This window comes from Paenibacillus sp. FSL W8-1187 (assembly GCF_037965485.1).
GTDB classification, from domain to species: Bacteria; Bacillota; Bacilli; order Paenibacillales; family Paenibacillaceae; genus Paenibacillus_O; species Paenibacillus_O pasadenensis.
In genome coordinates this window covers 2,400,676-2,511,548 of the sequence record NZ_CP150181.1, presented here as the reverse complement: position 1 = coordinate 2,511,548, position 110,873 = coordinate 2,400,676, and the positions used below count along the sequence as shown (strand labels likewise).

The 110,873-nt window shown below is 63.7% G+C and carries 125 protein-coding genes, 1 CRISPR repeat array and 1 riboswitch (2 of these 127 only partly in view); of the genes, 20 read left to right on the top strand and 105 right to left on the bottom strand.

Features of this window, described 5'->3' with window-relative positions:
• The 24 genes from NYE40_RS10805 to NYE40_RS10690 all read right to left on the bottom strand — a co-directional run.
• Positions 1-508, bottom strand: partial view of a sugar ABC transporter ATP-binding protein gene (locus NYE40_RS10805; RefSeq protein ID WP_028599781.1) — the 5' portion only. 1,010 nt of this gene lie to the left of the window's left edge; the window shows 508 of its 1,518 coding nt (coding positions 1-508); it begins with the start codon at positions 506-508; its stop codon lies beyond the left edge, outside the window.
• Between the two features lie 87 nt (positions 509-595).
• Positions 596-1,717, bottom strand: coding sequence for a sugar ABC transporter substrate-binding protein (locus NYE40_RS10800; RefSeq protein ID WP_028599782.1), 1,122 nt, complete (start codon positions 1,715-1,717; stop codon positions 596-598).
• Between the two features lie 326 nt (positions 1,718-2,043).
• Positions 2,044-3,522: a stage IV sporulation protein A gene (gene spoIVA / locus NYE40_RS10795; protein ID WP_028599783.1), complete on the bottom strand. Its 1,479-nt coding sequence runs from the start codon at positions 3,520-3,522 to the stop codon at positions 2,044-2,046.
• A gap of 266 nt (positions 3,523-3,788) precedes the next feature.
• A complete protein-coding gene (locus tag NYE40_RS10790; RefSeq protein ID WP_052333426.1) occupies positions 3,789-4,556 on the bottom strand; it encodes a hypothetical protein in 768 nt (255 codons plus the stop codon).
• A complete protein-coding gene (locus tag NYE40_RS10785; RefSeq protein ID WP_052333427.1) occupies positions 4,553-4,939 on the bottom strand; it encodes a 2Fe-2S iron-sulfur cluster-binding protein in 387 nt (128 codons plus the stop codon). Before NYE40_RS10785 ends, NYE40_RS10790 begins: the two co-directional genes overlap by 4 nt.
• A 16-nt stretch (positions 4,940-4,955) precedes the next feature.
• Positions 4,956-5,252 (bottom strand): 2Fe-2S iron-sulfur cluster-binding protein, encoded by a 297-nt coding sequence (locus NYE40_RS10780; RefSeq protein WP_028599785.1) that lies wholly within the window; start codon positions 5,250-5,252, stop codon positions 4,956-4,958.
• Between the two features lie 18 nt (positions 5,253-5,270).
• A complete protein-coding gene (locus NYE40_RS10775; protein WP_028599786.1) occupies positions 5,271-5,453 on the bottom strand; it encodes a DUF2768 family protein in 183 nt (60 codons plus the stop codon).
• 134 nt (positions 5,454-5,587) lie between these two features.
• Positions 5,588-5,863, bottom strand: coding sequence for a stage VI sporulation protein F (locus NYE40_RS10770; RefSeq protein ID WP_028599787.1), 276 nt, complete (start codon positions 5,861-5,863; stop codon positions 5,588-5,590).
• Between the two features lie 137 nt (positions 5,864-6,000).
• On the bottom strand, positions 6,001-7,029 hold the full coding sequence (locus NYE40_RS10765; RefSeq protein WP_052333428.1) for an NAD(P)H-dependent glycerol-3-phosphate dehydrogenase: 1,029 nt from the start codon (positions 7,027-7,029) through the stop codon (positions 6,001-6,003).
• 10 nt (positions 7,030-7,039) lie between these two features.
• Positions 7,040-7,639 (bottom strand): glycerol-3-phosphate 1-O-acyltransferase PlsY, encoded by a 600-nt coding sequence (gene plsY, locus NYE40_RS10760; RefSeq protein WP_028599789.1) that lies wholly within the window; start codon positions 7,637-7,639, stop codon positions 7,040-7,042.
• A gap of 12 nt (positions 7,640-7,651) precedes the next feature.
• Complete coding sequence (gene der / locus NYE40_RS10755) at positions 7,652-8,974, bottom strand: ribosome biogenesis GTPase Der (protein ID WP_028599790.1); 1,323 nt, start codon at positions 8,972-8,974, stop codon at positions 7,652-7,654.
• 100 nt (positions 8,975-9,074) lie between these two features.
• Positions 9,075-9,260 carry a hypothetical protein gene (locus NYE40_RS10750; RefSeq protein WP_028599791.1) on the bottom strand — a complete coding sequence of 62 codons (186 nt, stop codon included), beginning with the start codon at positions 9,258-9,260 and terminating at the stop codon, positions 9,075-9,077.
• Entirely contained in the window at positions 9,253-10,179 is a 927-nt protein-coding gene (locus tag NYE40_RS10745) for a YIEGIA family protein (RefSeq protein WP_028599792.1), read from the bottom strand. The genes NYE40_RS10750 and NYE40_RS10745 overlap by 8 nt, the downstream gene beginning before the upstream one ends.
• 3 nt (positions 10,180-10,182) lie before the next feature.
• Positions 10,183-10,818 carry a hypothetical protein gene (locus tag NYE40_RS10740; protein WP_028599793.1) on the bottom strand — a complete coding sequence of 212 codons (636 nt, stop codon included), beginning with the start codon at positions 10,816-10,818 and terminating at the stop codon, positions 10,183-10,185.
• A gap of 104 nt (positions 10,819-10,922) precedes the next feature.
• Positions 10,923-12,176, bottom strand: coding sequence for a 30S ribosomal protein S1 (gene rpsA, locus NYE40_RS10735; RefSeq protein ID WP_028599794.1), 1,254 nt, complete (start codon positions 12,174-12,176; stop codon positions 10,923-10,925).
• Between the two features lie 73 nt (positions 12,177-12,249).
• Positions 12,250-12,831, bottom strand: coding sequence for a lysophospholipid acyltransferase family protein (locus tag NYE40_RS10730; protein ID WP_028599795.1), 582 nt, complete (start codon positions 12,829-12,831; stop codon positions 12,250-12,252).
• The gene (gene cmk / locus NYE40_RS10725) at positions 12,821-13,513 is read right to left on the bottom strand and encodes a (d)CMP kinase (RefSeq protein WP_043111592.1); all 693 of its coding nucleotides are present in this window, start codon (positions 13,511-13,513) and stop codon (positions 12,821-12,823) included. Before cmk ends, NYE40_RS10730 begins: the two co-directional genes overlap by 11 nt.
• Before the next feature lie 53 nt (positions 13,514-13,566).
• Positions 13,567-13,821, bottom strand: a complete 255-nt coding sequence (locus NYE40_RS10720; RefSeq protein WP_028599797.1) for a hypothetical protein — start codon at positions 13,819-13,821, stop codon at positions 13,567-13,569.
• 100 nt (positions 13,822-13,921) lie between these two features.
• Positions 13,922-14,572 (bottom strand): flagellar brake domain-containing protein, encoded by a 651-nt coding sequence (locus NYE40_RS10715; protein ID WP_028599798.1) that lies wholly within the window; start codon positions 14,570-14,572, stop codon positions 13,922-13,924.
• A 123-nt stretch (positions 14,573-14,695) separates the two neighbouring features.
• Complete coding sequence (ypeB, locus tag NYE40_RS10710) at positions 14,696-16,030, bottom strand: germination protein YpeB (RefSeq protein ID WP_028599799.1); 1,335 nt, start codon at positions 16,028-16,030, stop codon at positions 14,696-14,698.
• Between the two features lie 71 nt (positions 16,031-16,101).
• Positions 16,102-16,260 (bottom strand): hypothetical protein, encoded by a 159-nt coding sequence (locus NYE40_RS10705; RefSeq protein ID WP_164820118.1) that lies wholly within the window; start codon positions 16,258-16,260, stop codon positions 16,102-16,104.
• Positions 16,261-16,317: 57 nt separating this feature from the next.
• Positions 16,318-17,013 (bottom strand): glutamic-type intramembrane protease PrsW, encoded by a 696-nt coding sequence (gene prsW, locus NYE40_RS10700; protein WP_028599800.1) that lies wholly within the window; start codon positions 17,011-17,013, stop codon positions 16,318-16,320.
• A 105-nt stretch (positions 17,014-17,118) separates the two neighbouring features.
• The gene (locus NYE40_RS10695) at positions 17,119-17,727 is read right to left on the bottom strand and encodes a genetic competence negative regulator (RefSeq protein WP_028599801.1); all 609 of its coding nucleotides are present in this window, start codon (positions 17,725-17,727) and stop codon (positions 17,119-17,121) included.
• Between the two features lie 166 nt (positions 17,728-17,893).
• Positions 17,894-18,253, bottom strand: coding sequence for a hypothetical protein (locus NYE40_RS10690; protein ID WP_028599802.1), 360 nt, complete (start codon positions 18,251-18,253; stop codon positions 17,894-17,896).
• A 212-nt stretch (positions 18,254-18,465) separates the two neighbouring features.
• Between NYE40_RS10690 and NYE40_RS10685 the strand changes: the two genes are divergently transcribed.
• Positions 18,466-19,362 (top strand): polysaccharide deacetylase family protein, encoded by an 897-nt coding sequence (locus tag NYE40_RS10685; protein WP_244912796.1) that lies wholly within the window; start codon positions 18,466-18,468, stop codon positions 19,360-19,362.
• Here the strand turns inward: NYE40_RS10685 and NYE40_RS10680 are convergent.
• Positions 19,359-20,270 carry a metallophosphoesterase gene (locus NYE40_RS10680; RefSeq protein ID WP_339279880.1) on the bottom strand — a complete coding sequence of 304 codons (912 nt, stop codon included), beginning with the start codon at positions 20,268-20,270 and terminating at the stop codon, positions 19,359-19,361. The two genes, NYE40_RS10685 and NYE40_RS10680, sit on opposite strands and share 4 nt — an antisense overlap.
• A 277-nt stretch (positions 20,271-20,547) precedes the next feature.
• A complete protein-coding gene (locus NYE40_RS10675; RefSeq protein WP_101809029.1) occupies positions 20,548-21,141 on the bottom strand; it encodes a type II CAAX endopeptidase family protein in 594 nt (197 codons plus the stop codon).
• Between the two features lie 62 nt (positions 21,142-21,203).
• Between NYE40_RS10675 and NYE40_RS10670 the strand changes: the two genes are divergently transcribed.
• Both NYE40_RS10670 and serA read left to right on the top strand, forming a co-directional pair.
• Positions 21,204-22,124 (top strand): hypothetical protein, encoded by a 921-nt coding sequence (locus NYE40_RS10670; RefSeq protein WP_101809028.1) that lies wholly within the window; start codon positions 21,204-21,206, stop codon positions 22,122-22,124.
• A 417-nt stretch (positions 22,125-22,541) separates the two neighbouring features.
• Positions 22,542-24,134, top strand: a complete 1,593-nt coding sequence (gene serA, locus NYE40_RS10665; RefSeq protein ID WP_028599807.1) for a phosphoglycerate dehydrogenase — start codon at positions 22,542-22,544, stop codon at positions 24,132-24,134.
• Between the two features lie 142 nt (positions 24,135-24,276).
• Here the strand turns inward: serA and NYE40_RS10660 are convergent, their stop codons facing one another.
• The 30 genes from NYE40_RS10660 to NYE40_RS10515 all read right to left on the bottom strand — a co-directional run bounded on the left by NYE40_RS10660 (position 24,277) and on the right by NYE40_RS10515 (position 51,754).
• Positions 24,277-25,716: an ATP-binding protein gene (locus NYE40_RS10660; RefSeq protein WP_101809027.1), complete on the bottom strand. Its 1,440-nt coding sequence runs from the start codon at positions 25,714-25,716 to the stop codon at positions 24,277-24,279.
• A gap of 3 nt (positions 25,717-25,719) precedes the next feature.
• A complete protein-coding gene (locus NYE40_RS10655) occupies positions 25,720-26,436 on the bottom strand; it encodes a response regulator transcription factor (RefSeq protein ID WP_028599809.1) in 717 nt (238 codons plus the stop codon).
• Between the two features lie 25 nt (positions 26,437-26,461).
• The gene (ccsA, locus tag NYE40_RS10650; protein WP_101809026.1) at positions 26,462-27,721 is read right to left on the bottom strand and encodes a cytochrome c biogenesis protein CcsA; all 1,260 of its coding nucleotides are present in this window, start codon (positions 27,719-27,721) and stop codon (positions 26,462-26,464) included.
• On the bottom strand, positions 27,718-29,376 hold the full coding sequence (locus tag NYE40_RS10645) for a cytochrome c biogenesis protein ResB (RefSeq protein WP_101809025.1): 1,659 nt from the start codon (positions 29,374-29,376) through the stop codon (positions 27,718-27,720). The genes ccsA and NYE40_RS10645 overlap by 4 nt, the downstream gene beginning before the upstream one ends.
• Before the next feature lie 54 nt (positions 29,377-29,430).
• The gene (locus NYE40_RS10640) at positions 29,431-29,970 is read right to left on the bottom strand and encodes a redoxin domain-containing protein (protein WP_228551434.1); all 540 of its coding nucleotides are present in this window, start codon (positions 29,968-29,970) and stop codon (positions 29,431-29,433) included.
• A gap of 73 nt (positions 29,971-30,043) precedes the next feature.
• Positions 30,044-30,784 (bottom strand): pseudouridine synthase, encoded by a 741-nt coding sequence (locus NYE40_RS10635; RefSeq protein ID WP_028599813.1) that lies wholly within the window; start codon positions 30,782-30,784, stop codon positions 30,044-30,046.
• A gap of 131 nt (positions 30,785-30,915) precedes the next feature.
• Positions 30,916-31,449 (bottom strand): spore maturation protein, encoded by a 534-nt coding sequence (locus tag NYE40_RS10630; RefSeq protein WP_028599814.1) that lies wholly within the window; start codon positions 31,447-31,449, stop codon positions 30,916-30,918.
• 12 nt (positions 31,450-31,461) lie between these two features.
• A complete protein-coding gene (locus tag NYE40_RS10625; RefSeq protein WP_084137428.1) occupies positions 31,462-32,145 on the bottom strand; it encodes a nucleoside recognition domain-containing protein in 684 nt (227 codons plus the stop codon).
• Positions 32,146-32,149: 4 nt separating this feature from the next.
• On the bottom strand, positions 32,150-33,286 hold the full coding sequence (locus NYE40_RS10620; RefSeq protein ID WP_244912829.1) for a D-alanyl-D-alanine carboxypeptidase family protein: 1,137 nt from the start codon (positions 33,284-33,286) through the stop codon (positions 32,150-32,152).
• 245 nt (positions 33,287-33,531) lie between these two features.
• Positions 33,532-33,993 carry a GerW family sporulation protein gene (gene ytfJ / locus NYE40_RS10615; RefSeq protein WP_028599815.1) on the bottom strand — a complete coding sequence of 154 codons (462 nt, stop codon included), beginning with the start codon at positions 33,991-33,993 and terminating at the stop codon, positions 33,532-33,534.
• Positions 33,966-34,652 carry a DUF2953 domain-containing protein gene (locus NYE40_RS10610; RefSeq protein ID WP_101809022.1) on the bottom strand — a complete coding sequence of 229 codons (687 nt, stop codon included), beginning with the start codon at positions 34,650-34,652 and terminating at the stop codon, positions 33,966-33,968. The genes ytfJ and NYE40_RS10610 overlap by 28 nt, the downstream gene beginning before the upstream one ends.
• Before the next feature lie 135 nt (positions 34,653-34,787).
• A complete protein-coding gene (gene scpB / locus NYE40_RS10605) occupies positions 34,788-35,384 on the bottom strand; it encodes an SMC-Scp complex subunit ScpB (RefSeq protein WP_101809021.1) in 597 nt (198 codons plus the stop codon).
• Positions 35,353-36,135 carry a segregation/condensation protein A gene (locus tag NYE40_RS10600; protein WP_028599818.1) on the bottom strand — a complete coding sequence of 261 codons (783 nt, stop codon included), beginning with the start codon at positions 36,133-36,135 and terminating at the stop codon, positions 35,353-35,355. The genes scpB and NYE40_RS10600 overlap by 32 nt, the downstream gene beginning before the upstream one ends.
• 68 nt (positions 36,136-36,203) lie before the next feature.
• Positions 36,204-36,674, bottom strand: a complete 471-nt coding sequence (gene ribE / locus NYE40_RS10595) for a 6,7-dimethyl-8-ribityllumazine synthase (protein ID WP_028599819.1) — start codon at positions 36,672-36,674, stop codon at positions 36,204-36,206.
• Positions 36,675-36,711: 37 nt separating this feature from the next.
• Entirely contained in the window at positions 36,712-37,944 is a 1,233-nt protein-coding gene (locus NYE40_RS10590; protein WP_228551432.1) for a bifunctional 3,4-dihydroxy-2-butanone-4-phosphate synthase/GTP cyclohydrolase II, read from the bottom strand.
• Between the two features lie 26 nt (positions 37,945-37,970).
• On the bottom strand, positions 37,971-38,654 hold the full coding sequence (gene ribE, locus NYE40_RS10585; RefSeq protein ID WP_101809019.1) for a riboflavin synthase: 684 nt from the start codon (positions 38,652-38,654) through the stop codon (positions 37,971-37,973).
• A gap of 1 nt (position 38,655) precedes the next feature.
• The gene (gene ribD / locus NYE40_RS10580) at positions 38,656-39,771 is read right to left on the bottom strand and encodes a bifunctional diaminohydroxyphosphoribosylaminopyrimidine deaminase/5-amino-6-(5-phosphoribosylamino)uracil reductase RibD (protein WP_228551430.1); all 1,116 of its coding nucleotides are present in this window, start codon (positions 39,769-39,771) and stop codon (positions 38,656-38,658) included.
• 266 nt (positions 39,772-40,037) lie between these two features.
• Positions 40,038-40,248, bottom strand: a riboswitch (FMN riboswitch).
• Between the two features lie 116 nt (positions 40,249-40,364).
• On the bottom strand, positions 40,365-40,796 hold the full coding sequence (locus tag NYE40_RS10575) for a peptidylprolyl isomerase (RefSeq protein ID WP_028599823.1): 432 nt from the start codon (positions 40,794-40,796) through the stop codon (positions 40,365-40,367).
• Between the two features lie 111 nt (positions 40,797-40,907).
• Entirely contained in the window at positions 40,908-42,239 is a 1,332-nt protein-coding gene (gene lysA / locus NYE40_RS10570; RefSeq protein ID WP_028599824.1) for a diaminopimelate decarboxylase, read from the bottom strand.
• A 144-nt stretch (positions 42,240-42,383) separates the two neighbouring features.
• Entirely contained in the window at positions 42,384-44,810 is a 2,427-nt protein-coding gene (locus NYE40_RS10565; RefSeq protein WP_339279878.1) for a spore germination protein, read from the bottom strand.
• 19 nt (positions 44,811-44,829) lie between these two features.
• On the bottom strand, positions 44,830-45,258 hold the full coding sequence (locus NYE40_RS10560; RefSeq protein ID WP_028599825.1) for a stage V sporulation protein AB: 429 nt from the start codon (positions 45,256-45,258) through the stop codon (positions 44,830-44,832).
• Entirely contained in the window at positions 45,251-45,907 is a 657-nt protein-coding gene (locus NYE40_RS10555; RefSeq protein ID WP_101809017.1) for a stage V sporulation protein AA, read from the bottom strand. Before NYE40_RS10555 ends, NYE40_RS10560 begins: the two co-directional genes overlap by 8 nt.
• Before the next feature lie 164 nt (positions 45,908-46,071).
• The gene (gene sigF / locus NYE40_RS10550) at positions 46,072-46,827 is read right to left on the bottom strand and encodes an RNA polymerase sporulation sigma factor SigF (protein ID WP_028599827.1); all 756 of its coding nucleotides are present in this window, start codon (positions 46,825-46,827) and stop codon (positions 46,072-46,074) included.
• An 18-nt stretch (positions 46,828-46,845) separates the two neighbouring features.
• A complete protein-coding gene (gene spoIIAB, locus NYE40_RS10545) occupies positions 46,846-47,274 on the bottom strand; it encodes an anti-sigma F factor (protein WP_101809461.1) in 429 nt (142 codons plus the stop codon).
• 29 nt (positions 47,275-47,303) lie between these two features.
• Positions 47,304-47,657: an anti-sigma F factor antagonist gene (gene spoIIAA, locus NYE40_RS10540; protein ID WP_028599829.1), complete on the bottom strand. Its 354-nt coding sequence runs from the start codon at positions 47,655-47,657 to the stop codon at positions 47,304-47,306.
• Positions 47,658-47,778: 121 nt separating this feature from the next.
• Positions 47,779-49,050, bottom strand: a complete 1,272-nt coding sequence (locus NYE40_RS10535) for a D-alanyl-D-alanine carboxypeptidase family protein (RefSeq protein WP_228551428.1) — start codon at positions 49,048-49,050, stop codon at positions 47,779-47,781.
• A gap of 232 nt (positions 49,051-49,282) precedes the next feature.
• Complete coding sequence (locus tag NYE40_RS10530) at positions 49,283-49,456, bottom strand: aspartyl-phosphate phosphatase Spo0E family protein (protein WP_084137430.1); 174 nt, start codon at positions 49,454-49,456, stop codon at positions 49,283-49,285.
• Between the two features lie 112 nt (positions 49,457-49,568).
• Positions 49,569-50,396 (bottom strand): purine-nucleoside phosphorylase, encoded by an 828-nt coding sequence (locus NYE40_RS10525; protein ID WP_028599831.1) that lies wholly within the window; start codon positions 50,394-50,396, stop codon positions 49,569-49,571.
• A gap of 36 nt (positions 50,397-50,432) precedes the next feature.
• The gene (locus NYE40_RS10520; protein WP_052333432.1) at positions 50,433-51,401 is read right to left on the bottom strand and encodes a tyrosine recombinase; all 969 of its coding nucleotides are present in this window, start codon (positions 51,399-51,401) and stop codon (positions 50,433-50,435) included.
• Positions 51,402-51,520: 119 nt separating this feature from the next.
• The gene (locus NYE40_RS10515) at positions 51,521-51,754 is read right to left on the bottom strand and encodes a DUF4227 family protein (protein ID WP_028599832.1); all 234 of its coding nucleotides are present in this window, start codon (positions 51,752-51,754) and stop codon (positions 51,521-51,523) included.
• A gap of 135 nt (positions 51,755-51,889) precedes the next feature.
• Between NYE40_RS10515 and NYE40_RS10510 the strand changes: the two genes are divergently transcribed.
• Positions 51,890-53,119 (top strand): S8 family peptidase, encoded by a 1,230-nt coding sequence (locus NYE40_RS10510; protein WP_180968496.1) that lies wholly within the window; start codon positions 51,890-51,892, stop codon positions 53,117-53,119.
• Between the two features lie 80 nt (positions 53,120-53,199).
• Here NYE40_RS10510 and NYE40_RS10505 read toward each other — a convergent pair whose 3' ends face one another.
• The 3 genes from NYE40_RS10505 to NYE40_RS10495 all read right to left on the bottom strand — a co-directional run bounded on the left by NYE40_RS10505 (position 53,200) and on the right by NYE40_RS10495 (position 55,057).
• Positions 53,200-53,658 carry a Fur family transcriptional regulator gene (locus NYE40_RS10505; RefSeq protein WP_028599833.1) on the bottom strand — a complete coding sequence of 153 codons (459 nt, stop codon included), beginning with the start codon at positions 53,656-53,658 and terminating at the stop codon, positions 53,200-53,202.
• Positions 53,659-53,744: 86 nt separating this feature from the next.
• Entirely contained in the window at positions 53,745-54,377 is a 633-nt protein-coding gene (gene spoIIM, locus NYE40_RS10500; protein WP_028599834.1) for a stage II sporulation protein M, read from the bottom strand.
• A 98-nt stretch (positions 54,378-54,475) separates the two neighbouring features.
• A complete protein-coding gene (locus NYE40_RS10495) occupies positions 54,476-55,057 on the bottom strand; it encodes an NUDIX hydrolase (protein ID WP_028599835.1) in 582 nt (193 codons plus the stop codon).
• An 84-nt stretch (positions 55,058-55,141) separates the two neighbouring features.
• Here NYE40_RS10495 and mciZ point away from each other — a divergent pair, with 84 nt between their 5' ends.
• Entirely contained in the window at positions 55,142-55,294 is a 153-nt protein-coding gene (gene mciZ, locus NYE40_RS10490; protein ID WP_084137432.1) for a Z-ring formation inhibitor MciZ, read from the top strand.
• Between the two features lie 133 nt (positions 55,295-55,427).
• On the opposite strand, the gene NYE40_RS10485 is transcribed toward mciZ, so the two are convergent.
• The 6 genes from NYE40_RS10485 to lpdA all read right to left on the bottom strand — a co-directional run bounded on the left by NYE40_RS10485 (position 55,428) and on the right by lpdA (position 62,705).
• The gene (locus NYE40_RS10485; protein ID WP_028599836.1) at positions 55,428-56,555 is read right to left on the bottom strand and encodes a M20/M25/M40 family metallo-hydrolase; all 1,128 of its coding nucleotides are present in this window, start codon (positions 56,553-56,555) and stop codon (positions 55,428-55,430) included.
• 355 nt (positions 56,556-56,910) lie between these two features.
• Positions 56,911-57,597, bottom strand: coding sequence for a lipoyl(octanoyl) transferase LipB (gene lipB / locus NYE40_RS10480; RefSeq protein WP_043111595.1), 687 nt, complete (start codon positions 57,595-57,597; stop codon positions 56,911-56,913).
• Positions 57,598-57,646: 49 nt separating this feature from the next.
• Positions 57,647-59,038: a dihydrolipoamide acetyltransferase family protein gene (locus NYE40_RS10475; RefSeq protein ID WP_101809014.1), complete on the bottom strand. Its 1,392-nt coding sequence runs from the start codon at positions 59,036-59,038 to the stop codon at positions 57,647-57,649.
• Positions 59,039-59,111: 73 nt separating this feature from the next.
• The gene (locus tag NYE40_RS10470; RefSeq protein WP_028599839.1) at positions 59,112-60,095 is read right to left on the bottom strand and encodes an alpha-ketoacid dehydrogenase subunit beta; all 984 of its coding nucleotides are present in this window, start codon (positions 60,093-60,095) and stop codon (positions 59,112-59,114) included.
• A 1-nt stretch (position 60,096) separates the two neighbouring features.
• Positions 60,097-61,119 carry a thiamine pyrophosphate-dependent dehydrogenase E1 component subunit alpha gene (locus tag NYE40_RS10465; protein ID WP_101809013.1) on the bottom strand — a complete coding sequence of 341 codons (1,023 nt, stop codon included), beginning with the start codon at positions 61,117-61,119 and terminating at the stop codon, positions 60,097-60,099.
• Between the two features lie 158 nt (positions 61,120-61,277).
• The gene (lpdA, locus tag NYE40_RS10460) at positions 61,278-62,705 is read right to left on the bottom strand and encodes a dihydrolipoyl dehydrogenase (RefSeq protein WP_101809012.1); all 1,428 of its coding nucleotides are present in this window, start codon (positions 62,703-62,705) and stop codon (positions 61,278-61,280) included.
• Positions 62,706-62,924: 219 nt separating this feature from the next.
• On the opposite strand from lpdA, the gene NYE40_RS10455 reads away from it, so the two are divergent.
• Together NYE40_RS10455 and NYE40_RS10450 are read left to right on the top strand one after the other, a co-directional pair.
• Positions 62,925-63,209: a DUF2627 domain-containing protein gene (locus NYE40_RS10455; protein WP_028599842.1), complete on the top strand. Its 285-nt coding sequence runs from the start codon at positions 62,925-62,927 to the stop codon at positions 63,207-63,209.
• A gap of 81 nt (positions 63,210-63,290) precedes the next feature.
• A complete protein-coding gene (locus NYE40_RS10450) occupies positions 63,291-63,593 on the top strand; it encodes a hypothetical protein (protein WP_084137433.1) in 303 nt (100 codons plus the stop codon).
• A gap of 73 nt (positions 63,594-63,666) precedes the next feature.
• On the opposite strand, the gene spo0A is transcribed toward NYE40_RS10450, so the two are convergent.
• From spo0A to NYE40_RS10295, 31 genes are all read right to left on the bottom strand, one after another.
• Entirely contained in the window at positions 63,667-64,488 is an 822-nt protein-coding gene (gene spo0A / locus NYE40_RS10445) for a sporulation transcription factor Spo0A (RefSeq protein WP_101809011.1), read from the bottom strand.
• Between the two features lie 196 nt (positions 64,489-64,684).
• A complete protein-coding gene (gene spoIVB / locus NYE40_RS10440; protein WP_028599844.1) occupies positions 64,685-66,010 on the bottom strand; it encodes a SpoIVB peptidase in 1,326 nt (441 codons plus the stop codon).
• Between the two features lie 116 nt (positions 66,011-66,126).
• The gene (gene recN / locus NYE40_RS10435; RefSeq protein ID WP_028599845.1) at positions 66,127-67,827 is read right to left on the bottom strand and encodes a DNA repair protein RecN; all 1,701 of its coding nucleotides are present in this window, start codon (positions 67,825-67,827) and stop codon (positions 66,127-66,129) included.
• Between the two features lie 33 nt (positions 67,828-67,860).
• A complete protein-coding gene (argR, locus tag NYE40_RS10430) occupies positions 67,861-68,310 on the bottom strand; it encodes a transcriptional regulator ArgR (protein ID WP_028599846.1) in 450 nt (149 codons plus the stop codon).
• A gap of 3 nt (positions 68,311-68,313) precedes the next feature.
• On the bottom strand, positions 68,314-68,781 hold the full coding sequence (locus tag NYE40_RS10425) for a hypothetical protein (protein WP_028599847.1): 468 nt from the start codon (positions 68,779-68,781) through the stop codon (positions 68,314-68,316).
• 145 nt (positions 68,782-68,926) lie between these two features.
• Positions 68,927-69,802 (bottom strand): TlyA family RNA methyltransferase, encoded by an 876-nt coding sequence (locus NYE40_RS10420; RefSeq protein ID WP_052333434.1) that lies wholly within the window; start codon positions 69,800-69,802, stop codon positions 68,927-68,929.
• 8 nt (positions 69,803-69,810) lie between these two features.
• Positions 69,811-71,709 (bottom strand): 1-deoxy-D-xylulose-5-phosphate synthase, encoded by a 1,899-nt coding sequence (gene dxs, locus NYE40_RS10415; RefSeq protein ID WP_028599849.1) that lies wholly within the window; start codon positions 71,707-71,709, stop codon positions 69,811-69,813.
• 107 nt (positions 71,710-71,816) lie between these two features.
• Positions 71,817-72,728: a polyprenyl synthetase family protein gene (locus NYE40_RS10410; RefSeq protein ID WP_028599850.1), complete on the bottom strand. Its 912-nt coding sequence runs from the start codon at positions 72,726-72,728 to the stop codon at positions 71,817-71,819.
• Positions 72,725-72,988 (bottom strand): exodeoxyribonuclease VII small subunit, encoded by a 264-nt coding sequence (gene xseB / locus NYE40_RS10405; RefSeq protein ID WP_028599851.1) that lies wholly within the window; start codon positions 72,986-72,988, stop codon positions 72,725-72,727. Before xseB ends, NYE40_RS10410 begins: the two co-directional genes overlap by 4 nt.
• Positions 72,985-74,343 carry an exodeoxyribonuclease VII large subunit gene (gene xseA / locus NYE40_RS10400; RefSeq protein WP_028599852.1) on the bottom strand — a complete coding sequence of 453 codons (1,359 nt, stop codon included), beginning with the start codon at positions 74,341-74,343 and terminating at the stop codon, positions 72,985-72,987. The genes xseB and xseA overlap by 4 nt, the downstream gene beginning before the upstream one ends.
• 3 nt (positions 74,344-74,346) lie before the next feature.
• Entirely contained in the window at positions 74,347-75,201 is an 855-nt protein-coding gene (gene folD / locus NYE40_RS10395; protein ID WP_028599853.1) for a bifunctional methylenetetrahydrofolate dehydrogenase/methenyltetrahydrofolate cyclohydrolase FolD, read from the bottom strand.
• Between the two features lie 32 nt (positions 75,202-75,233).
• The gene (nusB, locus tag NYE40_RS10390; RefSeq protein WP_028599854.1) at positions 75,234-75,680 is read right to left on the bottom strand and encodes a transcription antitermination factor NusB; all 447 of its coding nucleotides are present in this window, start codon (positions 75,678-75,680) and stop codon (positions 75,234-75,236) included.
• 115 nt (positions 75,681-75,795) lie between these two features.
• Positions 75,796-76,026, bottom strand: coding sequence for a DUF2273 domain-containing protein (locus NYE40_RS10385; protein ID WP_028599855.1), 231 nt, complete (start codon positions 76,024-76,026; stop codon positions 75,796-75,798).
• A gap of 13 nt (positions 76,027-76,039) precedes the next feature.
• The gene (amaP, locus tag NYE40_RS10380; RefSeq protein ID WP_028599856.1) at positions 76,040-76,600 is read right to left on the bottom strand and encodes an alkaline shock response membrane anchor protein AmaP; all 561 of its coding nucleotides are present in this window, start codon (positions 76,598-76,600) and stop codon (positions 76,040-76,042) included.
• A gap of 82 nt (positions 76,601-76,682) precedes the next feature.
• On the bottom strand, positions 76,683-77,090 hold the full coding sequence (locus tag NYE40_RS10375) for an Asp23/Gls24 family envelope stress response protein (protein ID WP_028599857.1): 408 nt from the start codon (positions 77,088-77,090) through the stop codon (positions 76,683-76,685).
• Positions 77,091-77,198: 108 nt separating this feature from the next.
• Positions 77,199-78,575 (bottom strand): acetyl-CoA carboxylase biotin carboxylase subunit, encoded by a 1,377-nt coding sequence (gene accC / locus NYE40_RS10370; protein WP_028599858.1) that lies wholly within the window; start codon positions 78,573-78,575, stop codon positions 77,199-77,201.
• A gap of 29 nt (positions 78,576-78,604) precedes the next feature.
• Positions 78,605-79,093, bottom strand: a complete 489-nt coding sequence (gene accB, locus NYE40_RS10365; protein WP_028599859.1) for an acetyl-CoA carboxylase biotin carboxyl carrier protein — start codon at positions 79,091-79,093, stop codon at positions 78,605-78,607.
• Positions 79,094-79,337: 244 nt separating this feature from the next.
• Positions 79,338-80,036, bottom strand: coding sequence for a SpoIIIAH-like family protein (locus NYE40_RS10360; protein WP_101809010.1), 699 nt, complete (start codon positions 80,034-80,036; stop codon positions 79,338-79,340).
• A gap of 67 nt (positions 80,037-80,103) precedes the next feature.
• The gene (spoIIIAG, locus tag NYE40_RS10355; RefSeq protein WP_028599861.1) at positions 80,104-80,748 is read right to left on the bottom strand and encodes a stage III sporulation protein AG; all 645 of its coding nucleotides are present in this window, start codon (positions 80,746-80,748) and stop codon (positions 80,104-80,106) included.
• Positions 80,749-80,764: 16 nt separating this feature from the next.
• A complete protein-coding gene (gene spoIIIAF / locus NYE40_RS10350) occupies positions 80,765-81,493 on the bottom strand; it encodes a stage III sporulation protein AF (RefSeq protein ID WP_339279870.1) in 729 nt (242 codons plus the stop codon).
• Positions 81,494-81,530: 37 nt separating this feature from the next.
• Entirely contained in the window at positions 81,531-82,742 is a 1,212-nt protein-coding gene (gene spoIIIAE, locus NYE40_RS10345) for a stage III sporulation protein AE (protein WP_052333436.1), read from the bottom strand.
• Positions 82,743-82,746: 4 nt separating this feature from the next.
• A complete protein-coding gene (gene spoIIIAD / locus NYE40_RS10340) occupies positions 82,747-83,142 on the bottom strand; it encodes a stage III sporulation protein AD (protein ID WP_028599863.1) in 396 nt (131 codons plus the stop codon).
• A 23-nt stretch (positions 83,143-83,165) separates the two neighbouring features.
• Positions 83,166-83,369, bottom strand: coding sequence for a stage III sporulation protein AC (gene spoIIIAC, locus NYE40_RS10335; protein WP_028599864.1), 204 nt, complete (start codon positions 83,367-83,369; stop codon positions 83,166-83,168).
• Between the two features lie 13 nt (positions 83,370-83,382).
• A complete protein-coding gene (gene spoIIIAB / locus NYE40_RS10330) occupies positions 83,383-83,901 on the bottom strand; it encodes a stage III sporulation protein SpoIIIAB (RefSeq protein ID WP_028599865.1) in 519 nt (172 codons plus the stop codon).
• Positions 83,894-84,958 carry a stage III sporulation protein AA gene (gene spoIIIAA, locus NYE40_RS10325; protein WP_084137434.1) on the bottom strand — a complete coding sequence of 355 codons (1,065 nt, stop codon included), beginning with the start codon at positions 84,956-84,958 and terminating at the stop codon, positions 83,894-83,896. The genes spoIIIAB and spoIIIAA overlap by 8 nt, the downstream gene beginning before the upstream one ends.
• 111 nt (positions 84,959-85,069) lie before the next feature.
• Positions 85,070-85,336: a YqhV family protein gene (locus tag NYE40_RS10320; RefSeq protein WP_028599866.1), complete on the bottom strand. Its 267-nt coding sequence runs from the start codon at positions 85,334-85,336 to the stop codon at positions 85,070-85,072.
• 496 nt (positions 85,337-85,832) lie between these two features.
• Positions 85,833-87,086, bottom strand: a complete 1,254-nt coding sequence (locus NYE40_RS10315) for an aspartate kinase (RefSeq protein ID WP_028599868.1) — start codon at positions 87,084-87,086, stop codon at positions 85,833-85,835.
• 75 nt (positions 87,087-87,161) lie between these two features.
• Positions 87,162-88,191: direct repeats of the CRISPR family, unit length 32 nt; unit sequence GTTTCAATCCACGCTCCCCCACGGGGAGCGAC.
• 298 nt (positions 88,192-88,489) lie between these two features.
• The gene (gene efp, locus NYE40_RS10310) at positions 88,490-89,047 is read right to left on the bottom strand and encodes an elongation factor P (protein ID WP_028599869.1); all 558 of its coding nucleotides are present in this window, start codon (positions 89,045-89,047) and stop codon (positions 88,490-88,492) included.
• Between the two features lie 24 nt (positions 89,048-89,071).
• Positions 89,072-90,139, bottom strand: coding sequence for a Xaa-Pro peptidase family protein (locus NYE40_RS10305; RefSeq protein ID WP_028599870.1), 1,068 nt, complete (start codon positions 90,137-90,139; stop codon positions 89,072-89,074).
• 41 nt (positions 90,140-90,180) lie between these two features.
• Entirely contained in the window at positions 90,181-90,627 is a 447-nt protein-coding gene (gene aroQ, locus NYE40_RS10300; RefSeq protein ID WP_028599871.1) for a type II 3-dehydroquinate dehydratase, read from the bottom strand.
• 79 nt (positions 90,628-90,706) lie between these two features.
• The gene (locus NYE40_RS10295) at positions 90,707-91,234 is read right to left on the bottom strand and encodes a YqhR family membrane protein (protein WP_153783452.1); all 528 of its coding nucleotides are present in this window, start codon (positions 91,232-91,234) and stop codon (positions 90,707-90,709) included.
• A gap of 179 nt (positions 91,235-91,413) precedes the next feature.
• Here NYE40_RS10295 and NYE40_RS10290 point away from each other — a divergent pair, with 179 nt between their 5' ends.
• Both NYE40_RS10290 and NYE40_RS10285 read left to right on the top strand, forming a co-directional pair.
• Positions 91,414-92,394 carry a DUF1385 domain-containing protein gene (locus NYE40_RS10290; protein WP_153783451.1) on the top strand — a complete coding sequence of 327 codons (981 nt, stop codon included), beginning with the start codon at positions 91,414-91,416 and terminating at the stop codon, positions 92,392-92,394.
• A gap of 31 nt (positions 92,395-92,425) precedes the next feature.
• Positions 92,426-92,752 (top strand): hypothetical protein, encoded by a 327-nt coding sequence (locus NYE40_RS10285; protein WP_153783450.1) that lies wholly within the window; start codon positions 92,426-92,428, stop codon positions 92,750-92,752.
• 146 nt (positions 92,753-92,898) lie between these two features.
• On the opposite strand, the gene mntR is transcribed toward NYE40_RS10285, so the two are convergent.
• Positions 92,899-93,324, bottom strand: coding sequence for a transcriptional regulator MntR (gene mntR, locus NYE40_RS10280; RefSeq protein ID WP_028599874.1), 426 nt, complete (start codon positions 93,322-93,324; stop codon positions 92,899-92,901).
• Between the two features lie 201 nt (positions 93,325-93,525).
• Between mntR and splB the strand changes: the two genes are divergently transcribed.
• Positions 93,526-94,569, top strand: coding sequence for a spore photoproduct lyase (splB, locus tag NYE40_RS10275; RefSeq protein ID WP_339280042.1), 1,044 nt, complete (start codon positions 93,526-93,528; stop codon positions 94,567-94,569).
• Positions 94,570-94,581: 12 nt separating this feature from the next.
• Here the strand turns inward: splB and NYE40_RS10270 are convergent, their stop codons facing one another.
• From NYE40_RS10270 to yidD, 3 genes are all read right to left on the bottom strand, one after another.
• Entirely contained in the window at positions 94,582-95,292 is a 711-nt protein-coding gene (locus NYE40_RS10270) for a cytochrome c biogenesis protein CcdA (RefSeq protein ID WP_339279865.1), read from the bottom strand.
• Positions 95,293-95,337: 45 nt separating this feature from the next.
• Positions 95,338-97,341, bottom strand: coding sequence for a methionine--tRNA ligase (metG, locus tag NYE40_RS10265; RefSeq protein WP_339279864.1), 2,004 nt, complete (start codon positions 97,339-97,341; stop codon positions 95,338-95,340).
• Positions 97,342-97,730: 389 nt separating this feature from the next.
• The gene (gene yidD, locus NYE40_RS10260) at positions 97,731-97,940 is read right to left on the bottom strand and encodes a membrane protein insertion efficiency factor YidD (protein WP_153784714.1); all 210 of its coding nucleotides are present in this window, start codon (positions 97,938-97,940) and stop codon (positions 97,731-97,733) included.
• Positions 97,941-98,148: 208 nt separating this feature from the next.
• Here yidD and NYE40_RS10255 point away from each other — a divergent pair, with 208 nt between their 5' ends.
• The 3 genes from NYE40_RS10255 to NYE40_RS10245 are packed head-to-tail and all read left to right on the top strand — an operon-like array spanning position 98,149 to position 101,233.
• Complete coding sequence (locus tag NYE40_RS10255; RefSeq protein ID WP_339279863.1) at positions 98,149-99,153, top strand: Gfo/Idh/MocA family oxidoreductase; 1,005 nt, start codon at positions 98,149-98,151, stop codon at positions 99,151-99,153.
• Positions 99,150-100,121, top strand: coding sequence for an AraC family transcriptional regulator (locus NYE40_RS10250; RefSeq protein WP_339279861.1), 972 nt, complete (start codon positions 99,150-99,152; stop codon positions 100,119-100,121). The genes NYE40_RS10255 and NYE40_RS10250 overlap by 4 nt, the downstream gene beginning before the upstream one ends.
• A complete protein-coding gene (locus NYE40_RS10245; protein ID WP_153783449.1) occupies positions 100,118-101,233 on the top strand; it encodes a Gfo/Idh/MocA family oxidoreductase in 1,116 nt (371 codons plus the stop codon). Before NYE40_RS10250 ends, NYE40_RS10245 begins: the two co-directional genes overlap by 4 nt.
• A gap of 1,162 nt (positions 101,234-102,395) precedes the next feature.
• On the opposite strand, the gene NYE40_RS10240 is transcribed toward NYE40_RS10245, so the two are convergent.
• The 4 genes from NYE40_RS10240 to NYE40_RS10225 form a co-directional block, all read right to left on the bottom strand.
• Complete coding sequence (locus tag NYE40_RS10240; protein WP_052333406.1) at positions 102,396-104,348, bottom strand: stalk domain-containing protein; 1,953 nt, start codon at positions 104,346-104,348, stop codon at positions 102,396-102,398.
• Positions 104,349-104,490: 142 nt separating this feature from the next.
• Complete coding sequence (locus NYE40_RS10235) at positions 104,491-104,712, bottom strand: hypothetical protein (RefSeq protein WP_028599643.1); 222 nt, start codon at positions 104,710-104,712, stop codon at positions 104,491-104,493.
• 74 nt (positions 104,713-104,786) lie between these two features.
• Complete coding sequence (locus NYE40_RS10230) at positions 104,787-104,987, bottom strand: hypothetical protein (protein WP_028599642.1); 201 nt, start codon at positions 104,985-104,987, stop codon at positions 104,787-104,789.
• 238 nt (positions 104,988-105,225) lie between these two features.
• Positions 105,226-105,720, bottom strand: a complete 495-nt coding sequence (locus tag NYE40_RS10225; RefSeq protein WP_028599641.1) for an Hsp20/alpha crystallin family protein — start codon at positions 105,718-105,720, stop codon at positions 105,226-105,228.
• Positions 105,721-105,900: 180 nt separating this feature from the next.
• Here NYE40_RS10225 and NYE40_RS10220 point away from each other — a divergent pair, with 180 nt between their 5' ends.
• From NYE40_RS10220 to NYE40_RS10190, 7 genes are read left to right on the top strand one after another with little or no spacing between them, the layout of a single operon-like run.
• Positions 105,901-106,140 (top strand): spore germination protein, encoded by a 240-nt coding sequence (locus tag NYE40_RS10220; protein WP_101809001.1) that lies wholly within the window; start codon positions 105,901-105,903, stop codon positions 106,138-106,140.
• Positions 106,137-106,352 carry a spore germination protein GerPB gene (locus NYE40_RS10215; protein WP_028599639.1) on the top strand — a complete coding sequence of 72 codons (216 nt, stop codon included), beginning with the start codon at positions 106,137-106,139 and terminating at the stop codon, positions 106,350-106,352. The genes NYE40_RS10220 and NYE40_RS10215 overlap by 4 nt, the downstream gene beginning before the upstream one ends.
• Before the next feature lie 24 nt (positions 106,353-106,376).
• The gene (locus tag NYE40_RS10210; RefSeq protein ID WP_339279860.1) at positions 106,377-107,063 is read left to right on the top strand and encodes a hypothetical protein; all 687 of its coding nucleotides are present in this window, start codon (positions 106,377-106,379) and stop codon (positions 107,061-107,063) included.
• On the top strand, positions 106,960-108,738 hold the full coding sequence (gene gerPC / locus NYE40_RS10205) for a spore germination protein GerPC (RefSeq protein ID WP_339279859.1): 1,779 nt from the start codon (positions 106,960-106,962) through the stop codon (positions 108,736-108,738). The genes NYE40_RS10210 and gerPC overlap by 104 nt, the downstream gene beginning before the upstream one ends.
• A 6-nt stretch (positions 108,739-108,744) precedes the next feature.
• Entirely contained in the window at positions 108,745-109,095 is a 351-nt protein-coding gene (locus tag NYE40_RS10200; RefSeq protein WP_307719969.1) for a hypothetical protein, read from the top strand.
• A complete protein-coding gene (locus NYE40_RS10195; protein ID WP_028599637.1) occupies positions 109,092-109,688 on the top strand; it encodes a spore germination protein GerPE in 597 nt (198 codons plus the stop codon). The genes NYE40_RS10200 and NYE40_RS10195 overlap by 4 nt, the downstream gene beginning before the upstream one ends.
• 22 nt (positions 109,689-109,710) lie before the next feature.
• Positions 109,711-109,827, top strand: coding sequence for a sporulation protein YjcZ (locus tag NYE40_RS10190; protein WP_084137414.1), 117 nt, complete (start codon positions 109,711-109,713; stop codon positions 109,825-109,827).
• Positions 109,828-110,385: 558 nt separating this feature from the next.
• On the opposite strand, the gene NYE40_RS10185 is transcribed toward NYE40_RS10190, so the two are convergent.
• On the bottom strand, positions 110,386-110,873 hold the 3' portion of the coding sequence (locus NYE40_RS10185) for a glycoside hydrolase family 15 protein (protein WP_339279858.1). The gene runs 1,471 nt beyond the window's last position; the window shows 488 of its 1,959 coding nt (coding positions 1,472-1,959); its start codon lies beyond the right edge, outside the window — the gene reads right to left on this strand; its stop codon occupies positions 110,386-110,388.

Sequence of the window (110,873 nt, the reverse complement as noted above, 5' to 3'; positions counted from 1 at the left end):
CGACGAAGCGCGCCTGCTCCGTCAGCAGCCGGGCGATCAGCACGAGCTGCTTCTCAGCAAGCGTCAGCTCGCCCGCGCGCTTGTGCAGCGGAATGTCCGCCCCAAGGCGGCGAAGCGTCTCGGCCGCCTCCAGATGGAGCGATTTCCAGTCGACCCAAAAGCCGGCTCCGGCGGCCGAATGCCGGTCCAGCATGATGTTCTCCGCGACGCTCAGTCCCGGCACGAGCGCGGTGTCCACCTCCTGGTAGACGCAGTGGATGCCGAGCTCCTTGGCCGCTTTGGGACTGTCGATGCGGACGGCGGCGCCGTCCAGCTCGATGACGCCACGGTCCGACGCATAGGCTCCGGAAAGGATCTTGATGAGCGTGCTCTTGCCGGCGCCGTTCGCTCCGAGCAGCGCGTGGATTTCGCCGCCGGCCAGCTCAAGATCGACGCCGTGCAGCGCCGGCACGCCGGAGAACGACTTGGCGATGCCCGACAGCCTCAGCCGTGAAGGCCGATTGTCCATTTCTTTCCCCTTCCTTTCCTGCCGCAGGCGGAAAAGCAGCGAAAGGCGGCCGGCGGCCGCCTTCCCCTTTTGCCTGCGAACGGACGTTTACTTGTCCGAGCGGCCCATCCACTCGGCAATGCCCTGCTCGCTCTTGCCCCAGCCCTCGACGTATTCGCCGAGCTCGGTCGTGTTGATCTTCTTGTCCTTCGGCAGCGCGTCGCGCGTCACCATGACGGCCTGCAGGACAACCTTGTCGTCGGTCGGGTCGCCGTGCAGCTTCTGGTACAGGTAGCGGGCCTGCACGCGTCCGATATCCTTCGGATCGACGGCGATCGAGGCGACCCACGGGGAGTTCTCGTCCTGGATCAGCTGCAGGTCCTCGTCGCTCATGTCGATGCCGTACACCTTGATCTCGTTGCGGCCGGCTTGCTGGATGGCGCGCGTCGCCCCTTTGGCGAACTCGTCCCACGACGCCCACACCGCCGAGATGTCGCCTTTGTTCGGGTATTGCTTGAGGATCGCTTCCATCTGGTTCTGCGTGTCGAGCGCCGGCTTGTCCGCCGTGCCGAAATGCGCGATCTCCTTGATGTCCGGATTGGCGTCCATGAACGCCTTATAGGAAATCTGACGGCGCTCCATCGGAGCGAAGCCGGCCACCCATACCTTGACGATATTGCCTTTGCCGCCGATATCCTCTTTCATCTTTTCGAGCAGCTGCTTGGCCATCTCCTCGTCGCTCTGCTGCAGCACCGTCACGCCGGGAACGGTCAGGTTGGCGTCGAACGCCACGACCGGAATGCCCTTGTCGACCGCCTTCTTCACGCCGGCCTCGAGCGCCTCGGCCGTGCCGTGGTCGGTGAGGATGCCGTCGAAGCCGCCGTTGACCGCCGCATCGAGCTGAGAAGACATGTTCGCCAGGTTGTTGCCGGCGGCCTGCACCTGCAGCGTGCCGCCGAGGCTTTCGACCTGCTCCTTCACGCCCGCGACGTACTGAGCCGAGAACGCGCCTTCGTTGAACTGCATGATCAGCGCGATCTTTTTGCCCTTGAGATCGTCATTGCCCTCGCCGAGCGTCGCCAGAATCGCGTTGGATGGCTTGACCGCGCCCTCGCCTTCGTTCGCCGGCGCGCCGCCGTTCCCTCCGTTGCCGCCTTTGCTTCCGCATGCCGCCGTCGCCAGCATCGCTGCCGCCGCTGCGACCAGCATCGTTTTTCTGCCCCACTTCATCTCTCTTCTTCTCCTCCTGCACGACCGCGCCGCCACTGGCGGCAAGCCAAGTATTGACCTCATCATAGCATGTTTACCAAGCAAGTCAATCGGAATTTACATCTTTTATGTCGAAAAACATCGAATAAAAGAGCTATGAATAATTATAGAACGGGACGGTCGAGATGCAAGCACTTTTTTATGAAGCGGTTTCGATTTTCTAGTCGATCATAATAGGAATTATCTATAGGTTTATAGATATATCGCGAATCTCATCTCGCCGTAAATAGAAGAAGCCGAATGTCGGCTGACATTCGGCTGTTGAAGATGCTGCATATTTATGCGAATCAGAGAATAATCGCGATCAACCCGCCCGAGCCCTCGTTGATGATGCGGCCGAGCGTCTCCTGCAGCTTGTAGCGGGCGTTGTCCGGCATCATGGCGATCTTGCCCTGGATGCCTTCGCGTACGATCGAGTGGAGCGAGCGGCCGAACATGTCGGAATCCCACACCTTGATCGGATCGTTCTCGAAGTCCTGCATCAGATAGCGCACGAGCTCCTCGCTCTGCTTTTCCGTGCCGATGATCGGCGCGAACTCCGACTCGACGTCGACCCGGATCATGTGGATCGACGGCGCGGTCGCCTTCAGCCTCACGCCGAAGCGGGAGCCTTGGCGGATGAGCTCAGGCTCGTCGAGCTGCATCTCGGCCAGCGTCGGAGCGGCGATGCCGTAGCCCGTCGTCTTAACCATTTCCAGCGCCTCGGCGAACCGGTCGTACTCGCGCTTGGCATGGGTGAAGTCCTGCATGAGCTGGAGCAGATGATCCTTGCCGCGGATCTCGACGCCTACGACCTCCATCAGGATCTGGTCGTACAGCTCGTCAGGCGCGTACAGGTCGATCTCGGCCACGCCTTGGCCCATGTTCATATCGCTCAATCCGGCGCGCGAGATGAAGTCGTATTCCATGAACTGGGCGACCACGCGGTCCACGTCGCGCAGCCTCCGGATGTCCTGGACCGTATCGCGCACCGAGTTCTCGTAGTTGCTGCGGAGCCAGTGGTTCTCGCTGAGCACCATGACCCAGCTCGGCAGGTTGACGTTCACTTCATGCACCGGGAATTCGTAGAGCACCTCACGCAGGACGGAGGTCACTTCCTCCTCGCCCATGCTGGCCGCGCTCAGCGTCATGACCGGGATGTCGTATTTCGCCTGCAGCTCGCCGCGCAGCTGGAGCGCCTCGTCGCTTTTCGGCCGCGTCGAGTTGATGATCAGCACGAACGGCTTGCCGACTTCCTTGAGCTCCGCGATGACGCGCTCTTCCGACTCCACGTACGAGCTGCGGGGGATCTCGGCGATCGTGCCGTCGGTCGTCACGACGACGCCGAGCGTGGAATGCTCCTGGATGACCTTGCGCGTGCCGATCTCGGCCGCTTCCTGGAACGGGATCGGCTCCTCGAACCAAGGCGTCGTGATCATGCGCGGGCCGTTCTCGTCCTCGTAGCCTTTGGCGCCGTCCACCGCGTAGCCGACGCAGTCGACCAGCCGCACGTTCACCTCGAGCCCTTCGGCCACATGGATGCGGACCGCCTGGTTCGGCACGAACTTCGGCTCCGTCGTCATGATCGTCTTGCCTGCCGCGCTTTGGGGCAGCTCATCCACGGCGCGCACGCGGTCGACCTCGCTCGTGATGTTCGGGAGTACGGTCGTTTCCATGAATCGCTTGATGAAGGTCGATTTGCCGGTCCGGACCGCGCCGACGACGCCGAGGTAGATGTCCCCGCCGGTCCGTTCGGCGATGTCCTTGAAAATATCCACTTTTTCCACTTTCAGATCCCCTCCCAATCGATTATCCGGTTCGTCGCCTTCCACCGGTCAAGAGGGCAGGCAAGCGACGCAACTCGTACATGCTGTGGACTAGTAATAGCATATTGTCCATCCTTCCGGATTATGACGGTTGCGCCAACCAATCTTGCATCCCGATCCGGACCGACCCGACCTTTCAAGAATGTATGATATGCCCCGGCCGAATCGAAAAGAACCTCTCTCCTGCAGGATGCCCGGGCATCCTGCAAGAGAGAGGTTCAAAGAGGTCAGGACGGGTCCGGCTGCGGAACCGGCTCCTGATCGATCAGATGATAGACCGGCGATTTGACCGGCACGAAGTCGGTGTCCTCCGCCAGCAGCGAGCGCAGGTCGACATCGGGCCCGATCGATTTAAGTCCGCGCTTTTGAGCCGCACGCATCAGATCGGGTCCGTAATCGGCGTAGACCTTGCCCCGCTCGTCCGCCATGAGCGACAGCGCGCCGCCGGAATAGACGCTCCGCAGCTTCGGCTCCTTGAGGCCGAGCTTGCCGTAGTCGATCCGGTAGAAGCCTGGATAAAGGCTTTCTCCGAGCGGAACGGCTCCTCCTCCGCGGACGAGACGGGCGATCTCCGCCTGCATGTCGTTCACCGCCTGGAACACAGGCAGCGGCATCAGCTTGACGGTCGGATCGGTCTCCTCGTTCTGGATGAGGAAGTAGTAGCTTCCGCCTTTTTCGAACGAGGCGGCCGGCAGCTCCGACAGATAGCGGCTGCGCTGCAGCTTGCCGAAATCGACGGCGAACTTCTCGTAAGCCGGCGTCTCCGCCGTTGCGTTTTTGAGCGGAAGCAGTCCCGTTTCCTGTTGATACAGGTCGACGACCGCCTGCACGCCGGCGACGGCGTCCTTGGCCGGCAGCTGGTTCTGGCCGAGCTGCTCCCGAGGATAGAGGCAGCCCGACAGCAGCGTCGCCATGCTTGCGATCGCCGCCGCCGCCAGCAGCCGCCTGCCTGCAGCCTCGATCCGCGCGGCGCTTGCCGCAGTTGCTTTGTTCATTGGGGTTCCTCCTGATCCTTCATGCGAAAAGAACGCAGCCAGCTGTCGTCGTCCTCTTCGGCTTGACGCTCGAGCTGACGGCGCACCGCCGCCTTGAGCGGGTCTTCCGGCAGCACGGCGTGGCAATCGCCGACCGCTCGGCATTGGCAGCCGAGCCGCGTCTCTCCGCCCTCGCCGAGCTTATGCCGCTCCTGCGGCGTCGGCCGGGACAATCCGGCCTCGCCGTGCTCCGGATGCACGCCGAGCTTGCACATGAGGCAAGCGGCCTTACCGCCGCAGCGGACCGCGATCGGCCGTCCCGCGAGCCGGGCCGCTTCCAGCAGCGTCGTGCCCGGGCGCACCCGCACCGATCTGCCCTCAGGCCAAAACGTGACTTGGACCACGCTTCCCGACTCTCCTTTAGAAATAAGGCTTGTGGCGCACTTCAATGACCGCTTCGTCGGAGCGGACGACCGCTTGACAGGAAAGGCGGTAGCCCTGATCAAATTCCTCCGGCTCCAGCCTGTCCCACTCGGCGTCGGTGACCGGCTCGAGCTGATCCATGCCGTCCACAATCAGGCAGCGGCAGCGCGCGCAGGTGCCTCTCCGGCAGGAGGAGCCCCACTCCGCCTTCGCCTTCAATGCGAGCTCGAGCAGCGTCGCGCCCTTGACCGCCGGCGTCTCCGTCAGTCGGGTGCGCCCTTGCAGCTTGATCACCTCGAATCGCCTCCCTGTCTACGCAATGATGGAAAATACGCCCAGCAAAAAGCCGATGACGAGCAGCACGAAAGCGATCAGCGAGAGCGCTCCACGCAGGATGCCTCGCGTCTTCGCGCGGGCGAACGTAATCATCAGAGCCGAAATGACCATCATCCCGATTCCGATCAGAGAGATCCACATGACTGTCATCGGATCCATCTTCCGACACTCCCATCCCTGTTCCGACGGAGCTCGGCGGCCACGCAAAGCTTGTCCGGCAACGGCCGCGCGAAAGGCCGGCACTGCCGCGGCCGCGGCGGTACCGGCCCCAATTCTCTCCGTACGGAATACCTTTATTTTTTGATCATCATCTTCATCAGCGTCTCCAGGTTCCCCATGCTCATGCCGCTGCTCTTGACCGCCTTGACGATATCGTTCATCGTCTGCTCGGATACCGGAACTTTGGCCATGCTGGCGACCTGCTTCACCAGCTTGCGGAGCTCTTCCTCGCTCTGCATCGTATCCGGCGTGACGCCGCTGGCAAGCTTCTTGACCTGATTTTCGGTAATGTTCTTGCCCGTCTTTTTGTTGACCGCGCTCAGGATGTCCTTCGGCGAGTTCTTGCCCATCGTGTCGCCCTCCCCAGGAATGATGGGGCTATAGACGCCGGGTGGATCCGGCGGCATAACCGCTCTGCCATCATCCTATGAGCGCAGGCGCCGGGAGGTGCGGGCGAGCTGCCCGGAAGGACAGACGCCCGGCCGGGCTAGAGCTCGCCGGTGCGGTCGCGCAGCATCAGGCTCTCTACCGCCTCGCGCGGAGCCTTGTTCTGGAACAGCACCTCATACAGCTGGTCGGTGATCGGCATCTCGACGCCGTAGCGGGCGGCGAGCGAGCGAGCCGATCTCGTCGTGCGCACGCCTTCGACGACCATGCCGACCTTAGCGAGCACCTCGTCCAGCGACAGCCCGCTTGCGAGCAGCGAGCCGGCGCGCCAGTTGCGGCTATGCGGACTCGTGCAGGTCGCGACGAGATCGCCGACGCCGGCGAGGCCGGCGAACGTCATCATGTTCGCCCCCATCGCTTGGCCGAGCCGGCCGATCTCCGCGAGTCCGCGCGTGAGCAGCGCGGCCTTGGCGTTGTCGCCGAAGCCGAGGCCGTCGGACAGTCCCGCTCCGAGCGCGATGATGTTCTTGATCGCGCCGGCGACCTCGACGCCGATCACGTCCCGGTTCGTATAAACGCGGAAGCAGGAGTTGATGAAGGCGTCCTGAGCCTGCTCGGCATAGCCTTCGGCCTCCGAGGCGACGACGACGGTCGTCGGCAGCTGCTTCACCACTTCTTCCGCATGGCTCGGTCCCGACAGCACGACGATCGTCTCCAGCGGGCGTCCAAGCTCCTCCGCCAGCACATGCGACATGCGCTCCAGCGAGTCGATCTCGAAGCCTTTGGCCGCGTGGACAATGACCGCATCCGGATCGAGCAGGGGAGCGGCCGCCGAGGCGACCTGGCGCATCGCCGAGCTCGGAGCCGCGAACAGCACGAGCCGAGCGTCCTTCAGCGCCTCCGCCATGTCGGTCGTCGCCGTCAGATTGTCCGGCAGCGCCGCTCCGGGCAAGTATTTCGTGTTGGCGTGCGAGTCCCGGATTTCTGCGGCCTGCGAGGCGCTCCGGGTCCACATGACGACTTCATGGCCGTTCGCCGCCAGGACGGCGGCCAGGGCCGTGCCCCAGCTGCCGGCGACGAGCACGGCCGCTTTTTTGAGCTCGCGAGGCGAGCCGTCCGTTTGCTTCATAGCGGCCCCCTCATGGCTTTTTTGCGCCAAGCTTGTTCTCCGTGCCCTTGTACAGCTTGACGAGGTTGCTCCGATGCCGGACAAACGCGAACACGCACAGCACGGCCGATGTCCAGAAGATCGGTCCGATGCCGATCAGAAGAAAGATGGATAATGGCGTCAGCAGGGCGAAAACGAGCGAGCCCAGCGAGACATAGCGCGTGATGGCGACGAGCAGGATCGCGATGATGCCGGCATACAGCGAAGGTATGAAAGCAAGCGAGACCATCGCGCCGATCATCGTCGCGATGCCCTTGCCTCCTCGGAAGCGGAAGAAGATCGGCCAGTTGTGCCCGGCGATGACGGCAAGCCCGCAGACGGCGGGCAGCCAGTCGACGTCCGGAGCGGCCAAGCGGCCGATCCATACCGCGGCGACGCCCTTGAGGATGTCAAGGACGAACACCGCGATGCCGGGACCTTTGCCGAGCACGCGCAGCGTGTTCGTCGCCCCGGCGTTGCCGCTGCCGTGATGGCGGATGTCGATGCCCTTGAAGTAGCGGGCGATCAGAATGCTGAACGAGACGGAGCCTAGCGCGTAGCTGGCTGCAATCGCAAGGATGGTTGTCAGCAAGGCCATTCTCTCCTAATCCTCGTCCGACTTCCGGCGGGTGAACAAGCGGACCGGAGTGCCTTCGAAATTGAACGCGGCGCGGATCTTGTTTTCCAGATATCGCTCATAGGAGAAATGCATGATCTCCGGCGCGTTGACGAAGATGACGATCGTCGGCGGCCGCACTGCGACCTGGGTGACGTAGTTGATCCGCAGGCGGCGCCCCTTGTCGGTCGGCGGCGGATTGATCGCGACGGCATCGGAGATGACGTCGTTGAGCAGATGCGTCTGGATGCGCAGCGCATGCTGCTCCGAGACGTGGTTGATGACCGGCAGCAGCTTGTGCAGCCGCGACTTGGTCAAGGCGGACAGGAAGACGATCGGCGCGTATGTCATGAACAGGAAGTGGTCGCGGATGTTCTGGGAGAACAACTGCATCGTCTTGTCGTCCTTGTCCACCGCGTCCCACTTGTTCACGACGAAGACCGACGCCTTGCCGGCTTCGTGGGCATAACCCGCGATATGCTTGTCCTGCTCGATGATGCCTTCCTCGGCATTGATCAGGATAAGCACGACGTCCGCGCGCTCGATCGCCTTCAGCGACCGCATGACGCTGTACTTCTCGGTCGATTCGTACACCTTGCCGCGCTTGCGCATGCCGGCCGTGTCAATGAGCACGTAGCGCTGTCCGTCCTTTTCGAACGGAGTGTCGATCGCGTCGCGCGTCGTGCCCGCGACATCGCTTACAATGACGCGTTCCTCGCCGAGCAGCGCGTTGACGAGCGACGATTTGCCGACGTTCGGGCGTCCGATGAGGGCCACCTTGATGACATCCTCGTCATACCCGTCTTCCTCGAGCTCCGGCAGCTTGGACACCGCTTCGTCGAGCAGGTCGCCGATGCCGGTGCCGTGCGAGCCGGAGATCGCGATCGGACTGCCGAATCCGAGGCCGAAAAACTCATAGATATCTTCCATTCGGCCATGGTTGTCGACCTTGTTGACCGCGACGACGACCGGCTTGCGGGAGCGGAACAGCATCTGCGCCACTTCCTCGTCGGCCAGCGTCAGTCCGGTCTTGGCGTCCACCATGAAGATGATGACGTCCGCTTCCTCGACCGCGAGCTCCGCCTGCATGCGGACGGATTTCATGATCTCGTCTTCGCCGTCCAATTCAATTCCGCCAGTATCGACGATACTGAAGGATTTTCCATTCCATTCACCGGTTCCATAGATCCGGTCACGCGTGACGCCGGGCTTGTCCTCCACGATCGCCAGGCGGTCGCCTATGACCCGGTTGAAGATCGTGGATTTTCCCACATTCGGCCTGCCCACGATAGCTATTACGGGTCTTGCCATAACATACACCCTCTCAAAAATTCTCACGCCTTCCATCATAGCAAAAAACAGCTGAGTTGGCTAACTTTTCAGGCTCCTCGCCGCAAGACGAAAGACCGGATCAGCCTTTATGGTCGACGAGGATGTAGCTTCCATTCTTGAGGTCATGAGCGTTCGCATCGAGAATCTTCTCCAGCAGAAACGCCGTCTGCTCCGCTTTTTCCGGCTCGTTTTCAATGAATACGGGCGCGCCTCCGCCGAGCGTCGCGTCCGCTTTCGAGCTGACGACCGCCACGATTCTAGCCATTGTCCTTCGCCTCCTGGTTGACGCCGGCCTTGGAAGGCATGCGCACCGCCGTCTCCAGCAGCGGCACCCTTCCCGCGATTTCAAGCGCCTTCGATTCGTCCTTCTCATGCGGCAGGATGAACACGCCGAGCCGGCCGGAGTCCATGTCCAGCTTGGCCATCGGCAGCAGCGCCGGCTCGCCCGTATCGCGATGCACGCCGAGAATCGTCGACAGATCGTAGAGGATCGCCTGCCGCTGGCCGATGTTGGACAGCGTGACCCGTCCATTGGCATTGCGCGGAGCCAGCACGAGGCCGAGCCCGCGCTCGCGGATGATCTGCTGGTCGCTCTCCAGGCCGACGTTCATGATGTAGATGTCGTCCACATACAGATCCGGTCCGTCCATCCGCAGCTCGCCGGCCTGCACGTCCGCGATATGGGACACCGACTTGCCGGAGCGCAGCTTCCATACCGCCGCGAGCGCAAGCAGCCCGCCCAGAAGGCCTGCCCAGACGTTGATCGCTACCGAGCCTAAGCTTGCCGTCATCGCCGCCAGGATGACGAGATAGTTTCTTCCCTCGAATACCATCGCTATGCCTTCGATATAGGATGTGCCGCGTGAAACGAGCTCCATCGAATCCATCTTCGACAGCGTCTCCCGCTCCATGTTGCGGACGTCGCGGAACTGCTGGGCGGCTACGGTCAGGAACGTGATCGCCGTCAGGTTTTTCTGGTACAGCGCCGGCACCGCGACCGCTCCGAGCGCGGACGCGATGAAGCCGAGCGACAGATGGATGATCTGGCCATGCGGGAACGTCGGGTACTGGCGATAGTCGGAGCGCAGCAGCAGCAGCCGGGCAATGACGCCGAAGCCGATGCCGATCAGCACGGAGGCGACCATCTGGTTCGCTTCAAAATAGTCCTGGATCTGGCGAAGCATCGGCTACACCTCTCTTTCGGGTTGTCGTTCGCGCCCCGCCAGCAGGCGAGCGAGCTGGCGGGCGGCCGCTGCGATCGCCAGCGAGGACAGCCTGCAGGCGGCAGCCGCCAGCGCAAGCCGATCCCACCCTGCCGCATCGCCGACGGCGACCGGTCCCTGCCAGCTGTCGGCGAGCAGCGGATAAAGGGAGACGAGCGTCGCCGCTCCCGTCAGAATGACGAGCTGCGCCGGCGCCCGAAGCGACAGCAGCGCGGCCAGGGCGCCGCCGATCAATGCCGCGTCCCAGCCGCTGCGCGCGAGGACGAGCTGCGGCGCAGCCAGAAACAGGCTGTCCAGCCAGATCAGCAGGAAGCCGAGCAAAAACGCGCATCCGAGCAAATAAAGCCGGTCGGATGCGCGGATATGCCGCTGCAGCGTCCAGAGAGCAAAGAAAACGAGAGCGATCGCCGCTCCGTTCACGACGAGCTTGCTCCCCAGCGGAATCCATACGGGCGAGAGCGCGCAAAGCACCGCCAGCGCCGCCGCTCCATGCCTCGCCTTCAGTCCGCCGGCCGCTTCTTTGTTCCAGCCGCTTGCCAGCAATATGAGCCCGATGAGCGCGACCTGCGCCGCTGCGAATCCATCGCTGATGGCCGCCATTGGCTTCACCTCCACCCGGCTATTATGCGCGTAGCGGCGGGGGATTATCAGCCAAAAAAGCCCTGTTTCGCCAGAAGGCGAAACAGGGCTTTTGGAAATGACGATTAGTTTTTGAACTTGCTCAGCTTGTCGCCGAAGCGCTCGCCGAGGTTGAAGCTCATGCTTTGGTTGCTCAGGGAGACGTTCGGATTGTCGATCTTCTCCTTGAAGCCGCCGCGGTCGGAACGCTCGCGAGCAGGACGCTCGGAACGAGGAGCTTGCTCCGGAGCTTCTTCCGTTTCTTTGATGCTCAGGCTGACGCGCTTCTCGGACGGATTGAAGTCGAGGATTTTTGCCTTGACTTCTTGGCCTTCCTTGAGCACTTCCTGCGGCGTAGCCACATGGCGGTGAGCGATCTGCGAAACGTGCACGAGACCTTCGACGCCAGGCGCGATCTCGACGAACGCGCCGAAGTTCACGAGACGGCGAACCGTACCCGTTACGATGTCGCCCGTCTTGAACTGGCCGTTCACGGATTCCCAAGGACCCGGCTGAGCGGCTTTGATGCTGAGGCTGATCTTGCCGACGGAAGGATCCAGCTTAAGCACCTTCACGCGTACCGCTTGGCCTTCGGAGACGACATCCTTCGGATGCGCCACATGCTGCCAGGACATTTCGGATACGTGCACCAGTCCGTCTACTCCGCCGATGTCGACGAATGCGCCGAACGGAGTCAGGCGTTGCACCGTGCCTTCGAGCTCTTGGCCCACTTGCAGGCTGTCCATGACCTTTTGCTTGTTTTGCTCGAATTCCGCTTCCAGAACTTCTTTGGCGGAGAGGATGATTTTGTTGTTCTCGCGGTCGATTTCCTTGATCTTCACTTTCAGGGTACGGCCTTTGTAGTCTTTGAAGTCTTCGACGAAATGACGCTCGACCATCGATGCCGGAATGAATCCGCGTACGCCGACGTCAACGACAAGACCGCCTTTGACTACGTCTGCAACCGTCACTTCGAGAACCTCGCCGGCTTCGAACTGCGCTTGCAGGGAGTCCCAGGACTTTTCTGCGTCCACTGCTTTTTTGGAGAGCAGCAGCTTTTCCTTCTCGTCATCGATCGTGATGACCTTGAGGGTCAGCTCATCGCCGAGCTTGACGGCGTCGTTCGCGCTGTCCAGCTGAACGGAGCTCAGCTCGCGCAGCGGAATGATGCCGTCATATTTATAACCGAGGCTTACCGTAGCCTGGTTGTCTTCGACTTTCACGATGGTGCCGGTTACGATGTCGCCCTTTTTCAGGGTGACGATGTTCTCCAGCTCATCCTGGCTGAGACCTTGCTGAGATTCTTGGACAGAGTCCTGGATTTTTGTTTCTTCTGACATCGAAATTACCTCCTCAGTTCATACCCCAACTTTATTTAAACCCAAATTGCACTGTTGAATCAGGAATAAGGGATTAAAACAATGCTCGTTCGCGAAGCTTTGCGATGTCGCTCATGATCTTGGCTGTGACCTGCTCCAGCGTGTCTCCGGAAGAAGAATGGATGAATTCGGTCAAATCCACCGGAGGACCGTAGATGACGCGGGTTTTGCCGAACAATCGGTAAGAGCCGACGATCGCGACCGGAATGACGGTCGCTCCGCTCCGCATGGCGATCATGGCCGCGCCTTTTTTGGCCGCGTCCCCGCCGCTGTTGCGGGTCCCTTCCGGGAAGATCCCCATCACGCCGCCTTCTTTCAGAAGGGTGATCGCCGTGCGGATCGATTCTTTGCTGACGCCGCCCCGCTTGACGGGAAAAGCGCCGAGACCGTGGATCAGCTTGCCCAGCACCGGCACTTCGAACAGCTCCGCCTTGGCCATGTAGTGGACCTTGCGGTCGAGCTTGATCCCCACCGTAGGCGGATCGAAGTTGCTGATGTGGTTCGAGCACAGGATGACCGGCCCGTCCGCGGGAACATGCTGCAGCCCTTCGGCCTTCAGCCGGAACAGCACGGCATAAGCGCCTCTCAGGACGCCTCGGCAAAATTCATAGAGCATCCTGCTTCGCCTCCGCCAGTTTCTCGAGCGCCATCTCCCGGATTCTCGAGACGACCTCGTCCGCCGGAATGCCCGTGCTGTCGAGCAGCACCGCGTCGTCCGCCTGCAGCAGCGGCGATACGGCCCGTCCCATGTCCTTGCGGTCCCGCTCCTCGATCTCCCGCTCCATCTGCTCGAGCGAGATGCCGAGCGCGTCTCCGGCTTCCAGATGGCGCCGGCGGGCGCGCTCCTGCACGCTCGCCGTCAGATACACCTTGAGCTCCGCGTCCGGCAGGACGTGAGAGCCGATGTCGCGGCCGTCCATGACGACGCCCTTGGCGGAGGCGAGCGCCCGCTGCATCTCGACGAGCCGGATGCGGACGCCGTCGATCGCGGCGACCCGGGAAACGTGGAGATTGATGTCTCTGGAGCGGATCCGGCTCGTCACATCCTCGCCGCCCAGCAGGACGACCTGCCCGTCGGGGCCGGGCGCGAGCCGGATGTCGAGCTTGCGGGCATGGGCGGTCACGGCTTCGTCGTTCTCGATATCCAGCCCGGCTTCCCTGGCGCTCCAGGTCACGGCACGATACATGGCTCCCGTGTCGATATAAATATAGCCTAATGCCTCGGCAACGCTCCGTGCAACGGTGCTCTTGCCGGCACCGGCGGGTCCGTCGATCGCGATGTTGATGCGTTCGTCCATCCCGTCGTGATGGATAGTCAAGATCGGTTCCTCCAAGCAGCATCTAGGTTACGTTAGTCATCCAAAATCAGTAAAAAAGCAGGCTTTGCCTGCCCGTCGATTATATCACAGTCAACGGATGGATGCAAAACGGTTAGCGCCCTATCGCAAATCAACTGTCCGAGACGCTCGCCCTCGTCCGCCCTCCAGACGGAGAAGCCAGGGTGCCTGCCCAGCGCATGCAGTCCAGCCTGAGCGAGCACCGCCGCCGCGAGCAGCGCCGCTGCCGCCGCCGCCAGCCAAGCCGTAGGCGCATCGAGCCGCTTCATCCTCTCCCCCTCCCGCCGTCCCGCCGCGTGCCGGGCCGCCGCTGTTAGCTTGTGCCTGAAAAGGAAAACTATGCGGGGAAAGGCGCCGGAGCTTTCCGGCCTATTTGCGCAGCTCGAGCTGCCGCTCGAAGCAGCAGCGGATGATTTTCTGACGGTCCGGCTCGGAGATCGTCGTGAACTTGACCATCGCCTGCTTGCGTCCGTTCTCGAGCATCTTGGCCCGGATCACCTCGCCTTTGAAGAAGGCATGCTCCACGACGCCGTTCTTGAACGGGACGAGCAGCCAGCACTCGAGCTCCATGCCGGTCTCCAGCAGCCGGCTGGCCTCGCAATAGAACGAGATGCCTCCGCCGCCGACGTCGTCGGTGATGCCGATGAAGCGATTCTGTCCGCGCGCGCTCACGGCCAGCTCCAGCTCGGCCGGCACGCGCAGGTAGCTGCGGCGCTGGATGCGGGTCATGCTGCTCTCCTCCGCCTTGCGGATGCGGACGAGGCGCAGCACGTCGTCGCGATAGCCGGTCACGTAGGAATTGAAATAATGCTTGACTCCGTCCGGGCTGATGATGAAGATGGACAGCTCGTCTCCCAGATACAGCTTGCGGAGCTTGCCGCTCGGCTCATGAATCGGAATCTCCATGTACAAGGAATCCGCGTCCTCATCCGCCACCCTGGACTTGTAGACGGACTGGGCTTCCTCTTCGTCGGAGGAAGCGACCTGGATGAACAGGAAATCGTTGATTCTAGGCAGCAAAAAAAGGCCCCCCTCCCCTTGATGCCATGATTATAGCATGTCGGGTGAAAGGGAGCCAGATGGAATGGAGCGGCCGGGTCGGCTGCGGACCCGGCCGCTCGCAAGCGGCGGAACGCGCGCCGCTCAGGCTTCGGGAATCTCCTCGACCGCTTCTTCGGCGCCGGTCTCGGCATTGATGTAGACCCGATAGGTGAAGCCGTTGCTCTTGCCTTTGTACTCGTAGCACAGCACTTCCTCGTTGTCCTCGTTCTTGATCAGCGCCAGACGGCCGGCCTTGCCGCCCATCGCCTCGGTCAAGCCCTTGCGCGCCTCGGTCTCGGCGAGCGCCGGCTTCGCCAGGTCGCGCTTCTTGTGGGCGTAGACGTAATCGCCTGCCTGCAGGCCGACGACTTCGCCGTCGTCCAGCGCGACCTTGACGGTCAGCTTGTCCGGATAAAGCAGCACGCCGTCCTGCTTGGCGACATAGGTGAATACGCCTTCGTTGCCGAACTCGTCGTAGGTGACGGCTTCCATATCCTTGTATCCGTGCTTGTCCAGAAACTTCGCGGCGCCGCTTTTGGCCTCGGCCAGCTTCAGCTTCTTGTCCGCGATGTCGCGAGGCTTGACGAACCAGAGCAGGTCGCCTCCGCGGTAGGTGAAATCCATCGCGATGTCCTTGCCGCTGCCCTTTTCGACAATCGCGGAGTAAGAGGCGTAAGGCGTGCCCTTGCCGTTCTCGGTCACCTTGATCGGAGCGTCCGGGCCGAGGCCGAGGAATTCGGCCGCTTTGCGCTTGATCTCCTCCGGCGTCGCCGGCTTGCCGGAGAGCATGCTGACGGTCCGCTTCTCGTACAGGCTCGTTACCGTCGGCCCCCAGTCAATCGAATCGAACTGGCCGACCTTCGAGTCGACCGTCTTGAAGCCTTCGACGATCGCGTTGCCGGACTGCTGGCGGTCGGCGGCCAGAGCCGTCTCGACGTCCATCCAGCGGAGCTTGTCCTGCAGCACCTTGTTCTGCACCTGCTCGAGGTCGCGGTTGATTTCCGACGACTTGTCGAACAGCGTCTGCATCGTCTTCATCTCCCCGTCCGTCAGCGGCTGCTTGGTCAGGTCGCGCATCGACGCCTTGTAGGCGAAGTTGGAAATATGGGACAGGAAGTCGCCGGTTTTCTGGAACGGCAGCATCCGGACCGGCAGCTGGTTGATCTCGCTTTGCGCCTGGCTCGTCAGCCGCCAGACGTTCACGAGGCTCTTGCGCTGGAAGTTCTGCGAGCCGGCATTGACGGCCAGCGTCGTGCCGAGCTGGTGATGGAGCCGATCCATGTGATAGCTCAGATCGTGGAAAGCTTTCTGGTATTGGTTCTCCGCCTTGATGAGGATCGAATTCTTTTCCTGATGCTCTTGATATCCCCAGTAGGCCGCGCCGATGAGCAGGAGCGTCATGACGGGAAAGAGCACGCTGCTGAGTCGTTGGTACATAAAGCACAAGCTCCTTTCTTCTGCCAAACCTGGGGTTAGTTTGGGTAGAGGGAAGGAGCTTTATGCACCGCTTATATCGGCATTTCTTCGATTTCGAAATCGTCGGTGTTGTTGCACAGGCATTGCTTGAAGCCGGTGTCCACCCTCGCTCCGTCCCTCCTGCCGCGCAGGACGAACTTCTCGCCGCAGATGCGGCAGCGGATGCTCACCTTGACTCTCGCCTCCTCCATGACATGCCTCCTCTCTTTCGCGATCGGTCCTCTCTATTCGCAGTATGGACCGATCCGTCAGAGCTTAACCTCCTCCTCGCGTCCGACGATGCGGAACGGGGAGCGCGCGTTGGCGCGCCCGATCTTGACGAGCCCCCAGATCCAGAGGAACGCCATGAACGGGATGATGCCCCACGCGATCTCGCTGACATCCGAGGTGAGGATCCAGTCGTACAGGCCGTGCCAGACGACCGGGAGCGCGAGCGACAGCGCCAGCAGGCCGCGAACGCTGCGTCGAGGAGCGAACTTGGCCTTGCCGAAATAATAGCCCATCATGATGCCGAAAAGCGCATGGCCGGACACCGGCAGCAGCGCGCGCAGCATGAGGGTCGTGAAGGTGGACGGATAGTACACGGCATAGAGGATGTTCTCGAGCGTCGCGAAGCCGAGCGAGATGCTGGCCGCATAGACGATGCCGTCGTAAGGCTCGTCGAATTCCGTATGGTTGAAGATGATATGGTACAGGACGAACCATTTCGCCAGTTCTTCTACGCCGCCGGACAGGCCGAAGGAGAAGAACACCGGATGGCTGCCGAGCCACAGCTCGAAGCCTCGCTGGATCACCATGACAGGCACGACGATCAGCATGCCGGTTAGGAACAGCTTGAGCACGAGATGGATCGGCTCGCTGTCGTATCGGTCTTTGAGGTAAAGATAGGTCAGCAGCGCGACTCCCGGCGCGATCGCGGCAGTCAGGATGGAGAACAGCAGCAAGCGTTGTCACGCCTCCTTCGGGGGAATCGCTATAGGATCAGCACAAAAAAGGAGCACTCGCTCCGGCAGGCCGGCGAACGCGAATGCTCATTGTCGCTGGGATGGTTAAGAAAAATGATGGCATAGCTCGCGGACCGCGTCGGCGGGCATGATCACTTTGCCGTATTCGTCCAAAACCGCGGAGGTGACGGAGGTCGCCTCGCCGAATTCGGCCAGCACCGCGATCATCGCGTTCTGCACGCCGGCATCCGCCTGGGCGGTGTCGAAGGCGAGAATCCAGCGTCCGTGGTAGGAATGAAGCTTGCCCTCCTCGGTCAATCCGGAAGCCTTCAGCTGCTTGGCGGCAGAGATGACGTCCTCGAAGTCGCGGAACGAATACATGATCGTGTCGCTGGATTCCAGCGTCACTTCCATCTCGTACATTTCCTCGTCCGCTTCGTCCTCGTCCATTCGGCCGTTGCTGCTGACATTGACCTTGCCGCGGGTCACGATGACGACCATGCCTTGAGCGGGCATGGCGATCACCTCGACGGCCAGCGGTCCGTTGGCGTCGAAGCCGAGTTCCGAATAAGCCTGGTCCATCATTTCGCTGAACAGCTCGTGCACTTTCGGTATCTCGCGCCACATGTCGTCCTTCTGGATCCCGCGCTCCAGCAGGTCGTCGAACGTCAGAAAAATGCGAATTTTGTCTTGCCCCAGCCGTTCGATCTTCATGACAGGATCCTCCTCTGCAGCATCGGATATAACAGCGTATGATGCACAAGCCATAAGGTGCGGCATACGTGCCATATGACTATATTACCATTTCCCGCGGAGGAATGCATCCGAACGGCAAAAAAACAGCCGTCCCGCCCATAGGGCGTGGCGGCTGTCGGGAGAGTCAATGCGGCATGGAGGCGCCGGCCTCCGCCAGCAGCTTGTCGGTCTCTTTCTTGACCGCGGGATCGCTGCTTACGAGCGCCGCGATCTGCGCCCACGCCTGGGCGTCGCCGGCATGGGCGGCGGCCGGCTCCGCCCGGCGCTCGGACACGGCCGGCTCCGGCGCGACGGGCTTGGCCGAGCGGCCGATCGTCCCCATCCCTTGACGGAGCGCCCCCGCCATCGACTTCCTCACGACGCCCGACCACAGCTGGCCGGCCGCGACACCGGCCGCCGCCGCCAATCCGGGACGCTTGCGCGCGACATACAGCGCCGCTGCGGCGCCTGCGATTCCACCAGCAATGAAACTTCCCAGCCTCAAGGCCATCTCCTCCTTCGGGTAAGACGCAAGAGCGTCTTCGCTTCGACTTGATGCCGGTAGCTTGTCCATTCCGCAGCCGGTTCATGCCGCTGCCTCTCCGACCGGGTTTCATGCGGCGGCGCGTCGGTTATTATGGTAGAATGAGCATCTTGGGCGTGACCGGCCGAGCTGCCGGCCGCCGCTCCACAATCAGGCATCTGGAGGGAATCTTCTTGACCAACTATCGTCACTACGCGGCGCCGCGGCGCCTTGCCGCCTGCGGCGCGGCAGCCTTGCTGCTGCTGGCCGGATGCTCCGAGGGAAGCGGAGCTCCGGCCTCCAGCCCGGCCGCGTCCCCTGCGGCTTCTGTCGCCAGTCCCGCCGCCTCCGCGGCGACCATAGCGCCGTCGCCTTCCGCATCGCCGAGCGTTTCTCCGTCGCCGTCCGCCTTGCCTTCCCCCGCGCCCGAAACGGCCGAGACGCTGTACCGGATGAGCGACAAGACGTTCCGCTTCGCTCCGATCGGCGACGCTCCGGACAAGGTCGTGCTGCTGAGCTTCGACGACGGCCCGAAGGAAGAGGCCATGCTGACGCAAATGCTGGACGCGCTGGACAAGCACGGCGCCAAGGCGATCTTTTTCGTCAACGGCTATCGGGTCGAGGAGCATCCCGAGCTGCTGAAGCTGATCCACGACCGCGGCCAGACGGTAGGCAACCATTCCTGGGATCATGTCGTGCTGAGCAAAAAAAGCAAAGCCGAGGTGCAGAAGCAGCTCGGCGACGTGCAGGATATCGTGGAGAAGACGATCGGACAGCGTCCGGAGTTTTTCCGGCCGCCGCATGGAGCGGGCGGAGAGGTCGGCAAGCAGGTCTCGAAGGAAGAAGGAATGCTGTACATGACCTGGTCGAACGGATCGCTCGACTGGGATCTGAAGGCGACGAAGAAGGATCCTCAGCTCGTCATCGAGCAGGTGCTGTCGCAGCTCCACCCTGGCGCCAACATCCTCATGCACGAGCTCCAGTGGACGGCCGACGGCCTGGACTCCTTGCTGACCAAGCTCGAGGAAAAAGGCTACGGCTTCATCGATCCCGCGACGATCGAGCGCCCCGGCGCACCGGCCGGCCGCTAGCTCCGGGCCACGGAGCGCGCGAGCCGGAGCAGATGGATCTCCGGCGGGCAGTTCAGCCGCAGCGGCGCCTTGGAGGTGCCGTATCCGGAGCTTACGAGCAGCCGGACCTTTCGAGGTCCGGCTTTTCGCGCGGCGGGCGCCGGCAAGTCGAACCAGCCCGCCCGGAACTTGCGCACGCTGGAGCTGCGCATCGCCGGGCCGAGCAGCGGCAGGATGATCTGGCCTCCGTGCGTATGTCCGGACAGCATCAGGTCGGCCTCGATGCCCTCGTGCCGGCTGCGATGCGCGAGAATCGGATCATGCGCGAGCAGCACGGTGAACGGCATCGATCCGCCGGGCTCGGGGCGAGGCGAGAAGGCCGTCGCCGCCTCATCGGACAGGTCAAGCGCTTCGCGCAGACGGTCGCGCTTCGTCCGGGGATCGTCCGTCCCCGCGAGGCGGAAGGCCGATCGGCCGGGCACGGCGACGTACTCATGCCGGTTGCGGAGCACGCGCACTCCCTCCTGCTCGAGCGCGGCCCGCAGCTCCTCGATCTCGCCGTCGTAATCGTGGTTGCCGTAGACGGCATAGGCCGGGGCGATGCTCCGCAGCAGCGCCATGTTCGACCGCACCTGCTCGAGGCAGACGCCCGTCTCCCGGACGTCGCCGCCGATCAGCACGAGCTCCGCCCCTCCGAGCGCCTCGATCCGCTCCGGCAGATCCGGCTCGAGCCGGCGGCGGTGGATGTCGCTGATGAACAGCAGCCGCAGCCCTTCCAGTTCGGCCGGCAGCCGTTCGAGCGGCACGTCCTCCGGCACGATGTCCGTCCCTTCAGCCTCCTTCAGCATGGTCCGGACGAGAGCTCGACCTCCCAGCGCCGCCGCGGCAGCGAGCGCGGCCGCAAGCACGGCCCCTATCACAATTTTCATGGCGCAGCACCGATACCTTTCCCGATCGCGGCTCCTGCCGGCTCCGAGTGATCGACGAACAGGCTCCTGCCCCAGATGAACAGGCAGCCGGAGAGGACGATGAACAAAAAAAGCAAGGCGCGCAGAAGCAGCCGGGACAGCTTCGGCCGCAGCGATGGATGCCTGCTTTGGCGGGGCGGCAATCCTGCTCCTGGCGCCCCGCTCTCCGCGCGGCTTTCCTCTCGGGCTGACGCCGCCCTGTCGAGCGGCCTCCTGCGCCCGAATTTTTCGATCCGGCTCATGCTTCCCTCCTGAATCGGATGATGAGGCCCATGATGAAGTCGATCGCGAAATGGGCGGCGATCGGCGCCCAGAGCGTATCGGTCTGCAGGTAGATCCATCCGAGGCCGTAGCTGATGCCGAAGACGAGGCCCGTCGGAATCCAATGCTTGAGGTAGCGGACATGGATCGCCGCGAACAGGATGCTGGTCCAGTACGGACCGAAGCTATGCTGGATCGCGCCGCGGAACAGCATCTCCTCGCACACCGCCACGACGAGCGAGAGCAGCGCGATATGCCAGACCGGCCGGCAGCGGAAAATGCGCTCGTTGACGCCGCCGTCGTCCGCCGCCTCCTCCGGCACCCAGCGCGAAAGGATCAGGTCGACCGCCAGCACGGCAAGCGCGAATCCGAAGCCCCAGTAGAGGAAGCGCGCGTCGGATGGAAGCCCGAGCAGCGCCAGCGGATTGCGGCCCTGAAAAAAACACCAGGCCAAGCCGATAACAAGGGTAACCGCTTGTGTGACATACAGGTTGAGCAGCAGCATGCGGTCCGACAGCTCGTCGACCGACACGCTGCGGACACGGATGTTGCGGATATCGAATTTTTTCATGAAGTCCCGCCTGTCTTGAAGTAATCACAGCCGACAATCAACCGATCGCAAGGAGAATTCCTATGGACAAACATCTGAACCGCTATCAAATGCTTTTCTCGCTCGGCCTCATCTTCATGCTCGCCCTGGCGGTCGGCGCGTTTTTCGCCGGTGTCGAGGTCGGCTCCGCCCGTACGGAAACCCGCTATGAGGCCAAATCGCTCCAGGCTGCGGCGGCGAAGACGGCAGTCGCCTATACGCAGCAGGATCTCGTGTCCTTTTATCATACCGTATTTTCGCCCTACCGTGAATTTCAGAGCGAATGGCTCAAGATGGAAAGTCGTCTTGAAGCCCGCTCGAGCGCCCCGTCGGTCGGCCAGCTGGAGCAGCTCGGCGAGCTTGCCTCCAAAAAGCGCAAGGAGATCGAGGCGGTCGCCCTGGAGGCGAAAGGAAGCCTGTTGACCGAGGCGCGCGCCGACTACCTGCGCAGCCTCGACCGCTTCGTCGACGCGGCCTCGCATCAGAAATCCGCCGCCGCCGGAAGCACGCCCGAGCGCTTCCTGACCGCCCTGCGCGCGGACAAGGACTACAAGCAGGCGACGGCGGATTCGCTCTCCGGCCAGAACCGCTATTATTCCGCCATGCTCGCCTGGGCGTCCTCCACGCGCTCGGCCATCCCGAGGCAGGCCGAGCTGGCCGGCGTCGTCAGCCTGGACAAGTGGAGCTCGAGCCCGCTCGCGGTCAAGAACAAGCTCGTCGCCGACCTGCTCAGCAAGCGAGGCCGGATGAGGGATTTCCTCCCGCAGGATCTGGCCGGAGCGGTCGACCAGCTGATCGAGTCCGGCGAGGCCGACAAGCTCGGCCTGACGAGCTTCCAGGACGCGGTCGAGCTGCTGAGCGGCACCGGCGCGGTCCGCAGCGGCGACTTCTGGCAGATCAAGTCGCGGCTGTACGGCTCCGAGGTGCTGCCGCAGCTTCCGTTTTTCCTCCCGCCCGAAAGCTGATCCGGGTCTGCAAGAATGATAGCTAAAATTTATAGGGCCAGCAAGTTTTCTCATTGCATTTGGGACAACACCGCTTTAGAATAGTAAAGGTCAGCCTTCGGTTGCAGAATGCGCGGTTTCTCGACAGATCTCGCTGCATTCTGCGTTTGCAGCCGATCGCGCTCTAGCACGGACAAGCATTGAAGCCATACAGAAGCCCCGTCATCAAGGCGGCTTCCGTATGCGATGGACGCGGATGGGACAGCTCGTCCCTGCGCTGCGGAAGAGGAACCCGTCCCGGCTGGTCACGATGACGCCGGGCGTTTTTTCTTCTTGGCTCGCCAGCATACACTTTCCATAGCATGACCCGGCGCGGACGCCCCTACCGGGACGTCCCGCCTGCCGTATGCAACCACCATTCGCTAGGAGGCATTCCCCATGTTCAAAGTGTTAGTATCCGATCCGATCAGCGATCTCGGCATCCAGCAGCTCATGGACGCCGAGGACGTGACGGTCGACAAGAAGCCCGGGCTGAGCGAGGACGAGCTCGTCGCCATCATCGGCGAGTACGACGCGCTGCTCGTGCGCAGCCAGACCCGCGTCACCGCGAGAGTGCTCGAAGCCGGCACGTCCCTCAAAGTCGTCGGACGCGCGGGCGTCGGCGTCGACAACATCGACCTGCCGGCCGCGACGAGCAAGGGCGTCATCGTCATCAACGCTCCGGACGGCAACACCATCACGACATGCGAGCATACCTTCGCCATGATGATGGCCGTAGCCCGCCATATCCCGCAAGCGTACGCCAAGACGGTCGGCGGCCAGTGGGACCGCAAGTCGTTCGTCGGCGTCGAGCTGCGCGGCAAGACGCTCGGCGTCGTGGGCATGGGGCGGATCGGCAGCGAGGTCGCGCGGCGCGCCAAGGCGTTCGGCATGGACATCCTCGGCTACGATCCCTTCCTCACGGAAGAAAAGGCGGAGAAGCTCGGCGTCAAGCTCGCGAGCGTGGACGACATCGTGCGCGGCGCCGACTTCATGACCGTGCACACGCCGCTGACGCCGGAGACGCGCCACATGATCGGCGCGGAGCAGTTCAAGGTGATGAAGCGCGGCATGCGCATCGTCAACTGCGCGCGCGGCGGCATCGTCGACGAGTACGCGCTTGTCGACGCGGTCAACGAAGGCATCGTCGCCGGCGCGGCGTTCGACGTCTTCGAGGTGGAGCCTCCGGCAGCGGACCATCCTTTCCTCACGCATCCGAAAATCATCGTGACGCCGCATCTGGGCGCTTCGACGATCGAAGCCCAGGAGAACGTCGCGATCGACGTCTCCGAGCAAGTGCTCCATATCCTGCGCGACGAGCCGTTCCTGAACGCGGTCAACATGCCTCCGGTAGCGGCCGCAGTCATGACCCAGCTCCAGCCGTACTTCGAGCTCGGCGAGAAGCTCGGATCGCTCGCCGCTCAAATCACGGACGGTCCGTTCGGCGAGATTACCGTGGGCTTCTCCGGCGATCTGGCCGAGCTCGATACCCAGCCGCTGACCCGCTACATCGTCAAGGGCATTCTCGCCCATCATCTGGGCAGCGACCAGGTCAACATCATCAACTCGCTTTATTTGGCCAAGGAGCGCGGAGTCAACGTCGTCGTCAACAAGTCCCATACGGCCAAAGACTTCACGAACCTCGTCAGCGTCACGCTGAAAAGCCGCGGCGAGACGACGCATGTCGCCGGCACGCTGCTGACCGGCTACGGCCCGCGCATCGTCCAGGTCAACGGGTATACGGTCGACGTCGCTCCGTCCGGCCATCTCGTCCTCATCTCGCATCATGACCGTCCCGGCATCATCGGCCGCATCGGCACGCTGCTCGGCTCCAACGATGTCAACATCGCGACGATGCAGGTCGGACGCCAGGTCGAGGGCGGCGCCGCGATCATGGTGCTGACCGTCGACAAAGGCGTGCCGAAGGCGGTTCTGGCGGAGATGATCCAGCTCGACGAGCTCAAGACCGCCAAGGAAGTCATCCTTTACTAAGCCGCTCGATCAATGGCTGCGAAGTCCGTCCCTGCGGGGACGGACTTTTTTCGCTTTCATCCGCGGCCATGCGCGCGTTTGTTCCACATGCAACAAGATTTGCCCCTCTGCTTCAACAAAAAAACACCCTTCGAAAAGGGTGTCAAGACAGGATCGGATTCGGTTCGACAGGCAGCAGCAGCGTGAATGTCGTGCCTCGTCCGATTTTGGACTGGACCTGAATGCTGCCCTGATGGGCTTCGACGATGTTGCGGACGATCGCCAGGCCGAGTCCGGTGCCGCCGGAGGAGCCGCGCTTGCGGGCCTTGTCCGCCTTGTAGAAGCGCTCGAAGATGAACGGAACGTCCTCCTCCGGGATGCCTTGCCCTTCATCCTCGACCTCCAGTCTCGCTTGCCGCCCCCCCTGCCCTCCGCTCATCCCGAGCGCGAGGCGGATGCGCGAGCCGTCGGGGCTGTGGCGCACGGCGTTGTCGAGCAAATTGGTCAGCACCTGCTCGAGCCGATCCTCGTCCGCCTGCAAAAGCACGATCGGCGCTTCCGGCGCCTCTACCTCCAGGCGGATGCCTCGATCTCCCGTATACACGCTGAATTTGCGCGCGACGCGGCGCAGCAGCGCATCGAGATCGACGACACCGAGGCTGAGCTCCACATGGCCCGCCTCCATGCGGGCCAGATCGAGCAGGTCCTTGACGAGGCGGCCCATCCGCAGCGACTCGTCGTGGATGACCTGGACGAGCTCGCGGCGCTCCTCGGGGGATGCCGCGATGTCGTCCAGCAGCGCCTCGCTGTAGCCCTGGAGCATGGACAGCGGCGTGCGGATCTCATGGGACACGTTGGCGACGAAGTCCCGCCGCAGCTTCTCCAGGCGATGCTCCTCGGTCACGTCGCGAAGCACCGCGACGACTCCGCGCACCGTATCGTCGGACTTGAGCGGCGCCATGACGACGGACCAGACCCCGCCCTGCACCTGCAGCTTTTCGCTGAGGTCGCTGCCTTCCGCGATGACGGTGCGGAACAGCTCCCGCAGCGGCCCCGGCGCGGCATCGGAGCCGGCCGCCCGATCCTCTTCCTCGTCCCAAGCGGCCATGCGCAGCCGTTCGAGCAGCCGTTCTCCGGGCGGATTCGTCAGGACGATGCGCCCGGAGGCATCCATCGTCAGCACCGCGTCGGCCATGCTGCGCAGCACGCTCGACAGATGCTCCTTTTCGTGGTTCAGATCGGTGAAGAACTCCTGCAGATCGGCCCCCATCCGGTTGAACGCGCCCGCCAGCTCGCCGATCTCGTCCGAGGAGCGGATCGGCACGCGGGTGCGGTAGTCGCCCTCCGAGATCAGGTTCGCCGCGTCCTTCAGCTGCAGGAGCGGCTGCGTGATCTTGCTGGAGAGGAAAAACGCGAAGAAGGTGGACAGCAGGAATCCGATGATCCCGATGTAGACGAACAGCAGCTTGACCCGGAACGGCTCGTCAAAAGCGATATCGATATACTGCAGGAGGAACATGCCGAGAATGATCAGCACGACCGCCACGAGCAGCATGATCGTGATCCACAGCTTGCCGACGACGCTTCTCCACAGCCAGCGCATCGGTTACTTCGGCACCTCGAGCTTGTAGCCGACGCCCCATACGGTCGTAATCATGGAAGCCGCTTCCGTCGAGACCTTGTTCAGCTTTTCGCGCAGCCGCTTCACATGGGTGTCGACCGTCCGCAGATCGCCGAAGAACTCGTAGTTCCAGACGTCCTTGAGCAGCTCCTCGCGCGAGAATACCTTGTCCGGGCTGACCGCCAAGTAATGGAGCAGCTCGTACTCCTTGGGCGTCAGGCTGACCTCGTGTCCGCCCGCGGTGACGCGGTGGGCGTCATGCTCGATGACCAGATGAGGGAAGACGATGTTGCTGCTCGCCGCAGTCTCCCGGGTCAGGAACGCGGTCGCGGAGGAGCGGCGCAGGATCGCCTTGACGCGGTAGATGATCTCGCGCGGGCTGAACGGCTTGACGACGTAGTCGTCGGCGCCGACCTCGAAGCCCTGCACGCGGTTCATCTCCTCGCCCTTGGCGGTCAGCATGATGACCGGAGTCGCCTTGATCTGCCGGAGGCGGCTGCATACCTCGATGCCGTCCATGCCGGGAAGCATGACGTCGAGCAGGATCAGATCGAAGTCCTGGCCGGAAGCGAGCCGCAGCGCCTGCTCGCCGTCATCGGCCTCCTCGATCTGATAGCCTTCCTTCTCCAGGTACATTTTCAGCAAGCGGCGGATCCGCTCCTCGTCGTCCACGACGAGGATGCGGTGCACGTATTCACTCATGCGGCACGGCTCCTTTGGTAGTCCTTTATACTCCGGCGTACGAATGCAGGCCGGCGATGACCAGATTGACGCCTATCAGCGTAAACATAATAATAACGAATCCGATGACCGTAAGCCAGGACGAGCGCTTGCCGTGCCAGCCGCGAGAGAGACGCAGATGGAGGTAGGCGCTGTAGAACAGCCAGGTGATGAGCGCCCAGACTTCCTTCGGATCCCAGCCCCAGAAGCGCGACCAGGCGATCTGCGCCCAGATCATCGCGAAGATGAGCGCGCCCAGCGTAAAGATCGGGAAGCCGATCGCGATCGCCCGGTAGCTGATCTCGTCCAGATCGTCGGGATCGATGTCGGTCGTCATCGGATGGATGACGGCGCCGAGCTGCTTGCGGAAAGCGAGCCGCAGCAGGCCGTACAGGATGGCGCCCGCCAGCAGCGACCAGACGACCGTATTGAGCTTGCGGCCGGCGTTGATGCCGTTCATCCAGGACGGCGCCTCGAACAGCGGCTTGTCCACGCCGAGGAACGAATCCGCGTGCAGCAGCTCGCTGTTGAACGGCTGGACGATCGGCGGCATCGTGTAGCGGACCGTCTCGACGTTCGAGACCGCCTCGCCCGCCTGCGTCACGTCCGCCGTCTCCTGGCGGAACTCCGCCTCGTAGCCGGCCATGCGGAAGCTGAACACGCTGATGATGAAGCCGACGGCGACGATCAGCATGAACAGCGTGACCTCGACCCAGAAGCGCTCGCGGCGCGCGCGCTTCTCGCCGCTGCCGTAGTCGACGGTGCGCAGCAGATGCAGCAGGCCGGCGGCGAAGCCGACCGCCAGGAACGCCTCGCCGAGCGCGGCCGTCGTCACATGGATCTTGAGCCAGTAGGAATTGAGCGCCGGGATGAGCGGCTGCGATTCCTGCGGGAAGACGGATGCGTAGGCGATGATGATGATGACGAGCGGCAAGGCGAACATGCCGAGGATCGGCTTGCGGTAGATCAGGAAGATGATGACGAAGGCAAGCATGACCGCCATGCCGAGGAACGTCATGAACTCGTACATGTTGCTGACCGGAATATGCCCTTGTCCGATCCAGCGGGTGAAGAAGAACGTCAGCTGCGCGGCAAGGCCGAGGGCGGAGACGATGAACGCGATCCGTCCCCATTTGCGCTCATGCCCCGCCGGATCGCCGTGGCTCCATTTGCGGCCGGCGATAGCCATCACATAAAAGAGAAAGCCGAAGCAATACAGGAAAAATGCCGCTATGAAAGCGGAGCTGCTGAGATCAAGCCAATTCACGTCCGATTCCCTCCGTTATCCAAGCTCTTCGGATCGGTCTCGCTGCCCGCGGCCTTCAGCGCCGCCGCGAGATCCGCCCGCATGCCGTACCAGTTTTTGTTCGTGTGCGCGCCGATCGTCGCGCGGCTGCCGTCGACGCGCAGCCAGATGCGGCGGTGATGCCAGTACGCTCCCATGACAAGGCCCAGCATCGAGATGCCGAGGCCGACCCAGATATACGGCATCGCGAGGTCCTTGCGGACGTTGAGGAACGTCGTATATTCGACGAAGCTCACGTTCTCCATGCCGTTCACCTTGATCTCCAGCCGGTCCGCGATCGCGGCGTTCAGCTTGTCCTGGCTGAACGCGGCCTTGTCCTTTTGCATCGGGAAGTAGATGTACGGCTCTCCTTGCTCGTCGAGGCCGGGGCCGTAGACGAGGAAGATGAAGGCCGGAGCCTTGGGATCCCGCGACTTGGTGATCGGATTGCCGTCGTCGCCGATCGCGAACTCCATGAAGTTCTGCTTCAGCTCCAGCCGGTACGGCCCGACCTCGAACGTCGTCTCGGGATCGCGCATCTTCAGCGTGAACGGACCGTAGGTCTCGCCCGTCGTCTTGTCGATGACGACCGGCTTGACCTCGCGCAGCACCGCCTTGTTGTCGAAGTCGAACTGGTACAGCTTGAGCCCGTCGTATTCGAGCGGGCTGTTCACTTCGATCGGATGGCGGGCGACTTCCACGAGCTCGGGCTGTCCGGAAGCCGCCGTGCAGCCGCTCCGGCATTCGTACAGGACGGCGTCCGTCCGGTACAGCTTCGCTCTCAGCGTGCCTTTGAGCTCCGCGGGAAGCTCCTCGTCCCCGTAGAACTCGACCGTGAACTTCTCGTTCTTGACGAAGTAGTTCGTATCTTCGATGCGGACGGTGTCGCCCTCGGGTATCGTCACGTACTGGTCCATCTGCCAGGCCGGCACCGCTCTCGCGAGCACGGCGAGGAGAAAGACGATCAGGCCGATATGGTTGATATATGGCCCCCAGCGGCTGAACCGATGCTTCTCGGCGAGCAGCGCGCCGTCCTTGCGGATGACCTTGTATCGGCGCTTGCGCGCGGCCTGCTCGAAGCGGTCGATCCACGCCTCGGGGTCGCCCTCGATGTCGCCGCGGTATGCGGCCCGCTGCCGCAGCAGGAACGACTCGTGCTTGCGGATCTGCTGCTTGTTCAGCGCGCGGTACAGCGGCAGCACGCGGTCGAGGCTGCAGACGACGAGCGAGGTGCCGATCAGGACGAGCAGCGAGACGAACCACCACGATTCGAACGTGTGGGACAAGCCGAGCGCGTAGTAGATCTCGCCGGACAAGCCGTACGTATCCCGGTAGTAGTCTCCGAGATCCTGCGTCGTCAGGAAGGTGTTCTCCTGCGGATAGATCGTGCCGAGCGAGGCGCCGATCAGCGTGATGACGATCATGTAGACGGCGATCTTGACCGAGGAGAAGAAGTTCCAGACCCGGTCCAGCACGGAAGGATGGCTCTTCTGGGAGCGCCTCGCCGCGCCGTCGTAGCGCATCTCGAGCAGCTCCTCGGCCGCGCCGCCCTCGTCGAGCGAGCGTCCGCACGCCTCGCAGAGCACGGTGCCGGCCGGGTTCTGATGGCCGCATTCGCATTTGGTGTTTTGGAACACCGGTGTAGCCTCCTGTCATGTAGCTTGGATGCGGCGGAGCAATCTGGGGCTGCGTCAGCTCTCTTCGATCAGCTTGAGCACGCGCTCCTCGATATCCTGCTCCGTCATGCCTCCCTGGTAGACCTCCTCCAGCTTGCCGTCCGGCCGGATGAAGAAGGTTGTCGGATACGAGCGGAGACGATACCTGCGCTCGGTCTCCTTATCGACGTCGCGCAGAATCGGATAGGTCAGGTTCTTGCCCGCCACGAAATTGCGGACGGTCAGGTTGTCCTCGCTCAGATTGACGGCGAGCACCTCCAGCCCCTCGCTTTTCCATTTGTCGTATTGACGCTGGAACTCCGGCATCTCCTTGACGCAGGGCGGGCAGAAGCTGCCCCAGAAATTGAGGACGACGGGCTTGCCCTCGTAATCGGAGAGCGACACCGTACGCCCGTCCAGCGTCGAAAGGGTGAACTCCGGGGGCTTGTCGCCCGGCATCGGAAGGCCGTCCTTCGACGCAAACAGCGTCTTGCCGATGGCATAACCGCCCAGCAGCAAGACGCCGAGGAAAATGAGGATTTGCACCGGCTTGCGGGCAGCGCCCTTCATCTTCATGCCACCACCTTATGTAAGCGTTTCTTCCTCTTCATTATAACGGCAAGAAGAGACGGAGCAGCGCACGGCCCCGTTACTTTTTGTGACCATTATGTGAAAGCGCCGCGTCGCGCAGCTCCTTGATCTCGGACAGCGTCAGATGGCGGAACTTGCCGCGCTGCATGTTCTCCAGAACGAGATGGCCGAACTTGATCCGCTTGAGCCGCGCCACCGGATGGCCGATCGCGTCGAACATGCGCCGCACCTGGCGGTTGCGTCCCTCGTAGATCGTAATCGCGATCGTCGCGACTCCGGCATCGACGTCGACGTCGTGATAGTCGGCTTCGGCCGGGGCGGTCATGCCGTCCTCGAGCTTGATGCCCTTTTGCAGCCTCTCGAGCGCGCTGCCGTGCGGGACGCCCTTGACCGTCGCCAGATACGTCTTCGGAACGTGATGGCTCGGATGCGTGAGCAGATTGGCGAATTCGCCGTCGTTCGTCAGCAGCAGCAGCCCTTCCGTATCGTAGTCGAGCCGTCCGACCGGGTAGACCCGCTCCTTGATGCCGGGCAGGAAGTCGCTCACGATCTTGCGCCCCTTCGGATCGGATGCGCTCGTGATGACGCCCTTCGGCTTGTTCATCATCAAATAGATCTTTTTCTCGGAGGCGATCGGCTTGCCTTTCACCGTGATCTCGTCCGTCGCCGGATCCGCCTTCGTTCCCAGCTCGCGGACCACTTTGCCGTTCACCTCGACCGCGCCGCTCGCGATCAGCTCCTCGCACTTGCGGCGGGAGGCGACTCCGGCGGCGGCGAGGATTTTTTGTAATCGTTCCAATTAAGTTCACCTCACCCACCATCATACCGATTGTCCCGAAAAAGCACAAGGGAGCCCCCTGCCGTCCCACCACGGCAAAAAGCCGGCGCCCTCTCCGCAGAGAAGGCGCCGGCCGCGGCAGTACGCACGGTTCAGCCGAATACGTAGAGGCAGATGAAGACGGCGGCAAGGAAGCCGACCAGGTCGGAGAACAGCCCGACCTTGAGCGCGTAGCGCGTGCGCCGGATGCCGATCGCGCCGAAGTAGACCGTGAGCACGTACAGCGTCGTGTCCGTGCTCCCTTGGATCGTCGAGGCGATCCTTCCGATCATGCTGTCGGGTCCGTAGGTCGCGATCAGGTCGGAAGTATAGGCGAGCGAGCCCGCCCCGGTCAGCGGCCGCAGCAGCGAGAGCGGCAGCACCTCGCCGGGAACGCCGAGCTGGCGCAGCATCGGCTCCATCGCGCCGGTGACGTAGTCCAGCGCGCCGGAGGCGCGGAACATGCTGATCGCGACCATCATGCCGACCAGATGCGGGATGATGCCGATGGCGGTGCCGAAGCCCTCCTTGGCCCCTTCCGTGAACGTCTCGTACACCGGCACCTTGCGGAACGCGCCGTATAAAGGAATGAAGGCGATGATCGCGGGAATCATCCAAGCCGACAGCAGATTGATGAACGAATGCATGCTCCTCCCCCCTTACGCTTCTGGAGGCAGCTCGCGCCGCCCGCCGAGCCGGCCCGGAGAGCGCGCCGCGCGGCGGGGGCGGCTCGCAGCCCCTCCGGCCGGCGGCGCCATCGGCGGCTGCTTGCTCCGGCTGCGGTACCAGCGGTCGAGCAGAATCGCCGCGGCCGTGGCGACGGCCGTCGCCGCCAGCGTCGTGCCGACGATCTCCGCCGGATTGGCCGAGCCGTAATTCATGCGGATCGCGATCAGCGTCGTCGGCACGAGCGTGATGCTGGACGTGTTGAGCGCGAGCAGCGTGCACATCGCCGGCGTCGCCGTCGCGGGATCGGGATTCAGCTTCTGCAGCTCCTGCATCGCCTTGATGCCCATCGGGGTGGCGGCGTTGCCGAGGCCGAGGATGTTGGCGCTCATGTTGCTCATGATGTAGCCGAGCGCGGGATGGCCCTTGGGCACGTCGGGAAAGAGAAGGCGGACGAACGGGCTGAGCAGCCGGGCGAGCCGCGCCAGCAGGCCGGCATCCTCGGCAATCCGCATCAGCCCCATCCAGAACACGAGAATGCTGACCAGGCCGAAGCAGATCGTCACGCCGTTTTTCGCTCCGTCGAACGCCGCCTGAGTGACCGCATCCATGCGTCCGGTGGCGGCCGCCACGACGACGCTGACGACGATGAAGCCGAGCCAGATCCAGTTGACCATCGGCTCACTCCCCTCCCGTCGCGAACAGCGCCTTCAGGCTCCTCGACAGCGCCGCGCCGAGGCTGGCGGGACGGCTGGAGAACATGCCTCCAGGCCGGAACGATGCCGTCGCGCGGTCCGGCTGGCCGATCCGCGGGCTGCCTGCGTCGTAGACGGGCACCGCTCCGATCGCGCGTCCGTCCAGCGTCCACTCGAGCCTTCCCCGCTCGCCGAGCGCATAGGCGAGCGCGTCCTTCTCGCGGCTGAGCAGCACGAGGCGGTTGGACAGGCCGGCCTCCTCGCCCTCCGCCAGCGGATAGCGCAGCTGGCGGCCCGACGCCAGCGAGTATCCCTTGAGCGGCTCGCCTTTCGACGCCAGCGTCTTCAGCTCGTAATGCTCGAAGCCCCAGTCCAGCATCGACGCATGGTCATGCCAGTCGTCCCGGTCGTTCAGCGTCACGGCGGCCAGCTGCTGGCCGTCCCTCGTCGCCGAGCTGACGAGGCAGCGCAGCGCCGTCTTCGTGTAGCCCGTCTTGACGCCGTCGGCGCCGTCGTACAAGGCGAGCATCTTGTTCTTGTTCGCCCAGCTGTAGTCCCAGCTGTCGAACGGATTCGGCGCCTTGTGCACCTTCGTGCCGACGATTTCCGCGAACACGGGATTTTTCAGCGCATAGGCGGTCAGCTTCGCCAGATCGTTCGCCGTCGACAGATGGCCCTCCTGATCCAGCCCGTGCGGGTTCATGAACGTGGACCGCTCGAGCCCGATCCAGGCCGCCTTCTCGTTCATCATCTTCACGAAGCCTTCCTCCGAGCCGCCGACATGCTCCGCGATCGCCGTCGCGGCATCGTTGCCGGAGCGCAGCATGAGGCCGTACAGCATGTCCTTCAGCTTCATCTTCTCGCCCAGCTTCAAATAGATCGACGAGCCTTCCTTGCCGACGGCTCGCAGACCGACCGTGACCGTGCTGTCCAGGTCGCCTTCCTCGATCGCCGTAATGGCCGTCATGATCTTGGTCAGGCTGGCGATCCGCATCGGCTCGTCGGCCGCTTCGCTGCTGTACAGCAGCCGGCCCGACTCGACGTCGATCAGCGCGGCCGCGCGCGCGCTCGTCGTCGGCGGACGGGGAGCGTCCGCCGCCTTTGCCGTCGGCGCCGAGAGCAGGCTCGCGCCGAGCAGCGCGAGACCTGCGGCGGCGGCGGCCGTTCGTTTCCACGCACCTGCAATAGCCACGGTATCCTTCCTCCTCCTGGCATGCGAAAGCCGCTGGCGGCCCCCGTCTCCTGCTGCCATTGTATGTATCTTGTCCGGCCGATATGAACAAGCCGGTCCTGTCCGGCCGGAAACCGCAAAAAAGCTGTCCTCCGGAGAGGACAGCCGCTTGCAGCAGCCGGGACGAGTCCGCGGCGCTAAAGAATCGGATCGCTCGTGATAAGAGTGCTCTCGACGCGCTCGACTCCGTCGTGATGACGGAACATGCCCTGGATCTTCTCGAAGGCTCCCGGCACCGCGTCGATGACGCGCTCGACCAAATGCGTCTGGTTGTCGAGCGGAACGACGCGCACGCCTTGCGTGCCGACGACGAGGAACGCGATCGGCGTAATCGATACGCCGCCGCCGCTGCCGCCGCCGAACGGCAGCGCGACCTGCGCGTTATGCCCGTCGGCATGGGTCGAGCTGCTGCGCGCCCCGCCGTCCATGCGGATGTCGCTGCCGCCGGCCACGAATCCAAAACCGACTTTGCTGATCGGCATAATGACACTTCCGTCCGGCGTCTGCACGGGATCGCCGACGATCGTGTTGACATCCACCATTTCCTTGATATTCTCCATGGCGGTTTGCATCAGGCCTTGAATAGGATGTTCTGCCACAGTCTGACGCCTCCTTCCGTTCTCATCATCCGGACCAGCAGCTGCAGTCCGGCAAGGATAGCATTGCCCAAGCGGATTTCCGCTATGCAGTCGAAGCTCGTCTCCAACCGTGCCGAGCGGTAGTCGGGCTGAACGTCCATCTGCGGCTTGGCGGTGAGCCGGCACAGCTGCGACAGCAGGCCGAGCGCGGCCGTCTGCAGCGACCAGACCGCGCCGGTCGACATCGCCGTCCAGACTGCGTCTCCGGTGCCGATCGTCGTCCGCCACGTCCAGCGGCTGATCTCCACCTTGTTCAGCGTGCGCCGCACCAGGCCGGTCAGGTTTTCCGTCCGCCGCAGCAGCTTCCAGGCATCCTGCAGCAGCTCGGCGATGCGCGAGGCGCCGATATCCTTCTTGTCCGCCGATTCGGCATGTAGCAGCGATGGACTGTCGGCCTGCGCGAGCTCCTCCACCTGCAGCCCATTTTTGCCGAGCTTCATCATCGGAATTTCCCACTTGAACTTCAGCAATCCGAACAGCGTCTTCACCTGAAGGGACAGATTGTCGTCGCCTTCATGCCGCGACAGCTCCGCGCGGGCGCGGACCGGAACGGCCGCGATCGCGGCGGCGAGCAGCAGCGGCACGAGGACGACCGCCAGCCAGCCGAACCATGCTCCCATTCGGATTCGACCCCCTTTCCGTCATTCGGCAGCAAGAGCGCGCGCCGATGGCCGGACCGCTGCCTTTTCCCGGATAGCATGCCCAGAAATGACAAAAAAGACCGGCCCGCAGCCGATCTTTTTCGTAGATGTCGCTTAGGGCTCGGAAGATGAGCCTTGGCGGCCGTCCAGGCGGCCGAACAGCAGCTGCGTCTGCTCCTCGAGCTCCGCCTCGGGCGTCATCGCCGCCGGCTCCGGCAGCGCTTCGAGCGAGCCCAGCTCGAAATGGTCGAGGAAGGAGCGGGTCGTGCCGTACAGGATCGGACGTCCGATCTGCTCGGCGCGCCCTTTTTCCTCGATCAGATCCTTCGCGACGAGCGTCTGGATCGCTTTCTCGCTTTTGACCCCGCGGATCTCCTCGATCTCGACCCTCGTGATCGGCTGGCGGTAGGCGATGATCGCCAGCGTCTCCAGCGCCGCCTGCGACAGTGTCGAACGGGACGGCGAGTAGGCCATCCGCTCGAAATAAGGCGCATGCTCCGGATGGGTCGTGAAACGGAACGCTCCGGCGACCTCGGCGATGCGGATGCCGCGCCCGGCCTGCTCCAGATCGGCCTTGAGCTCGCGCACGAGATCCTCCGACAGGCGCTGGTCGATCTCCACGATCTCGGCGATCTGCCGGATCGTCAAGCCCTCGTCGCCAGCCATGAACAATAATCCCTCAATAATCGATTTCAGCTGCTGAACCATCACGATCCGACGCTTCCCCTCTCCAATGGATGACGATATCATCGAACAGACTGTTCTGGAAGACGCGGACCTGCTTCATCTTCATCAGCTCGAGGATCGCGAGGAACGTCACGACGATCTCGTGGCGCTCCACCGCTTCGCCTACGAGCCGGGAGAACAGCGCGGTCTCATGCTCGCGCAGCAGCTCCGAGATGTCGCGGATGCGGTCCTTGACGGATATCTCGTCCCGATGGATGCGGGCGACATGCGTCCGCCTGGCCGCCTTGCGGAGCGCCCGCCGGAACGCCGCCATGATGTCGCCGAGGTCGAGCCCTTCCAGCGGATGGGTGTCGTCCTCCTTCATGTACGTCGTCAGGTCCTCGGGCTCCTTGCTGTAGACGAGGCTGCGCGCCATCTCGCGGTCGCGCAGATGCTCGGCGATCTGCTTGTAGCGGCGGTATTCCACCAGCTTCTGCACGAGCTCGTCGCGGGGATCGAGCATGCCTTCGTCGTCCCAGGCGTCCTCGTACTCGTCCATGACGGGAGGGCGGGGCAGCAGCTGCCCGCTCTTGATCGCCAGCAGCGTCGCGGCCATCACGAGGAACTCGCTCGTCACGTCCAGCTCGAACTCCTGCATCGCATGCAGGTAGTCCATGTACTGATCCGCGATCCGGCTGATCGGAATGTCGTAGATGTCGATCTCTTCCCTGTCCAGCAAGTGAAGCAGCAGATCCAGCGGCCCTTCGAATGCTTCCAGTTTGTACAATAGGCTCATGCCGCTCCACCTCTTCCTGTCCGCCGGTATCGCGAAGCTAAAGGCCGCTGTCTCGCCTCAGGCCAGGCTCAGCCTTGAATCGCCCGCGTCAGATTCGCCATCTCGATCGCGGCGGCAGCGGCTTCCCAGCCTTTGTTGCCGGCCTTCGTCCCCGCGCGCTCCACCGCCTGCTCGATCGAATCCGTCGTCAGCACGCCGAAGATCGTCGGCACGCCGGTTTTCAGATTGATCGCGGCGACGCCCTTGGCGACCTCGCTGCATACATAGTCGAAATGCGGGGTGGAGCCCCGGATGACGGCGCCGAGGGTGATGACGGCATCGTACTTGCCGCTCTCCGCCATCTTTTGCGCGATCAGCGGAATCTCGAACGCTCCCGGCACCCACGCGACCTCCACCTCGTCCTCGCCCGCGCCATGGCGCTTGAACGCGTCGAGCGCGCCGCTCAGCAGCTTGCCGGTGATGAATTCGTTGAAGCGGCCGACGACGACGCCGTATTTCAGCCCTTGCGATACCAGATGTCCTTCGTAATATTTCGTCATGTTTTCAAACCCATCCTTCTATTCTAATTTATTCGGCTTAAATTTCAAACTCCAACAGATGGCCAAGCTTCGTTTTTTTCGTGTTCAAGTAATTCGTGTTGCTCTCGTTGCGCTCCATCTGGATCGGCACCCGCTCGGCCACGCTCAGTCCGTACCCCTCGAGGCCGCGGATCTTGCGCGGATTGTTCGTCATGAGCCGCATCCGGCGGACGCCGAGATCGCGCAGGATCTGCGCGCCGATGCCGTACTCCCGCAGGTCGGGCCCGAAGCCGAGCTTCAGGTTCGCCTCGACCGTGTCGAGCCCCTGCTCCTGAAGCTGATAGGCTTTGAGCTTGTTGATGAGGCCGATGCCGCGCCCTTCCTGACGCATGTAGAGCAGCACGCCGCTGCCCGCCTCCTCGATCTGGCGCAGCGCCGCCGCCAGCTGCGGACCGCAGTCGCAGCGGCGGGAGTGGAACACGTCGCCGGTAAGGCATTCGGAATGCACCCGCACGAGCGTCGGCTGCTCCGGATCGATCTGTCCTTTGACGAACGCGACATGCTCCTTGTCGTCCACCTCGTTCGTGTAGGCGACCGCGCGGAAGACGCCGAAGTCGGTCGGCATGTTTACCTCGACGACCCGCTGCACCAGCTGCTCGCGGCGGCGCCGATGCTCGATCAGCGACTGGATCGTAATCAGCTTGAGATCATGCTTGCGCTTGAAGTCCGCCAGGTCCGGCAGCCGCGCCATCGTGCCGTCCTCGCGGATGATCTCGCAGATGACCGCGCCGGGCTTGGCGCCGCACAGCTTGGCCAGATCGATCGCCGCTTCCGTATGGCCGGCGCGCCGCAGCACGCCGCCGTCCTTGGCGATCAGCGGGAATATATGGCCCGGGCGGCGGAAATCGTCCGCGCGGGCCGCGCCGTCGACGAGCGCCCGCACCGTCTCGGCGCGCTCATGTGCGGAGATGCCGGTCGTCGTGCTCACATGGTCGACGGAGACGGTGAACGCGGTGCCGTGGTAGTCCGTATTGCGGACGACCATCGGCGGCAGGTCGAGCTCTCGCGCCCGCTCCGCCTCGATCGGCACGCAGACGAGCCCGCGCGCCTCGGTAATCATGAAGTTGATGACGGCCGGCGAGATCGTATCGGCGAGCGCGATCAGATCGCCCTCGTTCTCGCGATCCTCGTCGTCGACGACGATGACCGGCTTGCCGGCCAGCAGATCCTGCACCGCATCCTCGATCGCATCGAATGGCGCCGCCCCGTCTTGATGGTGTAATCGTTCCATGCTTGCTCCTCCTTCGTTGCCTTGGCTCATGCGAATCCGTTCTCCGCCAGGAAAGCGGCCGTCAGCGGGCCGCCGGCCGCGCCTCCCGGCCTGCCGGCGGCTGCGGCGTCCCCTCTGCCGCCGAACCGCAGCAGATGGTCGACATATTTGCCGAGCACGTCGCATTCCAGATTGACGGTCGCTCCCGCCTGCTTGCTCTGCAGCACGGTTTCGGCGAGCGTATGCGGGATGATCGACACCGAAAAGGCGTCCTCGCCCGCCTCCGTCACAGTCAGGCTGATGCCGTCCACGGCAATTGAACCGCGCGGAATGATGTAGCGGCGCAGCCCTTCGTCCGCGGGCCGGATCGTGAACAGCACCGCGTTGGCGTACGCCCTGCGCTCGACGATCCGCCCGATGCCGTCCACATGGCCCTGGACGATATGCCCGCCGAAGCGGCCGTCCGCGCGCATCGCCCGCTCCAGGTTGAGCGGGCTGCCCGCCGGCAGCCCGCCCAGATTCGTATGCCGGTACGTCTCCGGCATGACGTCGGCCTCGAAGCTGTCGGGCCCGCATCCAGTCACGGTCAGACAGACGCCGTTGACGGCGATGCTGTCCCCGAGCCGGACGCCCTCCAGCACTTTGGCGGCGCCGATGCGGAGCACCATCGCCTCTCCTTTTCGCGCCGCGCCGCGCAGCTCTCCGATCTCTTCGATCAATCCGGTGAACATGTCAGCCGATCCCTCCCTTGGCGGCTGGCTTGCCGCTGATGCATATATCGCGTCCATAGCGCTCCACCTCGACGTCGTCCAGCTCGATCGCGTCGGCCATCCGCTCGAAGCCGGCGAACCGGAACGACGACGGCGCGTCCTCGCCGCCGATGATCTTGGGCGCGAGGAACAGGCAGATCCGATCGACCAGCCCCGCCTCCAGCATCGAGCCGTTCAGCCTTCCGCCGCCCTCGAGCAGGATCGAGCCGAGCTCCAGCTCGCCGAGCCGTCTCATCGCCTCGCGCAGATCGACCGAGCTGCCGCTGCCGCAGCGGATGACCTCGACGCCGGCCGCCCTCAGCGCGGCCGCTCGGCCTTCGTCTGCGGCTTCCGACGTCAGGACGATCGTCGGCGCGGCTCCGTCCTGCACGAGCTTCGCGTCCAGCGGCAGCCGCAAGCTCGAGTCGGCGACAATTCTCGCCGGATGCAGGCCCGGCACGGACAGCCGCGTCGTCAAGCTCGGGTCGTCCGCCAGCACCGTGCCGATGCCGACGAGGATGCCCATATGGCGATGCCGCATCGCATGCACGGCCTCGCGCGCCTCCGGCCCCGTCACCCAGCGGCTGTCCCCGCTCGCCGCGGCGATGCGGCCGTCCAGCGTGGAGGCTGTCTTGAGCGTGACATAGGGCAGCCGGGTCGTGATGAACTTGCGGAACGGCTCGCTCCGCCGCCTGGCCTCCGCTTCCATGACGCCCGTTTTCGTCTCGATTCCCGCCGCCTGCAGCTTGGCCATGCCACTGCCCGCGACGAGCGGATTCGGGTCGAGCTCCGCGACGACGACGCGGGCGATTCCGGCCGCGATCAGCCGATCGCTGCAGGGCGGCGTACGGCCATAATGGCTGCACGGCTCCAGCGTGACGTAGGCCGTCGCTCCCCGGGCTTCGTCTCCCGCCATCGCCAGCGCGTGCGGCTCGGCATGCCCTTCGCCCCGCTTGAGATGGGCGCCGAGGCCGACGATGCGGCCATCCTTGACGATGACGCAGCCGACGGCCGGATTGATGCCGGTCTGGCCGGCCGTTTTGGCCGCCATGCCGAGCGCGAGCTCCATGTAATATCGATCATCGATCGTTTCCCGCAATGCAAAAACACCCCCGATTGACGCCTGGAGCGCCCTTCGGGGGTGATGGAATGTCGGAAACGTCGCCGCGCGGCAGGAGCAGGAGCCCGATCGACCGGATAGCCAAAAAAGCCGTCCTGGAAATGCGGGAACAGACCGCCGTCCCGGATCGAATCGGAAGACAGACTCCGGGCGGCAGCGCGGAACCGATCTCGATGTCTGGGCGGCGGACTTGAACAGACTCCTCCAATGATGGAGGAGCTGCCTTCATGCATGCCTGTCTTGCAGCGAGCCTTCTCCCATCCAGACTATACTGTCGGTCCCGGAGTTTCACCAGGTCAGCCGCATGCGCTCGACGCGCCCTCGGTCGAGGGAAGCGCAGAAGCGGTCATGCGGGTCACGGACTGACCGTCCCCGGCGAGCCGCGGCATATGCCGAAGACGCGCCAGGTACGGATCACCGCCGGCCCGGGAATTTCACCCAGCCCCGAAGGTTCGCTTGAATTCAATTGCTTGCATGACTCATCTTACTTGCCTGCACGCTAAAAAGCAAGCGGACGAGTCGGGATTAAACGACAAAAAGGCTCTCGGACGAGAGCCTTCCGCGCGAGGAAGTCAGACTTCGACGACTTCGACTTTGGCCATCTTGTCGCGGCCTTTGAACGCGTCGATGTATTCCATGCCTTTGGAAATCTTGCCGAAGACGGTGTGCTGGCCGTCCAGATGCGGCTGCGGCTGGTAGCAGATGTAGAACTGGCTGCCGCCGGTATTGCGTCCGGCATGAGCCATCGCGAGCGAGCCGCGCTCATGCTTGTTCGGGTTGATCTCGCAGTCGATCGTATAGCCGGGACCGCCGGTGCCGGTGCCGTTCGGGCAGCCGCCCTGAGCGACGAAGCCCGGGATGACGCGATGGAACGTAAGTCCGTTATAGAAGCCTTCGTTCGCCAGCTTTTCAAAGTTCGCGACCGTATTCGGAGCGTCCTTGTCGAACAGGTCCAGAACGACCTCGCCGCCGTTTTCGAGCGTGATTTTCGCTTGTTTTGCCACTTGTCATCACTCCTGCCTTCCAAAATAAAAGCTATGTACGCCTCTTATCATACACCAGCGCCGGTCCCGAACGCAAAGCGAGCCTCCCGAAGGAGGCTCGCCGGCAGCGGCTTACGGCTGAACTTCAGCCTTGCGCAGACGCTCCGGCAGCACGTCGTTGCGGGAGATGTCCTCCAGCGACTCGCGCTTCACGGCGACGTCGGCCTTGCCGTCCTTGACCAGCACGACCGCCGGACGGCGGATGCGGTTGTAGTTGGACGCCATCGCATAGTTGTACGCGCCGGTGCAGAAAACGGCGAGCAGATCGCCCGTCTCGGCCTTCGGCAGCTCCAGGTCCCAGATCAGCATGTCGCCGCTCTCGCAGCATTTGCCTGCGACCGATACCGTCTCGGCGGCCGGCTCGGCGGCGCGGTTCGCCAGCACCGCCTCGTACTTGGACTCGTACAGCGCCGGACGCGGGTTGTCCGTCATGCCGCCGTCGACGGCGATGTACTTGCGGACGCCGGGGATGTCCTTGCTCGTGCCGACCGTATACAGCGTCGTGCCGGCGTCGCCGACGATGCTGCGGCCCGGCTCGACCCAAATCTCCGGCAGCGGATAGCCGGCCGCCGTGAAGTTCGAGCGGATCGCGTCCGTAATCGCGCCGATGTAGTCGCGTACCGGAAGCGGGCTGTCCTCGGACGTGTAGCGGATGCCGAAGCCTCCGCCCAGGTTGATGACGCGGAACGTCTGACCGAGCTCGGCCTTGACGTTGACGGCGAACTCCGCCACCTTGGCGGCCGCCATCCGGAAGCCCTCGACCTCGAAGATCTGGGAGCCGATATGGGAGTGGACGCCGAGCAGGACGAGATGATCGAGGCTCAGCGATTGCCGCACCGCCTCGAAGGCGGCGCCGCCGGCCAGGTCGAAGCCGAACTTGGAGTCCTGCTGGCCGGTCGAGATATAGTCATGCGTATGCGCCTCGACGCCCGGCGTGATGCGCAGCAGGATGTTCGCCTTGCGGCCTTTGGCGCCGGCGATGGCGTTCAGCAGCTGCAGCTCCGAGAAGTTGTCGGCGACGAAGCAGCCGATGCCGGCGTCGAGCGCCATCTCGATCTCGAACGGCGTCTTGTTGTTGCCGTGGAAATGGATGCGCTCCGCCGGGAAGCCCGCCTGCAGCGCCGTGTGCAGCTCGCCGTCGCTGACGACGTCGAGCGACAGCCCTTCCTGCTCGGCGATGGCGCACATCGCCACGGTGCTGAACGCCTTGCTCGCATAGGCGACCTGGAAGCGGAAGCCCGACGCCTTGAACGCCTCCACGTATTCGCGGGCCCGCTGGCGGACGAGCGCCTCGTCGACGACGTACAGCGGGGTGCCGAACTGCTCGGCGAGGTCCTGCGTATCGCAGCCTCCGATCTCCAGACGGCCGTGTTCATTTATTCGGGATGTTCCGTGAAAATGCATGGATTCGCTACCTCTTTCTCCCCGGCTCAGGCAGGCGGGGTTCGTTTGTCCTAATGTGACCTCAGTATAACGAACCTCGGGAGAAGGAGTAATGGATTTTCTGTCGTTTCATTTGCATTTGTTGCATCGGGCAAACGTCCTGGATCAGGCTCCGCCGTGCTCCGGCATCTTGTCGCGCTGCTGCGGACGGAGCAGGTTCGGCCGCTTCCGGTTCATCATCACCGGCATCCGCAGCATCACATTCATCATGCCGCGGGCGTCGAACGGGATGAACGGCCACATGTACGGTCGGTTGAACGAGCGCTGCATGACGAGGATGGCGAAGACGGCCGTCCAGCCGATCACGAGTCCCGGAACGTGGAACAGGGCGACGAGGCAGATGAGCATCAGCCTCACGATCCGATTGGCGAGGCTCAGCTCGTAGCTCGGCGTGGCGAACATGCCGACGGCGGCTACCGCCATGTACAAAATGACCTCGTTGACGAACAGTCCGGTCTGCACGGCGATGTCTCCGACGAGGATCGCCGACACGAGCGAGATCGCCAGCGCGAGCGGCGTCGGCGTATGGATCGCGGCCATGCGCATCAAGTCGATGCCGCCCTCGGCGAGCAGGAACTGCAGCGCCAGCGGAATTTTGCTGGTCTTCGCCGGACCGATGAACGACAGCGCCGCCGGCAGCATCGTCGGGTTGAGCGCGAACAGCAGCCAGATCGGCACGAGGAACAGCGAAGCCAGGATGCCGAGGAAGCGCAGCCAGCGGAGGTAGGTGCCGATGAACGGCGTCTGCCGGTTCTCCTCGGCATGCTGCACGAGATCGAAAAACGTCGTCGGCAGGATCATGACGCTCGGCGACGTGTCGACGAACACCGCGACGTTGCCCTCCAGCAGATGCGCCGCGACGACGTCGGGCCGCTCCGAATAGCGCACGAGCGGATACGGGTTCCAGCCGCGCTTCACCGTCGCCTCCTCGAGCTGCTTGTCGGCGAGCGGCAGCCCGTCGATCTTGACGGCGGATATTTTGTCGCGGATCGACTCCAGCAGCTCCTTGTCCACGATGTCGTCGATATAGGCGATGCACACGTCGCTGCGCGTGCGCTCGCCGACCCGCAGAATCTCGTAGCGCAGCATCGGATCGCGCAGCCGCCTGCGGACGAGCGAGACGTTCATGAGCAGCGTCTCCACGAATCCGTCCCGCGAGCCGCGCACGACCCGCTCGAGCGATGGCTCCTCCGGATTGCGCACCGGGAAGCTGCGGGCATCGAGGATCAGCATCGTGCTCTCGCCGTCGATGTACATGCCGGTCGATCCGCCCAGCACGGCGGTCAGCATCATGTTCCAGTCGTCTTCCTGCTCCACCTGCACCGCGGGCACGTACAGCTTCATGAACGAATGCAGCGCGTCCGCCGACAGGTTGTCCGTCTGCAGGAACGTCAGCCGCTGCAGGATCTCCGTCATGATCAGGCCGCTCGAAAGGCCGTTCATCATGAAAAAGGCCGTCTTCTTGCCGCCGAGCGTCATCTCGCGGACGACGACGTCGAAGCTCGTCTTGTAGCCGACCTCTTCCTTCAGCCGATCGACGAACGTCTCGATCCGCTCCGGAATCGGCTCCAGCGCATCTCCGTCCGTGCCCGGCGCGGAATTCCCGCCCTCGGAGACTCCGCCGCCCCCGCGCCCTTTCCCGGCGCCCCGGCCGCCGGCCTCGCGGCTTTCCTTGCGCTCCTCGCGCCCATGCCCGGCCGCGCGATCCTCCCGCTCCGCATCGCCGCGGCGAGAAGGCGCGCCGGCTTCTGCGCGCAGCTCGCGGCCGGCTTCGTCGCCGCGGCGAGCCTCTCCGGCTTTCCCGCCGCGCCCTTTTTCCTCGCGGGCTCCGGTGCGGACGCCTTCCCCCCGGGCTTCCCCACGACGGTCATCCCCATCGCGGGTGTCCGCATGAAGGTCATCCTCATCGCGGTCGTCCGCATGACGGTCGTCCGCATGACGGTCGTCCGCATGACGGCTGTCCGCATGACGGCTGTCCGCATGTCGTTCGTCCCCATCGCGGTCGTCTCCATCGCGGTCGTCTCCATCGCGGTCGTCCTCATGGAGGCCGGCCGGCCGGCTCATCTCCCGCTTCTCGCCTTCTCGGCCGCCGTCCGTCCGGTCGTCTCGAAGAGCCGCCGCCCATTCATCCCCACGCTCCTCCTCATCCTCATCCTCATGCTCGTGGTCGCCGCGGGCGCTTCTCTCCCGAACCCGGGACCGCTCCGCCTCCGCCTCGCCGCTTCCGTCCTCGTCGAGCAGCGCCTCCGCAAGGCCGCCCTCCTCGGAACGGGACTCCGCTTCCGGCAATCGGCCCGGCTCTGCCGACGCCTCCAGCAGCAGCGCCTCCATCCAGTCCTCGCGGCCTTCCGGCCTCTCTGCCCTGCGGACCGGCTCCGGCTCATGCCGCCGCTCGGCCTGCTCCAGCCGATCGATCTCCTCCAGCAGCCCTTCCCATCCGTCGCCGGAGCGGCTTTCCCCGCTCGTCTCGCGCGCCTCGACCACCGGCTCTTCCGGATGCTCCAGCCGCTTCACCTTCTGCCATTTCGTCATGGGGTTCCCTCCTTCTGTCCTACCATTGATACACCAGCCAATCGAACAGCGAGCCGGCCGTCTTGCCCAGCACCATCGCCATGACGAGCGCGCCCAGATAGCCGGTCAGGCGCAGCCGCTTCGCCAAAATCGGCAGCACGTTCATCACTTCGGTCAAAGCCGCGGCCAGCATGCCGATGAACATGCCGCACAGCAGGCCGGGCAGCGGCAGCGCCAGCGCCGCGGGCAGCGGCGCGCGCCAGCCGAAGAAGTCCGCCCAGGTCCAGAACAGCGAGCCGCCGACGACCGCCGATTCGAACGCCGCCGACAAGCGGAACGCCCGGGCCAGCTGCGCGAGCCGCGGAATCAGGTCGAACACGATCAGCAGCGCGACCATGCCGCTGCCGACGGCGATGCCTCCGGCCAGTCCAAGCATCGCCATGAACAGCCCCGCCAGCAGGTCAGCCATCGTCCCGTCCCTCCACGCGGTTCGCTTTTTTGCCCATCTCGTCGGCGATGACATAAGCGTTGATGTTCTCCTGGTAGTTGTACATCTCCAGCTCCAGCGGATTCGGCTCCTCGTTCAGCCGCTTGCGGAACAGATGGTTGAAGAACAGCACCATGCCGAGCCCGACTCCGACCGAATACGGGATCTGGAACCAGAGCGGATGCAGCGTTTCCTTGCCGGTCAGCAGGAAGGCGATGCGCTGATGCACCTCCTTCATGCTCACATCCGTGTGGAAGTTCATGATGGCGAGCCCCGCCCCGAAAAAGAGCAGCAGCCACGCTCCCGCCAGCACGGCGAACCGCGGCGAGCGGGTGGACGGAGTCTCGACGAGGATGAGCACCTGCGGATCGCCGAAGGTCTCGATGACCGCGTCGGGGGCCGTCTCGCGCAGCGCCTTCACGATCTGCAGCACGTCGATGACGACACGGTTGCCGTCCTCCGGCCGATGGGTGTAGAGCGGAATCCGCTTCAGCTCCCCGGCGAGCGGCTCGTCGGCCAGCAGCCGGACGACGGAGCCGAGCCGCACCGTCCCTTCCGGAGGGATGGAGATCCGCTTCTTCAGCCGCAAATAAACGGGAATCGGTCCGGCATTCGTTCGTTTGCGCGACATGGCGCCGCCTCCTTCCGCCACCATTTCCGACTCTTGGTTAGTATGGAACGGCTGCGGCGCGGCTACTCCTAGGCAGCCGCCCCCCGCGCAAGCCAAAAAAAGCCAGCCTCGCGGCTGGCTTGATGATGCGATATAGAGGAGCGGGATCGCGATGGACGTCCTTCCTACTGGGCGATCTGCTCCTTGATCGACTGCAGGATCTTCTTTTCCAGCCGGGAAACCTGCACCTGGGAGATGCCGAGCCGGCCCGCCACCTCGGACTGCGTCTGGTCGCGGTAATAGCGCAAGTATACGATCAGCCGCTCGCGCTCGCTGAGGCCGCCGATCGCTTCGTTCAGCGCCAGCTTGTCGAACCAGCGCTCGCCCGACTCGCCTTCGATCTGGTCCATCAGCGTGATCGGGTCGCCGTCGTTCTCGAACACCGTCTCGTGGATCGAGGCGGGCGGCTTGTTCGCCTCCTGGGCGAAGACGACATCCTCGGCCGTGATGCCGAGGAACTCCGCCACCTCGCCGATCGTCGGCAGCCGGCCGAGCGTCTTGGCCAGCTCGTCCTTCGCCTTGCGCACCTTGTTGGCCGTCTCCTTGAGCGAACGGCTCACCTTGAGCGTCCCGTCGTCGCGCAGGAAGCGCTGGATCTCCCCGATGATCATCGGCACGGCATACGTGGAGAACTTGACCTCGTAGCTGAGGTCGAACTTGTCCACCGACTTGAGCAGGCCGATGCAGCCGATCTGGAACAGATCCTCGGGCTCGTAGCCGCGATTCATGAAGCGCTGCACGACCGACCACACCAAGCGGATGTTGCAGCGGGCCAGCGTGTCCCTGGCGAGCGAATCTCCGGACTGGCTCAGCGCGATGAGGCGCTTCACCTCCGCGTCGTCGAGGAACGGACCCGCGTTCTTCTTCAGATCGGCATCCATGTTTCAGCCCCTATGCGCCTAATTGTACAGCGCCTTTTTGGATTCAATGCGCTTGGTCATGGCGATTCGAGTGCCGCGGCCGGGCTCGCTGGCAACCTCGAAGCTGTCCATGAAATTCTCCATGATCGTGAAGCCCATGCCCGAGCGCTCGAGCTCCGGCTTGGACGTGTAGAGAGGCTGGCGGGCCAGCTCGAGATCCTCGATGCCTCCGCCGTCGTCGGATATGACGATCGTGACCGAGTCGCCGCTGATCGTCGCCTCGATCGAGACAAGCTGCGTCTCGTCGCTGTCGTAGCCGTGGATGATCGAGTTCGTCACCGCCTCGGAGATGACGGTCTTCAGGTCGTTCAGCTCTTCCATCGTCGGATCCAGCTGGGAGATGAACGCCGCCACGCTGACGCGCGCGAACGCCTCGTTCTCCGATCGCGCGCTGAAGCTCAGCTTCATCGTATTGGCCGCTGCCGGCTGACGCTCGCTCATAAAGCCACCTCCAGGCTCGAGAGCGCATCGCTCTCGGTGTCGTGTATCGGCATGATCTTGAACAGGCCCGACAGCTCGAACAGGCGGTAGACGCCCGGACTCGCGTCGCAGACGACCATCCTGCCTCCGCGGCTCTTGAGCAGCTTGTAGCGCCCGAGGATGACGCCGAGCCCGGAGCTGTCCATAAAGGCGAGCTCCTTGAGGCTGAGGATAACGTCGGTGCTGCCGCCTCTCAAGATCGCTTCCTCTATCCGGATGCGGACCGAATCGGCTGTGTGGTGGTCAAGCTCGCCCTTCAATCGGACGATCAAGATATGGCGCTGATGCTCCAGATCCACATGAAGACTCATTGCGCGGCTCACTCCTCCCGTTGAATGGAGGAGGATTTCTCCTCCGGCCGTCCTCATTCCTGCCTGCCGACAAAACTAGAAGCTGGCCGTCAGGCCGCGACAGCAATCGGGCCGCGGTCCATCAGGAGAAGAGGCTGCCCGTCGAGCGCTTGAACAGCTTCCACCAGCCCGCCTTCTCGACCGATACCGGCATCTCCAGCGGGAAGTCCTGGATCACCTGATCGCCTTGGTAGACGATCAGCTTGCCGACGGGATCGCCGATCTTGACGGGCGCCTTGATGCCGGCGTTCCACTTGATCTCGTAGCGGATGTCCTTGGCCGCCGCGCCTTTTTTCAGCAGGATGCTGTAGTTGTGCTGAGCCGTGACCGGCAGCTTGCCCTGCACGCCCTTCTCGATCGCCAGCGTGCCCATGCTGTCGCCTTTTTTGAGGATCGGGTAATTGGCGTATTGCGCGAACGAATAGTCGAGCAGGCTCGACACCTCGGCGTTGCGCGTCTTCGTATTGGGCTCGCCCATGACGACCGCCACGACCCTCATGCCGTCGCGCTTCGCCGTCGCGGACAGGCAGTATTTCGCCTCGCTCGTGTATCCGGTCTTCAGTCCGTCGGCGCCGGAGTAAAAGCGCACGAGCTTGTTCGTATTCACGAGCCAGAACGGCTTCTCGCTGTCCTTGCGCAGGTAGTCCTGGTATTGGCCGGTGTACTTCGTGATGAGGCTGTGCTTCAGCAGCTCGCGCGACATGACGGCGATGTCGTGGGCCGACGTGTAGTGGTCCGCGGCGGGCAGCCCGTTCGGATTGGCGAAATGGGTATCCTTCAAGCCGAGCTGCGCCGCCTTCTCGTTCATCATCGAGACGAACTCGGCCTCCGTGCCGCCGATCTTCTCCGCCATCGCGACCGACGCGTCGTTGCCGGACGCCATCGCGATGCCCTTGAGCATGTCGTCGACCGTCATCTGCTCGCCCGGCTCGAGGAAGATCTGCGAGCCGCCCATCGAGGCGGCGTACTCGCTCGTCGACACCTTGTCCGTCAGCTTGAGCTTTCCGTCCTGGATCGCCTCGACGATCAGCAGCATCGTCATGATCTTCGTGATGCTCGCCGGCGGCAGCTTGTCGTGGCTGTTCTTCTCGTAAATGACCGTGCCGCTGTCCGCGTCCATGACGATCGCCGATCGCGCCGATGGGGCGAGATCGCTGGAGGCGGCCGGCGCTCCGGCCGCGCTGCCCGCTTGGAGAGCGTCCGGCAGGAGCGGAAGCGCGGGGCCTGGGCCCGGCTCCGCCGTCGCGTAGGCCGGCATGTCATGAGGGATGGTCGAGCCCGCGCTGGCGGGAGCGGCTGCCGTCAGCGGGGTAAGCGCGATGGCAGCGGCAAGCAAAGCCGTAAGTCGTTTCAACAGAAGTACCTCCTCGAAATGGATCGTCGGCCGCCTGAGTGCAGGACGGCATTCTTCTGCTTTCCATTCTTGCCCATTCCGATGGAGGATATTCCCAAGCGGCCGAAACCCGAGCCCGGGCGCAGCAAAAAAGCAGGCCGGCGCCGGCCGCGGGAAGGCGCATGGATCGCGTCTTCGCCTGCGGCAGGCGCTGCCTGCTTGGCGGAAGCTCCGGCGCTTTCGCCCGGAGCGGTCATTTGCGGAGTCGGGTCAGCCTTTCTTCCTGGACCTGTACGATGAGGAGATCCAAGGACTGGCTGATCTGCAGCACCTCGCCATGCAGCAGCGTATTCTGCAGCGAAGCCGTCTCGACCATTTGTCCTCGCAGTCTTTCGATCTGCTGGTGCAGCTGAGCGTTCTCGATCATTCCATTCCTCTCCAACCTTCGTCTTTGATCGCGGCTATTCTACAACAGAGAGGAAGAAAAGGCTGTCAGAACGCGTCGAGCCGAAAGTCTCATTTGAGCGCCGGAAATGGGACTACAGTCTCGAAACGAGCGTCTGCACGAGGCCCAGGAAGCGGGATTTGACGCGTTCTGTCGTTTCGATGACCTCCTCGTGCGAAAGCGGCTGATCCAGAATGCCGGAAGCCATGTTCGTGATGCAGGAGATGCCCACGACCTCGAGGCCGCAGTGGCGCGCCGCGATTACTTCCGTCACGGTCGACATGCCGACCGCGTCCGCTCCGAGCGTCCGCATCATGCGGATCTCCGCCGGCGTCTCGTACGACGGGCCGAGCACGGCCAGATAGACGCCCTCGCGCAGCTCGAAGCCTTGCTCGGAAGCGATCTCCTTGGCGACGGCGCGCAGCCGGCGGCTGTAGGCCTCCGACATGTCCGGGAAGCGGACGCCGACGGCGCTGTCGTTCGGCCCGATGAGCGGATTGCGGCCGGTCAGGTTGATATGGTCGGACAGCAGCATCAGGTCGCCTGCGGAATAGGTGGTGTTGATGCCGCCGGCGGCGTTGGTGACGACGAGCTTGTCCGCTCCGAGCGCTTTCATGACGCGCACGGGGAATGCCGTCAGCTCCGCGCCGTAGCCTTCATACATATGGAAGCGGCCCTTCATCAGAACGACCGGAACGCCGGCCAGCTTGCCGACGAGCAGCTCGCCGGCATGCCCTTCGACCGTGGAGACCGGGAAATGCGGGATGTCCTCGTAGGAAATCGTGACGGCGTCTTCGATCAGATCGGCCAGAATGCCGAGACCCGAGCCCATGATGAGGCCGACCTGCGGCTGGATTGGACTGCGGGACGCGATATAGGCGACCGCTTCTTGAATATGGCTGGCTTGCTGTTGGATGCTCATGCTACTTCTTCCTCTCGTCGTTGGCTTGCTTGTTCGTCATTCGCGCTCCGGATCGAGGACGCGGGTGCCGAAGCCCGCGCGCGGGTGGGACCGCTCATAGACGTCCTTGACCCGCGGCCGGTCTCCGAGCGCGTAGCGCTCCGTGGATACGATGCCCTCGTGGCCCATCATTTCCTGCACGGCGCGCAGGTCGGCTCCCCGCTCCAGCATATGGGCGGCGAACGACGTGCGCAGCGTATGCGGCGTGATCGCCCCGCCGTCCTCGATGCCGGAGCTGCGGGCATGCTTTTTGATCGTCTTCCAAAAGCCTTGGCGCGACAGCGGCTCGCCGGAGACGTTCAGGAACAGCTCCTCCGGCTCCGCCGCCCCCATGCGGGCCGCCGCGCCTCCGATCCGCTGCTCGAGCAGCGCCGGCCGGCCTTCGCGCAAATAAAGGCCGATCCAGCCCGCGGCGATTTGGCCGAGCGGCACGATGCGCTCTTTTTTGCGGGGGGAGCACACTCGGACGTACCCGAGTCCGGGCTGGGGGTCGGACGCTTTCATCGCGAGCAGCTCGGAGACGCGGATGCCGGAGCCGTACAGCAGCTCCAGCATCGCCTTGTCGCGAAGGCCGGCCGGGCTGTCCGTCGCCGGAGCGTTCATCAGCTGCTCGACCTGGTCGAGCGTGAGGGCGACGGGCTTCGCCAGCTCGCGGCGCGGCAGCTCCACATGCATCGAGGGATCGCGTTCCGTATAGCCGACGCGGGTCAAAAACCGGTAAAACGAGCGCAGCGAGGCGAGCCGGCGGCTGACCGTCGCGCTGCGCGCCCCGTCGTCCCGGCATGCCTGCAAATACTTGGCCAGATGATGGCGGGTGACGGCGCCGATGGCGCCGATGCCCTGCCGCTCCATCCAGGCGATCGCATGCTCGAGGTCGCGCTTGTAGGCGTCGTAGGTCGCCGGCGCGACGCGGCGCCCGTTTTCCAGCTCGTCCAGCCAGGCGTACAGGCATTGGCTCAGCTCCATGCAATCGTCCCCCTCGCTCAAAGTATAGTCGCTCCGAGCACGTTCGGCAAACGCATGCGCAAGCGGCCCGGACGCTTCGTCCGGACCGCTTGCTGCAGGCGTCTGGGAGCGCTCGCCGCCTACTCTCCGTTGTAATAGAACCAGCGCAGCCGGTCGGCGATCGTGCCGCCTTCGGGCGGAGCCTCATGCGGCTCGAACACCTTGAGCGCCTGCCCTCGCGGCGGCGCGTACGGATCGAGCGGGCGGACCCAGCTGTCCGCCAGCCGGAAGCCTTCGTAAACGGCAGCCGTCAGGCAGGCGAACAGCAGCGCGAAGACGAGCCTCGACAACCATCTGCGTACGGAAACGATCATGGCCGGCCCTCCTTCGGTTGCTCTTCCAGCCTATGCGGCGGACGAGCGGAGTATGTCCGCTCCGCCCGGCCGGGGGATCCGCCCGATCCTCTCCGGCTCCGATCCCATACGTTAACGGAAAGGAGGGAATCGAACGTGAAGAAGAACTCGATTGGAAGCTGCCTGCGCGCCTGCGCCTGCAGCGGGCCGGGGCGGCATGCGGCGAGGCGCATCGTCGTGCTGCGGAGCCGCCGCGCTTATGAAGAGGCGGTCCGGGAGCTTGCTCGCGCCGGCATCAAGCCGCTGCGCGCCTGGAAATCCAGCCGCATCCTCTGCCTGCGCCTCGACCGGCGGGTCTCCTGGCGGGAGCTGCGCCGCCATCCCGAGCTGCGCAGCCTCGAGAAGGATGCCGTCGTGCGCGCGCTCGGCTCCGGCGGCTGCGCCCGCTGCGGCAGCGGCGGGAGGCTCGTCAGGCCGCTCCGCCGCGGCAAAAGCTGTCGCGGGAAAGGCCATCCATGCGGCAAGCTGCCGTGGAACATCCGCCGCGTCGAGGCGCCTGCGGTCTGGAGGCGCACGCTCGGAAGCGGAGTCCGCCTCGCCGTCATCGACACCGGCGTCGGGCCGCATCCGGATCTGTGCGTGGCCGGCGGCGTCAACGTCAGCGGCGGCAAGTCCAAGTCCTACCGCGACGACAACGGGCACGGCACGCATGTCGCCGGCATCGCCGCCGGACGCGGCAGCGGCGGCGGTCCGCTCGGCGTCGCGCCGGGAGCCTCGCTCTATGCCGTCAAGGCGCTCGACGCCGACGGCTTCGGCAGCCTCAGCAGCATCCTCGACGCGATCGAATGGTGTATCCGCCAGCGAATGGACGTCGTCAACATGAGCCTCGGACTGCCTCCCGGCTCTCGCAGCGCCGCGCTGCGGCGGGTCGTGCGCCGGGCGCGCAAGTCCGGCCTCGTGCTGGTCGCCGCCGCCGGCAACGCAGGCGTGCGCAGCGGCGGCATCGACGTGCCGGCCTCCTATCCGGAGACGATCGCCGTCGCCGCCTCCGACCGCCGGAACCGCATCGCGCCGTTCAGCAGCCGCGGCAAAGGCATCGACCTGACCGCTCCCGGCGACGAGATCTGCTCCTGCTGGCTGAACGGAGGCTACGAGATCGACTCCGGCACGAGCATGAGCGCGCCCCATGTCGCCGGCGGAGCGGCGCTGCTGCTCGCCGCCAATCCCGGCCTGCCGTCCGCGGCGGTCGCGCCCGTGCTGAAGCGATGGGCGAAGCCGCTTGCCGGCGCTTCGCGCCGCGCTCAAGGCGCCGGCCTGCTGCAGCTGGGGCGGATCGGCTCGGTCTTTTATCCCGGGACCCATCCGTTCCTGCGCCGCAGGCGCTGACAACGCCTATGGCCTCTGAACGATCAAACAGCTCCGGCATTCATCGCCCGCTGCTTGCAGGAGCGATGAATTCGGAGCTGTCAGGGTTTCTTGGAATCGTTGGTTTCTCTGCAGCGTCTGCAGATGCCTTGGAAATCAAGGCGGTGGTCCAGCACGGCAAAGCCGTATTCGGCCTCCAGCCGTTCTTCGAGCGGACCGAGCCAGTCATCCTTGATCTCCTCCATCGATCCGCATTGGACGCAGATCAGATGGTGATGATGATGCTTGCTGTTGTCCGTCCTCAGGTCATAGCGGGCGACGCCGTCGCCGAAATTCATCTTCTCTACGACATGCAGCTCGCTGAGAAGCTCCAGCGTGCGGTACACGGTGGCCAAGCCGATCTCGGGAGCCTTGTCCTTGACGAGCATGAACACGTCCTCGGCGCTCAGGTGATCGTCCTCGTTCTCGAGGAGAACGCGCACGGTCGCTTCGCGCTGCGGGGTCAACTTGTAGCCCTGCGACTGGAGCTGCTGCTTGATGGAATCGATCCGGGCTTCCATGACTTCCCCCCTGCCACAAGAAAGCCGGCTAGCCGCCGGCACTTATGACTCTATTATAGTTGCTAGAGGAACGGGAAGTCAATGATTCAGCCCGGGACGAGCCACTGCGCGGCCCATGCCATCAGCGGCGGAGACAGCCAAGCCTCCGCCGCAGCAGCGGCCGCCAGCAGCAGCGCCGCAGCGGCGGCCGTGCCCGAAAGGGACGCCGCGGCAGGCAGCAGCGGCCCTTGGCGGCGCATCAGCCGGAAGCGGACCAGATGCAGGGCGAACGCGGCGGCCGCCGCGCTGGCGGCGAGATAAGCCGGCAGCGCGAGCAGGTTGGACGGCGCGACAGCGACGAGCGAAAAGGCGACGCCCCGCCCGCCGTGCTGGATCGCCAGCGTCGCGACGGCGAAGCCGACGAGCACGCCTTTGAGGAAGTCGAGCGCGGCGAGCAGCGGCAGGCCGATGACCGAGACGCCGAGCAGGACGATCAGCAGCAGCCATCGCCCGTGCAGCCAGTAGACGGTCCAGAACGAAGACGCTCCCTGCGGAACGCCCTCCGTCGAGAGCTTCAGCAGGAACCGGCTCAAGTCGGCCGCGAGCAGATTCCGCTGCTCCTCGCCGAGGCTGCCGGCGAGCAGCGCGCCGCAGACGATGCCCGCCGCGCACAGGAACGCCGCGGCGGCGAACAGCAGCCGCTCTTCCTTGGTCCTTCCCATGCCTCCGCCTGCCCGCATCGTCCGTCCCTCCTCGGCCGCCGTGTTGTCCACATGCTAGCCTATGCGCGGACAGGCCGGTTCATGAACGGAGGCGGCACGAGGCGCCCTGCCGAAGCTCAGCCGCGAAGGCCGATCCGGCCGGTCAGCTCGGACAGCCTCCACAAATAGACGGCCATCAGCGTCTTGGCGTCGCCGATGAGGCCTTGCTCGATATACGACAGCGCCTGCTCCATCGTCAGCGCCTCGACATGCAGGTCCTCGTCCTCGTCCGGGGAGCTCGCCCCGTGCTCGAGCCCTTCGGCGACGTACAGGTACAGCTTTTCGTCGGCGAAGCCGGGCGACGTGTAGAAGGCGTCGACGAGCCTCATGCTCGACGCGCTCACGCCCGTCTCCTCCTTCAGCTCGCGCGCCGCGCAGACCGCCGGGTCCTCGCCGGGATCGAGCTTGCCGGCGGGAATCTCGACCTGGTACTTGTCCATCGGCTTGCGGTACTGGCCGACGGTCAGCAGCTTGCCGTCCACGATGCAGATGACCGCCGCCGCTCCGGGATGGCGGACGATCTCGCGCGAGGCGGTCGCGCCGCTCGGCAAGCGCACCTGGTCGACCTGCAGCGTGATGATCTTCCCGGAATATTTCATTTCGCTCGACAGCGTCACTTCCGCTCCCGGCCGTCCGTCCGTCTGGCTACGCTCGTTCATGCGCTTCTTCCTCCCTTGATGGCATAGCTTGTCCGCTTCCTGCATATCGTGAAGGCATAACGATCCGGAAGGCGGAATGTCGTCATGAAAATGTATATCGGCGAAAAAGAGCTGAGGCTCGTCGGAAAAGCATGGGAAATCCGCCATACGCTGCGAAGGCTTGCGCGCGAGGCGGGAGCAGGCGCCCCTCTGCGGCAGGCAGCCGGCCCTGCGGGCAAAAAAGGCGCCCGGCGCTAGGCGCGGCCTGCTCGGCGCGCATGCAGGCAGGCGCGGCCTGCTTGGCCCGCCGGCAGGCGGGCCGCTTGCCGTGCCGTCGCTCGCGGCAAGAGCGTTCGGTCCGCCTGCCATTTCGGGACGGACCCGGCCCTCGCTAGCGGCTGGCCGCGCGCTCGATGATCGCTTTCACCAGCTCGGCGGTACGGACGAGATCGTCCGCCTTGAGCTGCTCCTTGGTCGTATGGATATGCTCGTAGCCGATCGCCAGATTGACCGTCGGCACGCCGAAGCCGTTGAAGATGTTGGCGTCGCTGCCGCCGCCGGAAGGGAATGTGCGCGGCTGCAGGCCGATCGCGCGGATCGCCTCGGCGGCCGCCTGCACGACCGGCGAGTCGTCGCTGTGCTTGTACGACGGATACAGATGCGTCGCCTCCAGCTTCGCGGCGGCGCCGAACTCCGCGGCCGCGGACTCCGCCGCCTGGCGCATCGCCTCGATCTGCCGCTCCAGCTTGGCGCGGTCGGCGCTGCGCGCCTCGGCCAGCAGCAGCGCCGAGTCGCAGACGACGTTCGTCGCGCCGCCGCCCTCGAAGCGGCCGATGTTGGCCGTCGTCTCGTGGTCGATGCGGCCGAGCGGCATGCGCGCGATCGCTTTGGATGCGACCTGGATCGCGCTTATGCCGTCCTCGGGATTGACGCCGGCATGCGCGCTCCGGCCCGTCACCTCGATCCGGATCTTCGCCTGCCCAGGTGCGGACGTCGCGATGCCGCCGATCTCCCCGTTGGAATCGAGCGCGTAGCCGAACTCGGCGCGCAGCTTCGAGCGGTCGAGCGCCCTCGCCCCCGCCAGGCCTGATTCTTCGCCGACGGTGATGACGAACTGCACCTCGCCATGGCGCGCTCCCGTCTCCTTCAGCACGCGCAGCGCCTCCAGCATCGCGGCCAGCCCGGCTTTGTCATCGCTGCCGAGAATCGTCGTGCCGTCGCTGCGCAGGTAGCCGTCGCCGTCGAGCCTAGGCTGGATGCCTTTCCCCGGACGGACCGTATCCATATGCGAGGTGAAAAAGATCGTCGGTCCCGAGACGCCTTCCGAGGCCGGCAGCGTGACGAACAGATTGTTCGCGCCGTGGCCGGTCGCCTGCGCCGCCTCGTCCTCCTCGATCGTCAATCCGAACGCTCCGAACTTCGCTTTCAGCACCTCGCTGATCGCCGCCTCGTCGCCCGTCTCGCTGTCGACGCGCACCAGCTCCATGAACTCCTCGATCAGCCTTTCGCGCTGGATCATCGTTTTTTCCGCCTTTCCGGCTACGCCCGCAGGCTTGCCGCTGCTTGGTCTTCCGCCTTGCCGAAGCCGCCTGGGGAGGCTTGGCTTTTCGCGGAGGTTTTCGGTACAATAGAGAGGTGAAGCTGACTCGCCTCGCCGCAGCCGCAGGCGACCTTCGGAAGGAGTAGATCTCATTGAATCCGCAAGGACGAGCCATCAAGATCGTCATCTACGTCGTGCTGATCACCTTGCTGGTGACGACCGTCGTATCGAGCATCGGTCTGCTGTTTTAAGAAAGGACGGGACTTTCGGCGCGCCGCGCCGCGAGTCCCGTCTTTTTTTTCAGCGGCCAGTCCGGACGGCCAACCCTGGACGGTCAGCCCGGACGGAAGCCGAAGCGCCGCATGAAATGCGGCAGAATTTCCCGGGCCGCCCGCTCCGGCTCCATCGCCTGGCCGGTCAGATCCTCGAACGAGGTGACGCCGAACTGCTGGATGCCGCATGGAACGATGCCGGCGAAGCCTTCCTCGCCGATCCCCGCCTTGAGGTTCAGCGCGAAGCCGTGGCTCGTCACGAAGCCGCGGCGGGTCCGCGAGCGGTTGAACTTGATGCCGATCGCGGCGATCTTCCGGTCCCCGACCCAGACGCCGGTGAATTCCGGCTTGCGCCCGCCCTCGATGCCGTAGCCGGCCAGCCAGTCGATCAGCACCTGCTCGAGCTCGCGCAGGAAGCCGTGCAGGTCGAGCCCTTTGGCGTCCAGCCGGATCAGCGGATAGCCGACGAGCTGCCCCGGACCGTGATAGGTGATGTCGCCGCCGCGGTCGATCTCGTAGACCGAGATGCCGCGCGCGCTCAGCTCCTCCGAGTCGAGCAGCAGATGCTCCGGGTGGCGGTCCGTGCCGAGCGTGTAGGTCGGAGGATGCTGAAGAAGGAGCAGCGTCTCCACGCGCTCCTCCCGGTCGATCTCCCCTACGAATTCCTTTTGCAGCTCCCAGGCCTCTCCGTAATCGATGAAGTCGATGTATCGCGCGGCCAGCGGCCGCGCTTCATGATTCGCGTCCATCCGCGGTTCCTCCTGCTCCTGTTGTCGTTGTCGTAGGTGCTTTTTAGGCTCAGTACAGATGCGTTTCCGAATTGAAGCTCTCCAGATTCTCCTTGACGCGCTGCAGGAAGCGCCCGCAAATGACGCCGTCGAGGATGCGGTGGTCGAGCGACAGGCAGATGTTGGCCATCGAGCGCACGGCCAGCATGTCGTTGATGACGACCGGCCGCTTCACGATCGACTCGAACGTGATGATCGCCGCCTGCGGGTAGTTGATGATCGGCTGCGTCAGGATCGCTCCGAACGAGCCGGTGTTGTTGACGGTGAACGTGCCGCCCTGCACGTCGTCGAGCTTCAGCTTGCCCTCGCGCGTCTTGCGGGCGAGCATCTCGATCTCATGCGCCAGGCCGGCGATGTTTTTCTGGTCGGCGTTTTTGATGACCGGGGTGACGACCGAGTCCTCCGTGCCGACCGACAGCGAGATGTTGATGTCGCGCTTGACGATGATCTTGTCGACCGCCCAGACCGAGTTGATGATCGGGAAGTCCTTGATCGCATTGACGACCGCCTTGATGAAAAAGGCCAGGTACGTCAGGTTCGTGCCCTCGCGCTTGCGGAAGTCGTCCTTGAGCTTGCCGCGGAGCACGACGAGGTTGGTTACGTCGACCTCGATCATCATCCAGCCATGCGGAATTTCCGTCACGCTCTGGCGCATGCGCGAGGCGATCGTGTTGCGGACCGGCGTGACGTCGATGAACGTCTCCCCGCGCCCTGGAATCGCCTGGCCTTCGATCTCTACGGACGGGATGCGCGGCGTCTCGGTCAAATGCAGCCCGGTGGAGCGCACCGGACCTCTCGCCTCGACGATCCGGTCGCCGGCGCCCGGCTGCGGCGCCGCGGCAGGAGCGGCGGATGCCGCCTGCGCCGCTTGCGGAGCCGGCGTCTGAGACGCGGCCGGACGGCCGCCCGCTGCGGCATAGGCCAGGATGTCCTTGCGCGTCACGCGGCCTCCCGCGCCCGTGCCGGGTACGGCGGACGGGTCGATGCCATGCTCGGCGGACAGCTGGAGCACGGCCGGGGAATAGCGGCCGCGCATGCCCTCGGCGGCCGCGGGACGGCCCGCAGGCGTTCCCGCCGAGGCGGGCGCGGCTGCTGCGCGCTCTCCGCTCGCTGCCGGAGGCTGCGCCGCCGGCACAGCCGGCTCGCCGGCCGCCTCCGACTCGATCAGGCAGATCGGCGTGCCGACCTCGACCGTCTCGCCGGCGCCGACGAGCAGCTTGACCAGCGTGCCTTCAATCGTCGACGGAATTTCGGCGCCGACTTTTTCGGTGATGATTTCGCATAAGGGCTCGTACATGCTTACTTTGTCGCCAGGCTGCTTCAGCCAGCGCTCGATCGTCGCGTTGACGACCGACTCGGCCAGCTGGGGCATGACGATTTCGTGGATCGTTGCTGCTTTCATCGGAATTCGCTCCTTGCCGGGAAGGCCGGTCGCAGGCCCCCGGATCAGTATGCTGGCGGACGGGATCCGCCGATCAGTACAGCGCGAGCTCTCTCATCGCGGCCAGCACCTTGTCCTTGTTCAGCATGAAGAACTTCTCCCCCGGAGGGTTGATCGGCATCGCCGGCACGTCCGGACCGCACAGCCGGCGGATCGGCGCGTCGAGCTCGTAGAGCATCTCCTCGGCGATGATCGCCGATACTTCGGCTCCGATGCCGCCGGTCTTGTTGTCCTCATGGATGATGAGCACCTTGCCCGTGCGGCGCGCGGCGGCCAGGATGCCCTCCTTGTCGAGCGGCTGCAGCGTGCGCAGATCGAGGATGTGGGCGCTGATGCCCTCCTCCTGCAGCTCCTCCGCCGCCTGCAGCGCGAAGTGCAGCGGCAGGCTGTAGCTGATGACCGTAATGTCGTCGCCTTCGCGCAGCACGTTCGACTTGCCGATCTCCACGACATGCTCGCCCTCCGGCACCGGGCCGGTGACGAGGCGGTAGCATTTCTTGTTCTCGAAGAACAGGACCGGATCGGGATCGCGGATCGCCGCCGTCAGCAGCCCCTTGGCGTCGGCCGGCGAATACGGCGCGACGATCTTCAGTCCCGGCGTGCCGAAGAATACCGACTCCGGACACTGCGAGTGGTACAGCCCGCCGAAGATGCCGCCGCCGATCGGCGCGCGGATGACGACCGGACAGCTCCAGTCGTTGTTGGAGCGGTAGCGGATCTTGGCCGCCTCGCTGATGATCTGGTTCGTCGCGGGGAACATGAAGTCGGAATACTGCATCTCGGCGATCGGCTTCATGCCGTACATCGCCGCCCCGATCGCCACGCCGGCGATCGCCGACTCGGACAGCGGGGTATCCATCACCCGCGCCTCGCCGAACTGCTCCTGCAGTCCTTTGGTCGTCGTGAAGACGCCGCCCTTGACGCCGACATCCTCGCCCAGCACGAATACGTCCGGATCGCGCTCCATCTCTTCCTTCATCGCGAGGCGGATCGCCTCGATATAATCCATGACCGGCATGTTAACGTCCTCCTTGCGGCGCATCGCCTTCATACACATGCCAGAGCGTGCTCTCCGGCGTCGGGAACGGAGCCTCGTCCGCGTAGCGCGTCGCCTCGTCCATTTCCTTGCGGATCGCCGCGGCGAGCTCGTCTTCCTGCTCCGCGCTCCAGATGCCGGCTTCCTCCAGGTAGCGCTTGAACGCCGCTACGCCGTCGCGGCCGCGATTTTCCTCGACCTCTTCCTTGGTCCGGTAGGCCAGGTCGTTGTCCGAGGTGGAATGCGGCGACAGCCGGTACATCATCGCTTCGATCAGCGTCGGTCCGCCGCCGGCAAGCGCCCGCTCGCGGGCTTCCTTGACCGCGGCGTATATGGCCAGCGCGTCGTTGCCGTCTACGCGCAGCCCCTCGAAGCCGTAGCCTAGAGCGCGATCCGCGACACGGCCGCCGAGCTGCTTGTGCACCGGCACGGAGATCGCATACTGGTTGTTCTCGCACATGAGGATGACCGGCAGCTTGTGGACGCCCGCGAAGTTGCAGCCTTCATGAAAATCGCCCTGATTGCTCGAGCCCTCGCCGAACGTCACGAAGCTGACCAGCTTCTGCCCCTTCATCTTGGCGGCGAGCGCGATGCCGACCGCATGCGGCACCTGTGTCGTCACGGGAGACGAGCCCGTAACGATGCGCAGCTTCTTGTGGCCGAAATGGCCCGGCATCTGCCGGCCGCCGCTCGTCGGATCCTCCGCCTTGGCGAACACCGAGAGCATCAGCTCGCGCAGCGTCATGCCCACCGACAGCACGAAGCCGTAGTCGCGATAGTACGGGAGGAAATAGTCCTCGTCCCGATCGAGCGCCCACGCGGCCGCGACCTGAGCCGCCTCCTGTCCGATGCCGGAGACGTGGAAGTTGATCTTGCCGGCGCGCTGCAGCAGCAGCACCCGCTCGTCGAACATCCTCGCGCTCCTCATCATCTTGTACATTCCGACGGCTTCCTCGTCGGACAAGCCCAGCTCGCGATGGCGGGAATCCACCTGTTGTCGGCTCATGGAGGAACCTCCTTCATCTCCAGTTTTGATACCTGGTACTAATACTTGATAGCAGTATTATAACGCTCAAGAAGGAAAAAGGGAACCTTTGCCGTCCTCCGGCCGATTCCCTTCGCCTTCGCAGCGGGATGACCGGCCGCTTCGCCGGTCGTCCCTTCTTAGAAGCTCAGCGATTTGCCGAGCGTCGCCAGCATCGCATCGCCGAGCCCCTCCGACAAGCTTGGATGCGGATGGAAGCTCGCTCCGACCTCCCATGGAGCCGCATCGAGGAACTGCGCCAGCGAAGCCTCGGCGATCAGCTCCGTCACATGAGCGCCGACCATATGCACGCCGAGCAGATCCTGCGTGCCGCGGTCGGCGATCACCTTGACGAAGCCGTCCGGATCGCCTTGCACGATCGCCTTGGCGATCGCCGCGAACGGAATCCTGGCCGTGATCGGATCATGGCCCGCGGCGCGCGCCTGCTCCTCCGTATAGCCGACGCTGGCCGTCTCCGGGCGGCTGTAGACGCAGCGCGGAATGCGATGCGGCGCCGCCGGATGCGGAGCGAGTCCGAGCAGATGCTCGACGGCGGCGATGCCTTCATGAGCGGCGGCATGAGCCAGCTGCACCCCGCCGGTGACATCGCCGATCGCATAGATATGCGGCTCAGCGGTCTGCAGCGTCGGCTTCACCTTGATCCAGCCGTCCTGCACGGCGATGTCGGTATTTTCCAGGCCGATGCCCTCTACGTTGGCCTGGCGTCCGATCGAGACGAGAAGCCTCTGCGCCTGCAGCCGCTCCTCCGTCTCTCCCTTGCGGACAGCCACGCTCACTCCGTCGCCGTCCTTGCGCAACGATTCCGGCAGCAGCGCGGCGCCGGTCAGAATACGCACGCCGCGTGCCGCCAGCGCTTTGGAGACGGCCGCGGATACGTCCGAATCCTCTCCCGGCAGCACGCGCGATGCGGCTTCCACGAGCGTCACGCTTACGCCGAAGTCGCTCAGCATCGACGCCCATTCGATGCCGATGACGCCGCCTCCGGCGATCAGCATCGAAGAAGGCAGCGTCTCCATGCGCAAGGCGTCATCGCTCGTCAGCACCTGCTCGCCATCCGCTTCCAATCCCGGCAGCAGCCGCGGCCGGGAGCCGGTCGCGACGATCAGATGACGGGAGACGACGGACTCCATCTCGCCGTCCTCCAGCTCCACGGCCAGCGAGCCGCTTTTTGGCGAGAAGATCGACGGTCCGATGATCCGTCCCCGGCCTCGGATGATTTCGATCCCATGCTTTTTCATGAGCTGTTGCAGCCCTCGATGCAGCTGATCGACCGTTTTTTCCTTGCGCTCTTGCACGCCGGCGAAGTCAAGCTTCACCGCTTCCCGGTCCACTTTGATTCCATATGTATCTGCATGGAGCAAGGTAGCATAGACCTCCGCGCTGCGCAGCAGCGCCTTGCTCGGTATGCATCCTTGATGCAGGCAAGTGCCGCCCAGCTTGGCTTGCTCCACAATCGCGACTTTTTTTCCCTCTTGCGCGGCTCGGATAGCGGCTGTGTAGCCTCCGGGCCCGCCGCCGAGCACGGCGACGTCCACTTGAATTGGCATGCGATCGATCCCTTCCGTTGCATGCGGAACGCTTCCGCATTCGTCATGTCGAGGTGAAGGGGGACATTCCCTTCTCCTCCGAGAACCTATTCTACTCCTTTTCGCCGGAGAAGAACACCGCATGGACAAGCCGGCATTTGTTGAAGTATGATGAAATAAGGCTGTTCCTGCACTTGGCCTCATTTTTCCGCAATCAGGTCGGTTGAAGGAGAGAACGACATGAAAGCAGTCATTTCCAGGTTTGTCGCCATTCTCATTCTGGTCATTCCCGGCATCGTCGCCTGTTTTGGCTTTCTCCAGATGAAAACGGCTACGTTCGACTATTTTGCCGCGTTCGGCAACGACGCCGTCATACCGAAATTCAGCTGGCTGACGTTCATTGTCGGCTTCATTCTGTTCGCGGTCGGCATCGGCTTCATCGGCGGCTGGATTTTCTTCCGCGACCGCAAGCACAATTACGTCGCTCCCCGCTTCAAGAAGAAGCGCCCGAGACCCAACGTTTAGCCCGCCATGGCATTGGCACAAGCAATCTTTCCTTCGGACTCGTACAATGTAGCATCTCACGAAGGAAAGGAGCTTTTCCCAATGTCCTGCCGTCATTCTCATTGCTCTCCCGAAACGGTCGTCGATCCCGTTCAAACCGTATACCGCGATGTGTATCATCCTCAACAAGTCACGGTGGTCCACCCGATCGAGATCGTCACGCGGCATCACTGCGTTCCGGTCCGCTGCGACGTGTACAAATATATTTGTCGCGACGAAAACGTAGGCGGAGTCGAGTCGGTATCTGAAGAAGGGCATAATCACGAAGGTTATGACCGTTCTACGATTTCCCGCAAGAAATCGGCCAAGAAATCCGTCAAATCCCGCGCCCGCTCCCGCAAGTAGCCTGATAAAGAAGACCGTTGCGGCCATCGGCCCAACGGTCTTTTTTTTATTCCCCTCGCCGCGGCATCCCCGCTCAGCTCACCTTATGCTCGATGCGCAGCTTGTCGGCGACCATCGCGATGAATTCCGAGTTGGTCGGCTTGGATTTGCTGATGTTGATCGTATAGCCGAACAGATGGCTGATCGAGTCGATGTTGCCGCGCGTCCAGGCGACCTCGATCGCGTGGCGGATCGCGCGTTCGACGCGCGATGGCGTCGTTTTGAACTTTTCGGCGATTGCCGGATAAAGCGTTTTGGTGATGGCGCCAAGAATTTCGATGTTGTTGTACACCATCGTAATTGCTTCGCGCAAATACTGGTAGCCTTTGATATGGGCGGGAACGCCGATTTCATGAATGATGCTCGTAATGTTCGCGTCAAGGTTTTTGCCTTTGGCGATCGGAACGACATTCGACTTGATCATCGACGAAGCGGAGGAGAAGGCGCCGGAGCTCGATGTCGCCACAACCGCCTGGTTGCCGACGAGCTGGCGGACGCGATTGGCCAGCATCTCCATGTCGAACGGCTTCAGGATATAGTACGAAGCGCCGAGCTGAACGGCTTTTTGCGTGATGTTCTCTTGACCGAAAGCGGTCAGCATGATGATTTTCGGCATCGGATTGAGCCCGCTTTCACGCAGCTTCTCCAGCACGCCCAGCCCATCGAGATGAGGCATGATGATGTCCAGTATAAGCACGTCGGGGATGCGGTCCGTTTCCTTCAGCAGACGCAGCACTTCTTCGCCGTTATAAGCGATGCCCGTTACTTCCATATCCTCCTGCTCCGTTATGTATTCGGACAGCAGGTTCGTAAATTCACGGTTATCATCGGCCAGCAGTACCTCAATCTTTGGCAAGGTTGGTCCTCCTTCATCACGTTGGGATGGTCTGTTTTTTGCTTGTACTATCGTTTCGACACCCCCAAGGGATTTCCTTCTGTCGAATATTATTTTTCTTTCTTTTTGATTCTCAATTCGGTATAATAATTATTTTACTCCATTTCCCGATCTTATCCGATAAAATTCGATAAAAACCAACAAAGATCTCAAGGCTTTAAGCAGCCTTGAGATCTTTGTTCGCCGTACGAAGAATAATGCCGGCATCATGCAGCATCCACTCGATGAAACAGCCATAACCGGATGAAGGATCGTTGACGAAAACATGCGTCACAGCTCCGATCAGCTTGCCATCCTGCAAAATCGGACTGCCCGACATGCCTTGCACGATGCCTCCGGTTTTCTCCAGAAGCTTCGGATCGGTCACTTTGATGACCATGCCTTTTGTCGCGGGCTGCTTCTGCTTGCTGACGTGGCTGATTTCGACGTTGAACCGTTCGACCTTTTGACCGTTCAGCACCGTGAGGATCTCGGCCGGCCCTTCATGGACTTCCTCCGAAAAAGCGACCGGCACCGCCTCGGCCTGATAGCCGTGACCGGGCTTCTGCTCCATTTTTCCAAAGATGCCGAACGGAGTATTCCGTTCGATATTGCCGAGCACATGGCTTTCGTTGACGAAGGTGGCTCGCTTTTCGCCAGGCTCGCCGTTTTGGCTTTTGTTGATCGACGTTACATTCGACTCCAGGATTTGCCCGTCGCCGACTTCGATCGCCGTGCCCGTATCCAGGTCGGTGATGACATGCCCGAGAGCTCCGTATACGCCTTGATCCGGCGCGTAGAACGTCAGTGTCCCTACGCCTGCGGCGGAATCGCGGATATACAATCCGATCCTCCACGCGCTGTCTTCCTTGTCATAGGAAGGCTTGAGCTTGACGTTCAAAAGCTTCCCGGAACGCTTTACCGTCAGCTTCAGGGGACGGTCGCGGGAGCCTGCAATCTCGGTGTAGCGAGCGATTTCCTTGACTTCCCGCACCTTGCGGCCGTCGATTTCGACGATCAGATCGCCGAGACGGAGGCCGGCTTGCTCGCCGGGCGAGACTTTGGCATCGCCTTTTTCTCCTACAAGATGATGGCCGACGACAAGAACGCCTGCAGACTTGACCTTGACTCCGATCGTTTGTCCGCCGGGGATGACTTTGAGATCAGGGACGACATCGACATGAACGGTCTTGAATGGAATCTTGCCGAACAGCTTCAAAGACAGGACGGCTTGCCCGGTTTGTCGCGGTTCAAGGGATATCGGCTTTTTTAGATCCAGCAACTGGCGATGCTCCGCTTTGCCGTTGACATGAAGGATGGAGGAATCCACCGTCATGTCCGCATGGACAGGCATATGATAGTCCAGCCGTTTCATTTGCCCGGAGAATAAACGCAGTTCATTCGGGAAGGAGGCATAATTTTGGAACGGACTGGAGATGCCGATCATGCAAACGAAGAATACGAGAACTAATCCGAACCACCGCTTGCGCTGGTTGGCGTTCATGATCTCACGCTCCCTGTAGTTCCATCGCTTGACGATTGGTCTCGCCATTTGCGTACCTATAAGGTACCCCCGCCCCCCCGATTTATGTCCATCAAAACCTTCCCTGAAAGCCTGACTCAGGCTCCTTTTTGGCGATCTGCCAGCACAAGCATTTCCTGTGCATGATGCCTCGTCTTGTCCGTCACTTCGACGCCGCCGAGCATCCGCGCCAGCTCCTCGATCCGCTCCCGGTCGGTGAGCTCCTTGACCGAGGTGGAGGTCCGGTCGTGGACGACATGCTTGCTGATCTCATAATGGTAATCGGCCATGCAGGCCACCTGCGGCAGATGCGTAATGGAGAATACCTGGCATTTGCCGGATAATTGCGACAACTTTTCCGCTATCGCTTGAGCGGCGCGTCCGCTGACGCCGGTATCGACCTCGTCGAAGATAAGCACGGGCACCTGATCGATCTCGGCGAAGATGCTCTTGAGCGCAAGCATGATGCGCGACATCTCGCCGCCGGAGGCGATCTTGCTGAGCGGCTTGAGCGGCTCGCCCGGGTTCGGAGCGAGCAGGAATCCGGCTTCGTCGATGCCATGCAGCGTCAGCTTGTAGGATTCCTCCGCAGGCTGGGCGTCCACATGGGCTCTGAACTGCGTACGTCCCATGCCGAGATCCTTGAGCTGGGACTCGACGGAGACGGACAGCAGCTCTCCGGCTTGCTTTCGTCTTGCCGACAGCCGCTCGGCCAGCTCTGCCGCTTCCGCATACGCTTCCTTCAGCGCGGCTTTGAGCTCGCGAATATGATCGTCGCGATTTTCGATCAGGCTCGCTTCATGCTTGATTTTTTTGTAATAGGCCATAATATCCGGCAAGGTGTCCCCATATTTGCGGCGAAGCCCTTTCAGCAGCGTGATCCGGTCCTCGATGCTGGCTAGACGCTCCGGATCGGATTGGATGCCTTCCTGATAGCCGCGGAGCTGATGGACCGCATCCTCCGCTTGGAAATACGCGCCCTTGATCTGCTCCACGAGCGGCTCAAGCAGCGTCGGCTGATAAGGGGCGATCTCCTCCAGCTTGGCGATGGCGGCAGCCATCGACTCCAGCGCCCCGCTGTCATGCAGCAGTCCGTAAGCGCCGGCCGCATGCGACATGATCTTGTCCGCATGCGCCAGCGTCTCCTTCTCTTGCTGGAGCTGCTCCCATTCGTCCTTGCGGAGCGCGGCCGAACGGATCTCCTCCAGCTGGAACTTGTACAGGTCGAGCATCTGCATATTTTGGCGGCTGCCCTCCATCAAGCTCTTCAACGAGGAGCGAAGCTCCCCGTACCGGAAGAACGCCGCTTGGTAAGCCCGCTTCAGCTCCGCCACCTGCTCCCCGGCGAACAGGTCTAGCCATTCCAGATGCTGCTCGGTCCGCAGTAGCGACTGATGCTCGTGCTGTCCATGGACGTTCACGAGGCATTCGCCGATTTCGCGCAGCATCGTCAGGTTGGCGATGGAGCCGTTGATCCGGCATGAGCTCTTGCCCTGAGCGGACAGCTCCCTCCGGACCGTCAGCAGATCCTCGGAGCTGCCTTTAAGCCCGAGCCGCTGCAGCACATGCCAGACCGGATGGGCGGATCCCAGCTCAAAGGAGGCCTCCATCTCCGCTTTGTCGCATCCGTAACGGACCATGTCGGACGATCCCCTCCCGCCGATGAGCAGGATGAGCGCATCGATCAGAATGGATTTTCCGGCGCCGGTCTCCCCAGTCAGCACATGGAAGCCGTCGTGGAAGCCGACGGTCACTTCTTCGATGACGGCAAGATTTCGAATGGACAGTTCGCGAAGCATAAAAACACTCCTTTGATCCGAATGGATATGAAATCAGTTCATCATGGCGAGCAGCTGCTCGACGATCTTGCTGCCGTGCTCCTTCTTGCGGCAAATCAGCAGCAAGGTGTCGTCCCCGCTGATCGTGCCCATGATCTCCGGCCATTCCATGCCGTCGACGAGCGAGGCGATCGCGTTGGCCGTGCCCGGCAGGCACTTCATGACGACGAGGTTTTCCGCCTGGTCGACATGCAGGAAGTTGTCGAGCATCGCGCGCTTGAGCTTGTTCACCGGGATGAAGCGCTGCTCCTGCGGCAAGGAATATTTGTAGCGGCCATCCTCGGACGGAATCTTGATCAGCTGCAGCTCCTTGATGTCGCGCGACACGGTCGCCTGGGTCACCTGCAGCCCGGCGGTGCGCAGAGCTTCCACAAGCTCGTCCTGCGTCTCGATGACATGCCGTCCGATGATCTCGCGGATCTTGACATGGCGTAGTCCTTTCATGCTTCAGGCCTCCTTCTTTTTCGGTACTTCGTTTACCTCGAATTTAACCGTCCTGATCCTATTCTCCTCGGTGTCGATCACCAGTATGCCCTCCAGCTCCGGAAGCAGGAGGTGGAAGACGAGGAGCCGGTCCCGCAAGCCGCTGCCTGTCCAGTCCAGCGGCTGACGCTCGCGCATGAGCTTGACGGCATACATGTCGCCGTCGCGGATCGCCACGTAATCCACATACAGGCGGCTCGCCAGCTCCTGCCCGTCCAGGTCGACGACGAGCGGAACGCGATGCTTGCCCGAGACGACCTCGTATCCGTGCGATTCGAGAAAAAGCACATGCGGGTCGTCCGGGGCCAATATCTCTCCGCGGCCGAGCACGAGCCGCTTCAGTCCCTTGGGCTCATGAAGCCAGTTGTAGAAGGCCCGGTAGGCCCAATACACGATCAACAGCGCCGAGATTACCATCACCAGCCGGTCCAAGCGATCCCTCCCGCTTCATGGTGAGGGTAACATTCGCTTTTCGACGGCGGATTTCCTTCCGGCGGAGCTGGAGAGAAGTCCGAACATTTGTTTGCTGAATTCAGAATAGCAGAACATGCGTTTGCTTGTAAAGAGGGGGACGGAATTATTTGCCGGAATGGAAATGAGCCGAAGCCTCGGTCACGATTCTCTCCAGCAGCTCTCCGTCCGGAACTGCCGCGCCGTCCTCGCGCACCCAATGCGCGAGGAACTCGATGTTGCCCTCGCCCCCGGTGATCGGCGAGAACGTGAGGCCATCAAGCTTGAATCCGGCCGCTGCGGCCTCGCCGCATACGGCCTGCAGCACCTCCAGATGGACGGCCGGATCGCGCACGATGCCGGCTTTTCCGACCTTTTCGCGCCCCGCCTCGAACTGCGGCTTGATGAGGCCGGCGACTTCGCCGCCTTGGGGCAGCAGCGGAGCGAGCGCCGGCAGGATCAGCTTGAGCGAGATGAAGCTGACGTCGATCGAGGCGCAGTCCGGCGCCGGGCCGGACAGATCCTCCGGACGGATGTACCGGAAATTCACCCGCTCCATCACCTTCACATGCGGATGCTGGCGCAGCGACCAGTCGAGCTGGTTGTAGCCGACGTCGATGGCGTACACATAAGCGGCTCCGTGCTGGAGGGCGCAGTCGGTGAAGCCTCCCGTCGAAGCCCCGATGTCGAGCATGACCCGTCCGTCCATCGCGATGCCGAACTCGCGGATCGCCTTCTCCAGCTTCAGCCCGCCTCGGCTGACGTACGGATGGAGGCTTCCCTTGACCTTGATCTCGGAGTCGCGCCTCACCTTCGTTCCGCTTTTGTCTACCGGCTCGTTGTCCACGAGCACGAGGCCGGCCATGAGCGCGGCCTTCGCCTTCTCGCGGCTGGGGTAATAGCCGAGCTCCACGAGCAATAGGTCGATTCGTTCTTTGGTCGTCACTTCCGGTTCGCTCCTTATAACCGTAGAATGGCCTGCAGCCGGATCGCCGCAGGCCATACAAGGGTTCATGAATGCTGGTTGGTGGCGCGCTTGCGCCTCGGCTGCACGGCCAGCACCTCGGCCGCCAGCCGCTGCGCGGTCAAGCCGCAGGCTTCGCGCTGCTCCTGGATGGAGGCATGCTCGACGAACTCGTCGGGAATGCCGATCAGGCTGACGCGGACCCCCGAGCGGCCCGTCAAGGCGAAATGCTCCTGGACGGCGCTTCCGAGCCCGCCCATGACCGCTCCTTCCTCCATGACGATGAGCGGCAAGCCTTCGTCGGCCAGCTCATCCAGCATCGCTCCGTCGAGCGGCTTGATGAAGCGGGCGTTGACGACACGCAGCGACAGTCCGTCGCGGCGAAGCAGCTCCGCCGCCTGCTCGGCGACCTCGACCATCGGGCCGACCGCCAGGACGGCCGCCGCGTCTCCCGGCCGGACGATTTCCCATGTCCCGATCGGGATCGGCGTCATCGCCGGATCGAGCTCGACGCCCCTGCCGCTGATGCGGGGATAGCGCACAGCGATCGGTCCGTCGTTGTAGTCGACGGCCGTCTGCATCATGTTGCGCAGCTCGTTCTCGTCCTTCGGCATCATCAGGACGATGTTCGGAATATGGCGCAGGTACGGAATGTCGAACACCCCGTGATGCGTCTCTCCGTCCGGTCCGACGAAGCCGGCCCGGTCGATGGCGAAGATGACGTTGGCGTTATGCCGGCAGATGTCGTGGACGACTTGGTCGTACGCCCGCTGCAGGAACGTCGAGTAGACGGCGTAGACCGGCTTCATGCCGTCCATCGCGAGCGCGGCGGACATCGTGGCGGCATGCTGCTCCGCGATGCCGACGTCGATCATGCGGCCGGGGAAGCGCGCGGCGAACTTCATCAGGCCGGAGCCGGCGGGCATCGCCGGCGTGACGGCGACGATGCGCTCGTCGCGCTCGGCCAGCTCGATCAGCGCGTCGCCGAAGACGTCCGTGTACATCGGCGGACCGACCGCCTTCAGCATCTGGCCCGATTCGATCTTGTATGGCGAGGCACCATGCCATTTGAACGAATCGGCCTCCGCCGGCTTGTAGCCTTTCCCCTTGACCGTGACGACATGCACGAGCACCGGCCCTTGCACGTTCGACGCCTGCTGCAGCGTCTCGAGCAGCCCTTCGAGGTCGTGTCCGTCGACCGGTCCGATGTAATGCAGGCCGAACTGCTCGAAAAGGATGCCGCTGACGAGCAGATACTTGAGGCTGTCCTTGAACCGCTCCGCCGTCTTGGCCAGCTTGCCCCCGATCGCCGGCACCTTCTGCAGCAGCGACTGAAGATCCTCCTTGGCCTTTTGGTAATGGCGGTCGGTGCGGATGCGGCCGAGATACTGATGCATCGCGCCGACGTTCGGCGCGATCGACATCTCGTTGTCGTTCAGGACGACGATCATGTCGCGCTTCTCGTGGCCGATATGGTTGAGCGCCTCCAGCGCCATGCCTCCGGTCAGGGCGCCGTCGCCGATGACCGCGACGACCTTGTTGGTCCCGCCTCTGAAGTCGCGCGCCATCGCCATGCCCATGGCGGCCGACAGCGACGTGCTGCTGTGGCCAGCCTCCCAGACGTCATGATCGCTTTCGCTCCGCTTGATGAAGCCGCATAGGCCGCCTTGCTGGCGCAGCGTATCGAAGCGGTCCTTGCGGCCGGTAAGGATCTTGTGCACGTAGGACTGGTGGCCGACGTCAAAGATGAATTTGTCCGTCGGGCTGTCGAACAGGAAGTGCAGCGCCAGCGTCAGCTCCACGACGCCGAGATTCGGCGCCAGATGTCCGCCCGTCACGGAGAGCTTTTGGACCAGGAACTCCCGGATCTCGCTTGCGAGCTGTTCCAGCTCCGGCACGGACAGGCCTTTCAGATCTTCGGGTCCGTTTAGTTTGTCGAGCAGCACGATAGGTTCCTCGCTTTCGTGAGCGGCGGGCGGATCGCCCGCCGTCCCGTCAATACACATTATTCACCATTATACCATACGAAGCGACATGAAACCTCATGCCCGCCTCAGCGGTCGCGATTCATCAGGTAGTCGGCCAGCTCCGCGAGGCGCTCCGGCTTGGGAAGCCTCGCCTCGAGCAGAGCCTGCTTCGCTTCGGCGGTGAACTGTCCGAGCAGCCTGCGGCTCTCGTCCATTCCGACGAGGTAAGGATACGTCACTTTCCCTGCGGCGGTGTCGCTGTTCGTCTTTTTGCCGAGCTTGCTCTCGTCGCCGATCAGGTCGAGGATGTCGTCCTGGATCTGGAACGCGAGGCCGAGCTTGCGGCCGAACTGCTCCAGCCGGGCCAGCTGCTCCGAGCTGGCTCCTCCGAGCCGAGCGCCGGCGGTGACGGAGAAGATGACCAGATCGCTCGTCTTGTGCTCATGGATATATTGGAGCTCGGGCAGCGTCGTCGCGCCTTGCTCGCCCTGCATGTCGGCCGCCTGGCCGCCGACCATGCCGGCCGGGCCGGACAGCCGCGACAGGTCCTCGACGATGTCGAGCACGACGGCCGTGTCCGCGCCGAAGCGGCGCGCCGAGGACGCCATGTGGAACGCATGCGTCAGCAGCCCGTCGCCGGCAAGGATCGCCATCGCTTCACCGAACACCTTATGGTTTGTCGGCTTGCCGCGGCGGTAATCGTCATTGTCCATCGCGGGCAGGTCGTCGTGGATGAGCGAGTACGTGTGGATCATCTCCACCGCGCAAGCGACGCGCAGCGCCGCCTCGCGATCCGCCTCCCCGCCTCGGGCCGCCTCGGCGGCGGCCAGCACGAGCACCGGACGGAGCCGCTTGCCTCCCGCCGACAAGGAGTAGTCCATCGACTCCCGCAGGCGCGGCGGCACGGCCCATGCTTCGGGCAGCGACCGCTTCAGCTCCGCCTCGATGAGGGCCGCATTCGTCGCCAAATAATCTGCCAGCATCGGCTGCGCGCTCATCGGGCTTCTCCCCGATCGTCCGGCAGCGCGTCGAAAGGCTCGGTCGCAAGGCCCGCGCCTCGTTCCAGCAGCGTCTCGATGCGGCGCTCGACCTGCTCCAGCTTGCCGCCGCACAGGCGGGAAAGCTCCATGCCCTCCTGGAACAGCTCGATCGCCGTCTCCAGCGGGACGTCCCCGCTCTCTAGACGACCGACGATGCCTTCCAGCTTTTCCATCGCCTGCTCGAAGCTCAGCGCCTGATCCTGCTTGCTATCGCTCATTCCTGCTCATCCTCCTTGATCGCCCACACATGGCATTCGGCACGTCCGTCCGGCAGCCGCACCTGGATCAGATCGCCTGGCTCCAGATCCTTTACGGAGCGGACCAGCTTATCGTTGCTATCTTCATATACGAGACTGTAGCCGCGCGCCATGACCTTGAGCGGACTGAGCGCGTCGAGCTGCCGCACCGAGGAGAGGATCCGCTGGCGAGCGTCCTTGACGGCGCCTCGCGCCGCTTTGGCGAGCCGCTCGTCCAGCTGCCTCAGGTCCCGCCCGGCAAAAGCGGCGCGGCTGGAAGGCGACTGGCTCTGCAACCTCCGCTCCAGCCGCTCCAGCCGCTGGCCCGAGCGCTCCGGCAGTCGCCGAGCCAGCTCCTCGAGCCGCTGCGTCAGCCGGTCCAGCCGCTGCGCCTGATCCAGCAGATAACGCCTCGGATGGACAAAATAAGGAGAGCGGCGCGCCCTCTGCAGCCGCTGCCTGCGGCTGTCCAGCGTCCGCTCCATCGCGGCATGCAGACGCTGCTCCAGCCGCCGGAGCGATTCGCCGATCTCCCCGATATGGGGAGCCGCGAGCTCGGCGGCGGCCGTCGGCGTCGCCGCCCTCCGGTCAGCCGCGAAGTCAGCGATCGTAAAATCGGTCTCGTGGCCGACAGCCGATATGACCGGAATCGCCGAAGCGGCGATCGCGCGCGCCACCGTCTCCTCGTTGAACGCCCACAGCTCCTCCAGCGAGCCGCCGCCGCGGCCGACGATGAGCACGTCCGCGCGGCCGTGCCGGTTCATCGCCTCGATGCCCTTGACGATCGACGGCGCGGCTCCGGCGCCTTGCACGACGGCGGGATAGACGAGGATCGCCGCGGCCGGATAGCGTCTCTGCAGCGTCGTGATGATGTCGCGCACCGCCGCTCCGGTCGGCGACGTGACGACGCCGACGACCGACGGATGACGGGGCAGCTCCCGCTTGCGCGACTCCGCGAACAGCCCTTCCTCCTCGAGCTTGGCCTTGAGCTGCTCGTAGGCGAGATACAGGCTGCCGAGTCCATCCGGCTGCATGGAGATGCAGTAGAACTGATAGTTTCCGTCCCGTTCGTAGACGGAGATGTTGCCGCGCGCGATGACCTTCGCGCCTTCGCGCGGACGGAACGGCAGCCGCTGGTTGTGGCTGGCGAACATGATGCATTTGAGGCGGCTGTCCTTGTCCTTGATCGTGAAGTACATATGGCCGCTGGAATGATGCGTGAAGTTCGAGATCTCGCCCCGGATCCAGACGTCCCCGAGCAGGCGGTCTCCCTCCAGCTTCATCTTGATGTATCGGGTCAGCTCCTTGACCGAATAGATCCTCGGCGTATCCGTCACGGGCTACACGCCCGCTTTCCGCTTCGCCGCCTTGAGCGTGTTCTGCATCAGCATCGCGATCGTCATCGGGCCGACGCCGCCCGGCACCGGCGTGATCGCGCCGGCGACGTCCAGGCAATCGTCGTAATCGACGTCGCCGGCGAGCTTGCCGGTCTCCAGCCGGTTGACGCCGACGTCGATGACGACCGCTCCCGGCTTGACATAGCGGCGGCCGATCGCTTTGGGCTTGCCGATGGCGACGACGAGGATGTCGGCCTGGGAAGCGATCGCCTCCATATTGTCGGTGCGGGAATGGCAGATGGTGACCGTCGCGTTCTCGCGCAGCAGCAGCATCGCGACCGGCTTGCCGACGATGTTGCTGCGGCCGATGACGACGGCATGCTTGCCGGCGGGATCGACGCCCGCGCGCCGGATCAGCTCGATGATGCCGGCAGGCGTGCAGGGCAGCAGGCTTTCGTCGCCGATGACGAGGTTGCCGGTGCTTTGCGGGCTGAAGCCGTCGACGTCCTTCTCGACGGCGATCGCGTCGATGACCGCCTTTTCATGGATATGCTTCGGCAGCGGCAGCTGCACGAGGATGCCGTGCACCGCTTCGTTCCGGTTCAGATCGGAGACGAGCGCCAGCAGCTGCTCCTCCGTCGTCTCCTCCGGCAGGCGGTGGACTTCGGAGTGGAAGCCCATCTCCTTGCATGTCTTCTCCTTGCTGCCGACGTAGACAGCCGATGCCGGGTCTCCGCCGACGAGCACGACCGCCAGGCCGGGCACGATGCCCCGCTCCTTCAGCCGCGCCGTCTCCAGACGGATCTCCTCCCGAATTTCCTGCGCGATGCGCTTGCCGTCGATCACCTTTGCGCTCATCCCGATCTCTCCCCTCGAATCTAGAGCTTGCGTCAGTTGGCCTTGAGCTTGTCCAGCTCGGCGATGAGGCGGCCGAGCACGCCGTTGACGAACTTGCCCGACTCGTCCGTGCCGAAGCGCTTGGACAGCTCGATCGCCTCGTTCACGACCGCCTTGGGCGGAACGTCGGTGCGGAACACGAGCTCGTAGCATGCCAGACGCAGCACCTGATGGTCCACCTTGGACAGGCGGTCCACCTGCCAGCCGGTCAAATACTGCTGCAGCATCTCGTCGATGGCCGATTTGCGCTCCAGCACGCCGTGCACGAGCTCCTTGGCGAACTCTCCCGTCTCGCCGGCATCCAGCTTCCCGGCTCCGGCCTCGTTCTCCTCCCGCGCCTCGGCGAGCAGCATCGCTACCGCCTCTTCCGCCGACACCTCGTTCATTTCCATTTGGTACAGGCTCTGTACCGCTATCTCACGCGCCAACCTTCGTTTCATAATGCCTCCTGAGCTTAGCTTGATTTAGTCGTAAAAAAAACCTATGATCTCCTCCCTGCTCCGAACAGCCGCGCGAGTCGCGCGGCAGGTCCGAAGTACGGAGGAGACCACAGAATCAGCGATACCGCCCGAAGCGTTGCTCGACCCAAGCGGCGATCCGCCGCCACGGGACGAGCGGCTCGCCGCCGGTATCCTTGCGCTGGCCAGCCGCATAGCCGACCCATAAGATCAGGCCGACGAAGAGCATGTCCCAAAAACCGGATACGAGGAAAACGATCGCCAGAAAAAGCGCCGCGCCGACGCCGACGATCCTGCCGCCGTATCCGTCCCACCAATCTCTCCACATCGCTGCAGGCCTCCTATTCTACGCGGCTCTTGAAGGACGGGGAAGAAATGACGTTGGCGACGAACACCGACACGGCCGCGACGGGAATGCCCGTAATCTCTTCCACGTGGTCCTTGACCGCCCGCTGGATCTCCTCCGTCAGCTGGGGAATCGACGTCTCGCCGTCCACGACCGCGCGTACGGCGATATCAAGTCCCGCCTCGGCGGTAGTGATGCGGGTCTTCAGATCCTTGACGCCGCGCTGGCGGCCGGCCGCCTTCAGCACGAGGCTCTCGACCGTATCCATCGAGATGCGGATATCGCCGAAATCGTTGCGCTGGTCGATCGAGGACGACGCGGCGCCCTTGACCCGGACGGCGACGTAGAACATCCGCAGGCTGAGCAGCAGCAGCAGGACGGCGCCGATCAGCATGGCCAGATGGACCGCGCTGCCGGAGTCGTACCATTCGGCTAAGAACGCGCTTGCATCCTCCCGGTGAATGCCGCCGGCGCTGGCGATGATGACGATGATGGCGATGATGCCGGCCGCAAGGCTGTACAAAAACAAGAGCAATCTGTCCACGATTCGGCTCAAGACGAGTTGACCTCCCATAAAGCGGAATAAACCCCCTTGCGCCGAGCGGCAGCCCAATCACAAGGGGGTGATGGTGTTTGGCTTATTTGACTCGGAGCGCCGCGTCTTCCTCTTCGATGCGCTCGCCGGCCTTGAAGTAGACGTCATGGATATGTACGTTCACTTCGACGACGATCAGCCCGGTCATCATCTCGATCGATTTCTTGACGTTGCGCTGGATTTCGGATGCGATCTCCGGAATCGGGTTGCCGTATTCGACGATGATGGACACGTCGACGGCCGCCTCGCGATGGCCGACCTCGACCTTCACGCCTTTGGAAAGGTTCTTGCGGCCGAGCAGCTCGGCGATGCCGCCGGCCAGCCCTCCGCTCATTCCGGCTACGCCGCCGACCTCGATCGTCGCCAGTCCCGCGATGACCTCGATGACTTCCGGCGCGATCTGGATCGTGCCGATATCCGTCTTTTCGTAGTCTGCTGCCATGATGCTCATCCTTAGGCGCACCTCCGTGTTGAGTAGGTGTCCCCCGATGCACGCCGGGGGCTCATCCGATTTCATATTCCTATACTATAACATTGGGCGAGTTTTATGACAAACGGATCAGCCCGACACGGATTCGTCGCCGTAAGGCTTGTTCACATCATGCTCCTCGAGGAACTTGATGTCGAAGCGGCCGCCCAGGAAAATCGGATGCTCCAGCAGCTTGAGATGGAACGGAATCGTCGTCTTGATGCCCTCGATCGCGAACTCGGACAAAGCGCGCTTCATGCGGTTCACCGCTTCGGCGCGGGTCGGAGCCCATACGATCAGCTTGGCGATCATCGAGTCATAGTGAGGCGAGATCGTATAGCCCGGATAAGCCGAGCTGTCGACGCGGACGCCGATGCCGCCAGGCGGCAGGTAGAAGCCGATCTTGCCGGGCGACGGCATGAAGTTGCGCTCGGAGTCCTCGGCATTGATGCGGCATTCGATCGACACGCCGTCGATCTGCAGCTCCTCCTGGCGGAAGGACAGCGGATTGCCCTCGCAGACCGAGATCATTTCCTTGATGAGGTCGATGCCGGTAATCATCTCCGTCACCGGATGCTCGACCTGGATCCGGGTATTCATCTCCATGAAGTAGAACTGGCCGTCGGGACCGAGCAGGAATTCCAGCGTGCCGGCGCCGCAATACTCGACGGCCAGCGCGGCGCGAACCGCCGCCTCGCCCATCCGCTCGCGCAGCTCGGGGCTGAGCACCGGACAAGGCGCCTCCTCGACCAGCTTCTGGCGGCGGCGCTGCACGGAGCAGTCCCGCTCGAACAGATGCACGGCGTTGCCGTGGCGGTCGGCCATGATCTGGATCTCGACATGCTTCATGCCCGTCAAGTATTTCTCCAGATAGACGCCGGCGTTGCCGAACGCCTTTTGGGCTTCCTGCTGCGCCGTCGTGATCTGCTGCACGAGCGCCTCCTCGTTCTCGGCGATGCGGATGCCCTTGCCTCCGCCTCCGGCCGTCGCCTTGATGATGACCGGATAGCCGATGCCTCGCGCGATGCGCACCGCTTCGTCCAGATCCTCGATGATGCCGTCGGAGCCGGGAATGACCGGCACGCGCGCGTCCTTCATCGTCTGCTTGGCCATCGCCTTGTCGCCCATGCGGCTGATCGCCGACGGGGACGGTCCGATGAAGGTGATGTTGCAGGATTCGCAGATCTCCGCGAAGTCGGCGTTTTCGGCGAGGAAGCCGTAGCCCGGATGGATGGCGTCGCATTCGGTGAGCGTCGCCACGCTCATGATGTTCGTCAGGTTCAGGTAGCTGTCCTTGGACAGCGTCGGCCCGATGCAGTAGGCCTCGTCGGCGAGGCGCACATGCAGCGAGTCCCGGTCCGCCTCGGAATAGACGGCGACGGTCGAGATGCCGAGCTCGCGGCACGCCCGGATGATCCGCACGGCGATTTCGCCGCGGTTGGCGATCAGGATTTTTTGGAATTTCAACGCGCTTGTCTCCTCCTCACGCACCATGCTTATTCGGGACGAACCGTGAACAGCGGCTGGCCGTATTCCACCAGCTGGCCGTTCTGCACGAGCACTTCCACGATCTCGCCGCGGACTTCGGCCTCGAGCTCGTTCATCAGCTTCATCGCCTCGAGAATGCAGACGACGCTCTTCTCCGTCACCTTGCTGCCCGGCGAGACGTACGGAGGGCTGTCCGGCGTGGAGGCGGCATAAAACGTGCCGACCATCGGCGATACGATCTGGTGCAGGTTCTCCTTCGGCGCGGCCGAAGCCGCAGGAGCGGCGGAAGCCGGCGCAGCAGCCGCGACGGAAGCCGCAGGCTCGGCTGCCGGAGCCGTATATGTAGAGATCGCCGGCGCACCTTGCACGAAGACGGTTTCGGCCTTGCCCGGCTTGCGGATCGCAAGCTTCGTTCCTTCGTTCTCGATCTCGAACTCGTGCACGGAAGTCTGGTCGATCAGCTTGATCAGCTCTTTGATTTCATTAAGTTTGAACAATGCGATTCACTCCTTCGACGATTGCAGCTTGAAAGGCGTACTCACTCATGCCCAAGCGCGGCCATGGCCAGGGGCCTTGCAGCGCATCCGGGGCCATGACGTAGTGTATTATAGCACATGGCCCCTCCGAGGACGAGTCATTCTGCCAAACTCGGGAACGAACCTCCTCTTCGGGACGCCGCCCGGCCTGCGAGCAGCCGAAAAGGGGCTTTCCGGATCGCCCGGAAAGCCCCTCGTTTGCCGCCTACGGCAGGTACTGCACGAGCACGTCGCCCGCGTTCACGTCGAGCGCCGCGCTGACCGTAGAGATGATCGCGGCCGCCTGGCTGCGCTCCAGCTTCTGGCTTTGGACGACGACCTTGACCGCATCGCCGTTCTCGTCGATGACGACGTTCTTGAACTCCTTCTCCAGCTGGCCGCGCAGCTCCGTCAGCTTGCTCTGGCGCTCCTCGAAGCCCTCCAGCTCCGTGACGGCCTTGGCGGACGTCTCGCTGTCGCTCTTGACGTCGGAAATCTTCTGCATGATCTTGTCGTATTCCGCGTTGACCCGCTCCTGCGAGCGGAGGCCGAGTTCCGTGAACTGGCTGGAGGAGCCGCTCGACTCATACTGCTGCAGCACCGCCTGATCCTCCGGCGACAGCCCGCCGTCCGCAGCGGTCTCCTTGTCTGCGCCCGCCGCGTCCTTGCCTGGCTCTGCCGACTCCGCCGACTCCGCCGTCTCCGCCGCTTCCGCGGCCGCTTCAGCGTCCAGCGCGCCGTCGCCCGTCACCTGCTGCACTTCGATGCCGTCCGTCTGCGACACCTCGGCCGCTCCCGCCTGCGTCTGGGCCGTATCGGCCAAGCCTTTCGTACCCGCATCCTCCGTGAACAGATAATAAGCGGACAGCACGACCATCAGGCTAAGCATCGACACCAGCCAGATCGTTTGACGTTTGGAATTCATCGTTCATATCCCTCCTTGGATTGGTTTACCGCTTTTCCCGCTCGCTTGCGCTTGCCGCCGCCCCGCTTCAGCCCGTCTTGCGAGGCACGATCGAGATCGCCGAGAGCGGCACGTCCATGCCGCGCTCGACCGCCTCAGCGATGATCCTCCTGACGGTGGCGTTCTCCGCCCCGTTCGCGACGACCAGCACCCCCCGGACCTTCGGCTTGACGATCTTGGTAACGACCGGCTTCTGCTCGCCGGACACCTCGTACATGACGATCTTGCCGCTGCTCGTCATCTGCGTCACATGACGCTTTCCGCCTGACTTGTCGGTCTCGTCCGTCACCTGCTGCGACGTATTGTCGTCCTTGCCCCAGACGTTCTCCTCGGTGGAGTCGACCGTGACCAGCACGTCGACCTCGCCGACGCCGACGATCTTCTCCAAAATATCCTTGAGCCGCGCTTCCAGCGGCGCCTCGATGCCGCCGAAGTCCGTGCCCGGCGACTGCACGCGGCCGCCGAGCGCCGCCTGATCCTCCGCTGCCGGCGGCGGGGCCGCGTCGCCGCTCGGCAGCGTGCCGACATCCCGGAAGTTCAGGACGTTGCCGGCCAGAATGAGCAGCACGCCGATCCCCCCGAGCACGAGCAGCCAGCGCAGCGACTTGATGCGGCTCGGCCCTTCGGCTCCTCCGGCAGCCGCCTGCCGCAGCTTTTCCCACCAATTGGCCAAAAGGCCTCCCCTCCCTTCAGCTGCCGTCCGCCGGCTCCAGCTCTACGCTCACCTGCGCCGCTCCGATCGGCCAGGACCCGCTCACGATCTGGCGGATCCGGCTCGCCAGCCGCGCGTCCGCCTTTCTCGGCGAGGCCTCCCCCATGCCGGCCATCGCCTCACGCGCCTCCGGCTCCGACAAGCGCACCTCGACCGGCTCGACCGGCTTCACCGGCTCGATCGAAGCTTCTCCGGCGGAGGCATCGTCTGCCGCGGCCGCTTCTGCCGGCAGGACCTCGCCGCTCGGCGCAGCCGCCAGCAGCACGTTCACGCTGCGGATCTCCCCGCCGCCTTGCCCGTCCCAGGAGACTGCGGCCGCGACTTCCTTGACCGCCGCCCCCGTCTCCCGCTCGACCGCTTCCCGAATGCCCATCTCAAGCTGGGTCCGGGCCAAAGCGACCGCCTGCTCGCCGGAGCGGCCGGCTGCGATCTCGGCTTGCCGCAGAATCTCGTCCAGCGAAGGCATCTTCACCTGGGAGCGCTCCAGCTCGCGGTTCCATTCGCGGTAGCCGGTCTCGAGCCGGGTCTGGAAATCGCCCTGCACGAGGCGCAGCAGCGGCGTCAGGATGACGAGCAGCACAATCAGGCCGGTGACGAGCCGCGCATAGCGCTGCATCCGCTGGTTCGGCAGCAGCAGGTCGACGAGGGCAGCCAGCAGGACGACTGCGACGACGTCTTTCAGCCAGGAGCTCAGCCAGTCCAGCATGCCGCTCCTCCTCCTCTCCTCTCGCCGCGGTTCCGCCTCATCGCATCATGATCGCGGCGTTGCCGGCGGTGAGCAGGATCGTGACCGCGAGGAAGAACATCAGGCTCACCGCCGCCAGCGCGCCGAACACATAGAGCATCGTCTTGCCGATCGTGCTCAGGCAGGTCGTGATCGGGCTCGCTCCGAGCGGCTGGAGCACCGCTCCGCAGGCGTTGTAGATGACGGCGAGCACGAGGATCTTGATCGCCGGGAAGGCGCTGATGAACAGCAGGATGATGACGCCTGCGAGCCCGACCGCGTTTTTCGCCAGCATCGACGCCGAGATGACCGTGTCGGCCGCGTCGGAGAACGTCTTGCCGACGACCGGGACGAAGCTGCCGCTGATGAACTTCGCCGTCCGCAGCGTCACTCCGTCGGTCATCGAGCCGGTCGCCCCCTGGATCGAGACGACGCCGAGAAAGACGGTCAGCATGACCCCAAGCAGCCCCGCTCCGATCGTGCGCAGCATGTTCGCCAGCTGCGTCACCTTGAAGCGGTCCGACATCGCGCTGGCGATGTGGAGGACGGCCGAGAAGAACAGGAGCGGAAAGACGACCGTGTAGATGAGCGTGCCGACCAGATGGACCATGAAGATGATGACCGGATGCAGCAGCGTCACGGTGGCGATGCCTCCGGAGCTGGCGATCAGCGTCATGAGCAGCGGCACCATCGCCATCATGAACTGGATCATCGTCTCGATCGCGTCCTTGGCGTAGCCGATGGCGACGTGGAAGCTGTTCACCGCCAGCACGATCAGCACCATGTAGGCGACCGCGTAGGCGACCTGGCTGACCGTCTGCCGCTCGAACGCCGACTGCAGCGTCTGCAGGATCGAGCTGAACACCGCGAGCAGCACGATCGAGACGAGCAGCTTGCCGTTGTAGAGCACCTCATGCGTCAGCATCGCAAGCAGGCCCTTGAGCACGTCCGACGCCTTCAGCCCTTGTCCGCCCGGCGCGACCATCTCGAGGAAGCTCGGCATCGTGCCTTCCGGAAAATAGCCTCCGTACTGCCGGACGAGATCGTCCCAGTACGACTCGACCGCATCGGTGCCGTAGCTCTGCGCCTGCTCGCGCGCCAGCTCTTCCGTGATGCCGGCCGCCGTTCGGCTGCCGTCTCCGCCGTCCGGCGGCTGCGCCGAAGCGGCGGGCGCGAGGCCGAGACCCCATGCGGCGAGCAGCAGCCACAGCAGCGCCAGCTTGAACCGCATCCTTTCACCCCCCGGCCGGCAGCAGGCCGACGACCGTCTCGACGATGACGTTGATGATCGGCACCGCGAGCACGAGAATCAGCACCTTGCCGGCGAACTCGACCTTGGACGCCACGCCTTCCGCTCCGGCATCCCGGATGATCTGGGCGGCGAACTCCGCGATATAGGCGATGCCGATCATCTTCAGGATCGTCTTGAGGTAGACCGAAGGGATGCCCGAGCGCTCTGCCAGCTGCTGCATCGTGCCGATGACCGCCTCGATGCGGCCGATCATGAGCAGGAAGATGAAGATGCCGGCGAACATCGCAAGCAGGAACGCGAAGAGCGGCTTCTGCTCCTTGAGGACGAGCACCAGGATCGCGGCGAGCAGCCCGATGCCTGCAATCTGTACCATTTCCATAAGCGTCTCCCGTCCCGCCGCCGCTACTGGAACAGGAAGATCGTCTTGATCTCCTGGAACAGGTCGTTCAGCATGCGCACGACCATGAAGAGCACGACGACGAATCCGATCAGCGTTACCCAGTGCGCCATGTCTTCCTTGCCCATCTGCTTCAGCACCGTGTGGATCATGGCTACGATGATGCCGATGCCGGCGATCTGGAAGATGGCGCTTATATCCATTGTCATGTCATCGGCACCCCTAAACGATCAGTATGACGACCAGCGCGGCAAGGAGGATGCCGAGCGCGCGGGACAGCTTCTCGTACCGCGCCTGGTCGTCCCGGGCGCCGCTTTCCTCGGCGAGCAGCTGCTGCTGCGCCAGCTTCAGATGCTTGAGCTGGTCCTCCCGATCGCTCATGCCGAGGATCGAGCCGAGCCGGCGGAGCGAGGCGAGCTCAGGCGCCTTCAGCGCCGTTCTCGGCCCGTAGGCTTGGATCGAGGCTTCCCAGCCGGCTTGGAAATCGGCGCTGCGGCCGCTCTCGATCGCATCGGCCGGAGACAGCAGCATCGAGGCGAGCGGCTCGCTCGTCTGCGACGCGACTCGGCGCAGCGCCTCGGGCAGCGGCGTGTAGCCGTAGCCGATCTCCGTCTCGAGCCGCTGCAGCCCGTGCGCCAGCTCGCGCAGCTGCTTCGGACGGCGGGCGAAGCGCGCCGCCTGCATGAACCCGATGAGCGTGCCGGCGATCAGCACCAGCACCGCGCCCGCCGCCTTAATCACCGCTCCGCCCTCCTTTGCCCGTCGCTGTCGGCTCCCGGGCCGTCGGCGCTCCCCGCAGCAGCGGTCCGGCAAGCACGGCCGCTGCGCCAGAATCCGAGGCCGTTCCCGCTGCCGGCAAGCGATGCGTCCGCATGCGGAACCCGGTCCGATCTCGGCTCAGCGCGACGACGCGGGCGAACGCTCCTTCGTCCAGCAGCTCGCGCAGGATCGGCCGGCCTCTCGCCTCTTCCAGACTCGAGGCGTGGGCGGTGGCGAGCACCGCTACGCCGGCATGCGCCGCTTCCCGCAGCGCCGCCGCGTCTTCCGGGCGGCCGATCTCGTCCGCGGCGATGATCTCCGGCGACATCGAGCGGAGCATCATCATCATGCCTTGAGCTTTCGGACAGGCGTCCATCACGTCGGTGCGCGGACCGACGTCGAAGGAAGGAATGCCCCGCACTGAGGCCGCGATCTCGGAGCGCTCGTCCACGACGGCGACCCTTCTCCCCGGCCAGCCCGCCAGGCTCGCGCCCGGCCAGCTGCCGGCGCTCGCCATCCGCACGAGATCGCGCAGCAGCGTCGTTTTGCCCGTGCGCGGCGGCCCGATCAGCAGCGTCGAGTGCAGCGAGCGGCGCGCGGCGTCGACGAGGCTTTCCGCCAGCGGCTCGGCTGATCCGACCGTCTCGCGGGCGATCCGCAGGTTGAACGCGCCGATGTCGCGGATCGCTTTCACTTCGCCGCCCTCCAGCACCGTCCGGCCGGCCAGCCCGACCCGATGGCCGCCGGCAACCGTAATGTAGCCCTTGCGAAGCTCCTCCTCCATCGCATAGAGAGAGTGGTTGGTCAGCTGGCCGAGCAGCTTGCGGCAGCAGGCCGCGTCGGGCCGGAACGCCTCCAGCGGAACGTCCGTCCAGCCGCCGCCGCGTCCAAGAAAGCCGGAGCGGCCGCCGGCGACAAGCTCGAGCGGCCTGTCCTCGCGGATCCGCACTTCTTCCAGCTGGTCCAGCACCGCCTCGGGCAGCGTTCCGATGCGCTCCTTCAGCTCCGGCGGCAGCAGATGTCCGATGGCTGTCAGCATATCCTTTCACCTCCCCTGGATTCGTCCGGGTCCAAGCCGGGCTTGGCTCTTTCCGCATGATTAAATGTATGCCCGCCTGTCCGCAATATGCCTTCGAATCTAGCGGCGGCTCTATTTTTTGAGCACGCCGATCAGTAGGCAGGCGACGCCTGTCCCGATCCACAGCATCCGCGACGGCGACAGCTTGTCGGACAGGCCGATGAGGCCGATCGCCGTCGTCGTCAGCAGCACGATCGGACCGACGAGCGCCAGCGCGGAGTTGACCGCGAGCGCCTTGTCCACCTGGTTGAGGCGCAGCATGAGCAGCGCCGCCATGATCTCGATCGAGCCCGAGACGAGGCGCAAGGATGCCATCGCGGCGACAGCTTTGTTCAACATGAGTCCGTTCCCCCTTTCGACCCGCTATATTGATGTAACGGCTTGGTCCAGTCTATGAGCCGGATGGCGGAATTATGGCCCGTCCTTCGGCGATCGGAGGGGCTGGATGGTGGGCAAGGAAAAGGCTGGCGAAGGAGGCAAGGCGCGCGGAACAACGCGAGGCGGCGGGGGGAAGAGAGACTGGCGCGGCGGGCAGGTTTGGCGTAGCGGGACAATCTTAGCGGAAGCGCGTGCTAAGCGAGGGTGTGGCGGCGGGACAACGACGATGTTTCCAAGCTTCTGATCCGTCGTTGCTCATTTGAGAAGGGGAAACAGGCTTCTAAGCGCCTGACCCGTCGTTAGGGCCGGTCAGGTTCTCCGAACAAAAAAAGTCCAGCCCCTCTCGGAGAGGGCTGGACTAATTTCAATTAATCGATGCGAATAATTCCATAGACAAAAGCGGCTCCGCCGCTCTGGCGGCGGACCTGCGGCCCGCTAAGCAAGACGCTCCGCCGCCTTAGCGGCGTTCCGAAGGTCCGCCGACGAACACCTGCTCCGCCGTGTCGAGGCCATACGTCGTGTGCAGGGCGCGCACGACGTCCTGCAGCGGCTCGGCCGCGATGACGCAGGAGGTCTTGATTTCCGACGTGCTGACCATCTTGATGCTGACGCCGAGATCGGAGATGGCGCGGAACATGCGGGCCGCGACGCCCGGGTTGCTGACCATGCCCGCTCCGACAATCGAAACCTTGACGAGACCCGTCTCGGAGGTCGTCTCGCGGTAAGGAACTTCCGAGCGGATGCCGGCGATGATCGACACCGCCTGCTCGGCGTCGCCGCCGGCTACGGTGAAGCTGAAGTCGGCCTTGCCGTCCTGCACGCCGCTCTGCACGATCATGTCGACGTCGATGCCGCCGTCCGCCAGCGCGCCGAAGACGCCGGCGAGCACGCCCGGCACGTCCTCGACGCCCAGAATGCTGATGCGGGCGACATCCTTGTCGAATGCGATTCCGCGTACTACGATTCCTTGTTCCATGACCGCTTCCTCCTTGACCGTCGTTCCTTCGTTGTGCGTGAAGCTGGAGCGAACGACCAGCTTGACGTTGTTGTGCTTGGCGTACTCCACCGCGCGCGGATGAAGCACGGCTGCGCCTAGATGCGCCAGCTCCAGCATCTCGTCGTACGAGATTTCCGGCAGCTTGCGCGCGTTCTTTACGACGCGCGGATCGGTCGAGTAGATGCCGTCCACGTCAGTGAAGATCTCGCACACATCCGCCTCGATCGCCGCCGCGAGCGCGACCGCCGTCGTGTCGGATCCGCCTCGTCCAAGCGTCGTGATCTCGCCTTGCTCCGTCATCCCTTGGAAGCCAGCGACGATCACAATGCCGCCTTCCTCCAGCGCCGCATGGATGCGGTCGGGCTGGATGTCCGTGATGCGCGCCTTGCCGTGCAGCGGCTCCGTGCGGATGCCCGCCTGCCAGCCCGTCATCGATACGGCCTTGCGGCCCATCGCATGTATCGTCATCGACAGCAGAGCGACCGAAATCTGCTCTCCCGTCGTCAGCAGCATGTCCATCTCCCGTGCCGGCGGATTCGGATTCAGCCGTTTGGACTGGTCGATCAGATCGTCCGTCGTATCTCCCATCGCCGATACGACCACGACGACCTTATGGCCCGCATCCCTGTTCTCCACGATCCGTTGTGCTACTCGCTGCATGCGTTCCGTCGTGCCGACCGAACTGCCGCCGAACTTCATTACGATCAACGACACCGCTGTCTCACTCCCCACCTATAGCTGTTGCAATCAAGTATCGATTATAGCACACTCCCGCATTACAGAGTAGATGTTTCAAATGATGCTCCCCTGCGGGGAGCGACCGAGTACAGCAGCTCGTTCGCGGACTTGGGGATGTTTCAACCCACGCTCCCCTGCGGGGAGCGACGATCCCGGCCCCAGGATCTCCTCACGCAGCTGCTCCGCGTTTCAATCCACGCTCCCCCACGGGGAGCGACGGTTGATCTTGTCGCAGGAGCCAAGGTCGCTCTTGTTTCAATCCACGCTCCCCCACGGGGAGCGACGGACAAGCCATGAAACGACTGACGATAACCCAGCGTTTCAATCCACGCTCCCCCACGGGGAGCGACAATGTGGAGAAAAATGCAAAACGACGCCTCGGCCGTTTCAATCCACGCTCCCCCACGGGGAGCAACGCTATCAATGATTTCCAAGCTGTTCAGTACGTCGAGTTTCAATCCACGCTCCCCCACGGGGAGCGACAGGGAGTACAGGTTCAGAGGACTCACCAACGCAGGTTTCAATCCACGCTCCCCCACGGGGAGCGACTTCGGGAAGCGCAAGCCGGGACGGGGCGCCCAATGGGTTTCAATCCACGCTCCCCCACGGAGAGCGACTAGATGGCATGACGGACGAGAGAGGGGGGACGCGTTTCAATCCACGCTCCCCCACGGGGAGCGACGCTGGTCCACGGCTACGTCCGCAAGCTGGTCGATCAGTTTCAATCCACGCTCCCCCACGGGGAGCGACAACAGCATAACAGCGACCGGTTTTTATCGGTTGCAAGTTTCAATCCACGCTCCCCCACGGGGAGCGACCGTGACGAGGTTCAGCAGCATCATCGATGTTTGGTTTCAATCCACGCTCCCCCACGGGGAGCGACTCCATAGGCGTTTTTCAGCAGGCTTCCCCAGGTAGTTTCAATCCACGCTCCCCCACGGGGAGCGACCCACCCTTCGGCGGGGCAGGTAGGGCTAGTTCAGTTTCAATCCACGCTCCCCCACGGGGAGCGACACGATCGCCGCTGATGTGGCAAAGAGCGCCGGCCTGTTTCAATCCACGCTCCCCCACGGGGAGCGACAGCGAATAACAGCGCTTTCAGCGCTGAAAAGTCATTCCAGCAACTGTTGCTACTATAAAACAAGCATAAGTTTAGACTTGACAAAAATCAAGACTGCGATTTTTCGATCAAATTCGACAATTTTCGAGGTGCGAATCTTCTAGAGAATTCATGGGAGCTTGGCATTCGCACCGGTTGCTGCAGGCTCCCGCTCGAGCCGCCAAAATAACAAAAAAGCCGTCCGGAAAGCCGGACGGCCTCAAAAAAATTTCCGCAGCCGATCTCCGCCAAAGCGGAGCGGAACGGTCGGAAAAATCGTTTAGGCGCGGGAGATGTAGCGGCCTTCGCGCGTATCGATCAGCAGCAGGTCGCCTTCGTTGATGAACAGAGGCACCTGGACGGTGTAGCCGGTCTCGAGCGTCGCGTTTTTCGTCGCGCCTTGAGCCGTGTTGCCTTTGACGCCCGGCTCGGTCTCGGCGACCTTGAGCTCGACGCTGTTCGGCATCGTGATGCCGATGATCTCGCCCTTGTAGCTGGCGATGTTGACGTTCATGTTTTCTTTGAGGAAGTTGATCTCCCACTCCAGCTGCTTCTTGTCGAGGTTGAACTGGTCGAAGGACTCGTTGTCCATGAACGTATATTCGGAGCCGCTGTTGTACAGGTACTGCACTTCGCGGTTCTCGACATGGGCGCGGCCGAGCGTCTCGCCGGCGCGGAACGTCTTCTCCACGATGTTGCCGTTGCGCAGGTTCTTCAGCTTGGAGCGGACGAACGCCGCGCCTTTGCCCGGCTTGACGTGCTGGAACTCGATGACGGTGAAGATGTCGGTATCTACTTCGATCGTAAGGCCGGTCTTGAAATCATTCACTGAAATCACGGGTGATTCCTCCTAAGATGGGTTTTAAAGCGTGATGAGCTGCTTGGTCGACGAGGTCAGGATGCGGATGCCGTCATCTGTCAGGACGATGTCGTCCTCGATCCGCACGCCCCCGAAGCCCGGAATGTAGATGCCCGGCTCGACGGTGACGACCATGCCCGGCACGAGCACGATGTCGCTGCGGACGGACAAGGACGGCTGCTCATGCACTTCCATGCCGAGGCCGTGGCCAAGGCTGTGCCCGAACCGGTCTCCGTAACCGTGCTTGGCGATGACGTCGCGCGCCAGCGCGTCCGCCTGCTTGCCGGTCATGCCGGGACGGATATGCTCCAGCGCATGCAGCTGCGCCTCGAGCACGATGTCGTAGATCTCGCGGTGCTTGTCCGACACCTGGCCGACGGCGACCGTACGGGTGATGTCGGAGCAATAGCCGCGGTAGAGCGCGCCGAAGTCCAGCTTGACAAACTCGTTGCTGCCGATGACGCGGTCGCTCGCCACGCCATGAGGCAGCGCCGAACGCTCGCCCGAGGCGACGATCGTATCGAAGCAGGACGAGGCCGCGCCGCCGGAGCGCAGGAACACCTCGAGCTCAAGCGCGATGTCGGACTCCTTCATGCCGGGCTTGATCAGACCTTGGATGTAGGAAAAAGCGCGATCGGCGAGGTCGGCGGCTTCCTGCATGACCGCCAGCTCCGCCTCGTCCTTGATCATCCGCAGCTCCTCGACGAGGCCGGGAACGGGTACGAGCTCGACGCCCTGCAGCGTCTTGCTCCATTTGGCGAACTGGGCGTACGTCGTATGGTTCTCCTCGAAGCCGAGCTTCGACAAGCCGGCCCCGCGCAGCAGGTCGCCGATCGAAGCGATCGGATCCGGACCGTGCTCGACGATGTCGAAGCCGTGGACCTGCTCCGCCGCCTGCTCCGTGTAACGGAAATCGGTCAGGAACCAGGCCCGGTCCGCGGCGACGAGCACCCAGCCGGCCGATCCCGTGAATCCGCTTATGTATTGCCGATTGTATGCGCTGCCGATGAGAAGCGCCTCCAACCCTTGACTTGCCAGCTTCTCGCGAAGCTTGTCCAGCCGTTGCGCCATGTGCCGGCCACCTCCTTCAAGCTATTGATCGCTCTTCTTGCCTACTGTCCTCCGGCCTTCAGATGGTCGAGCAGCGCCGTCAGACCGAGCGAGTAGCTCGCCGGTCCAAAGCCGGCGATCTGTCCGATCGCGGCCGCGGCCGTCACCGAGACATGCCGGAACGCTTCCCGCTTGTGGATGTTCGACAGATGGACCTCCACCGCCGGCACCGACACCGAGCCCAGCGCGTCCCGCAGCGCGTAGCTGTAATGGGTGAGCGCTCCGGGATTGAGGAGGATGCCGTCGGCCGATCCATGGGCGGCATGGATCAGGTCGATCAGCTCGCCCTCATGATTGGACTGGCGGAACTCCAGCTCCGCGCCTGCGGTCTCGGCGATACCGCGGAGCATCGCTTCGATGTCCTGGAGGGTTGCCGAGCCATAGATGCCCGGCTCCCGAACGCCAAGCATATTGAGGTTCGGACCATTCAATACGAGAATACGGATCATTCCGCGCCTCCCATGCCCAGACGTTGAAAAAAAGGCTACTTGCCATTCTACCACAACCGGGCAGCGGTTGAGAAGGGCCTCACGGCTCCTTGCGAGGCTCGCGGGAGGCTTCGTCGTTGAATTCAAATGCGATCGAATAGCCGATGAACATGCCCCAGACGATGAACAGGCTGATCTCCGTGAAGATGGAATTCCAGCCGATCCGGGTGACCGGCTCCATCATGCCGAGCAACGGGCCGAACGCGAGGAAGAGCAGCGTCCACCAGAGCAGTCCGTAGAAAAACCCCGCCCACGGCCCCCGGAAGCGCCCGAGCAGCAGCTTGTACAAATAAGCCGCGACGATCGAGAACACGATGAACGCCGCGATGCCCGTCCCATGTCCCCAGCCGGTGACGAGGAACGAGCGGCGGAAGAACGGATCGGCCAAAAAGGCCGGCAGCACGGAGGTGAACTTGAAGGTATAAAGCAGCCAGCGGATCGTCCCCCAGAACAGGCCGGCCCAAAACCCGAGCGAAGCGCAGTACGACCATGGGTTCGTGACGCGGCGGGAGCGGCGGGAGCGGCGCGATGCCGACGAGGCCTCGCGGGAAGCGGCGGATGCGCTCATGTCGATAATTCCTCCTTGTTAGACCGTTGTCGCAGGTAGTATGCGCCAATGCCGCCAGGATTACCGCGGCCGCCGAGGCGATCGCACGCTGGCAATGGCTGGTGCCATCAAGTACAATAGAAGCATGCCAAGCAGGCGGCCTTCGCGGCCGTCCGAGACCTAGAGGAAGGTGAGCTTCGTTGCCAGAACCAACTACATCCATCTACGGCGGACAAGCGGTGATCGAGGGCGTCATGTTCGGCGGACGCAACGTCAACGTCACCGCCGTCCGGCGCAAGAATGACGAGATCGCCTACTATGAAGTGCCCGCCAGCCGCAAGAAGCCGTGGTATCAGCCGCTCAAGAAAGTGCCGTTCGTGCGCGGCGTCATCGGCATCCTCGAGTCAAGCGCGAGAGGCTCGCAGCATCTGAACTTCTCGATGGAAGCCTATGCCGAGGACAACGAGGAAAAGGACGAGGCGTCCGCTGCCGATTCCTCCAAGCCCAAGCCGGAAAAGAAGGAAGGCTGGAGCCTCGCCATGGTGTTCGGCGTCGCCGTCGCCGGCGTCATCAGCTTCATCCTCGGCAAGGTCGTGTTCACTGCCGTGCCGGCGATCGTCGAGGACCTGCTTTTTCAAGGCCGGTTCGGGAACATCGTCATCCACAACCTGCTCGAGGGCGCGATCAAGATCCTGTTCCTGCTCGCTTATCTGTACTTGCTCTCGCTCACGCCGATGATCAAGCGGCTGTTCCAATACCATGGCGCCGAGCATAAGGTCATCACCGCCTACGAGCACGGAGACGAGCTCACCGTCGAGAACGTGCAGCGCCGCACGCGTCTCCATTACCGCTGCGGCAGCAGCTTCATCATTTTCTCGGTGCTCGTCGGCGTCATCGTCTATTCTTTCTTCACTTGGGATACGCTATGGGAGCGGGTCTACATCCGGCTGCTGCTGCTCCCGGTCGTGCTCGGCGTCTCCTACGAGGTGCTGCGCTTCACCAACTCGCTGCGCGAGGTGCCGGTGCTCCGCTTCCTCGGCTATCCGGGCCTCTGGCTGCAGCTGCTGACGACCAAGGAGCCGACCGACGACCAGGTGGCGGTCTCCATCGCTTCGTTCAAGCGGATGCGCGAGCTTGAGCAGCAGGTCAACGAGCCCCAGCCGGCCGGCGCAGCCGTATAATATCCACCCTATCGCGAAAGGCGGAATGAACGTGAAGCGTAGAACGGCGACGATCTGGATGGCCGTGCTGGCTTTCCTAGCCCTCATCGGCCTGGTTCAAATGGTGTTGAGCCGCAACTTTACCGCCCTGCTGCCGCTTGTCGTGCTGGCGCTGATCTTCGGCCTGTACCGGCTGAGCCCAGCCGGGCGGGCGAGCCGCGCCGCGCGGCCCCGCGTCAAGCCAGGCCGCGCGGCCGCTGCTTCTTCCGCCGGCAAGCCTCGCCAGGCTGCCGCGGCCAAGCCGCGTTCGCGCAAGGCTTCCCCGTTCCGCGTCATCGAAGGCGGCAAGGACGAGGACGGCATGCCCAAATATCACTGATGCCGAATGGCACGGGAAACAAAAAAGAAGCGCCCCAGTCGGGGCGCTTCTTTTTTTGGCAAGGAAGCGGCGGCTGTCCCGTGCAAACAGGAGGAAGCGCCTGCCGGGTAGGCGCTTCCTCCCGCTCTCCGGCTCCACAGCCGCGCTCAGCTATCCGCTTCAAGCTCGCCGCGCAGTCCGCGGAGCGATTCGAGCCGCTCGCTGTCGCGGCGGAAATATTCGACGAGCGTCTCGATGCAGGTGATCGAATCCCAGCTCAGATGATGCTCGATCCCTTCGACGTCGCGATAGATGTTCTCCTCCTGCACGCCGATCAGCTCCAGGAACTCCTCGAGCAGATGATGGCGCTCGACAAGGCGCTTGCCCATTTTTTTGCCTTTGCTGGTCAAAACGAGTCCCCGATACTTCTCATAAATGAGGTATTGGTCTTTGTCCAGCTTCTGGATCATCTTGGTGACGGACGAGGGATGGACCTCCAGCCCCTCCGCGATGTCGGAGACGCGGGCGTATCCTTTCTCCTCGATCAGCTTGTAGATCCGTTCCAAATAATCCTCCATGCTCGGTGTAGGCATGCGACCCCTCCTAACCGGCCGTACACCTGCGCAGGGTGACTGCCATGCTCCTTAGTATCATACAACGTAAAGAATCGCCCTCGCAACTTGCCCCTCTCCTGAATGTACCGGATTGCCGGCGCTCCGCAGCGGTCAAAATAAGCTTGTTTTCCGTTCTCCCATCCCGATCGAGCAAGGAGGCCGCCGACCTTGAGCACCACGATGGAAAGACCCCCCGCCAGGCTCGAATCGTTCGTGCCGGAGCTGGTCTATTTTGAGCCGGATGCGCTGAGCTATCCGAAGGGCAAGCGGATCCACGAATGGGCGGTCCAGCAAGGACTGCCCGTCCGCATGACGACCTCGCACAACCGGATCACCGATCTGCCCGGCGAGTCGGAGCTGGAGAAATACCGGATCGCCAAGCGCACGCTTGTCGTCGGCCTGCGCAAGACGCTGAAGTTCGATACGTCGAAGCCGTCCGCTGAATATGCCATTCCGATCGCCACCGGCTGCATGGCCCATTGCCATTACTGCTACCTGCAGACGACGCTCGGCGCCAAGCCGTATGTGCGCGTCTACGTCAATACCGAGGAGATCATGGACGCGGCGCGCGGCTATATCGCGGAGCGGGCGCCGCAGATCACCCGTTTCGAGGCGGCCTGCACGTCCGATCCGGTCGGACTCGAGCCGATCAGCGGCTCGCTCGCCGAGCTGATCGAGTTCATGGCGGACCAGGAGCTCGGGCGGCTGCGGTTCGTCACCAAGTTCCACCATGTCGACTCTCTGCTCGGACTGCGGCATAACGGCCATACGCGCATCCGCTTCAGCGTCAACGCCCGCTATGTCATCAAGAACTTCGAGCCGGCGACCTCCAGCTTCGAGCAGCGGATCGAAGCAGCCGGGAAGGTCGCCCGCGCCGGCTATCCGATCGGCTTCCTGATCGCGCCGATCATCTGGCATGACGGCTGGGAGGAAGGCTATGCCGAGCTGCTGGACAGGCTCGCCAAGGCGCTGCCGTCTGGAGTGCCCGATCTGACGTTCGAGCTGATTCAGCACCGCTTTACGAAAACGGCAAAAAATACGATTGAAAAGCGCTACCCGAAGACGAAGCTTGAGATGGACATCGAAAAGCGCAAGTACAAATGGGGCCGCTGGGGACAGGGCAAGTATGTTTATCCCGATGAACAAGCAGATGCGCTCCGGATGTTCATCTCGGAGCGCATCTTTGACCGCTTCCCCCAGGCGACGATCGATTACTTCACCTGAGACAGCGATGTTCTAGAACTTGAGCCAGTCCGGCGTGATGCTGTTCAGATAGACCGTAATGATGTACATGCGGTCGGTGAACAGCAGCACCCCCATGACGAGCATCAGCCCGCCGCCGAGCTTCATTAGCAGCGACGAATACTTGAGGATCCAGCGGGCGGAGCCGATGAAGAACGCCAGCAGGAAAAACGGAATGGCGAAGCCGAGCGCGTAGGCGGTCGTCAGGCTGAACCAGGTGCCGGGATCCGACGCGGCGAGCGCCAGGATGCCCGCCAGGATCGGTCCGATGCAGGGCGACCAGCCCGCCGAGAAGCCGATGCCGAAGATGAAGGAGCCGAGGTAGCCCGAGCCTCTTTTGACCGGCAGCTTGAAATCGCGCATGAGCGCCCTCGGCTGGAACAAGCCAAGCAGGAACAGGCCCATCAGCATGATGAGGATCGCCGACAGCATCCGGATCAGGTCCTGATAGTCGGAGAACAGCTCCGCGAACTTGTTCGTGCTGTAGCCGAGCGTGTAATAGACGACCGAGAAGCCGAGGATGAAGAACAGCGTGTGGCTCATTGTCCGCCGCCGCACTTCCGCTCCCGGCTTTTCGCTTTTCAGATCGGCGACCGAGATGCCCGTAATATAGGAAAGATACGAAGGATAGAGCGGCAGGCAGCACGGCGAGATGAACGATGCGATCCCGCCGATGAACGCCAGGCCGATATTGATGCTGGACATGGCTGGGGCAATTCCCCTTTCGGTGATGCGAGTGGAAGCCTGGCCTTACTTCACGACCGCGCCGTTCGGCATCGAGTCCGGCACCGTCGCCAGCGTCAGCTGATCGCCCTGCGAAGCGGCCAAAATCATGCCGCGCGAAAGCTCTCCTCTAAGCTTGACCGGCTTGAGGTTCGTCACGCAGATGACTTTGCGCCCGACGAGCTCCTCCGGCTTGTAGAACTTGGCGATGCCGGAGACGACCTGACGCTGCTCGAAGCCGAGGTCGAGCTGCAGCTTGAGCAGCTTGTCGGCCTTCGGCACCGGCTCGGCGGCGATGACCTGGGCGACGCGCAGCTCCACCTTGGCGAAGTCGTCGATGCCGATCTCCTCCTTGAGCTCCGGCGCCTCCACCGGCTCGGCGGCCGCAGGCAGCGCCGCTGCCGATACCGCGGCTTCGGCTGCTGGAGCCTCGGCCGGCTTGGAGCCGCCGGAGATCGCGCTCACGATGTAGGCGATCTCTTCCTCGGCATCGAGGCGCGGGAACAGCGGGCTGCCCTTGGCGACGCGCGTGCCGCCCGGCAAGGAGCCGAACTCGCGCGCGCTGTCCCATGAGGCGAGCGGGCCTTCCTCGACGCCGAGCTGGACGCGGATCTCCCTCGGCGCGCGGGACATGAACGGCGTCAGCAGCACGGAGACGATGCGCAGCGACTCGGCCAGATGATGCATCGCGGAGGCGAGCTCGGCGCGGCGCGCCTCGTCCTTGGCGAGCACCCACGGCTGCGTCTCGTCGATGTATTTGTTCGTGCGGCTGACGAGCTGCCAGATGGCCGAGAGCGCGACGGAGAACTGCATCGACTCCATCGCTTCCTCGACGGCGGCGATGGAATCGGCCGCCTGCTTCTCCAGCGCCTCATCGAACGGCGTGACCTTGCCGGCATAGGCCGGAATCTCGCCGCCGAAGTATTTGTCGATCATCGCGACCGTCCGGTTCAGCAGATTGCCGAGGTCGTTGGCGAGATCGAAGTTCAGCCGCTCGACGAAGCCTTCCGGCGTGAACGTGCCGTCCGAGCCGAACGGCACCTCGCGCAGCAGGAAGTAGCGCAGCGCGTCCAGTCCGTAGCGGTCAAGCAGCACGACCGGGTCGATGACATTGCCTTTGGACTTGGACATCTTGCCTTCCTTGACGAGCCACCAGCCGTGGCCGAACACCTTTTTGGGCAGCGGCAGGTCGAGCGCCATCAGCATGATCGGCCAATAGATCGTATGGAAGCGCACGATCTCCTTGCCGACGAGATGCACGTCCGCCGGCCAGAACTTGCGGTAGGCCGACTCGTCGTCCGAGCCGTAGCCGAGCGCGGTGATGTAGTTGGAGAGCGCGTCGATCCATACATAGATGACATGCTCCGGGTCGTTCGGCACCTGGATGCCCCAGTCGAACGTCGCGCGCGATACGGCCAGATCCTCGAGCCCCGGCTTGATGAAGTTGTTGATCATCTCGTTTTTGCGCGACTCCGGCTGGATGAATTCCGGATGCTCCTCATAGTAGCTCAGCAGCCGGTCGGCGTACTTGCTCATGCGGAAGAAATAGCTCTCCTCCTTGACCAGCTCGACCGGGCGGCCGCAGTCGGGACAGTTGCCGTTCTCGAGCTGGCGCTCCGTGAAGAACGACTCGCATGGCGTGCAGTACCAGCCCTCGTACGTTCCTTTGTAGATGTCGCCCTGATCCAGCAGCTGCTTGAAGATCTTCTGCGCGGACAGCTTGTGGCGCTCCTCCGTCGTGCGGATGAAGTCGTCGTGGCTGATCTCGAGCTTCGCCCACAGCTTCTGGATCTCCGAGACGTTGCGGTCGAGGAACTGGATCGGCGTGAGGCCTTCTTCCTTGGCGGAGCGCTCGATCTTCTGGCCGTGCTCGTCGGTGCCGGTCAGGTACCAGACGTCGTAGCCGCGCGCGCGCTTGTAGCGCGCCATCGCGTCGCCGGCCAGCGTGCAGTAGGCGTGGCCGATATGCAGCTTGCCGCTCGGATAGTAGATCGGAGTCGTGATATAGAACGATTTGGTCTCGCTGGACATGGGAATCCCTCCGGATTTTCTTTTGAAAAAAAACAAAAAGCCCCCGTCCGCCATGGGACGAGAGCGGGAGCGCTTCGTGGTACCACCCAAATTCCCTTCGCCGCGGGGCCGGATGCCGGCTGCGGGGAAGGCTTCGTGCGCCGCCTCCGAGCTGGAGGCGACGGGGACCGGTAACGTCGGCCTGACGTCCGCGCCTGGCGCTTCCGCCGGCTAGGCGGAGCGATCGGAGCGGATTCCTCCGGGGCCATCTTCATCCCGCTCCTCCGGCCGGCTTGCACCGTCGAGCCCGGCTCTCTGAGAGCGGAGGCTGCGGAACTACTCTTCCCATCATTGGAAATTCGATATGGTACGGTAATGATACCGAATGGCGGCCAGACCTGTCAAGGAAGCTACGGCACCGGATCGTAGCCTCCCGGATGGAACGGGTGGCAGCGCAGGATGCGCCTCGCCGCCAGCCAGGAGCCTTTGGCTGCGCCATGCTTCTCGATCGCTTCGAGCGCGTAGGCCGAGCAGGTCGGATAAAAGCGGCAGGTCGGCGGCTTGAGCGGCGAAATGACCTTGCGATACACATGGACCGGCGCCTGCACGACGCGTTTCATCCCCACTCCCTGCTCCCCCTTCCTATGAAATGCTTGTGCTTCCTCCTATTGTGAAGGAGCGCTTATGCAAATGCAACCGAATCGCTTGGCGCGATATCGAAGCTTTTATGTCCGATTCGCGCACTATGAAGACGGTTTCTTCTATGATACCTTGGAGGCATGTCGTATTATCATAGTTATGCCCATCTCGAGAGGAGTTCGTGAACCGATGAAAATCCGTCTAGCCAAGCTCAGCTACTGGCATGTCCATGCCTGGGAGTATACCGGTTATGCCCAGGAGCATCCCGATACGGAAATCGTGGCCGTATGGGACGAGATTCCATCCCGCGGCGAGGAGGCGGCGGCCAAGCTCGGCGTGCCGTTCCATGCCGACCTGGACGCCTTGCTGGCGTCGCCCGGCATCGACGGCGTCATCGTCGACGCGCCGACGACGATGCATCGCGACATCATGGTGAAGGCCGCGCGCGCCGGCAAGCATATCTTCACCGAAAAGGTCGTCGCGCCGACGACGGCCGAGCTGAACGATATTCTCGACGCCGTGCGCACGGCGGGCGTCAAGCTGACCGTCTCGCTGCCGAGACTGAACGATCCGTATACGGTCGCGGTTCGCGATGTTCTTTCCCGCGGCCTGCTCGGCCAGCTGACCGAGATCCGCGTTCGGCTCGCTCATGACGGCTCGCTCGCGAACTGGCTCCCGGAGCATTTCTATGCGCCGGAAGAGACGGCGGGCGGCGCGCTGATCGACCTCGGCTGCCATCCGATGTATCTGACCCGCCTGTTCGCAGGCTCGATGCCCGAGAGCGTCACAGCCGCTTACGGCTATGTCACCGAGCGTCAGGTCGAGGACAATGCCGTCGCGCTCCTGTCCTGGCCGGACGGCGCGGTCGGCGTCGTCGAAGCGGGCTTCGCGAGCCGCCACTCGCCGTTCCAGATCGAGCTGTTCGGCACGGAAGGCGCGCTGCTGTTCGGCACGCCGGACGAGCGGCTGCTCGTCCGCAGCACCAAGCTTGAAGGCGAAGGCTGGAGCGAGCTGCCGCTGCCCGAGCGGCTTCCGAACGCGTTCAGCCAATGGGTCGGCCATATCCAAAACGGCACGGAAGCCGAGGAGAACATCGCGCTGGCGTCCGATCTGACGCGGCTCATGGAAGCGGCGAACCGTTCGGCGGCCGAAGGACGGCGCGTCGCGATCTCCGAGCTGCCCGCACGGGGATGAGGACGCTGGCCAAGCCCTATGCCGTCATGCTGGAGAAGCAGGACAGCCTTGACCGGCTGGAGCTGGGCTTCCGCTGGGGCGGGTATCGGCTGCGCGTGCTTCATTTCCATCTCGCCCCTTTTCCGGAGCATCATCTCATCCGCTTCCATAAGCATTCCGAATACGAGTTCCACTTCATCGCCGGCGGCAGCGGCATGCTGGCGCTCGAGGACAGTGAACACGCCTTCTCCGAGGGCATGTTCTATCTGACCGGCCCGGGCGTCGTCCATCAGCAGCTGGCCGGGCCAGGCGGCGGCATGCAGGAGCTCTGCCTTCATATCGACATCCAGCCTGAGTACGGCCCTGCGCCGGAAGGCGAGGAGCCGTGGGAAGCCGAGGAAGCGCGCAACTGCGTCGAGGCGCTCGACCGGCTAGGCGCCATACCGATGGCAGACCGCTGCAAGGCGATGCCGTGGTTCCTCGCGGCCTATCAGGCGGTCGCCGAAGGGGCGCCCGGCTGGGCGACGACCGTCAAGCAAGCCGTCATCCAGATTCTGCTGCGGGCTTCCCGCGCCGCGCTCGACAGCCAGCCCGCCGTCCGGCAGCCCGAGCGTGACATGGCGAGCTACCGCTATCAGCGGGTGACGCAGTTCATCCGCGACAACTACGCGCGGCCGATCACGCTCAAGGAAGTCGCCGAGCGCATCCATGTCAGCAGCCGCCAGCTGCAGCGCATCATGAAGGAGCAGGGCGGCACCTCGTTCAGCGAGTACGTCGAGCGCTGCCGGCTCGAGCGCGTCTGCGCGTCGCTCGCCGAGGACAGCGTCTCGATCGAGCGGATCGCGGCCGATACCGGCTTCCAGAGCGGCAACTACCTTCATTATGTGTTCCGCAGGCGCTTCGGCATGACGCCAAGCCGCTACCGCGAGCACTCCCGCAGCCTGCCCGGCTGGCAGCATATCCACGAGGAGGGAAAGATATCCCTATGACGACAACCACCATCCGCATCGGCATCATCGGCAGCGGCGGCATCGCCGGCATGCATGCCGCCGCCTACAAAACCATTCCCGGCGTGGAGATCGCAGCGGTAGCCGACGCCATCCCCGGCAAGGCCGCCGAATTCGTCGAGCGCCACGGCCTGAGCGGCACGCTCGCCTTCGACGACTATCGCGAGCTGCTGCAGCTCGATCTTGACGGCGTCAGCGTCTGCACGCCGAACTCCGCCCACCGGCAGCCGACCGTCGACTCTCTGGAGGCCGGCAAGCATGTGCTGCTGGAGAAGCCGATGTCCGTCACCCTCGACGAGGGGCTGGACATGGTCCGGGCTTCGCGCCGCAGCGGACGCATGCTGACGATCGGCTTCCAGCCGCGCTATGATCCGAACATGAAGCTGATCCAGGACATCGTCCGCTCCGGCAAGCTCGGCAAGGTGTATTACGTCGAGACCGGCGGCGGACGCCGCCGCGGCATGCCGGGAGGCACGTTCATCCGCAAGGAGCTGGCCGGCGCCGGCGCGATGGCCGACATCGGCTGCTACTCGCTCGACCTGGCGCTGAACGCGCTCGACTATCCGAAGCCGCTGACCGTGTCGGCGAGCACGTTCAACCATTTCGGCCGCAATCCGGTCTATCATCCGGAGGCGGACCGCTTCGACGTCGAGGACTTCGGCACGGCGCTCATCCGCTTCGAGGGCGATCTGACGCTGCATTTCAAAATCAGCTGGGCGATGCATCTCGACTCGCTCGGCACGACCAACTTCCTCGGCACCGACGCCGGGCTGAAGATCACGCCGTTCGGCCAGGGCAACTGGTCCGGCGTCTGGGACGGCAAGGTCGGCAGCATCCAGATGTTCCATGACTTCATGGGCGGCCAGACGATGACGCAGGTGCCGCTCGTCGAGCATGCCATCGATCTGTTCCGCGAAAAAGTCCGCGACTTCGTCGACGCCATCCGGGAAGGACGAGGCGCGCCGATTCCCGGCGAGCAGATCCTCATCCAGCAGGCGATCATCGACGGCGTGCTCCGTTCCGCCGAGCAGCGCGCCGAGGTGAGCGTCTCCGTGCCGGACTTCGCCGGCGGCCCGGCCGAGGACCAGGGCTGAGGAAGCAACCGCGGCCGAATCGCTTCGCGCGGCGGTACGGCAAGCTGGAACCGCCCGCGCGGCGAGGGGCGCATGGCTTTGGTCAAGATCGATCGAAACGCAGCTAGCGCTCCGCATGGCAAAGAGACGGGTCTACGCCCCAAGGGCGTGGACCCGTCTCTTTTTCGTGGGAGAGGGTTCTGCACGCTGCCTGGTTTCGCGCCACTCTGCCCGTTTGGCCTCCGCCTACCCGAGTTACTCGGTTTCTCCGCGCAACTTTCCCCGTTTGGCCTCCGCCGACCCGAGTTACTCGGTTTTTCCGCGCAACTCCCCCCGTTTCGCCTCCTGACTACCCGAGTTACTCGGTTTTTCCGCGTAACTCCCCCCGTTTGGCCTGACAGCACGAATCAAGTAACTCGATTTTTTCGACTTAATCCCTCAGCTCCGTGCCTCCAACCGCCATGTAACTCGGTTTTTTCGACTTATCCCTCAACTCCGTACCGCCGACCATCTATTAAGCTATCAAGCAAATTCATACTCGAACGAGCGCACGTTGGAACGTCGGCTCCGACTCTTCTGGACCGGGGAGGAGAGCTGTTCTGCCGTCTCCCGGGTATGCAGGAGACGATTCTCCCCAAATAAAAAGGGGATGGAGAAGTGCTTGGACAAGGCGAAGCAGAGCGAGACGATGCCTTTCGGAGAAGCGGCAGCGGTCCTCTTGGAAGACGGATGGCCTCCGCATAGGAGGTCAGGGGATCAAGCCATCCGGCTTCCAGTGGAATCGGAGAAAGGCTCGGCTCGCGCAGCGGGTTCCTTGTCATACATGGCCTGCTTCTCCGGCTTCTGCCGAGAAAGGCTCGGCTCGCGCAGCGGGTTCCTTGTCGAACATGGCCTGCTTCTCCGGCTTCTGCCGAGAAAGGCTCGGCTCGCGCAGCGGGTTCCTTGTCGAGCATGCCCTGCTTCTCCGGCTTCTGCCGAGAAAGGCTCGGCTCGCGCAGCGGACTTCTTGTCGAACATAGCCTGCTTCTCCGGCTTCCGCGGAGAAAGGCTCGGCTCGCGCAGCGGATTCCTTGTCCTATTGCAAGCCCCACTCGCGCAAGCAAAAAGAGCCTGCTCCCCAGGTCCGCTGGACCTTGAGAAACAGGCTCTCCCCATTACAGGCTCTCCCCATTCAATCGACTAGCTAGCTCTTCTCCGCCGGGAGCGGCTGGAAGATCATCGTGATCGGCAGGTTGCTGCCCGACGCGATCAGGTACGTCAGGTTCAGCGTCTCGCGATAGTTGCCCGAGCGATAAAGCACCATCGCTTCGTCCTGCGAGCGCAGCCAGCCGCTGCGCGGCACCGGCACGAGGCTGCCGTTGACGATGAAGGCGCCCGTATACAGGCCGCCGCGCGGGTTGAGCGCGACGAGCGTGCGCGGAGCGAGCTGGATGTTCATCTTGTACAGCACGCCGAAATTGCCGCGGTTGAGCTGCAGCGAGCCGTCCGTATTGTCGTAGCCGTCCAGATACGGATCGAGCTTGTTGTCGCCGAGCACGATGCGCTCCGCCTTGCCGCCGAGCACGCCCGGGATGTCGATCTCACGCGTAGCGTTGTTGAACGAGCCGCGCGTATGCTTGCCGTCGGCCGGCATGAGCTGCAGGCGGCTCAGCTCCTTGATCGGGTCCTTGCCGTCGGCGACGACGACGACGCGGAAGCGCAGCGTCTGGTCCGAGGTGACGTCCGCATAGGCGGAATAGATCAAGTTCGGCTTGATGAGCGTCGAGATCTCCGTCAGCACCTTGACCGACTGGCCGGGCTTCACCGTCGTGTACTTGACCGTCGGAGGACTCAGCAGCGAGTCCAGATAGCGGACGGTCGACATCTTGCCGGTGTTGTCCTCGTACTGGTCCGGTCCGCCGGCACCGAAATGCTTGACGCCGAACGTCGCCGTGCGGTATCCCTCGTTCGTCGCGACCAGGTACATGCGCACCGGATAGCCGGTCGTGTTTTTGTTATGGAACAGCAGCCGGATGTCGCCCTGGAACTGATCGTCGTACGCGATGCCCTCGGAGGTCCACAGCTCCGGGCTGTTGCTGCGGATCATCTTGGACGGCTCGGAGTGGAAATCGTACGACAGCGTCGGAATGTTCAGCACCGACTTGCCGTCAACCGGGAACATGTCGCCGATCGCCGTGAACAGCTTGCCGTACTCCTCGCGCGTATAAAGCACCTCGTCCGAGATCCGGATCGTCTTCGTGACGCTGGAGGCGTAGCCCTCCTCGTCCGTCACCTCGAGCGTGATCGCCTTCTCGCCGGGCTCGAAGAACACCTCCTGCTTGCCGATCCAGTATTCCTTGAGATCCTTCGTATTGTCGTCCGTGCTGAGGTTCGTAAATTCGATGCGCTCGCCTTGACGGTAGACGTCCTTGTCGGTGCGGAAATCCGCGACCGGAGGCTGGTTCGGCGCATGCACCTGAATCGTCAGCGTGAACGGATCGCTCCAGGCGCCGGTCGCGTCCTGGACGGTGCGGGTAATCGTATAGGTGCCGGGATCGAGGAACACCTCCTGCCGGCCGATCCATTCCTCATTGAGGAGCGGCGCTCCCTCCGGCGAGCTGTAGCGGTCTACGTACGTCACCGGGTCGCCGGTATAGATCTTGGCCGGGTACACGCTGAACGCCGCGCTCGGCTTGGTGTCCCAGGCGAGCGTCACGTTGACGCCGGCCGCCGAGACGCGGCTGCCGGTCGCCAGCGCCCAGGTGCGGATCGGCACCATCATCGAGCCGTTCAGCGAAAAGGCGGCCGCTTGGCCGGTCAGGCTCTGGCCGTTCGCGTTCACGACTTTTGTGTTCATGCGGAAACGGATCTCGCCGGACGGCGTCCGGGCGATGGATTCCTTCGTCTTGGCGTCGTAGGAGACGGCATAGCCGTAACGGGCCGCCATCGAGGCGAACGAGGCGTAAGAGACGCCATCGCGGATGGTGAGAGGCTGAGCGCCGATATGAATCGTGCCGTTCAGCACCATCTGCTTGCTGTTTTTGGTAAGCACGAGCACATTGGACGCGGCTCGCGCGGTCGCGGTGTCCGCGGCGGCTCCACCTAGCAGGGGAACGAGAATAAGAGCAACGACGAGCAGCCACTTGATCGGTTTCATGCTTCGACTCCTTTGTTGTCGGACGGCACCGGATGCCGTGCCTTCCCTATGTCGATAGCATAAACGCCTTTGCCACCGGAAAGTTGCGAGACGGCCGGGAACCGTCACCAATTCGCCACTAAATTTGCCTGCCCGGGTTGCGTTATCCGTTCAGTCTCATATTCGTCAGGAACGCGGCGGAGGCGGCGACGAAAAGCGCCGCGGCCAGGATCGCCGTCAGCAGCCTGCGCCGCCGCAGCAGCCGCAGCCGCTCCGGAGCGTCTCCGCGATGGAGCGCGTCGGCATAGGCGCGGTGCATGAACATCGACCAGATCACCATCGCGACGAAAGCGAGATTGAAAAAGAACCATATGAACTGCCACATCTGACTCGACCTCGATTCGGCTGAAATAAAAGGAGGAGCCTGCCCGGCTGCGGGAGGCTCCATCGGCGTTCAGGCTAGATATACCACATATCCAGCAGCAGATAGAAGACGACGGCGCTGATGACGCTGCCGGCGAAGTAGAGCCAGCCTGCGCGGAACTGCTGCTGGAACATCTTGAGCACCCCGAGGCTGAGCAAGGAAAAGATAAGCAGGATGAAGACGGCGCCGAGCACGAACAAGCCCGCCGGCACGTTGCTGACATCTACGGCAGTCACCTATGACACTCCTTATGTAAAGAAATCTCCTTCTAGCATCATATCGGAAGCGTTTGCTGAACGCAACCCGCATCCGGGCCGGGCCGCTAGGCCCGTGCCGCCCGATCCGCTAGGCGCTGTGCGCCCGAGCGGACCGGGCCGCTCGCGAGGCGGCCGGCATGCCGCCGCGGCATGCGCGGCCGACATCGCTCGACCGGCTTTACGCTGCCGCTCGGCTCGACCGGCTTGACGAGCGGACTCAATCCATGCCCTCTTCGACCGAAATGGTGATATAGCGGCTCACCGGCTTCTTTTTCATCCGGATGCGCAGCACGCCTCCCCGCAGCACCGCCCGCGTCGAACGCGGCAGGATCGGCGAAGGCAGCTTCAGCACCTGCGGCTTGCGTCCGGGAAGTCCTTCCAGCTTGAGACGCTCCTCCTTGGCCATCACGCGCAGCGTATCCCAGTCCGGATCGCCGTTCATCGGCAGCTTGAGCACGAGATAGTCGCGGCTCTCGCTCCACTGGGCTTCGATCGAGGAGATCGCCGCCTGGAACTCCTTCTCCCGCGCCTCCGGCTCGGCCGCCGCTTCCTGCAGTCCCGACAGACCGGCGCTCGGATTGCCGCTCATCGCGCTTTCCATCATGCCTTTGACGAACCGCGCCACCCATTCCGGATCCTTCATCATCTCAAATCCTCTCGGGAGCTGCTGCCTGGACAGCCAATCCTGCAGCCGCTCGAATCTCTCGCCCATGGGCATTCGCCTCCTCATGCCTACGCTATGCACGGAGCCGTCATGCCGTGACAGCTTTCGCCGGGACGGCCCGCCTTTTGGAACATTTGGGCGAATGCCGCATATAGTGGGGATATAGGCGGCAGCCCGGGCGTGGCTGCGGCTCGCCTATCTTTCCGATACCGATACGAGGTGAATCCCATGCCAGCAGCTGTAGGCTTCGTCAACATCGTCAGCATCGGCTCCAGCGGCGTCGTGCAGTTCGGGGATACGGTGCAGATCTCTCCGTCGAGCACATCCAAGACGTATGCCGGCTCCGGCTCCTTCCTCACCGGCGGTCTCACGAACGCCAACAACGGACTGAGCGCGACCAATACGCTGGATCCGGACCTGCAGGACAACTCCACCAATGAAGTGGCGTCGGGAGCGAACATTATATGAACCTGACCGTCCATCAATCGATCACGATCCATCAGCTGCGCGTCGACAGCGTCGCCAACAGCTCGGTGCTCCAGATCGGCAGCGCCGGCTCCATCCGTCCGGTCTCTCAGCTGTACAACTCGGGCGGCTTCGACAAGCCGGCCGAGGCGCTCACCGCCGCCGAAGAAAGCTCCAACGCCCTGAACTTCGTTCCTTTGCCCAATCCAAGCTGATCCGCCAAGGAGGTGCTGTCCCGGATGGACCCTAAGGACTCTTCCGCCTCCGGCGGATCTTCCCCGAGCGGAGCGCCCGAAGCTCCTCCGAACCGCTCCTTCCTGAGCAACCCATTGCTCGGCATGCTGACCGGAACCGGCGGCATGGGCGGCATGGGGAGCGGCATCGTACCGAAGCTGCTCGGCAAAAGCATGGCATGGCCGGGGCTCGGAGGAGCCTTTCCCGGCATGATGGGCGGGAAAGGCGGCGGCGCGGGCTGGCCGCCTCCCTATCCCGGAGCTGCGGCCAGCCCTGGCGCATGGCCCCCTTATCCGGGCGGCGGCGTCCCGGGATCGTGGGGAGCTCCTGCCCCCTCGCCCGGCTTTCCCGGCGCATGGGGCGGCGGCGGGTTCCCCGGCGGAGGCGCGCCGCAAGCGGGGAACTGGATTGCTCCTCCAGGCGCACCGCAAGCGGGGAACTGGAACGCCCCCCAAGGCGCGCCGCAGCCGGGGAGCTGGATCGCTCCTCCAGGCGCGCCGCAAGCGGGAAACTGGATCGCTCCTCCAGGCGCGCCGCAGCCGGGGAGCTGGATTGCTCCTCCAGGCGGCCCGCAGGCCGGGGGCTGGATTGCTCCTCCAGGCGGCCCGCAGCCGGGGAGCTGGGCCGCTGCGCCGCAGCCGGCCGGATGGACTGCGGGCGGAGCCCTGCCTCCGCAGGCGGGCTGGCCCTAGCCTGTCGCCGGCTCCGGGCATCACGGCAGCGACTCCCGCTTCGCCCGCCATCGAAGGCGACAATACGTTCCAAATCCCCGGCGCGACGGTCGTGCCCGAACCGGGCGGCTCGGAGGCCAGCTCGGGCAGCTGGCTGCAGCCGCCCGGCCAGACCTCCTTCGCGCCCCCGTTCGTGCCGCCGCCCGCTCCCGTCCCTCCGCCGTCCGGACCGCAAGCGGCTCCGCTCGGCTCGGCTGCCGGAGGCGCTGCGCCTGCCGGCTTTCCGCCCGGAGCCTTTCCGGCCGGCATCGGCATCCCGGGCATCGACCCTAACTTCGCGCCGGGCTTGAACGAAGAGGCGATTCCAAAAGCAATCGCCTCCATCGACCCGAACTGGGTCCAAAAATGGCAGCATTATCAGGGCTGGCCCTTTTCGGCGCCGCCCTTCCCGTTTGTTCCCGATCAAGCCTCGGAAGCAGCCGCCGAGCAGGCTGCCGCCGAATATCCTTGCGCCGGCAATCTGCTCGATCCGATCTGCCTGCAGCGCTGCTTGCAGGCGCTCGCCGCCGGCTGGACGGCCCAGCAGCGGCTGAACGAGCATTTGACCTCCTCCATGAAGCGGATCGAAAGCCGGCTGGCGGAGCTCGAGACGCGTCCTTCCTATACGATCGAGAAGCTGGAGTACAACTTCGACCAGCTCAAGGTCGAGCAGCTCGACGGGACGCTGAACATCGGCATGACCGCGCCGTCCGAAGCGCAGATGCAGGAGTTCGGCCAGATGGCTCTGCCCTCCCAGGTGAAGGGCGGCGCCAAGGTGTATCCGCTGCCGATCCCGCAGTCCGCCGCGCCGGGCATCGCGCAGCAGCTGGCCGCCCAGGCGGCCCATTCAGGCACAGGGAGCGGCATCGCGTCGACTCCTGCGGGAAGCCAGGGGCCGGGCGCGCCGGCAGGAGCCTGGACGCCCGGCCCCGAGCAGCCGAGCTTCGGCAATGCGCCGGGCACCGCGCTCGCGCCGAATCTCGTCGGCAGCCAGGCGCCGGGCGTCTTGCCGCCGCAAGCCGGCGGACAGACGCTCGCTCCGGGCGCTGCCGCCCCGCCCGGATTTTCCGGTCCGCCCGGCGCGCCGAACGCCGGGGCCGCCGGCACGAGCGGTATCGCGCCTCCCGGCGGACCGAATGCGCCGGGACTCATTCCCGGCTCTGCGGGCTTCGGCGTGCCGGGAGCGCAAAGCGGCCTGCAGCCGGGGCCGGGCGCCTTCACCGCTCCGGCGCTCGACAACTTCAGCGGGCAGCCGCCGGCCGGCAGCGCGGCCGTTCCGCCAGCCGGCGCCGCTCCGGCTCCGCAGCCCGGCGCCTTGCCCGGCTTCACCGACGTCCGCAGCGTCGTCCACCAGTGGCTGAGCGAGTCGGCGCACGGCAAGCTGGAGAGCGCGGCCCGCGGCCATCGGCTGGAGCTGGACCCCTCCCATCGGCAGATGGTCATCGAAGACGTGCGCCGCCAGCTTCCCGACCGGATCCGCCTCTATCTCAACGAAGAGCTCTCCTCCCGCAGCGCGATGCAGGCCGCGGCCGGCTCGCCGCTGCGGAGGGAGCAGCTCCAGCGGACGGCCCAGCGCGCGATCCGCGACGCGGAGACCGCGCTGGAGCAGTACGCGGCCCAGCTGGCGCGGATCGCGCCGCAGCGTAGAAAGGACTGATTCCACTTGGCGATGAATGTGAACATCACGAACCATGTGCTGTCGGTCGGCTCGCTTGAGCTGACCGGCGTCGCCGCGGCCTCGATGCTGCAGATCGGCGACACCGATGCCATCACGCTTTATTCCATCTTCGATACGCCGCCGGAGGCGGTCATCATCGGTCCGTTCGCGCCGCTGCCCGAGCCGCAGGCGGCGCCGGAGGCGGGCATCATCCAGAGCGAAGGCGGCCAGTCGGTCGTGCCGATCGCCGGCACCGGCGAAACGGTTCAGCCGGAAGTCACGCCCGGCGGCCCGATTCCGTTCGGCGCGAACAGCTTCCTGAACCCGACCGGTCCGGTCAACGTGGTCGGCGGATGATCGATTCCGACGCTTCGATCCGTACGTCGTACATCGGCTCCGCCGAGCTGATTAGCATCGGCCTCTCCTCCGTCGTCCAGTTCGGCGACACGGGCAGCGTCAACGCGCGCGTCACCGGCTTGGCGGTGCAGCGGCAGCTCGACCATCGGGCGGGCGGCGAGGTGGACTTCGCCGGCTACTCCCTGTTCGTCAAGCCGTTCAACCCCATCGAGGAGGAATCCTTGGAGGAAGCGGACGTCCGCACGATCCGCTCCAATCCATGTCCGGCCATCCAGGTCGGCTGCGTCAACGTGATCGCCTACAGCTCCGCATCCGTCCTGCTCGGCGGCAACGCCGTCGAGGTCAATCTCGAGTCGAGGCTGAAGCATTTCCGCCAGTACGCTTATGCCATCACCGCCAGCACGGAGCCTACGCCGGCGGCGACAGAGCTCATCGAGTCGGCGGAGCCGGCCGGCTCCGGAGAGCCGCTCCGCCCGATTCTTTCGGCTGATCCGGGACAGCTGCCGGGGTCCGTCAGCCCGCCCGCCGCATACAGTGAGGATGTGAAGTCCGGCAACCCGCATGGCAGGCCGTTCGCGGACTTCGCTCCATGACATGTAACCGGGAGGAATTGCGATGGGTTATGCGGCAGAAGGCGTCGGAGCCGGCTATGGCGGACTCGGCACGAGCACGGGCGTCATCCTTGTCCTGTTCATCCTGCTCGTCATCATTTCGCGCGCCTTTTTCATCTAAGTCCAGCTCGCAGCAAAAAGAGGGTGTCCCAAAAGCCTTGGCTTAGGGACATCCTCTTCTAAGATGGGTTAAATACTAAAAAATCTTCCTCTGGCATGATGCAGGTATCCCCCCGACATCGGCCAAAAAGGAAGATTTTGTTGTGCATCCAATAGACCACGGACCCGCTTGCCCTGCCCATGGATTTGTCCGAGGACTCCCCGAAACCCGCCTCATTCGTGTCTTGTATGCGGCGGCGGTGGACCGCATAGGCGACAAGATTTTTGCCGAGACAGTGCATGGATAGGATGTACTTGCGAACCGCCTTGGCGATCTTTCGGGAGGAGTAGACGCCGGCCGGTAACCGGACCGACCAAGGCAGAATTATGCCTTGGATTCGGCACGCCGGCCGGTAACCTGGCCATCCAAGGCAGAAATATGCCTTGGTTCCGGCCCACCGGCCGGGAACCGGGCCATCCAAGGCAGAAATGTGCCTTGGTTCCAGCCCACCGGCCGGGAACCGGACCGACCAAGGCAGAAATGTGCCTTGGTTCCGGCTCGCCGGCCGGGAACCGGATGTCAGGACAGTTCCTTGTACTTGGCCGCGTACTTGCTCACGCTCTGCACGAACGTCGCATGCGACCAGGTGAGCGGCGCGACGGACAGCGGCGTGCCGTCATGCGGATTGAGCTGCTCCGGCAGCACGTCGCTCTCGAGCGCCGTCCGCACGACCCACTCGAGCGTGCGCTTCGGCGCTTCCAGGTCGGCGAGACAGCGCGCCGAGTCGATCTCGAAGTTCGCCACCCACAGCGTGCAGATGATCCACGGGTTGCCCGGCACCCGGTCGATCTCGCCTGACTGCTGGAAGTAGTAGTCGTTCGTGTAGCGGGCGATGCCGCCGACGTCGGTGCGTACGGCCAAGCCGTCGCGGATGGCCGTCATCGTACGCACGACGCGCTCGTCGTCCGCCGGCAGCACGCCGAACTCAAGCACCGCGAACAGGCTGCTCTCGAGCGTCATGTCCTTGACCCAGCCGCCGTCCTTCTGCACGAGCCCGCGCGCGAACC

Coding starts and splice junctions, on each gene's coding strand:
- NYE40_RS10800 (WP_028599782.1), bottom strand. CDS start 1,717: ATGAAGTGGGGCAGAAAAACGATGCTGGTCGCAGCGGCGGCAGCGATG.
- NYE40_RS10790 (WP_052333426.1), bottom strand. CDS start 4,556: ATGAACAAAGCAACTGCGGCAAGCGCCGCGCGGATCGAGGCTGCAGGC.
- NYE40_RS10775 (WP_028599786.1), bottom strand. CDS start 5,453: ATGGATCCGATGACAGTCATGTGGATCTCTCTGATCGGAATCGGGATG.
- NYE40_RS10770 (WP_028599787.1), bottom strand. CDS start 5,863: ATGGGCAAGAACTCGCCGAAGGACATCCTGAGCGCGGTCAACAAAAAG.
- NYE40_RS10765 (WP_052333428.1), bottom strand. CDS start 7,029: ATGAAGCAAACGGACGGCTCGCCTCGCGAGCTCAAAAAAGCGGCCGTG.
- der (WP_028599790.1), bottom strand. CDS start 8,974: ATGGCAAGACCCGTAATAGCTATCGTGGGCAGGCCGAATGTGGGAAAA.
- NYE40_RS10750 (WP_028599791.1), bottom strand. CDS start 9,260: ATGGCTAGAATCGTGGCGGTCGTCAGCTCGAAAGCGGACGCGACGCTC.
- NYE40_RS10745 (WP_028599792.1), bottom strand. CDS start 10,179: ATGCTTCGCCAGATCCAGGACTATTTTGAAGCGAACCAGATGGTCGCC.
- NYE40_RS10740 (WP_028599793.1), bottom strand. CDS start 10,818: ATGGCGGCCATCAGCGATGGATTCGCAGCGGCGCAGGTCGCGCTCATC.
- rpsA (WP_028599794.1), bottom strand. CDS start 12,176: ATGTCAGAAGAAACAAAAATCCAGGACTCTGTCCAAGAATCTCAGCAA.
- NYE40_RS10730 (WP_028599795.1), bottom strand. CDS start 12,831: ATGCTCTATGAATTTTGCCGAGGCGTCCTGAGAGGCGCTTATGCCGTG.
- cmk (WP_043111592.1), bottom strand. CDS start 13,513: ATGGACGAACGCATCAACATCGCGATCGACGGACCCGCCGGTGCCGGC.
- NYE40_RS10720 (WP_028599797.1), bottom strand. CDS start 13,821: ATGAAGCGGCTCGATGCGCCTACGGCTTGGCTGGCGGCGGCGGCAGCG.
- ypeB (WP_028599799.1), bottom strand. CDS start 16,030: ATGTACCAACGACTCAGCAGCGTGCTCTTTCCCGTCATGACGCTCCTG.
- NYE40_RS10705 (WP_164820118.1), bottom strand. CDS start 16,260: ATGGAGGAGGCGAGAGTCAAGGTGAGCATCCGCTGCCGCATCTGCGGC.
- NYE40_RS10695 (WP_028599801.1), bottom strand. CDS start 17,727: ATGAAGATCGAACGGCTGGGGCAAGACAAAATTCGCATTTTTCTGACG.
- NYE40_RS10680 (WP_339279880.1), bottom strand. CDS start 20,270: ATGAAAATTGTGATAGGGGCCGTGCTTGCGGCCGCGCTCGCTGCCGCG.
- NYE40_RS10675 (WP_101809029.1), bottom strand. CDS start 21,141: ATGAAAAAATTCGATATCCGCAACATCCGTGTCCGCAGCGTGTCGGTC.
- NYE40_RS10670 (WP_101809028.1), top strand. CDS start 21,204: ATGGACAAACATCTGAACCGCTATCAAATGCTTTTCTCGCTCGGCCTC.
- serA (WP_028599807.1), top strand. CDS start 22,542: ATGTTCAAAGTGTTAGTATCCGATCCGATCAGCGATCTCGGCATCCAG.
- NYE40_RS10660 (WP_101809027.1), bottom strand. CDS start 25,716: ATGCGCTGGCTGTGGAGAAGCGTCGTCGGCAAGCTGTGGATCACGATC.
- NYE40_RS10655 (WP_028599809.1), bottom strand. CDS start 26,436: ATGAGTGAATACGTGCACCGCATCCTCGTCGTGGACGACGAGGAGCGG.
- NYE40_RS10640 (WP_228551434.1), bottom strand. CDS start 29,970: ATGAAGATGAAGGGCGCTGCCCGCAAGCCGGTGCAAATCCTCATTTTC.
- NYE40_RS10630 (WP_028599814.1), bottom strand. CDS start 31,449: ATGCATTCGTTCATCAATCTGCTGTCGGCTTGGATGATTCCCGCGATC.
- NYE40_RS10625 (WP_084137428.1), bottom strand. CDS start 32,145: ATGGTCAACTGGATCTGGCTCGGCTTCATCGTCGTCAGCGTCGTCGTG.
- NYE40_RS10610 (WP_101809022.1), bottom strand. CDS start 34,652: ATGGGAGCATGGTTCGGCTGGCTGGCGGTCGTCCTCGTGCCGCTGCTG.
- NYE40_RS10600 (WP_028599818.1), bottom strand. CDS start 36,135: ATGAGCCTATTGTACAAACTGGAAGCATTCGAAGGGCCGCTGGATCTG.
- ribE (WP_028599819.1), bottom strand. CDS start 36,674: ATGACGAAATATTACGAAGGACATCTGGTATCGCAAGGGCTGAAATAC.
- NYE40_RS10590 (WP_228551432.1), bottom strand. CDS start 37,944: ATGGAACGATTACACCATCAAGACGGGGCGGCGCCATTCGATGCGATC.
- ribE (WP_101809019.1), bottom strand. CDS start 38,654: ATGTTCACCGGATTGATCGAAGAGATCGGAGAGCTGCGCGGCGCGGCG.
- lysA (WP_028599824.1), bottom strand. CDS start 42,239: ATGCATTTTCACGGAACATCCCGAATAAATGAACACGGCCGTCTGGAG.
- NYE40_RS10565 (WP_339279878.1), bottom strand. CDS start 44,810: ATGACGAAATGGCAGAAGGTGAAGCGGCTGGAGCATCCGGAAGAGCCG.
- NYE40_RS10560 (WP_028599825.1), bottom strand. CDS start 45,258: ATGGCTGACCTGCTGGCGGGGCTGTTCATGGCGATGCTTGGACTGGCC.
- NYE40_RS10555 (WP_101809017.1), bottom strand. CDS start 45,907: ATGTCGCGCAAACGAACGAATGCCGGACCGATTCCCGTTTATTTGCGG.
- sigF (WP_028599827.1), bottom strand. CDS start 46,827: ATGGATGCCGATCTGAAGAAGAACGCGGGTCCGTTCCTCGACGACGCG.
- spoIIAB (WP_101809461.1), bottom strand. CDS start 47,274: ATGAAGCTGAGCTTCAGCGCGCGATCGGAGAACGAGGCGTTCGCGCGC.
- spoIIAA (WP_028599829.1), bottom strand. CDS start 47,657: ATGAGTCTTCATGTGGATCTGGAGCATCAGCGCCATATCTTGATCGTC.
- NYE40_RS10530 (WP_084137430.1), bottom strand. CDS start 49,456: ATGATCGAGAACGCTCAGCTGCACCAGCAGATCGAAAGACTGCGAGGA.
- NYE40_RS10525 (WP_028599831.1), bottom strand. CDS start 50,396: ATGAGCATCCAACAGCAAGCCAGCCATATTCAAGAAGCGGTCGCCTAT.
- NYE40_RS10520 (WP_052333432.1), bottom strand. CDS start 51,401: ATGGAGCTGAGCCAATGCCTGTACGCCTGGCTGGACGAGCTGGAAAAC.
- NYE40_RS10515 (WP_028599832.1), bottom strand. CDS start 51,754: ATGATCGTTTCCGTACGCAGATGGTTGTCGAGGCTCGTCTTCGCGCTG.
- NYE40_RS10505 (WP_028599833.1), bottom strand. CDS start 53,658: ATGGAAGCCCGGATCGATTCCATCAAGCAGCAGCTCCAGTCGCAGGGC.
- spoIIM (WP_028599834.1), bottom strand. CDS start 54,377: ATGCGGGCAGGCGGAGGCATGGGAAGGACCAAGGAAGAGCGGCTGCTG.
- NYE40_RS10495 (WP_028599835.1), bottom strand. CDS start 55,057: ATGAACGAGCGTAGCCAGACGGACGGACGGCCGGGAGCGGAAGTGACG.
- mciZ (WP_084137432.1), top strand. CDS start 55,142: ATGAAAATGTATATCGGCGAAAAAGAGCTGAGGCTCGTCGGAAAAGCA.
- NYE40_RS10485 (WP_028599836.1), bottom strand. CDS start 56,555: ATGATCCAGCGCGAAAGGCTGATCGAGGAGTTCATGGAGCTGGTGCGC.
- lipB (WP_043111595.1), bottom strand. CDS start 57,597: ATGGACGCGAATCATGAAGCGCGGCCGCTGGCCGCGCGATACATCGAC.
- NYE40_RS10475 (WP_101809014.1), bottom strand. CDS start 59,038: ATGAAAGCAGCAACGATCCACGAAATCGTCATGCCCCAGCTGGCCGAG.
- NYE40_RS10470 (WP_028599839.1), bottom strand. CDS start 60,095: ATGCCGGTCATGGATTATATCGAGGCGATCCGCCTCGCGATGAAGGAA.
- NYE40_RS10465 (WP_101809013.1), bottom strand. CDS start 61,119: ATGAGCCGACAACAGGTGGATTCCCGCCATCGCGAGCTGGGCTTGTCC.
- lpdA (WP_101809012.1), bottom strand. CDS start 62,705: ATGCCAATTCAAGTGGACGTCGCCGTGCTCGGCGGCGGGCCCGGAGGC.
- NYE40_RS10455 (WP_028599842.1), top strand. CDS start 62,925: ATGAAAGCAGTCATTTCCAGGTTTGTCGCCATTCTCATTCTGGTCATT.
- NYE40_RS10450 (WP_084137433.1), top strand. CDS start 63,291: ATGTCCTGCCGTCATTCTCATTGCTCTCCCGAAACGGTCGTCGATCCC.
- spoIVB (WP_028599844.1), bottom strand. CDS start 66,010: ATGAACGCCAACCAGCGCAAGCGGTGGTTCGGATTAGTTCTCGTATTC.
- recN (WP_028599845.1), bottom strand. CDS start 67,827: ATGCTTCGCGAACTGTCCATTCGAAATCTTGCCGTCATCGAAGAAGTG.
- argR (WP_028599846.1), bottom strand. CDS start 68,310: ATGAAAGGACTACGCCATGTCAAGATCCGCGAGATCATCGGACGGCAT.
- NYE40_RS10420 (WP_052333434.1), bottom strand. CDS start 69,802: ATGGCCTGCGGCGATCCGGCTGCAGGCCATTCTACGGTTATAAGGAGC.
- NYE40_RS10410 (WP_028599850.1), bottom strand. CDS start 72,728: ATGAGCGCGCAGCCGATGCTGGCAGATTATTTGGCGACGAATGCGGCC.
- xseB (WP_028599851.1), bottom strand. CDS start 72,988: ATGAGCGATAGCAAGCAGGATCAGGCGCTGAGCTTCGAGCAGGCGATG.
- folD (WP_028599853.1), bottom strand. CDS start 75,201: ATGAGCGCAAAGGTGATCGACGGCAAGCGCATCGCGCAGGAAATTCGG.
- nusB (WP_028599854.1), bottom strand. CDS start 75,680: ATGAAACGAAGGTTGGCGCGTGAGATAGCGGTACAGAGCCTGTACCAA.
- NYE40_RS10385 (WP_028599855.1), bottom strand. CDS start 76,026: ATGTGGAGAGATTGGTGGGACGGATACGGCGGCAGGATCGTCGGCGTC.
- NYE40_RS10375 (WP_028599857.1), bottom strand. CDS start 77,090: ATGAGCATCATGGCAGCAGACTACGAAAAGACGGATATCGGCACGATC.
- NYE40_RS10360 (WP_101809010.1), bottom strand. CDS start 80,036: ATGAATTCCAAACGTCAAACGATCTGGCTGGTGTCGATGCTTAGCCTG.
- spoIIIAF (WP_339279870.1), bottom strand. CDS start 81,493: ATGCTGGACTGGCTGAGCTCCTGGCTGAAAGACGTCGTCGCAGTCGTC.
- spoIIIAE (WP_052333436.1), bottom strand. CDS start 82,742: ATGCGGTTCAAGCTGGCGCTGCTGTGGCTGCTGCTCGCCGCATGGGGT.
- spoIIIAD (WP_028599863.1), bottom strand. CDS start 83,142: ATGGAAATGGTACAGATTGCAGGCATCGGGCTGCTCGCCGCGATCCTG.
- spoIIIAC (WP_028599864.1), bottom strand. CDS start 83,369: ATGACAATGGATATAAGCGCCATCTTCCAGATCGCCGGCATCGGCATC.
- spoIIIAA (WP_084137434.1), bottom strand. CDS start 84,958: ATGCTGACAGCCATCGGACATCTGCTGCCGCCGGAGCTGAAGGAGCGC.
- NYE40_RS10320 (WP_028599866.1), bottom strand. CDS start 85,336: ATGTTGAACAAAGCTGTCGCCGCGATGGCATCCTTGCGCCTCGTCTCG.
- NYE40_RS10305 (WP_028599870.1), bottom strand. CDS start 90,139: ATGGCGCAACGGCTGGACAAGCTTCGCGAGAAGCTGGCAAGTCAAGGG.
- aroQ (WP_028599871.1), bottom strand. CDS start 90,627: ATGATCCGTATTCTCGTATTGAATGGTCCGAACCTCAATATGCTTGGC.
- NYE40_RS10295 (WP_153783452.1), bottom strand. CDS start 91,234: ATGAGCGCATCCGCCGCTTCCCGCGAGGCCTCGTCGGCATCGCGCCGC.
- mntR (WP_028599874.1), bottom strand. CDS start 93,324: ATGCCTACACCGAGCATGGAGGATTATTTGGAACGGATCTACAAGCTG.
- splB (WP_339280042.1), top strand. CDS start 93,526: ATGGAAAGACCCCCCGCCAGGCTCGAATCGTTCGTGCCGGAGCTGGTC.
- NYE40_RS10270 (WP_339279865.1), bottom strand. CDS start 95,292: ATGTCCAGCATCAATATCGGCCTGGCGTTCATCGGCGGGATCGCATCG.
- metG (WP_339279864.1), bottom strand. CDS start 97,341: ATGTCCAGCGAGACCAAATCGTTCTATATCACGACTCCGATCTACTAT.
- yidD (WP_153784714.1), bottom strand. CDS start 97,940: ATGAAACGCGTCGTGCAGGCGCCGGTCCATGTGTATCGCAAGGTCATT.
- NYE40_RS10255 (WP_339279863.1), top strand. CDS start 98,149: ATGAAAATCCGTCTAGCCAAGCTCAGCTACTGGCATGTCCATGCCTGG.
- NYE40_RS10250 (WP_339279861.1), top strand. CDS start 99,150: ATGAGGACGCTGGCCAAGCCCTATGCCGTCATGCTGGAGAAGCAGGAC.
- NYE40_RS10245 (WP_153783449.1), top strand. CDS start 100,118: ATGACGACAACCACCATCCGCATCGGCATCATCGGCAGCGGCGGCATC.
- NYE40_RS10240 (WP_052333406.1), bottom strand. CDS start 104,348: ATGAAACCGATCAAGTGGCTGCTCGTCGTTGCTCTTATTCTCGTTCCC.
- NYE40_RS10235 (WP_028599643.1), bottom strand. CDS start 104,712: ATGTGGCAGTTCATATGGTTCTTTTTCAATCTCGCTTTCGTCGCGATG.
- NYE40_RS10225 (WP_028599641.1), bottom strand. CDS start 105,720: ATGGGCGAGAGATTCGAGCGGCTGCAGGATTGGCTGTCCAGGCAGCAG.
- NYE40_RS10220 (WP_101809001.1), top strand. CDS start 105,901: ATGCCAGCAGCTGTAGGCTTCGTCAACATCGTCAGCATCGGCTCCAGC.
- NYE40_RS10215 (WP_028599639.1), top strand. CDS start 106,137: ATGAACCTGACCGTCCATCAATCGATCACGATCCATCAGCTGCGCGTC.
- NYE40_RS10210 (WP_339279860.1), top strand. CDS start 106,377: ATGGACCCTAAGGACTCTTCCGCCTCCGGCGGATCTTCCCCGAGCGGA.
- NYE40_RS10195 (WP_028599637.1), top strand. CDS start 109,092: ATGATCGATTCCGACGCTTCGATCCGTACGTCGTACATCGGCTCCGCC.
- NYE40_RS10190 (WP_084137414.1), top strand. CDS start 109,711: ATGGGTTATGCGGCAGAAGGCGTCGGAGCCGGCTATGGCGGACTCGGC.